The following is a 114,110-nucleotide window of genomic DNA, read 5'->3' on the forward strand; positions in this document are numbered from 1 at the left end:
GCCGATGATAGTGTGGGGCCTCCCCATGTGAAAGTAGGGCACCGCCAGGCACCTTACACAACAAGCCCCTGACCCATTACAACGGTCAGGGGCTTTTTGTTATCTAAAATTTCTAATTCGGTCGATCTCTTTTTCGCGATGTGGAGTCTTTATTCCTGCCTCTCACCGTTAAAATGAGTAATTTTTATGGAAATGTGATGCGTGGTTTTTTTGTGTTGCGACGAAACAGAATGGCTACATGACCAATGCACTGAATCAGTTCAGCGGCGGACGCCTGAATAACAGTGTGAATTAATGTATTGCGGTGCAGGCGATCTTCACCATTAACGCGTATTTTAATCAGCTCATGATGCTCTAGCGCCAGAGCTATTTCATTAAGCACTGATTCGGTGGCCCCGTTTTCACCAATGATTACTACGGGTTTTAGTGTGTGGGCCATTGCCTTAAGGTACTGTTTTTGATTTGGTTTAAGCATTTGCGTGAGGATATATGGCTGAAGATCATAAAAAGAAGGCTCTATCATGCGGTGAATTTCGTGTGGCGGCAAGTCCATTTAATGCAATTAAGTTTGAGCTGGGTGTGATTTTTTTGGTTGGTTTTTTATTACTGCTTGTCTTAGGCCGGATTTTTGCCGGGGAAAATGGCCTTCAGCTGGCGTGGCTTTTGGGGTATGGATGTGCCGCAGCTGCTTGGTTGATTGCACGGGTGCGGTTCGTGACGGGGCGTGTGTTGCGGGGGGAGGGAGGGGATGGCGAGAAGCAGGACGAGTAATCGATGGCTCAAAGAGCATTTCGCAGACGAGTATGTGAAACGCGCTCAGGCAGAGGGGTATCGGTCGCGCGCTGTTTATAAATTGCTTGAAATCCAAGAAAGGGACAAGTTGCTACGCCCGGGGATGACAGTGGTGGATCTTGGTGCTGCGCCTGGTGGGTGGGCTCAGGCTGCTGCGAGCATTGTTGGCGACCAAGGCAAGATAGTGGCTCTTGACCTTCTCCCGATAGATGCCCTTGCTGGGGTGGAGTCGATTCAGGGGGATTTCCGTGATGAGTCTGTTGTTCGTCAGCTATTTGATGTCTTGGAAGGGCGGGCTGTTGACCTTGTTCTTTCAGATATGGCCCCCAATTCCAGCGGAATGCGCGCGGTCGACCAGCCGAGGCAGATGTATCTTGCCGAGCTGGCGCTCGATTTCGCGCGACAAGCCTTGAGCTCTGGGGGAGGGATGCTTGTCAAGGTATTTCAGGGTGAAGGTTTTGATGCCTTGCTGAAAGATTTTCGGGCGAGTTTCGGGTCGGTTGTGTCGCGTAAGCCTAAGGCGTCGCGGGCTCGGAGCTCGGAACTCTACCTGCTGGCGAGGAACTACCGCGCGTAGTATGGTCTCAAAGTTTGTCAGGTCACCCGCCGTAGGGTGGCATTGGCGCCAATGCTTAAGAGTGATGAGGTTCATCCTTTGAACGACATGGTCAAGAACATCCTGCTGTGGGTCGTTATCGCTGTGGTGCTGATGTCGGTCTTCAATAGTTTCGGGCCGCGCACATCGCCTTCGCAACAGGTCACATATTCACAGTTTCTCGATGAGGTCAAGCAGGGTCGCGTCGCCCATGTTTCGATTGACGGTAAATCAATCAGTGGACGTACGAATGCGGGCGAAAAGTTCGTGACTTATAGTCCGGAGACTGATAACGCAGCGATGATAGGCACGTTGCTCGACAATGGTGTTGATATCGAAGGTCGCCCGCCTGAGCAGCAGTCTTTGTTGATGCAGATATTTATTAGCTGGTTCCCGATGTTGCTGCTTATCGGTGTGTGGGTGTTCTTCTTGCGGCAGATGCAAGGCGGTGGCGGTGGCCGCGGTGCGATGTCCTTTGGGAAGTCGCGCGCGCGGATGATGAGCGAAGACCAGATCAAAGTTAGCTTTGCCGATGTTGCTGGATGTGATGAGGCAAAAGAAGAGGTTGGTGAGCTTGTTGAGTTTCTTCGAGATCCCGGAAAATTCCAGCGGCTTGGAGGAAAAATCCCCCGGGGAGTGCTGATGGTGGGCTCTCCTGGTACAGGCAAAACATTGCTGGCGAAAGCGATTGCCGGTGAAGCGAAAGTGCCTTTCTTTTCGATTTCAGGCTCAGATTTCGTAGAGATGTTTGTTGGTGTTGGAGCATCTCGCGTACGGGATATGTTTGACCAAGCGAAAAAACATGCTCCGTGTATTATTTTTATTGATGAAATTGATGCTGTTGGCCGTCATCGTGGTGCTGGATTAGGGGGCGGGCATGACGAACGAGAGCAAACCCTGAATCAGCTGTTGGTTGAAATGGACGGATTTGAGGGGAATGAAGGTATCATCGTCATTGCTGCAACTAACCGGCCTGACGTGCTTGACCCGGCATTGCTCCGCCCCGGGCGTTTTGATCGCCAGGTTGTTGTTCCTTTGCCAGATGTTCGTGGCCGAGAGCAGATTCTGAAAGTTCACATGCGGAAAGTGCCTTTGGGCGGAGATGTTAAACCCGCCTTGATCGCACGCGGCACGCCGGGTTTCTCAGGTGCAGATCTCGCGAATTTGGTCAATGAAGCAGCTCTTTTTGCTGCTCGGGCTAATAAGCGTGAAGTTGGAATGGATGAATTTGAGCGCGCCAAAGATAAAATTATGATGGGCGCAGAACGTAAATCTATGGTTATGAGTGAGCAAGAGAAAAAGCTCACTGCTTATCATGAGGCGGGGCACGCAATTGTCGGACGTTTAGTGCCTGACCATGATCCTGTATATAAGGTGAGCATCATTCCACGAGGTAGGGCTCTCGGTGTGACGATGTTTTTGCCTGAGCAGGATCGGTACAGCTACAGCAAGCTGCGGCTTGAAAGTCAAATTTCAAGTCTGTTCGGCGGACGTATTGCGGAAGTGCTGATTTTTGGAACTGACTCGGTGACAACTGGAGCCTCGAACGACATTGAACGCGCGACAGATATAGCGCGGAATATGGTAACAAAGTGGGGGCTTTCCGAGAGGTTGGGGCCATTAACGTACAGTGAAGATGACGGCGAAGTGTTTCTTGGGCGCTCAGTGACACGGCATAAAAATGTTTCTGATGAAACGGCTCATGTGATTGACGAAGAGGTTCGGTCGGTTATAGATCGTAATTATCTACGTGCAGAGCAGATCTTGCGTGAGCATATGGAAAAACTGCACAAGATGGCTGAAGCTCTGATTAAGTATGAAACGATCGATTCAGATCAAATTGACGACATCATGTCGGGTCGCGATCCTCGTGCGCCTCAGGATTATTCAGATTCTGAGCAGCCGCCCGCCGCGCCGGGCACTTCCTCGCAAGCGCCCGATGGCAAAGCCGATGGTGATGGTGCCATCGGGGGCCCTGCCCAGCAGCATTGAGAGATTTGCATGCGTTTAGCGTGTGGTGATAAAGCACTGGATTTGTCTGGCGCGGTTGTCATGGGGGTCCTTAATGTGACCCCTGATTCCTTTTCAGATGGTGGGAGCTATCTTGATCCTGAACGTGCCCTTGACCGTGCGCTAGAGATGGTCGAGGAAGGGGCTGCTATTATTGATTTAGGGGGGGAGTCTACTCGGCCTGGTGCGCCCGAGGTTTCCGCAGTAGATGAGGTGCGGCGGGTTATTCCCGTTCTTGAGCGTTTGGTTTCAAAAATGCCGGTGCCAATATCTGTCGATACTAGCAAACCAGTAGTGATGAAGGCTGCATTGATAGCTGGCGCGGGAATGATTAACGACATATGCGCATTGTCTGAGCCTGGCGCATTGCATGAGCTTGCAGGTTCAAATGCCGCCGTATGTCTGATGCATATGCAAGGTCGACCGCGGGATATGCAGCTATCCCCTTGTTATGAGGATGTTGTAACGGATGTGTGCCGTTATCTTGAGTCCCGTGTGTGTGAATGTATAGCACAAGGCATTTCGCGGGAGCAGATCGTGCTCGATCCGGGGTTTGGATTTGGTAAATCAGTTGAGAATAACTACAGTCTTCTTAAGCATTTATCCGTTTTTGTGGACCTCGGGATGCCAGTTCTCGCTGGGATGTCACGGAAGTCGATGATCGGTGCTGTGTTGAATGTACCTGTTGTGGAGCGAATGGTGGGAAGTGTTGCTGCGGCATTACTGGCTGTGCAGGCTGGGGCTAAGATTGTGCGCGTTCACGATGTGCTGCCAACAGTTCAGGCGCTTAAGGTGTGGGAAACCGTCCAGCGTGCTGGTTAAACGTTGGTGGAACTGTTTGTGGCAGTTACGGATGGCGCCAGGTTGTACCTGAAAGCCTTTTTGAGCGAGAACAGGAATAATGCAAAAGCGCTTCTTTGGGACTGACGGAATTCGTGGTCGCGTTGGAGAAAGCCCAATTACACCGGAATTCATGCTCAAGCTTGGCTGGGCTGCTGGGCGCGTTCTTGCTCGGGCTGGAAATAGCAAAGTTCTGATCGGGAAAGATACTCGTATCTCGGGTTACATGTTTGAATCTGCTCTTGAGGCAGGTTTGTCTGCTGCGGGTATCAATATCTCATTGCTGGGGCCTATGCCAACTCCAGCTGTCGCGTATTTGACACGGACGCTGCATGCGGATGCGGGAATCGTGATCAGTGCTTCCCATAATCCATATTGGGATAATGGAGTAAAGTTTTTTTCTAGGGATGGAAGAAAACTGCCAGATGATGTTGAATTGGATATAGAGCGCGCTATTGACGAGCTTCTTGTAACTGTCGAACCTGGAGTTCTTGGAAAAGCAGAGCGGGTTGTTGATGCTGCTGGGCGCTATATAGAGTTTTGTAAAAGTACAGTCCCGATGGCGATTGACTTGTCTGGGATTAAAATGGTTGTTGACTGTGCAAATGGCGCCACGTACCACATTGCATCTAATGTGTTTTCAGAGCTTGGGGCTTCGGTGAGCGTTCTGGCTGTCAATCCAGATGGATTGAATATTAATGTGGATTGCGGCTCGACAAAACCAAGGCGTTTGCAGGACGCTGTGCTCATGCAAGGCGCTGATTTAGGGGTTGCTTTTGATGGGGATGGCGACCGCGTTGTTTTTGTTGACTGCAAAGGGAATGTCGTTGATGGCGATGAGCTGTTGTTCATCATCGCTCGAGATCGTCTTAAGCATGGAGAGTTGCCAGGGAGTGCAGTTGTTGGCACACAAATGAGCAATTTTGGACTCGAGTTGGCGTTAGGTAATTTAGGAATCGCTTTACATAGAGCTAAAGTTGGCGATAGATATGTAATGGAGGCATTGGCTGCGAATGGGCTGACTGTCGGAGGGGAAGGGTCGGGGCATCTAATTTGTCTTGATCGTACTACGACAGGGGATGGCATAGTGTCTGCGTTGCAGGTGTTGGCCGCGATGGTGATGGATGGCTGCGGTCTTCATGATTTGGCTGCAGGTATGCGCAAGCTTCCTCAGGTGATGGTCAATGTGCCCATATCAGGGCTGAAGGATTGGATGACGTGCAAGCCGGTTTTGGCTTCTGTGCGAAGTGCGGAGCGCCGGCTGGCTTCGACGGGGCGGGTATTGCTTCGGCCTTCTGGAACAGAGCCTGTGGTTAGAGTGATGGTTGAGGGCGAAGATTCGGTTCTTGTTAACCAGCTTGCACATGAGATTGCTGAGGTTGTTGCACAGCAAGTGGCCTGACGATGAATGAATGCTCTGCACAGAATAGGATTGAGGGCTTTTGCTGATGCGTAATAAGTTGGTGGCTGCGAACTGGAAGATGAACGGTGATTTTAGTGCGCTCGCTGCGTGGGTTGCTGTGATGAAAGAGAGCGTACCCGAGGAGGGCGGTGCTCAGGTCGTCTTTATTCCTCCATATCCTTACCTTCGGGCAGCCGTTGATGCCTTGTGTAGAACCCAGATTGGAGTTGGGGCTCAGGATGTCTCTGCGCATGTGTCGGGTGCGTTTACGGGCGAAGTTTCTGCCGGCATGCTTTTGGAGTGTGGATGCAAGTATGTGCTTGTGGGGCATTCTGAGCGCCGATCCATGTGGAGTGAATCTGATGAAATAGTCGCCGCAAAATTCGAGGCGGCTACAAAGGTTGGGTTGATTCCCATTCTTTGTGTCGGCGAGTGTCTTGAGGAGCGAGAGTTAGGGCTGACGGAAAAAGTTGTTGTGGGGCAATTAAATGGCGTTCTTGATCGTGTTGGTCCCACAATATTTGGTGCTGGTGTCGTAGCATATGAGCCTATCTGGGCGATTGGTACCGGTTTGACGGCAACTCCACAGCAGGCGCAGGAAGTGCATGGAGTTATTCGCTCGCGGCTCGCGGCCTGTGATGATGGGTTGTCTGAAAAAACGCAAATCCTCTATGGGGGTAGTGTGAAAGCGGGGAACGCTACTGAATTGTTTTCGATGCCTGACATTGATGGTGGTCTTGTGGGGGGGGCGTCTCTTGATGCCGGCGAGTTTGCGAAAATCGCAAACGCTGCTTTGTCGCGTTCTTGAGTTCGGTTTGTCATGAGTAGGAAGTAAATGTATACAATTGTAGTGTTTCTCCACGTACTAGTCGCTATTGTTTTAGTTGTATTGGTTTTGCTGCAGCAAGGTAAAGGCGCGGACGCGGGTGCGGCTTTTGGTGCCGGGGCTTCAAGTACCGTATTCGGTGCAAGAGGATCTGCGTCTTTTTTGAGCAGAACCACGGCAGCGTTGGCGACAGTGTTTTTTATTACCAGTTTGACGCTCGCGTGGTTTGCGGCGACGCCGGTCACATCATCTGCAGTGATCCGGCAGATTGATGCGCCAGTCGATTCTTCGTCTCCTGTGGATGTGCCGCGCTTGCCAAGCCAGCCATCGAGCTAGTATAGTTATTGCCCTTCACAAGCCGACGTGGTGGAATTGGTAGACACGCTATCTTGAGGTGGTAGTGGCGAATGCTGTGCCGGTTCGAGTCCGGCCGTCGGCACCAAAAAAGCATCCATGATGGATGCTTTTTTTTTGTTTTTTGTCTTTTGAGGCTTAAAGGACAAGGGAGTGTGGTGTGCCGAATGACAAAGGGCGTTTCTTGACTCTGCTGTACACCGGGTCGTACACTTCCCAAGCTTTAGTCGAGTCTAGGGTGGTTCGACTGCCTCGGTTAACTAGCATCACTTCCTTGAGTTTTTCGCTAAAGAAGGAATGGCGCGGATGCTTGAAAATTACCTTCCAATCCTTGTTTTTGTCGTTATTGGTGTTCTCGTCGGCGTGGGACCTATTGCAATAGGGTTCTTATTGGGGCCGCGGAATCCCGATAGCGAGAAGCTTTCTCCATACGAGTGCGGATTCGAGGCTTTCGAAGATGCTCGTATGAAGTTCGATGTCCGCTATTACCTCGTAGCTATTTTGTTCATCATATTTGACCTCGAAATTGCCTTTCTTTTTCCTTGGGCCGTATCTCTTGACCAGATCGGAGGCTTTGGGTTTTTAGCAATGGCTGTTTTCTTGGGGATTTTGGTGGTCGGCTTCGTCTATGAGTGGAAGAAAGGTGCCTTGGAATGGGAATAGAGGGTGTACTCGAAAAAGGTGTCGTAACGACCACTGCAGACAAGCTGATTAACTGGGCTCGCACGGGGTCGTTATGGCCAATGACTTTTGGGTTGGCATGTTGTGCAGTTGAAATGATGCATGCAGGCGCTTCTCGGTATGATCTGGACAGGTTTGGAATTGTGTTTCGGCCAAGTCCTCGTCAATCAGATGTGATGATCGTCGCCGGAACTCTTGTCAATAAAATGGCGCCAGCCCTGCGTAAAGTGTATGACCAGATGGCGGAGCCCCGATGGGTGATCTCCATGGGCTCCTGTGCCAATGGGGGGGGGTATTATCATTATTCATACGCTGTCGTGCGAGGCTGTGATCGAATAGTGCCAGTTGACGTATATGTGCCGGGTTGTCCACCAACGGCTGAAGCTCTGCTTTATGGAATAATTCAGCTGCAAAATAAAATTAAACGTACTAATACAATCGCCCGATAAGGGATGTTGCCATGGCTGATATTCTCGAAAACTTGCTGGACTCGATTAAATCGCGTTTTGGTGAAAGTCTTGTCGGATGCGGCTTTTGTCAAGGTGAGTTGGCTGTTGATATCGCGTTAGCTGACGCGAAAGAAGTTTTTGCCTCTCTGCGTGATGAATTTCATTTTGAGCAGCTAATTGATCTCGCAGGGGTTGATTATTCGGCTTATGGGGCAAGTGAATGGGCGACAGTAAATACTTCAAGTAGTGGTTTTGGGCGTGGTGTAAATGAAACATCGCCTGGGCGTTCTGCTGAATCGGTAACTGTTTTCGTTGAGACATCGAAAACAAAACAGCGATTTGCTGCTGTCTATCAGCTTTTATCCATTTCTAAAAATACTCGTTTGCGTGTCCGTGTTTTTGCTGAAGACGATGACATGCCGATCATTCCGTCTGTGATTGATGTATGGGCTAGTGCCAGCTGGTATGAGCGAGAAGCGTTTGACTTGTTTGGGTTGTTGTTTGAGGGGCACCCTGATCTTCGTCGCATTTTGACGGATTATGGTTTCGTTGGACACCCGTTCCGAAAAGATTTTCCGCTTATAGGTAATGTAGAAATGCGTTACGACATGGAAAAGGGACGCGTCATTTATGAGCCTGTTTCAATTGAGCCGCGGGTGCTTGTGCCACGAGTGATTCGTGATGATCACCGTTATACAATTGGGTCATGATTTAAAAGGGGTGGTCGCACAATGCCTGAAATTCGTAATTATACTTTAAATTTTGGCCCACAACATCCAGCAGCCCATGGTGTACTCCGCTTGGTGCTTGAGTTGGATGGCGAGGTTATTCAGCGGGCAGATCCGCACATTGGTTTACTCCATCGAGGCACTGAAAAATTAGCTGAGTCAAAGCCATTTAATCAATCCATAGGATACATGGATCGGTTGGATTACGTTTCCATGATGTGCAATGAGCATGGTTACGTGTTGGCTATTGAGAAATTGCTTGGCGTTGATGTTCCTGAGCGGGCCCAATATATCCGCGTTATGTTTGATGAAATTACGCGGATTTTAAATCACCTCATGTGGCTAGGGGCTCATGCGCTGGATATTGGCGCCATGACGGTGTTTTTGTACTGCTTCCGTGAGCGTGAGGATCTCATGGATTGCTACGAATCAGTCTCCGGTGCCCGGATGCATGCGACGTACTATCGCCCCGGAGGCGTGGCGCGGGATTTGCCGCTCAGCATGCCAAAATACGACGCAAGTAAGTACCGTAGTCAAAAGGATGTGGCCAGCCTGAATCGCGCTCGACAAGGCAGTTTGCTCGATTTTATAGAAGATTTTACATCACGTTTTCCTGCTTGCGTTGACGAGTACGAAACGCTGCTGACCGATAATAGAATCTGGAAACAAAGAACCGTAGGTATTGGTGTTGTGTCGCCAGAGAGGGCTTTGCAGCTCGGTTTTTCTGGGCCAATGTTACGAGGTTCAGGTATTGAATGGGATTTGAGAAAAAAGCAGCCATATGAAAAATATGGCTGTTTGGATTTTGAGGTGCCTGTCGGTGTAAACGGAGATTGCTACGATCGTTATTTGGTGCGTGTAGAGGAAATGCGCCAATCTAATAAAATTATCCGTCAGTGTGTTCAATGGTTAAAGAGTCATCAAGGTTCAGTAATGCTTGATGACCACAAGGTCTCTCCGCCAAGAAGAGCTGAAATGAAAGAATCAATGGAGGCGCTGATCCATCATTTTAAGCTCTTCTCTGAAGGCTACTGCGTTCCGGCTGGTGAGGTGTACTCAGCCATTGAGCATCCAAAGGGAGAGTTTGGCGTTTATTTGATTTCCGATGGGGCTAACAAGCCATACAGGGTCAAGGTGCGAGCCCCCGGGTTTGCGCATTTGTCGTCAATAGACGAAATGGTGCGCGGGCACATGCTTGCCGACGTCGTATCTATAATTGGTACGCAGGATATTGTGTTCGGGGAGATTGATCGCTGATGAGCCAGGAAAACAAAAAAATTGAGCTTACTCCTCATGTATGCGAAGAAATCGATCGCTGGGTGGCGAAATATCCAGCGGATCGCAAACAGTCCGCAGTGCTCGCAGCGTTGCGAGAAGTTCAGCATGAGAATGATGGTTATTTGACCGTTCAATTAATGGACGCGGTTGCTGAATACTTGGGGCTTGATCGTATTGCTGTATATGAGGTGGCTTCGTTTTATTCGATGTATGAATTGAAACCTGTTGGTCGGCATAATATTGCTGTGTGTACAAATATTTCATGCATGTTACGTGGGTCAGATGAGATTGTTCGTCATTTAGAAAATAAATTAGGTGTACGTTTGGGGGAAAGCACTGCAGATGGAAAGTATTTTCTGAAAAAAGAAGAAGAGTGCTTGGCGGCTTGCGCAAGCGCGCCAATGATGCAGGTAGACCATGTTTACTATGAAAATTTGTCGCCTGAAAAAATCGACATGATTCTCGATGGCTTGGAGTGAAATTGCTATGTTCTTAAATGGCATGCTGTATTCAACTCGAGAGCTGAGTAATCCTTCGTCATATGAAACGTATGTTAGTCTCGGGGGGTACACTGCATGGCAGCGTATTCTTCGAGGTGAATTAAGCTCGGATGAGGTTATTGAAATTGTTAAGGCGTCTGGGCTGAGAGGACGCGGTGGAGCAGGGTTTCCAACGGGCCTGAAGTGGAGCTTCATGCCGCGCAAAGCACCAGGCCAAAAATATATTGTCTGTAATTCCGATGAGTCGGAACCTGGGACTTGCAAAGATCGAGATATTTTGCGTTTTAATCCGCATGCCTTGGTGGAAGGGATGGCGATAGCTGGCTTCGCGATCGGTGCGACTGTTGGCTATAACTATATGCGCGGTGAGTTCATGGATGAGCCTTATCAGCATTTCGACCGCGCTGTAAGTGATGCATATTCGGCAGGTTTGCTGGGCAAGAATATATCTGGAAGCGGTATCGATTTTGATCTTTATCCAACCCTCGGAGCGGGTGCTTACATTTGCGGTGAAGAAACGGCGTTGCTGGAGTCCTTGGAAGGGAAAAAAGGGCAACCCCGTTTTAAGCCGCCTTTCCCTGCTAGCTATGGGTTATATGGTCGTCCCACGACAATTAATAATACCGAGTCGCTTTCCTCTGTGCCATATATCCTGCGTAATGGTGCAGAGTGGTTTTCTAGTTTGGGAATTCCTGGGGCCGGAGGCTGTAAAATTTTCTCAGTTTCTGGGCATGTTGCGAAACCCGGAAATTACGAGATTAGCTTAGGTACTCCTTTTAAAGATTTGCTCGAAATTGCGGGTGGAATTTGGAAAGGGCGTAAATTGAAGGCGGTTATTCCAGGAGGTTCGTCTGTTCCTGTTGTGCCTGCGGAGATTATTCTTAAAGTAAACATGGATTATGACTCTATCTCAAAAGGAGCTGGATCTATGCTTGGATCTGGAGCCGTTATTGTGATGGATGAAACTACAGACATGGTACGTGCGCTGCAGCGCCTGTCGCGTTTCTATTATTCTGAATCATGTGGTCAATGCACTCCGTGCAGAGAAGGAACCGGGTGGCTGTATCGTATGCTGTGTCGTGTGGTAGATGGGCAAGGACGGGCCGGGGATTTAGAACAGCTTGACCGAGTGGCAAGTAATATCGAGGGAAGAACGATTTGTGCGTTAGGTGACGCTGCTGCAATGCCGGTTCGTAGTTTCTTGAAACATTATCGACATGAGTTTGAGTATTACATCGAGCATAAACGCAGCATGGTGGAAGGCGCATCGGCCGTTACAGCCTAGTATGTCGTAGACGCCATTACCTTTAGCCCGCCGGGAAAAGATTATGAGTGATGATTTGGTGAAAATCGAAGTCAACGGCATTGAGCTCCAAGCGCACAAGGGGCAAATGCTTATTGAAGTGACGGATGCGGCGGGTATCACGATTCCGAGGTTTTGTTATCACAAAAAGCTTTCTGTAGCCGCTAATTGTCGAATGTGTTTGGTTGAGGTGGCGAAAGCACCAAAGCCGCTGCCAGCCTGTGCAACCCCGGTAATGGACGGGATGAAAGTATTAACGCACTCGCCAAAGGCACTGGCTGCTCAGAAAGGCACCATGGAGTTTTTGCTGATCAATCATCCTCTCGATTGCCCAATTTGCGATCAAGGAGGGGAATGCGAACTTCAGGATATTGCAGTAGGTTATGGCGGGGACGTTTCTCATTTTTCAGAGCGAAAGCGTGCCGTAAAGGACAAAAACATCGGACCTCTCGTAGCTACCGAAATGACGCGCTGCATACATTGCACCCGCTGCGTGCGTTTTGGAGAAGAAATTGCGGGCTTGCGAGAAATGGGAGCGACAGGCCGGGGCGAGCACACGGAAATCGGTACATTTGTAGAGATGAGTTTGGCCTCCGAGCTGTCTGGAAATATTATTGATTTATGCCCAGTTGGAGCGCTTACGGCTAAGCCCTCACGTTATACCGCCCGCTCGTGGGAAATGGTTCAGCGTCCAAGCGTAGCTGGGCATGATAGTGTCGGTTCAAATATTTATTACCACGTACGGGGAGGAAAAGTTTTTAGGGTCGTGCCGCGTGAGAATGAGCAAATTAACGAAGTATGGCTGAGTGATCGGGATCGCTTTAGCTACGAGGGACTGAATTCATCTGATAGAGCATTGACCCCCATTCTCCGCGAGGCGGGTGAACTTAAAGCGGTAGCGTGGGAAGATGCTTTATTGCATGCGGCGGAAAGGTTGAAATCTGTTATCGAGAAGCATGGGGCTGAGCAGGTTGGGTTCGTTGTTTCTCCTAACGTTACACTAGAAGAAGGATTTTTAATAAAAAGACTGGCTGCTAATCTTGGCGTTGGTAATGTTGATTATCGACTTAGACAGCTAAGCTTTTCAGGGCAGAAAACTATCTCTGTTGGAAATCAGACTCAAGTTTTGAGCCTGTCGGATTTGGATCAAACACAAGCAGTTTTTGTTATTGGTTCAAATCTTCGCTTAGAGCAACCCTTGTTGGCACACCGCGTGCGCAAAGCCGCGATGAGAGGCGCAAATGTTGCGTTTCTCAATCCTTACTTGTTTCAGCAAAATTTCCTCCCAAGTCAGGAAATAACACTTGCACCGCATGAGCTGCTTGCATCCTTAGCTCGTATTGCAGTCCAACTCTCCAACATAAAGGGAGAAAATCCTCCCTCGATTGATGGGGACTTGGGCGTGACGGCCGCTTCAGAGGTCGCTATAGCAACAGCTTTGGCCGAAGCGGAGCATAGTGTAGTAATTATGGGGCAGATTGCTTATACCCATCCGGATTATGAGAAATTGATGGCCCTTACTCAATTTATTGGGCTGATAGCAGGCGCACGCGTTGCTTTCTTAACGGAAGGAGCTAACTCGGCTGGACTCGCCCAAGTCGGCCTGACTCCACAGAATGTGGATAATTGCAGCCCCGGCAAAAATGCGAGGGAGATGTGGGAAAACCAGCTCCAAGCATATGTTTTGATTGGATTTGAACCAGAATTTGATACAGGACTTCCATTCGAAGCAGCTAAAGCTTTGAGGGCTGCAGAGTTAGTGATAGCACTTACGCCATTTCAGGCTGGACTAATCGAGCATGAGGCAGATGTACTTCTACCAATTGCTACGTTAGCGGAGACTTCCGGAACACTTATTAACTTCGAAAGCCGTGAGCAGTCCTTCAGCGCAGCAGTGTTGCCTGTAGGGGAGGCGAGGCCTGGCTGGAAAGTGCTTCGCGTACTTGGGAACATGCTCGGTTTGGATGGGTTTGATTACTCAAGTTCGGAAGATGTTTTATCTGCTTTCAAAGCAGAGATAAAATCTGAACATCCGCAAAAACTGAATGACGAAATATTTATTCATATTGAAAAGAAACGGCCAGAAGGCCTGCAAAGAGTAGCTGTCGTGCCGCCGTACTCCGTTGATGGGGTGGTCCGCCGAGCGCAATCACTTCAGCAGACCCAGCTGCGTGGACAAACGATTCTGGTTATTAACGGACAGACCGCTCACAGCGTTGGCCTGATTGACGGAGGAGTCGCGACGGTGACTCAGGGAGGTGGAAATGCGCTCCTGTCAGTGGTTGTCGACCATCGTTTGCCAGATAATTGCGTGCTGATTCCGGCAGCTTTGAGTGAAACCGCTACACTCGATTTACGGTGTCCCACTGTCGAAGCAAGTCCGTCTCAGTGAAATCCGTTTTTTGCTAGTGTGCGGGAACAGCACGCTGCGCTAGAAACAGTGCGTAGCGGTACACAACGATAATTCAACAGGATAGTTATTGTGGACAACATTTTGACCCTGTTGCTCATTTTGCTAAAAATCATAGCAATCGTCGCTCCGTTGATGCTTGCCGTGGCGTATCTTACGTTCGCTGAGCGGAAAGTAATCGGTTACATTCAAGTGAGGATTGGTCCTAATAGAGTGGGACCAAAGGGTTGGCTTCAGCCGATCGCTGATGCGGTGAAGTTAATGTTGAAGGAAATTGTACTTCCTTCTGGAGCTAACCGCTTTTTATTTATCCTTGCACCTGTTTTATCGATAGCTCCAGCGTTAGCTGCATGGGCAGTGATTCCTTTCGGCGATGGCGTGGTAGTTTCAAATATCGACGCGGGACTGCTTTATCTGCTGGCAATGACATCACTCGGAGTATACGGAGTTATTATCGCTGGTTGGGCTTCAAACTCGAAATATGCATTTTTAGGCGCGATGCGATCAGCGGCACAAATTGTGGCTTATGAAATAGCGATGGGGTTTGCGCTAGTAGGCGTCCTTATTGCAGGTGGCAGCCTGAATCTTAATGCAATAGTTCTTTCTCAATCGGGTAGTTTTTTACATTGGTTTTGGCTGCCATTGCTGCCACTTTTTGTTGTGTACTTTATATCGGGTGTGGCCGAAACCAATCGTGCACCTTTCGATGTTGCTGAAGGTGAGTCGGAAATCGTTGCCGGTTTCCATGTAGAGTATTCAGGAATGGTATTCGCCGTATTTTTCTTGGCTGAATACGCAAACATGATTCTAATCTCAGCATTATCGGCGACGATGTTTTTAGGGGGGTGGTTGTCTCCTTTTGAGGGAATTCCCCTCCTTGAGTCGTTGTTTTCGTGGGTGCCAGGCCCCGTCTGGTTGATTCTAAAAACCTCGCTGTTCCTCTTTCTGTTTCTCTGGTTTAGAGCCACGTTTCCACGGTATCGCTACGATCAAATCATGCGGTTAGGCTGGAAGGTTTTTATTCCTGTTACGATCGTATGGCTTTCCGTAGTAGCTGTTGCCAAATACCTCCATATCGCTCCGTGGTTCAATTGATAGTAGAGAGAACTGTATGAACATTATGAGGCAGTATTTTAAAAGTTTTCTACTATGGGAGTTGCTTCTTGGGCTGCGCCTTACTGGGCGTTATCTATTTGCAAAAAAAGTGACAGTTCAGTATCCAGAGGAAAAAACGCCCCTCTCTCCTAGATTTCGTGGGTTACATGCTCTTCGGCGCTATCCGAATGGTGAAGAGCGTTGTATTGCCTGCAAACTTTGTGAAGCGGTCTGCCCTGCTCTGGCAATAACAATAGATTTGCAACAACGAGATGATGGTACTCGTAGAACAACAAAATACGAAATCGATTTATTTAAATGTATTTTTTGCGGTTTTTGCGAAGAATCATGTCCTGTCGACTCGATAGTTGAAACAAGAGTATTTGATTACCATTTTGAGTCTAGAGAAGACTCCATTATGACGAAACAAAAGCTGTTGACGCACGGCGATCGAATGGAGTCCAGCATTGCCGCTGATCGAGCAGTAGACGCCCCGTATCGTTGATTGCACCAGTCTCACTGGCTAGTTAGGAAGCGAAAAAATGGGCTTTGAAAGATTCTTGTTTTATTTTTTTTCGATTGTATTGGTGCTGTCAGCACTTCGAGTTATTACCGTACGTAATCCTGTTCACGCCGTTTTATTCCTCGTGCTGTGTTTTTTTACAAGTTCGGCACTGTGGTTACTTTTGCAAGCAGAGTTTCTCGCCATTGCATTAGTGCTAGTTTATGTCGGGGCAGTGATGGTGCTATTTCTATTCGTTGTCATGATGCTTGATGTAAATGTCACGCCATTAAGGGAAGGATTTATAAAAAATGCGCCTCTCGGCTTGGCAATTGCCGTTGTTATCGTGATTGAGATGTTTCTGGTCATCGCTTCGTCGAAGTCAGGGGGCGTCGCGTTGTCCAGTGTCGTTGGGCCGGTTGAGCAAGGTGCTAATTTCAGCAATACAAAAGAGCTGGGCGGGGTCTTATATACGTTATATGCTTATCCGTTTGAATTGGCTGCAACTGTTTTGTTGGTCGCCATCGTGGCTGCTATAGCTCTGACCATGCGACGTAGAAACGGTGTTAAATACGTTGATCCGGCTAAACAAGTTGTAATTAGTCGAGAAGGTAGAGTTCGGTTGGTAAATATTCCGGTGGCTGGCGATAAAAGCGAAGGTTAAAACATCAGCTTTTCGTCAGAGAATAGATACACACGCGCGGCGCAATCTTTTTTGTGGTTTGAGTTCGCGTTTGTTTTTAAAAAACTATTCGGGGTGGGAGCTCATGCTAGCGCTTAATGATTATTTGATGCTGGGAGCAGTGCTTTTTTGCCTCAGTGTGGCAGGCATTTTTCTAAATAAGAAAAATGTAATAATTTTATTGATGTCTATTGAGTTGATGCTGCTGGCAGTTAATTTTAATTTTATTGCTTTTTCCCGCTTTATGGGAGATACGGCAGGGCAGGTTTTTGTCTTCTTTATACTCACCGTTGCCGCCGCCGAAGCGGCGATAGGCCTGGCAATTTTAGTTGTACTGTTTCGTAGTCGTCGAACGATTAATGTTGCCGACCTTGACGCGATGAAGGGCTGAGCGAATGCAAAACATTTATCTTTCGATCGTAATTGCTCCTTTAGTCGGCGCTCTGATTGCAGGCTTGTTCGGTAAGAAAATCGGCCGATCAGCATCTCACTGGGTGACGATCGGAGGGGTTGGCATTTCATTTTTTTTATCTTTGTTGGTATTTCAACATCATGTTATCCAAGGAGCGGCTGCTTACAACGATACCGTTTATACTTGGATGGTTGTCGATGGGATTAAGTTTGAGGTAGGTTTTCTCATCGATAACTTGACTGTCATGATGATGACGGTCGTTACTTTTGTTTCTTTGATGGTGCACATTTACACCATTGGTTACATGTCGGATGATTCCGGCTATCAGCGGTTTTTTAGTTACATCTCATTGTTCACATTTTCGATGCTAATGCTTGTCATGTCGAACAATTTCCTACAGTTGTTTTTTGGGTGGGAAGCTGTGGGTGTTGTTTCGTATTTGCTTATTGGCTTTTGGTTTAAGAAGCCAACAGCAATTTACGCTAACATGAAAGCGTTCCTTGTTAATCGGGTCGGTGATTTTGGGTTTTTGCTCGGAATTGCTGGCGTGCTAATGTATTTTAATAGTCTTGATTATGCTGATGTTTTTCGAGCAGCGCCGTTGTTTGCAACTAAAACTATTGAAATTATTCCGGGGACAGAATGGTCTCTGATGTCAGTAGTTTGCATTCTGCTTTTTATTGGGGCAATGGGTAAGTCGGCGCAGATTCCTCTCCATGTTTGGTTGCCCGACTCAATGGAGGGCCCAACTCCTATTTCAGCGCTGATTCATGCGGCAACAATGGTTACCGCAGGTATTTTTATGGTTTCGCGGATGTCTCCGCTATTTGAATTGTCTACTACAGCGCTGAGTTTTGTGCTGGTTATTGGCGCGCTAACAGCTCTCTTTATGGGGTTTCTTGGCATTATCCAAAACGACATTAAGCGCGTCGTTGCGTATTCTACACTTTCGCAACTCGGCTATATGACTGTCGCTCTCGGTGTGTCGGCATATTCCGCCGCAGTATTTCATCTGATGACGCATGCGTTCTTTAAAGCGTTATTATTCTTGGGTGCGGGCTCAGTTATTATCGGCATGCATCATGAGCAGGATATGCGGAAAATGGGAGGGCTGCGTAAATATATGCCGATTACGTGGATTACTTCGTTGGTCGGCTCCCTTGCTTTAATTGGATTTCCTGGATTTTCTGGGTTTTATTCGAAGGATAGTATAATTGAAGCTGTCCATGCATCTAATATTGCTGGCTCTGGATTTGCGTATTTTGCGGTTATTGTTGGTGTATTTGTTACGGCTTTTTATTCATTCCGTATGTATTTCCTTGTCTTTCATGGTGAAGAGCGCTTTCGCCATAATCATCACCATGCTGAAGACTCAGGGATACACGGACATGACCACGCCGTAACACCACATGAGTCGCCTTGGGTTGTGACTATTCCATTAATTATGCTGGCATTGCCATCTGTAGTTATTGGTGGAAAAACCATCGGTAGTATTTTGTTCGGTGATTATTTTTCGGGGGTTATTTATGTCGAGCACGAGCACGACACAATAGCTCACATTGCAGAGCACTTTCATGGGGCTTTCAGCTTTGCAATGCATGGCTTTATTGGATTGCCCTTCTGGCTGGCAATGGCTGGTGTCGGAAGTGCCTGGTTTATTTATATGAAACGGCCAGAGTTGGCAGATGCATTTAAGAGCAAACTGTCGCCTGTTTATAATTTATTAGAGCGTAAATACGGATTTGATGAATTCAATCAAGCCGTGTTTGCGAATGGCAGTGTGAATCTTGGCAAATGCTTGTGGAAATTCGGTGATGCAGCCTTAATCGATGGTGTGATTGTGAATGGATCAGCGAAGGTCATTGGCTGGGTTGCGTCAATAGTCCGTCATGTGCAGTCCGGGTATTTGTACCATTATGCCTTTGCCATGATTATCGGGTTGCTGGGCATGCTGACCTGGATCGTTGTCCGGTGAGCTCGGGGGAATCCAAATAATATGTTATCCGAACTTCCGCTTCTTAGTTTGACCATTTGGACGCCGATACTCGGTGGAATAGCTGTTCTGTTTGTTGGAGATGACAGCCCGGCAAAGGCGCGGCGGCTTGCTTTGGTGGTCGCAGTCGCAACATTTGTGCTTAGCCTGCCTTTATGGACTGGTTTTGATGTCACAACGGCAGCTATGCAATTTGGGGAATTCTGGCCTTGGATTTCAGCATTTAAAATCAACTACCATCTTGGTGTTGATGGGTTTTCGATGCCGCTTGTTTTGCTGACAACATTTATTACCGTTCTTGTTGTCATCGCCGGCTGGGAGGTTGTGCAGTATCGCGTTGCTCAGTACATGGCGGCTTTTCTTATCATGGAAGGCCTCATGATCGGTGTATTTGCAGCACTTGATGCAATTCTTTTTTATGTGTTTTTTGAAGCAATGTTGATTCCCATGTTCCTCGTGATTGGGATTTGGGGTGGGCCTCGCAGAGTTTATGCAACTATAAAGTTTTTTCTTTATACCTTCTTCGGCTCGGTTTTTATGCTGATTGCGCTGCTTTACATGTATTTCAAGTCAGGCAGCTTTGAAATATTAGAATTTCATCAGCTCAAGCTAGGGATGACCGAGCAGATACTTATTTTTCTTTCTTTCATGTTGGCTTTTGCCGTCAAAGTGCCGATGTTTCCTGTTCATACATGGTTGCCTGATGCACATGTTGAAGCCCCGACGGGGGGTTCAGTTGTACTCGCGGCGATAACGTTAAAGATTGGCGGTTACGGTTTCGTTCGTTTTGCCCTGCCAATTACTCCTGATGCTTCCGCATCTCTGGACTGGCTGATTATCGGAATGTCCTTGATCGCGGTGGTTTACATAGGCTTGGTTGCTCTCATTCAGCAAGACATGAAAAAGCTGATTGCCTATTCGTCCATAGCCCATATGGGCTTCGTGACCTTGGGCTTTTTTGTCATGTTTGCAATTTTGCGGTCAACGAATTCCCTGTCTGGTGCTGCATTGGGTATTCAGGGCGGCATGGTGCAGATGGTTTCGCATGGGTTTATTTCTGGCGCAATGTTTCTTTGCGTCGGTGTGCTGTATGACCGTGTGCATTCTAGGCAAATTCAAGATTATGGTGGCGTAGCTAATACTATGCCGGTGTTTGCAAGTTTTATGGTTCTTTTTGGGTTTGCTAATGCGGGGTTGCCAGGTACTTCCGGGTTCATTGGAGAGTTTATGGTGGTCTTGGCAAGCTTTAAAGGAAGTTTCTGGATTGCTTTCTTAGCAGCCCTTACTTTGATCCTCGGTGCTGCTTATACGTTGTGGTTGATAAAGCGTGTAGTGTTTGGCGAGGTCGTTCACAAGCATGTGGCCGAATTACAGGATATCAATACACGCGAATTTACTATCCTTTTGGTATTGGCAGTTGCTGTTCTCGGGTTGGGCTTGTGGCCCCAGCCATTGACGGATGTGTTGCAGGCGTCAGTCAATAACTTAGTTCAGCATGTGGCAGTCTCGAAACTCTGAGTGAATGTACTGTTGGGGCGCTATCCAACTTTATCTTCCCATTAAATTACTCTTGGTATGTGGATCAAACCATGACATTCATTCCACCTGAGCTTCTTCCCGCAGCGCCAGAGATTTTTGTACTTACGATGGCCTGCGTGATTTTGGTGATAGATGTTTGTTTGAATGATGAGGATAAAACTACTACTCATTGGTTGTGTCAGGGCGCTTTGCTTGGCGGTCTGATTCTTACTTGGATGACTGGTGGTAGTGGCGAAAGAATAACTTTTAACGGGCATTTCGTTCGGGATGCTATGGCGGATGTATTAAAGGTAGGAATTTTTTTGGCTGGCTCGGGGGCCCTAATCTTTGCTCGCGATTATTTGCGGATGAGGAAGTTAGTGCGAGGAGAGTATTTTGTTCTAACCGTTTTTGCTGTTTTAGGCATGATGGTGATGGTGTCGGCAGGGAGCTTTCTTTCTGTTTACCTCGGTCTTGAGTTGCTTTCACTCTCGCTGTATGCGTTGGTCGCCTTTAACCGTGACAGCGCGGTGTCGACTGAGGCTGCAATGAAGTATTTTGTTCTCGGAGCCTTGGCGTCAGGAATGCTGCTTTATGGTATTTCCATGATGTATGGGGCTACAGGATCAATCGATCTTCGAACTGTAGGCAATGCTGTTTTGGCGGAAGGAAATAAAAGCTTAATAATGGTGTTCGGTATCGCCTTTTTGGTTGTCGGTCTTGGCTTTAAGTTCGGAGCAGTGCCTTTTCATATGTGGGTGCCTGATGTGTACCAAGGGGCTCCGACATCGGTGACCTTGCTGATTGGCTCTGCTCCTAAGATCGCAGCGTTTGCTCTTGTTATGCGTGTTCTCGTTGAGGGGGCATCCGGGCTGCAGGCTGATTGGCAGCAGATGTTGTTAGTTTTAGCGGTTTTGTCTATTGCCTTAGGCAACGTTGTGGCAATTGCGCAGACTAATATTAAGCGCATGTTGGCGTATTCGACGATTTCGCATGTCGGGTTCGTATTTCTCGGAATAGCTTCTGGAAGTCCAGATGGTTATGCCTCATCAATGTTTTATGTTCTTACTTATGTGCTTAGTACGGTCGCTGTTTTCGGTGTGATTATTTTGTGTGGAAAAGAGCGGGATGTTGAAAATATTTCCGATCTGAAAGGTCTGAATGACCGCAGCCCGTGGATGGCTTTTCTGATGTTGATATTGATGATGTCAATGGCGGGGATTCCGTTCTTGGTTGGTTTTTATGCGAAATTTGCAGTTCTTCAGAGTCTTGTTAACGAAGGTTTTGTTGGTGTCGCGTTGTTCGCTGTGCTGCTTTCCGTAATAGGGGCTTTTTATTATTTGAGAGTTGTTAAAGTAATGTATTTTGATAAAGGAGATGGCGATGAAGTGCACATCGAACTGGCTAGCGATACAAAGGTTGTTGCCTCTGTAACGGCTCTTGCTGTGCTGTTTTTGGGCGTTTATCCGTCTGCCTTGATGGCGCTTTGTGTCGCTACGGTTCGTTAGGTCAGCGTGTAGTTTTAAAATGGTGCTGGAGATGCAGAGCCTGTTGATTTGGGGATGGTTCTTGATTGGCGTTGTCAGCGTTAATCTTCCATGGCTGAGTGACAGGCTTTTTTTCGCCTTCCCTGTAAAGAGGAAGGCCAGTTGGATGCGCTGGTGTGAGTGGCTGGCTTTTTCGATTTTAGTAACGATATCTGGGAGAGGTGCTGAATTTAAACTAACAGGAACAGTTCATGGTCAGGATTGGGAATATTATGTTGTAATGTTGTGTTTGTTATTGGTGGGGGCATTTCCATCTTTTGTATGGTTTCATCATAAGCTAGGCGCAAGACGCACGATGTGGTAAGGAGAGTGTCTGTCCTCCTTGTGCGCTTGTAAATTGCTTGGTAGACTGCTCTACCGTCCTTGCTGCTGCATGTGTGCGAGCGCTTCTTGGGCGCCAGCATGTTGTAGGAAGGAGGGAAGGAGCTTCGGGTGTACGTACGTCGGTCGTGATCGCAAGCCCCTTAGAGGGGTTTTTTTTATATGTCGAGATGATCTGCCGGTGTGGGGAATGTGTGGGCCTAGGGCCCTTTTTTGTTTTGGGTGTGCAATGCGTTCGGATCCCTACCAACTTCGTGAGTTGCTCGGACCTTCTATTGAGAAACTCGGTTACGAGCTAGTAGGAATCGAGTTTCATCCAAATTCATACAATGCGTTATTAAGAATATATATTGATTCAAAAAATGGGATATGTGTTGACGATTGCCAGCAGGTCAGTCAACAAGTCAGTGGATTGCTGGACGTATCTGATCCTATCCCGGGGCATTACACCTTGGAGGTGTCTTCGCCGGGCTTGGATCGCCCGTTGTTTACTGCAGCACATTTTGAACGGTTCAAGGGACGTCAGGCCAAAATACAGTTGGGATTGGCGTTGGACGGGCGGCGACGGTTTTCCGGCATGATCAAAGAAGTGCATGACGGTGAAATAATTTTTCAATGTGATGGTGTGGATTTGACGATCGCAATCGATCGCATTGAGACAGCTCGACTCGTACCCGAGTACTGATCGGGACAATGGGATGCAGCAATTATGAGTAAAGAAATTCTTCTTGTCGTCGATGCCGTTTCAAATGAGAAAGGCGTTGCAAAGACAGTGATTTTTGAAGCGATTGAGGCTGCTTTAGCTTCTGCGGCAAAAAAGCGATTTGATGGCGATCCGGATATTCGCGTCGAAATAAATCGCAAAACGGGTGAGTATCAGACATACCGTTATTGGATGGTTGTTTCCGACGATGCAGAGATTGAAGCCTCTGATCGTGAGCTTTGTCTTACTGATGCGTTGCAGCATGATGTCTGTGCAGAAATTGGCGGCGATGTCCGAGTGGCTGTGGATAATGCAGCATTTGGCAGAATTGCAGCACAAACTGCGAAGCAGGTTATTGTACAGAAAGTCCGCGAAGCAGAGCGAGCCCAGATTGTTGAGCAGTATTTGCCGAGGATGGGCGAGCTGATCAGTGGTGTAGTCAAGCGCGTTGAGCGTGGCAATGTACTCATTGATTTAGGAGGGAGTGTCGAAGCATTGATTTCTCGCGAAGATATGATTCCACGTGAGCCTGTGCGCAATGGGGACCGAATAAGAGGATTTTTGCGAGACGTGCGCTTCGAGCCGCGAGGCCCGCAATTGTTTATGACAAGGACAGCACCGGAATTTCTTGTTGAGCTATTTAAGCTTGAAGTTCCTGAGGTTGGGCAAGGTGTCATTGAGATTAAAGGTGCTGCCCGTGATCCTGGGGTGCGAGCAAAAATAGCTGTCAAAACGAATGATCAGCGAATCGATCCAGTAGGTGCCTGCGTAGGGATGCGTGGCTCCCGGGTGCAAAGTGTATCGAACGAATTGGCTGGCGAACGTATTGATATCGTTCTTTGGAACGATAATGCGGCCCAGTTTGTTATCAATGCAATGTCCCCGGCAGAGGTGGTTTCCATCGTTGTGGATGAAGATAGCCACAGTATGGATATTGCGGTTGCAGAAGAAAAACTCTCACAGGCAATTGGTCGAGGGGGGCAAAATGTCCGCCTCGCTTCGGAATTGACGGGCTGGGAGCTGAACGTCATGACCGAAGCGCAAGCGGCAGCAAAAAGTGGATATGAAGCTCGCGCATTAGTGGAGGCTTTCATGATTTCATTGAGTGTCGACGAGGATGTCGCGTCGGTACTTGTGCGAGAGGGGTTTTCGACTCTGGAAGAAATCGCTTATGTCCCTGCGCAGGAAATGCTTGAAATTGAAGAATTTGATCAGGACGTGGTTGACGAGCTGCGTGCGCGGGCTCGAGATGCATTACTGACTCGTGCGATTGCTGCTGAAGAGCAGGGCGGCGGTGCGGCACCTGATGCGGATTTGTTATCTATTGACGGAATGGATGAGGATCTTGCATTCCGTTTGGCAAAACAGGGTATTAAGACTCAAGAAGAATTGGCGGAGTTGTCTGTTGACGATTTGGTTGACATGGCGGCTCTTGATGAGCAGCGTGCCGCACAACTGATTATGACGGCGCGTGCGCCTTGGTTCAGTAGTGAGCAAGGCTAGCAGCAGCGCGGGGTTGGACACGATGACGGATGTTACAGTCAAACAGTTCGCCGCGGTTGTGGGAACTCCAGTCGATCGGCTGTTAATTCAGCTGGCAGAGGCTGGAATTCAAGTTGAAAGCGGCGATTCCACGATCACGGATTCTCAAAAGCTCGATCTCTTGGCGCATTTGCGCAAGAGTCATGGCCGTAAAGATGCTCTAGCTGTGTCAGAGCCGAAGAAAATTACTCTTCAACGAAAGACACACAGTGAAATAAAAGTGGCGGCAGCGCCGGGGCAGGTAAAAACAGTTAGCGTTGAAGTTCGTAAAAAGCGCACTTATGTCAAGCGGGCTTTGGTTGAGGAAGCGGCTGATGTGAGTGCCGATGATGTGCTTGCAGATACAGACGGGCTCGTGTCTGGAGCGTCTAATGATTTGCCACTGATCGTTGATTCAGCAAATTCGGAAGATCGTGGCGAATACAGTAAAGAGAGTGCTGATGACGTTGTCGTTTCTGCGGAGAGCGTAGCGGTCGAGCCGTCAGCTGACAGCATGGCGGGAGATGAGCCATCTCAGGCTGTTAAAGCGGGTGCTGCTTCAAAACCATCTAATTTGCGGCGTGGAGTTTCCTCGGAAACTCGCCGTAAAGAAATCGTGCCATCAACGACTGTGCTGGCTCGTCAGCGTAGTGTGAATGTGTCCGCGCGGGCAGAGTCACTGGATATGCCTCGCGTCGAAGATGTTCGCCCGAAAGTCGTTGGCGTCGTTTCGAGACGCCAAGTCGCACGGGAAGAAAAAGCTACTGCGGAAGCCAATAAGCCAGCCACGGTCCGTGGGGATGTCGCTGGCCAGAAGACAGACACACGGGGCGGCGGGAATCGTCCAGGGCGCAGCCATGAGCGTACTGGTTCGTCTCCGCGAAGTGCTTCGGAGAGGCCTGCAGCACCAGCACGCTCGGACGAGCCGCGGGCTCGGCGTAGTGTGGAGGCACAGGCCACACCGCCGGTCGGACTGGCGCCTGCCCCTGCACCTACCCCTGCCGGCGATGTTCCGCGTCGCCGTGATGACGGAAAGGCGGGAAAGCGTCGTGCTGATCCGGAAGAGCGCAGCTTTAAGCAAGATCGAGATGATCGCCGAGGAAAGGGCAGTAAACGGACTAAAGGCGGGCGTCAGCCTCACTCTGCAGGAATGCAGGGATTTAACAAGCCTGTTGCTCCGATTGCTCGTGAGGTGACGTTGCCAGAAACCATTTCGGTAGCAGACTTGGCGCAGAAAATGGCTGTCAAGGCGACCGAAGTCATCAAGACGCTGATGAAACTTGGTTCGATGGTGACGATCAATCAGGTCCTCGATCAGGAGACCGCTGCGGTCGTCGTGGAAGAGATGGGGCACAGCTACAAGCTGTTGTCTGAGAATGCGCTTGAGGACGAATTAGCGGCAGAGATGGGGGCGGTGCGTGAGGAGCAGGCTCGTGCTCCCGTCGTTACCATCATGGGACATGTCGACCACGGCAAGACGTCGCTTTTGGATTACATTCGGCGGACTAAAGTCGCTGCCGGCGAAGCTGGGGGCATTACCCAGCACATTGGTGCGTACCACGTCGAAACGCCCAAAGGCACGATCACGTTCCTTGATACTCCGGGCCATGCGGCGTTTACTGCGATGCGTGCCCGCGGTGCAAAAGCTACCGATATCGTTGTCTTGGTGGTGGCTGCCGATGATGGCGTGATGCCACAGACGGTTGAAGCCATTCAACACGCGAAAGCCGCGGGTGTTCCGATCGTCGTTGCCGTCAATAAAATGGATAAACCGGGTGTCGACCCGGAGCGGGTCAAGAGCGAGCTGTCCCAGCAGGGCGTCATTTCGGAAGAATGGGGTGGGGACACTCTGTTCGCCTATGTTTCCGCGAAGACCGGCCTCGGCGTAGACAATCTGCTTGATCAGATTCTCGTTCAGGCAGAAGTACTTGAATTGACTGCGGCGATTGATGGACCCGCCAAGGGTGTAGTGATCGAGTCGCGCCTGGATAAAGGCCGTGGTCCGGTTGCGACGGTGCTTGTGCAAAGTGGAACTCTGCACAAGGGCGATATCATTTTGACCGGTCTGGAGTACGGGCGTGTCCGAGCGATGCTCGACGAGTCCGGAAAGCAGATCGACGAGGCCGGGCCGTCGATTCCTGTCGAGGTTCTTGGTCTTTCCGGGGCGCCGAATGCTGGTGACGAGGTCGTTGCCGTTAGCGATGAGCGGAAAGCGCGTGAAATTGCGCTGTTCCGTCAGGGCAAGTTCCGTGATGTCAAACTGGCGCGTCAGCAGAAAGCCAAGCTCGAAAACGTGTTCAAGAACATGGAAGAGGGCGAGGTCGCAACGCTCAATGTTGTGCTCAAGACCGATGTGCAGGGCTCGGCGGAAGCATTGTCAGATGCGTTGACGAAGCTGTCGACGGACGAAGTGCGTGTCAACATGGTTTCTTCAGGCGTTGGTGCCATCAACGAGTCCGATGTGAATCTGGCGGTTGCCTCGGAAGCCGTGCTGATTGGCTTTAATGTCCGTGCGGACAGTGCTGCGCGCAAACTCATCGAGGAAGAAGGGGTCGACCTGCATTATTACAGCGTGATCTATGACGTCATTGATGAGATCAAGAAAGCGCTCGCAGGTATGCTGTCGCCTGAAGTCCGGGAACAGATCATCGGTCTTGTTGAAGTCCGCCAGGTCTTCAGACATCCGAAGTTCGGTTCGATTGCGGGCTGCATGGTGATCGATGGCGTCGTTAAGCGGTCCGCTCCGATTCGCGTGCTCCGTGACAATGTCGTCATTTTCGAAGGTGAAATCGATTCGCTGCGTCGTTTCAAGGAAGACGCCTCGGAAGTGCGTCAGGGGTTCGAGTGCGGCATTGGTGTTCGTAATTACAACGATGTGCGCGAAGGCGATCACATCGAAGTGTTCGAACGTGTTGAAGTACAGCGCACGCTGTAATCGGATCTCTGCGTATGGCTAAGGAGTTTTCCCGTACACGACGGCTGGGTGAGCAGATCAGGCGCGACTTGTCTCTGCTCATCCGCCAGGAGATCGATGATCGGCGGGCTGCCATGGTGTCCATCACCTTGGTGGAGGTTGCACGTGACCTCTCACATGCCAAGGTGTATGTCACCTACATCGGTGAGCGTGACGAGCGCAAGGAAATGCTCGCCATGCTCAACGCCGCCGCCGGGGTGCTGCGTCAACAGCTGGGGCGCGGTTTGCACATCCGGACGGTTCCACGACTTGCTTTCGAATACGATGAGTCTATTGAGCGCGGGTCTGATCTGGATGCGTTGATTCGTAAGGCGGTGGCAGAGGATCAGGCTCGTCACCGTGATGACGATACGGAGTCTGACGATTGACGGCTTCGGAAAAATCGGGCATCACTCGCCCCCCCCGTCGCGATGTGCATGGCGTATTGCTGCTCGACAAACCTCTGGGCTTGTCGTCGAACAGCGCTCTGCAGGTTGTTAAGGGGATTTTCCGCGCACGTAAAGCCGGCCACGGCGGAAGTTTGGATCCCTTGGCTACAGGCTTGCTGCCATGCCTGCTCGGTGAGGCCACCAAGATATCCGGGCAGTTGCTTGAGGCTAGAAAAAACTACCGGTTCGTGGCCCAGCTGGGAGTTACGACTTCCACTGGCGACCGGGAAGGTGCGGTGCTGGAGGAGCGCACCGTGCCGCTGTTAAGCCAGGATGACGTGGAGTCGGTGCTCAAGCGCTTTCGCGGATGCATCTCGCAACTTCCACCCATGTATTCCGCGCTGAAACTCAATGGTCAGCCGCTTTATAAGCTGGCCCGACAGGGTGTGTCCGTTGAGCGGCAGGCGCGGATGGTCACCATTCATCAGCTGACACTGGTCGGTTGTGATGGGGACAGACTGGAAGCCGAGGTTTGCTGCTCGAAAGGTACGTATGTGAGAACCTTGGCCGAAGATATAGGCAGTGCTCTTGGTTGCGGCGCGCACCTCATCTCTCTTCGACGCTTTGGTGTTACCCCGTATGATGCTGCACGAATGGTGACATTGGAGCAGCTGAGGGAACTGGCTCAAGACTTGACTGCACTTGATGATCTGCTGCTGCCGGTCGATAGCGCACTTTATGAGTGGCCTGCCGTACAGCTGAGCAGCGACGCTGCCTATTTCTTTTGTTGTGGCAATCCTGTCCGCACGTCTGCTGATTCGATCAACGGTGCGGTCAGGGTGTACGCGGATTCAAGTCGGTTTCTCGGGATCGGGGATGTCATAGACGGTGGCATGGTCGTTCCACGCCGAGTGCTCAACCTTTGATGACGGCCCTACGCTTGTGGCTCACCGTGGTCAAGGTTTAGAATTTCGCGTTCTTTAAAACCCATACCGAATTTTGGAGTTTGCTTAGATGTCGCTCAGCACCGAACATAAGGGGCAGGTCGTGCAGGAGTTTCAGCGTGCGGCCAACGATACCGGCTCGCCGGAGGTGCAGGTCGCTCTGTTGACCGCACGTATCAATGGTCTGCAGCCGCACTTTCAGGCCAACAAGCAGGACCACCACTCGCGTCAGGGCTTGTTGAAGATGGTTAACCGTCGTCGCAAGCTGCTTGATTACCTCAAGCGTCAGGATGTAGTGCGCTATCAGGAACTGATCGCCCGCCTCGGCCTGCGTCGCTGAAACCCGCTCGCATTCCTCTGTTTTCAGCTCGCTAGGATGGTTCCGTGGCTTCCGTAAAGAAAACCTTTCAGTTCGGTCAGCACTCCGTAACTCTGGAAACGGGCGAAATTGCCCGTCAGGCCAGCGGTGCCGTCATGGTCAACATGGCTGATACCGTAGTGCTGGTCACTGCAGTGGGGGCCAAGGAGGCGGCGCCGGGGCGTGATTTTTTCCCTCTGACCGTCAATTACCAGGAGCGTAGCTACGCGGCAGGCCGTATCCCCGGTGGTTTCTTCCGCCGAGAGGGGCGTCCTTCCGAGAAGGAAACGCTGACGTCGCGTCTGATCGATCGTCCGCTGCGTCCGCTGTTTCCTGAGGGCTTCTATAACGAAGTTCAGGTCATCGCGACCGTCATGGCGGTCAATCCGGAGGTCGATCCGGATATCCCCGCGATGCTTGGTGCTTCCGCTGCCGTTGCATTGTCCGGCTTGCCTTTCAATGGCCCGATTGGCGCAGCGAAAGTCGGTTATGCCGATGGCAAGTATTTGTTGAATCCGACGGTGACAGAGCTCGCAGCCTCACAGCTTGAGCTGGTAGTGGCTGGTACTGAAAAAGCGGTTCTGATGGTTGAGTCCGAAGCGCAGCAATTGCCCGAAGAGGTCATGCTCGGCGCGGTGGTCTTCGGGCATGAGCAAATGCAGATTGCCATTCAGGCGATTCGCGAATTGGCTGCAGAGGCGGGGACTGTTCCTTTCGCCTGGGCGCCGGCCTCCGCCGATGAGACTCTGGCAGCAGCAGTGCGCGAGTCTGTAGGGAGTGCTCTGATTGATGCATATCAGATTGCCGTCAAGCAGGAGCGTCAGGATCGCGTGCGCGAATTGCGCAATGTTGTCGTCGAAGCCCTGACGGGAGAAGGCAAGCCGTACTCCGCCGAGCAGGTCAAGGGGGCGTTTGGCGAGCTGGAATACCGCACCGTCCGCGACCGCATTCTCGACGGGAATCCACGCATCGACGGCCGCGATACCAAGACCGTACGCCCGATCAACGTTAAGGCCGGTGTTCTGCCGCGCGTGCATGGCTCTGCGCTGTTTACACGCGGCGAGACGCAGGCGCTGGTGACGACGACACTCGGTACGGGCCGTGACGCTCAGATTATCGATTCGATCCAGGGTGAATATCGCGAATCGTTCATGCTGCATTACAACTTCCCGCCGTTTTCCGTTGGCGAGTGCGGCATGGTCGGCAGTCCGAAGCGTCGTGAAATTGGTCACGGGCGTTTGGCAAAGCGCGGTGTACAGGCCGTTCTGCCCGACATGGAAAATTTCCCGTATGTCGTGCGTGTCGTCTCGGAAATCACTGAATCGAATGGTTCCAGCTCGATGGCTTCCGTCTGCGGCGCCAGCCTGGCGTTGATGGATGCCGGTGTGCCGCTGAAGGCGCCGGTGGCGGGTATCGCCATGGGTTTGATCAAGGAGGGTGAGCGTTTCGCGGTCCTGTCCGACATCCTGGGTGATGAAGATCATCTGGGTGATATGGATTTCAAAGTGGCCGGCACCGAGAAGGGTGTCACCGCCTTGCAGATGGATATCAAGATTGATGGCATCACCAAGGAGATCATGGAGGTCGCGTTGGCACAGGCGCATGCCGGCCGACTGCACATCCTTGGTTGCATGAATGCCGTGATTGCCACGTCGCGTGCAGACGTGTCGGCCTTTGCGCCGCGCATCGTGACGATCAAGATCAATCCGGACAAGATTCGTGACGTGATCGGTAAGGGCGGTGCGGTGATCCGCCAGCTGACGGAAGAGACCGGTACGACCATCGATATCGATGACGATGGCACGGTTCGCATTGCCGCCGTCGACAAGACAGCCAGTGACGAAGCCCGTCGCCGTATCGAACAGATCACTTCCGACATTGAAGTCGGCACGATTTACGAAGGTAAGGTCGTGCGCATCATGGACTTCGGCGCGTTTGTCACGTTGCTGCCGGGACGTGACGGCATGGTGCACATTTCGCAGATCTGCGAAGAGCGCCTGCAGAGTGTCGGTGACAAGCTGGCCGTCGGTGACACCGTGCGTGTCAAGGTCATGGAGATCGACAAGCAGGGTCGTGTGCGGCTGACGATGCGCAACGTCGACTGACGATCCCGGCTTTATCCGGTGACGGTTCGGCTGCAGGCCAGCCGTCACCCGCTGACCGACTTGCACGGCCTATAGGCAAAAAGGTATGCTCACGCGCCGTTTTGCCAGCAGATCGAAATTCCGGAGAAGTGGCCGAGTGGTCGAAGGCGCACGACTGGAAATCGTGTATACGGTAATCCCGTATCGAGGGTTCGAATCCCTCCTTCTCCGCCAGATGTACGAGCCGCCTCGCAGAGATGGCGGCTTTTTATTTCAGGCTCTCGCTATGGTGGTCCGTATCGGTCCCCTCGCGACGCTAGATCGTGAACCCCGCCAGGCCCGGAAGGGAGCAACGGTAACGGTCGATGCGGGCGCCGGGGTGTGGCTGGTACGGGCCACCGCCCTTACCTCGGCGTCAGCTGCGTGACAGGCCGGCGCCGCAAGCAGGCGCGCTATGTCCTACCAGGTACTCGCCAGAAAATGGCGGCCGAAATGTTTCGCGGAACTGGTCGGTCAGGAGCATGTGGTGCGTGCGCTGACCAACGCACTTGCCAATAACCGCCTACATCACGCCTTTCTGTTTACCGGCACCCGCGGTGTCGGCAAGACGACGCTGTCGCGGATTCTCGCCAAGTCCCTCAACTGTGAAACGGGCGTGACCGCCGAGCCTTGCGGCCACTGTTCCGCATGCAGAGAAATCGACGAAGGTCGTTTCGTCGATCTGATCGAAGTCGATGCGGCCTCGCGTACCAAGGTCGAAGATACCCGGGAGCTGCTGGATAATGTCCAGTACGCACCGACACGCGGACGCTACAAGGTGTACCTCATCGACGAGGTGCACATGCTGTCCACACACAGCTTCAACGCCCTGCTGAAGACGCTCGAAGAGCCGCCGCCGCACGTCAAGTTCCTGCTGGCGACGACGGACCCGCAGAAGCTGCCGGTAACCATCCTGTCGCGCTGTCTGCAGTTCGCCCTCAAACGTCTGCCGACGGCTTTGATCAGCGAGCACCTGGCGCAGATCATCGAAGCGGAAGGCATTCCCGGCGAGCCGGCGGCACTTGCGGCCATCGCGCGTGCCGGCGACGGCTCCATGCGTGATGCGCTGTCACTGCTCGACCAGGCGATCGCCTATGGCGGTGGCCGGGTCGATGCGGCTGACGCGGCATCGATGCTGGGGGCAATCGATCGGCAGCATGTCATTCATCTGGCGAGTGCACTGGCGCAGGGTGCTGCGGATACCCTGCTTGAAGCGATTGCTACCCTCGACCGTGAAGCGCCTGACTACGATGCCGTCTTGGCCGATCTGCTTTCCCTGCTGCAGCGCGTGGCCCAGCAGCAGGTGCTGCCGGGATCTGCCTGTGACGACTGGTTCGATCTGACGACGCTTCAGGCGCTGGCCAGAGCTTTCACCGCGGAGGATGTGCAGCTCTGCTATCAGATTGGTCTGCACGGTCGGCGTGACCTGCCGCTGGCGCCGGAGCCGCGCGGCGGTTTCGAGATGACCCTGCTGCGTATGCTGTGTTTTCGTCCGGCATCGCTTACCGACACGCGGCATGACCCTATCGCCGCGGCAGGTACCCCTTCCACTCGCAGCGACGCCGCTACTCCGCCCGGCAGGCAGGAGGCGGCTGCAACAGGTGTGGCGGAGTCCATGCGGGGCGAGCCCGTGACTGCTCCGGAGGCCTCACCGCGCCCGTCTGCACGTGCAGAGCTCGACGCCTTGCTCGGTCGCAGGGCGAGCGGAGCGCAAAAGTCGCCTGCCCCTAGGCCCGCGCCCGTGCCTCCAGTGGAGCCGCAGCAGGTACACTCTGAAGTGGCATCGCTCGCCTCTCAGCAACCTGCGGAATTACCGCGTCCTGCTGCACCGAAGGCTCCTGCCCCCGTGATAACGGTTGCCGAGGATGCTGAGCCAGCCTCGGTTGAGCCCGCTGACGATGCCCTCGCCGCCGGCACAGCGACAACCACTGTCGCAGCAGAGGTCACGCTGCCTGACTGGGGTTTGCTGTGCGCCCGCTTGAACGTACGCGGACGACCGCAGCAGCTGGCACTGCACGCCGTACTCGAAGCCATCGACGCGGGGCAGGTGCGACTCGCACTCGATCCCGCCCATGCCAGTCTGCTTGGCGGTGGTGTCGAGGAAAAACTGGCTGCGGCACTGGGCGAGGCGCTGCAGCGGCCCGTGCACTTGGTGGTGCGCATGGGCGCGTCCGGCATGGACACGCCGGCGCGCGTCGTGGCTGCGCAGGTCGAACAGCAGCGCCATGCGGCCGTCGAGGCTTTCCAGCAGAACCAGGCCGTGCGTACGCTGATCGATACCTTCGACGCACGGGTAAGGGTTGAAAGCATCGTCCCCCGTACCTGAAGCTGCGTGTGTCGAATCCGTTTTCCGCCAATGAGTAAGGTGCACAGCGATGATGAAAGGTGGTCTAGGCAACCTGATGAAGCAGGCGCAGAAGATGCAGGAGAACCTGCAGAAGGCTCAGGAAGAGCTGGCTGCGATGGAAGTCGAAGGCGAGTCCGGTGGTGGTTTGGTCAAAGTGGTGATGACCGGGCGGCACGAGGCCAGGCGCGTGAGCATCGATCCCTCACTGCTGGCTGACGACAAAGACATGCTCGAAGATCTCGTCGCGGCAGCTTTCAACGACGCCGTGCGCAAGATCGAGCGCACGACTTCCGAACGCATGTCGGGACTGACCGCCGGCATGGGGCTGCCGCCGGGAATGAAGCTGCCATTCTGAGCATATATCCATGAGTGCGGCCTATCCGCGTGCCCTCAGCCGCCTGATGGATGCACTGCGCTGCCTGCCGGGCGTTGGCCCGAAATCCGCGGCACGCATGGCGTTTCACCTCATCGAGCGTGATCCGCAGGGGGCTGGGCGGCTTGCTGATGCCTTGCGTGACGCGGTGAGCGGGATTCGGCACTGTGCACGCTGTCGCAACCTTGCCGACAGCGAATTGTGCGGGCTGTGCAGTGATCCCTCGCGCGACGACGCGTTGCTCTGCGTCGTTGAAACGCCAGCCGACGTCGCCGCACTTGAGCAGGCGACGGGGTTTCGCGGGCGCTACTTCGTGCTGATGGGGCGGTTGTCCCCGCTCGATGGCATCGGTCCGGAGGCGCTGGGGCTCGATCTGCTGGAAAGCCGCCTCGCCAGCGGCAGCGTGCGTGAATTGATCCTGGCGACCAATCCGACGGTCGAGGGCGAAGCGACCGCTCATTACATCGCGACACTGGCCCGCCAGTACGGTGTAGCCGCCAGCCGCATTGCCCACGGCGTGCCGCTCGGCGGCGAACTTGAGAGCATCGACGGCGGTACGCTGGCACACGCCTTCGCCGGGCGTCGCGGCGTTTGAGGCCGGCGACAATCGGCAGGGCAGGCGTGATGGAGCTGTTCGACGAGGGTGCCTGCGAGGTGTTGCGCTGGCCGGATGCCGAATGGCTGTACTGGCCGCGCTTCCTGCCTGCTGCTGAAGCAGATGCGGTCTTCGCGCAGCTGCGTGATGAGCTGGCCTGGCGGCAGGACGAGCTGCATATCGGTGGGCGAACCATCCCGATCCCGCGTCTGAATGCCTGGTATGCAGATGTCGGGCGGGGCTACACCTATTCGGGCATTCGCATGGAGCCGCTGCCGTGGACAGAAATGCTCGCCGGTTTGCGCACGCGAGTCGAAACGGCATGCGCTGCCCGCTTCAACAGTGTGCTGTGTAATTTCTATCGTGATGGCCGCGACAGCGTGGCATGGCACGCCGATGACGAGCCCGAACTCGGTCGTGAGCCGCAGATCGCTTCGCTGTCGCTCGGCGCGGAGCGCACGTTCGAGTTGCGTCACCGGCGGGCCCGCGAGCTCGGTCTGCGTACGCAGCATCTGCACCTGCTGGGCGGCAGTCTGTTGCTGATGCGCGGCGCGACGCAGCGCTGCTGGCTGCATCGGTTGCCGAAGGAGCCGGGCATTACCCGCGGCCGTATCAATCTGACGTTCCGTCAGGTGTTGTGAAGGCAGAAACGACGAACCCCGCCGTAGCGGGGTTCGTGTATGGGGGCCTGGCGTTTTACTTCTTGGCGGCCGGGCTGCCGAAGGGCTGCAGGAGCAGCATCAGCGTGCCACGCTCGGGCAGGCCCGTTTCCTGAAGATTCGCTTCCTTCGGCGCGGCCTTCTGGAAGGCTTTGATGGCGTCGCGTGTCTTCGGGCCCCACTTGCCGTCGGCGCTGCCATTGAAGAAGCCCTGCTCCTTCAGTGCGGTCTGCACCTGCTTCAGGGTTTCGGCGTAGATCATGCCCTGCTTGTCGCCTTCCTTGATCTGCACCATCTCGGACTTCTGGGTCAGGCGCTTGGCGTACAGCGCGGAGGTGACTTCACGCACGGCGTCCATCACCAGGATCGGGCGCTTGTTGTCCGTCTTGCCGGCTTCCTGGGCCTTGACTGCGTTGGTGCAGTAATTCAGCACCAGGCTCGACAGCAGGATCGAGTCTTCCCACGGAGCCAGGTCGAAAGTCTCCGGCGTGACCATGTTCAGGGCGGTCAGGTAGCCGTCGAACCAGCCGACGACCAGCGCCGACTGCGGCGAATTCGGCGTGATCTTGGTCAGGCCCTCACAGGTCAGAAGCGCAGCGCCTTTGGGCGCGTAAGCCTTGTCCTTGTCGGCGGCCTGGACGCCCACGAGGGGCAGGAGGCCGAGCAGGCCGATCATGGCAATGCGTTTCATGGTGTCTCCGCTGCAACTGGAACAGCCACTGCCGCGGCGGTGGGGCGACGGCGGCGCCGTCGGCAGTAGGGGGCATGAGGCGGCCTGTGGCCGTCGCGCGAAGCGCGCATCGTAGCCCTGCCCGCTGCATCGCACAAGGCAAGTGAGCCCCTGTGCAAAGCGCGTCGATTCAACGCCGTGGAATGGCAGCCCGCAGCTGCCGGTAGGCCGACAGCCGGCGTGCGTCGAGCTCGCCGCGCTCGATCGCGGCCAGCAGCGCGCAGCCCGGCTCGACCGTATGCGAGCAGTCGGAGAAGCGGCAGTGGCCGAGCCAGGCGGCGAACTCGCGAAAGCCGCGGTCGAGATCGCTGCTGTCGATCTCTCCGAGCTCGAAGCTGCGCACGCCGGGGGAGTCGATCAGGTAACCGCCGTCGGGCAGCGGATAGCGGGTGGTCGCCGTCGTCGTGTGCTGGCCGTGCCCGGTCGCCGCCGACAGTGCCTGGGTGAGGATCTCGCGCTCGGGCAGCAAGGCGTTGATCAGCGAAGATTTACCGACGCCCGACTGGCCGACGAGGATGCTGGTGCGCGTCGCCAGCCGCTCGCGCAGGGCGGCCAGGCCCTGCGCGGTGCGGGTGCTGGCCGGCAGCAGCGTGTAGCCGATGCGGGCATAGGTGGCGAGGCGGGCGTCGACATCGGCGCGGGAGGTGGCGTCGAGCAGATCGATCTTGTTGATGATGATGCCGGCTTCGACGTTGCCGATCAGTTCGATCGCCGCCAGGTAGCGGTCGATGAGGAACTCGTTGAAGTCCGGCTGCGGCGCGATGACCACCAGCACCTGATCGATGTTCGCCGCCACCGGCTTCAGCCGGCCGCTGTAGTCCGGGCGGCTCAGCAGCGAGCGGCGTGGCTCGACGGTGACGACGACGCCTCCGCCATCACGACCGCGCTGCCAGAGCACGCGGTCGCCACAGCACAGCGCACCGAGATTTTGCCGCGCGACGCAGCGGATCAGCGCACCGTCGGCATCCTCGACGATCAGGGTCGCGCCGTGATGGGTGACGACGCTGCCGGCTTCGGCCACCCCGAGTTCACCTTCGAGCAGCTGCTCGGCGACGCGGGCCGCTTTGTCGTGGGCACGCTGGCGGCGGTTCTCGTGCAGCTCGCGGATGCGCTCGATCTGCTGACGGCTGAGTTTGCGCCCCGCCATTCAGTGCGCACCGCTGGCCAGCAGGCGTTCGAGTGCGGCGACACGCACTGCCGCCGGCGGGTGCGAGTCGTAGACCGCCGAATGCAGCGGATCGGGGGTCAAGGTCGCCGCGTTGTCGCGGTACAGGCGCACCAGCGCATCGATCAGCGCCTGGGCGTCGCTGACCTGCGCGGCGTAGGCATCGGCCTCGAATTCGTGGCGCCGCGAGGCGTGTGCGCTCAGCGGGTGCAGCAGGATCGACAGGCTGCCGCTGACGGCGAGGAACAGGAACAGGCCGGCGTGCACCGAGGGCATGGTCACGCCGAGTGCAGTGAAGAACACCGGCTGTGCCAGCAGCCAGTCGGCCAGCGCCAGTGCCGCGGCCGACAGCACCAGCGACAGCGCCAGCCGCGTGCGGATGTGGTGATGGTGGAAATGGCCGAGTTCATGGGCCAGCACGGCCTCGATCTGCCGGGCATCGAGTGCGGCCAGCAGCGTGTCGAAGAACACGATGCGCTTGGCACGGCCGAAGCCGGTGAAATAGGCGTTGCCATGACCGGAGCGTCGTGAACCGTCCATGACGAAGACGCCGTCGCTGGTAAAACCGCAGCGCTGCAGCAGCGCATCGATGCGCTCGCGCAGGGCTTCATCGTTCAGCGGCGTGAATTTGTTGAACAGCGGCGCGATCACCGTCGGGAACAGCCACAGCAGCAGCAGCTGGAAGCCGCTCCAGCTCAGCCACACCCACAGCCACCACTCGTTGCCGCCGTGTGTCATCAGCCACAGCACCAGCGCCAGCAGCGGGCCGCCGAGCAGCAGCGCCAGCAGCGCGCCCTTGAGCAGATCGCTGATGAACAGCCCCGCTGTCATGCGATTGAAGCCGAAGTGCCGCTCGATGCCGAACTGGCGCACGAGGCGCAGCGGCAGTTCGAGCAACGCGGAGATCGCGAAGGCGCTGAGCAGCACCAGCGTGCCGGTCAGCACCTCGCCGTGGCCGAAGCCGCCCCAGAATCGATCCAGCGCATCGATACCGCCGCCGAGCGTCCAGCCGAGCAGCAGCAGCGTGTCGACGGCGAGTGCCAGCAGGCCCAGGCGTTCGCGGGCAATGGTGTAGCTGGCGGCGCGCTGGTGGGCGTGCAGCGGGATGTGGGCGGCGAAGGCCGCCGGCACGGCGTCGCGGTGGGCGCGCACGTAACGCATCTGGCGGATCGCCAGCCAGCCCTGCAGGCCGACGGCAGTGGCGAGCAGCAGCAGGAAAAGCAACGTAATATCAGGCATGCGCCGGTAAACGTGTGGCGAACGGAAGGGGCAGCGTAGACCTTCGCTTCGGATCACGGCAACCGGCGTCGTCCTTTTTCGCCGAGAGTCACGCATGCCGCAGAACGCCGACAACCTGATCTGGATCGACCTGGAAATGACCGGCCTCGACCCCGATCGCGACCGCATCATCGAAATCGCCACCATCGTCACCGACAGTCAGCTCGAAGTGCTGGCCGAAGGGCCGGTATTCGCCGTTCATCAGCCCGAGGAGATTCTGCAGCTGATGGATGACTGGAACCGTAATCAGCACGGCAAGTCCGGTCTGACGGCGCGCGTGCGCGCCAGCCAGGTCTCGGAGCGCGAAGCCGAGCTGGCGACGCTCGCCTTCCTGGAGGAATGGCTGCCGAAGGGCAAGTCACCGATGTGCGGCAACAGCATCTGCCAGGATCGCCGCTTCCTCGCCCGCGGCATGCCGGAGCTCGAAGCGTTCTTCCATTACCGCAACCTCGACGTCAGCACCGTCAAGGAGCTGGGGCGGCGCTGGTACCCGGAGCGGATCAAGGGCTTCGGCAAGGCTGGCAGCCACCTCGCGCTCGACGACATCCGCGAGTCGATCGCCGAACTGCGCTTTTACCGCGAACGCCTGTTCATCGAGGGCTGAAGCCCGGCGCACGGAGCGTTCACGCCGGACGAAGAGTCAGGACTGATCCAGAAGGCGCTGAAGTCCCGCGCGCGGAGCGTTCAACGCCGCGCAGCAGGCTCATCTCGCGGCCAGCTGATGCCCTGCGCGCGATGAGGGCACCAGGCTGTGCGCGGCGTCTGTGCTCAGGGCTCGACCGGCAGTCCCGGCGTGTTGCCCCATTCCGACCAGGCCCCGGCATAGCCGCGCACACGCGCATAGCCGAGCGTTTTCAGCAGGACCCAGCTCAGCGCCGAGCGGTGATGGGTCTGGCAGTAGGCGACGATCTCGTGGGCCGGATCGATGCCGGCCGCGAGGAACTGGGCGCGCAGGGTGTCCAGCGGCTTGACGCAGGGCAGGCGGGCCGGGTCGAACGCGGTTACCCAGTCGAGGTTGATCGCGCCGGGAATATGGCCGCCGCGGGCGGCGCGCACGTCGACGCCGGCAAATTCGGCCGGCGAACGCGCGTCGAGCAGGGTGACGTCGGCATCGCCGAGATGCGCCGCGACCCAGTCGCGATCGGCGTGTACACCTTCGGCCCAGTTCAACTGGGGCTGGCTCGGCGTGACGGGCGGCTGCTCGCGTACCAGATCGATGCCGATGTGATCGAGCCACCAGGCCAGCCCGCCGTCGAGCATCGCCATTTCGTGGTGGCCGACGCAGGCCAGCGTCCACAACAGGCGGGCGGCCTTGCCGCTGCCGCCTTCGTCATAGGCCAGCACGGTCCGCTCCGGCTGATAGCCGACCGCGCCGAGCGCAGCGCTCAGGGCGCTGAGCGGTGGCAGGGCCCCCATCGCCGGCGGCCGGGCATGGACATAGAGCGCATACGGCAGGTTCAGCGCGCCGGGCAGGTGGCCGGCGGCATAGGCATCGGGCTCGCGTACATCGAGCAGCAGTACGCCGGGGGCCTGCAGGTGCGAGGCGAACGAGGCGGCTGGAGCGAGCAGGGGCAGGGCATTCATGGGGCGACTCCGCAGCGCGTGACAAGGGGCGGAGTATAACGGCGGCGGCGGCGTGCTCATGGCGTAAAGCGCGGGGCTTGGCTTATCTTGCCGGCTCGGAATTCGCACAGGACCGACCGCAATGTGGAAGCGTTTCCTCGACTGGCTGCTGGGTCGCAAACCGCAGGCAACCCCGCCGGCTGCGCATGTAGCATCGCCCGCGAAGCCGGCGCCGGTGCCGGCAGCGGTGCCGGATGCGGCCGTCGCCCCCCCCGATCCGGCGTCGGCACAATGGCTGTTCGATGAATTCGAGTCGCTGCTGTTCGGCGGTGGCGGTGTGCCTGCGGTCGAACAGCTCAAGCCGGTCGAGCGCCAAGTGTACGGTATCGTCGAAGCGCAGCTGCGCGCCGGACTGGCGCCCGAGGCGCTGCCCAAGCTGCCGATGACGGTCGGTCTGCTGCTGCGGGAGCTGCAGGACCCGCAGGGCAGCCAGCGTCGCATCGAAGATCTGGTGCGCCGCGATCCGGCCCTGGCCGGTGACGTGCTGCGCATCGCCAACAGTCCGGCCTATCGGGTCAGTGACACGCCGATCGCCAGCATCGAAGGCGCGCTGCGCCTGATCGGGCAGGAAACGCTGAAATCCATCGTCGTCGCCGTGCTGATGCGCCCGGTGATCCACATTCAGCCGATTTACTTCCTGATGTTCGGCTCGTTCCTCTGGGATCAGGCGATGGCCAGCGCGCTGGCGGCGCGTCAGCTGGCCCGTGACGGTCAGGAGCTCGATCCGTTCGTCGCCTATTTCACCGGGTTGTCGCACAACGTCGGCCGCATCGCGATCTTTCGCATGGTCGCCGACAACTTCAACCAGCTCGGCGCGGAAATGCCGCCGCGGCCCGATGTGTTCCGCCTGCTGATGGGCGCCTACGGCAGCCTGCTGTCGGCCAGCATCGTGCGCCACTGGGGTGTCGGCATGGATCTGCCGGTGGCGATCCACGACCAGTCGCGGGTGGCGGCCGGCGAGGCGGTCGAGCGGATGTCACCGCTCGGTGAGCTGCTGTTCCGTGCCCGCCTGCTCGCCTGCGCCGCATTGCTCAAGCGCGAGGGGCAGGTGGCGCCGGAGCGCATCGAAGCGGCGCTCGCCGGTTACGGTCTGCAGCTGTGCCAGTGCCCGGAGCTGAGCGGACTCGGCCGCGCCTGAACTGCGCGTGATGGGGGAATTCGACCTGATCCGCCGCTGCTGCACCCGCGCGCGGCCGTCGCGTGCGGACGTGCTGCTCGGCATCGGCGACGATTGCGCACTGCTGGCGCCGCCGGCCGGCCGGCAGTTGGCGGTCAGCCTCGACCTGCTGGTCAGCGGCGTGCACTTCCTGGCCGACGTCGATCCCTGGCGGCTCGGTTGGAAGGCGCTTGCCGTCAATCTTTCCGATCTCGCCGCCGCCGGCGCCGAGCCGGCCTGGGTGACGCTCGGCCTGACCCTGCCGGCCGCCGACGAGTCCTGGCTGGCCGCGTTCATGGACGGTTTCTTTGCGCTGGCCGATCGCTACGCCGTGCAGCTCGTCGGTGGCGACACCACCCGCGGGCCGCTGGCGATCGCGGTTCAGGTGCACGGCTTCGTCGAGCCCGGCCAGGCACTGATCCGCGGCGGTGCGCGGCCTGGCGACCTGCTCTGCGTCAGCGGCGTGCCCGGCGAGGCCGCCGTCGGCCTGGCACTGCGGCTCGGTCGCCTCGAACTGCCGGCCGCGCTGGCGGCGCCGTGCATCGACCGCCTCGAATGCCCCGAGCCGCGCGTCGCTCTCGGCCGCGCGCTGCGCGGACTGGCCAGCGCGGCGCTGGATGTCTCCGACGGTCTGGCGCAGGACCTCGGCCATCTGCTGGACGCCAGCGGCGTCGGTGCCACGCTCGACGTCGATGCGCTGCCGCGCTCGGCGTCGCTGCAGGCGCTGGGCGCGGCGGCGCTGGAGCTGGCGCTGGCCGGTGGCGATGACTACGAGCTGCTGTTCACGATCCCGCCGGATCGGCGCGATGAGCTGACGGCCTGCGCCGCCGCGGCCGGTGTGGCGCTGACGGTGATCGGTCGCATCGAGGCTGCAGCCGACCTGCGCCTGCGCCACGCTGACGGCCGTCCCTGTTCTCTGGCCCGGAGCGGCTATGACCATTTCGCCTGAACGTGCACCGCGGGTGTTCCGCGACCCGGTGCATTTCCTCGCCTTCGGCTTCGGCAGCGGTCTGGCGCCACACGCGCCCGGCACATTCGGCACGCTGGCGGCGGTGCCGCTGTGGTACCTGCTGGCGGGGCTGCCGCTCGGCGTTTACCTGGCGCTGACCGCGGTCGGCTTCGCGCTCGGCATCTGGCTGTGCGGGCGCGCCGCGCGCGATCTCGGCGTGCACGATCACGGCGGCATCGTCTGGGACGAGATCATCGGTTTTCTGGTGACGATGACGGCGGCACCGGCCGGCTGGGGCTGGGTGCTGGCCGGTTTTGCGGCGTTTCGCCTGTTCGACATCCGCAAGCCCTGGCCGATCGGCGTGCTCGATGCGCGCGTGCCGGGCGGCTTCGGCATCATGCTCGACGATCTGCTGGCCGGCGTGTATGCCGCGCTGCTGCTGCAGGCCGCCGCCTGGCCGCTGCGCTGAAACTGGTCAGCGGCAGGACTGCAGATATAGAATTACCTGGAATGCGTCACGCATTAATAAATAACCAGGAGGAATAAAAGGATGAAGCTCGAAACACTGGCCATTCACGCCGGTTACTCCCCAGAAGCGACGACCAAAGCCGTCGCGGTGCCGATCTATCAGACCACCAGCTACGCCTTCGACGACACCCAGCACGGCGCCGATCTGTTCGACCTCAAGGTGCCGGGCAACATCTATACGCGGATCATGAATCCGACCACCGACGTGCTGGAGCAGCGCGTCGCCGCGCTCGAAGGCGGCGTCGGTGCGCTCGGCTTGGCCTCCGGCATGGCGGCGATCACCTACGCGGTGATGACCATCGCCGAGGCCGGCGACAACATCGTCACCACCAGCGCGCTGTACGGCGGCACCTACAATCTGTTCGCCCACACGCTGCCGCGCTACGGCATCGAGGTGCGCTTCGCCGACTACCACGACCTCGACGGCATCGCCGCGCTGATCGACGGCCGCACCAAGGCGGTGTTCTGCGAATCGATCGGCAATCCGGCGGCGAACGTCGTCGATTTCGGTGCGCTGGCCGACATCGCCCACGCTCACGGCGTGCCGCTGATCGTCGACAACACCGTGCCGACGCCGTACCTGTGCCGGCCGTTCGAGCACGGTGCCGACATCGTCGTCCACGCCCTGACCAAGTACATGGGTGGCCACGGCACCACCATCGCCGGCGCGCTGGTCGATTCCGGCAAGTTCCCGTGGGCGGAGCACAAAGAGCGTTTCGCCCGCCTCAACGAGCCCGATCCGAGCTACCACGGCGTCGTCTACACCGAGGCGCTCGGTGCCGCGGCCTACATCGGCCGCGCCCGTGTGGTGCCGCTGCGCAGCATGGGCGCGGCGATTTCGCCGTTCAACAGCTTCATGGTGCTGCAGGGCATCGAGACCCTGCCGGTGCGCATGGACCGCCATTGCAGCAATGCCCTGCAGGTCGCCGAATACTTGCAGGGCCATGCCCAGGTCGAGTGGGTCAAGTATCCGGGCCTGAAGAATTCGCCGGACTACCCGCTGGTCGAGAAGTACATGGGCGGCAAGGCTTCGAGCGTGATGAGCTTCGGCATCAAGGGCGGCCGCGAGAAGGGCGCGCAGTTCATCGACGCGCTGCAGCTGATCACCCGCCTGGTCAATATCGGCGACGCCAAATCGCTGGCCTGCCATCCGGCGACCACCACGCACCGCCAGCTCGGCCCGGCGGAACTGGCGAAGGCCGGTGTCAGCGAGGATCTGGTGCGCCTGTCGATCGGCCTTGAGCACATCGACGATCTGATCGCCGACATCGAGCAGGCGCTCGCCGCTGCCCGCTGAAGGGCGCTTCCGCGGCACTGTGGTGCTCACGGGCTTCCCGTGAGCATGGTTTTCAACGATCACGACCCGAGGACTTGCTGTTGAAGGGCTTGCTACGCCGGCTGTTGTTCGGCGCCTTATCTACCGCGACGGCGCGGCGCGCCGGCTGGCCGGCGCGCACGCTGCTGCTGCTGGTGCTGGCGGCACTGGTTTACGGCCTCGGTGAATACGAAGGCCGGCGGGAAACCCGGCGCACGCCGTCGCCGCTGGCGCAGGGCCAGCGCCTCGACTGCGATCTGCGCTCGGTGCACGACGGCGACACCGTGCGCCTGGACTGCGACGGTGCCAGCTACAGCGTGCGCGTCTGGGGGATCGATGCGCCCGAGCTCAAGCAAAAGCCGTGGGGCGAGGCGGCGCGCGATGCACTGCGGGCTGCGCTGCCCTCGCGGGTGCGCCTCGAAGTGATCGACACCGACCGTTACAAGCGCACCGTCGGCCGCTTGTGGCGTGGCAATGACGACGTCGGTCTGGAGCTGGTGCGCCGCGGTCAGGTGGCTGTCTACGAGCAGTACAACGACAGCGCCGAATACCGCCGCGTCGAAGCGCAGGCACGCCGCCAGCGCCTCGGCATCTGGTCGGTCGAGGGCGCGCAGCAGACGCCCTGGGCCTGGCGCCGCGTCAACAAAGCGCAGTGAACCGTCATCCCCGCGCGCTTGCCGCTGTCGCGCGGGGCATGGGACAGTCCGCGCATGAGTGTTTGTGCTGAACCGCCCACCGCCGAGGTCGACGCCGACCGGCTGCGCCTCAGTGGCGCCTGGACGCTTGCCGGCTTCGCTGCCGGCCTGCCCGAGCCGCCGGCCGATCTGCCCGTATTGTTCGATGCCTCCGCACTGAGTGCGCTCGACAGCGCCGGCGCGCTGCTGCTGCTCGAATTCGAGGCCGCGGCGCCGTCACCGGTGCGCTGGCAGGGTTTGTCGCCGCGCACCGCCGATCTGCTCGAACTGGTGCGCCAGCGGCGCACGCCGGCCGTGGGCGAGGGCGCGGCCGCTGCCGGCTGCCTCGCACAGCTGGGGCGTGCTGCGCATTACCACTGGTGCGAGCTGCGCGACGTGCTGGCTTTCTTCGGTGAGCTGACGGTGGTTTACGCCAGGCTGTGGCTGCGGCCGCAGCGTTTTCGCTGGCGGCCGTTCGCCAGCAATCTGCAGAGCGCCGGCCTCGATGCGCTGCCGATCGTCGGCCTGCTGTCGTTCCTGCTCGGTTTCGTCATCGCCTATCAGGGCGGTGCGCAGCTCGGTCGCTACGGCGCCGGCATCTTCATCGTCGAACTGGTCGGTCTGACCATGCTGCGCGAGATGGCGGTGATGATGACGGCGATCATCGTCGCCGGGCGCACCGGCTCGGCGTGGACCGCGCAGCTCGGCACCATGCAGGTGACGCAGGAGGTCGACGCGCTGCGCACGCTCGGCATCGACCCCTACGAAATGCTGGTGATTCCCAAGCTGGCGGCGCTGATGGTCGCGCTGCCGCTGCTGACGGTGTTCGCCGATGTCATGGGCGTGCTCGGCGGCATGGTGATGGCGCAGCTGCAGCTCGGCGTCAGCTTCAGTGAATTCCTGCAGCGTTTCCCGCAGGCGGTGTCGCTGCGCTCCTTCCTGATCGGTGTCGGCAAGGCGCCGGTGTTCGCGCTGCTGATCGCGCTGGTCGGCTGCTACCAGGGCCTGCGCGTGCGCGGCGGCGCGGAAGCGGTCGGCCGCCAGACTACGGTGTCGGTGGTGCAGGCAATCTTTATGGTGATCGTCGTCGATGCGGCGTTCTCGGTGCTGTTCTCGTGGCTGAAGATCTGACGCCGCCGGTCGCGCTCAGCGGCATCACCACGCGCTTCGGCACGCAGTGCGTGCACGAGGATCTGGCGCTGGAGATCCGCCGCGGCGAGATCGTCGGGCTGGTCGGCGGCAGCGGCAGCGGCAAGAGCACGCTGCTGCGCATCGTCGCGCTGCTCGACTGCCCGCAGGCCGGCAGCGTGCGGCTGTTCGGCGTCGATGCCGGCACCGCTTCCGCCGCCGAGCTCAACGCGCTGCGCCGGCGCTTCAGCATGATGTTCCAGCAGGGGGCGCTGTTTTCCTCGCTCAGCGTGCGCGAGAACGTCGCCCTGCCGCTGCAGGAGCACACGGCGCTGCCGGCGCGGCTGATCGATGAGCTGGCACGGCTGAAGATCGCGCTCGCCGGCCTGCCGGCCGATGCCGCCGACAAACTGCCGGACCAGCTCTCCGGCGGCATGATCAAGCGGGCGGCGGTGGCGCGGGCGCTGGCGCTCGATCCCGAGCTGCTGCTGCTCGACGAGCCGACCGCCGGCCTCGATCCGCTCGGTGCCGCCGCCTTCGACGAGCTGGTGCTCGAACTGCGCGCCGCTCTCGGGCTGACGGTGCTGATCGTCACCCACGATCTCGATACGCTGTGGCGCGTCACCGACCGCGTCGCTTTTCTCGGCGAGCGGCGGGTGCTGGCCTGCGCGCCGGTCGCCGAACTTGCGCGCGCCGCACATCCGCAGATACACGCCTATTTCGCCGGTCCGCGCGCGCGCGCCGCGGCAACGGCGGCAGGAGGCTGAGGCATGGACACCAAGGTCAATTACGCGCTGGTCGGTGCCTTCGTCCTGGCGCTCGGTGCCGCGCTGCTGGCCACCCTGCTGTGGCTCAGCGTCGGCACCCAGGAAAAGGTCTACGACACCTACCGCCTGTACTTTCGTGATTCGGTGGCCGGGCTCAACCCGAAAGCCGCGGTGCGCCTGCGCGGTGTCACCGTCGGCGAGGTCGGTTCGATCGAGCTCGACCGCACCCAGCCCGACCGCGTCATCGTCGACCTGAAGATCGAGCACGGCACGCCGATCCTCGCCAGCACGCGGGCGGTGCTGGCCACCCAGGGCCTGACCGGCATCGCCGCGGTCGAGCTGGCGGTCGACGATCCGCACAGTCCGCCGCTCGAACGCCAGGGCAAGGAGCCGTATCCGGTGATCCCGACCGGGCCGTCGCTGGTGCAGCGCCTCGACAACGCCGTCACCCAGGTGCTCGGCGATTTCGCGCGCTTGTCGGCACGGCTCGAACAGCTGCTCGGTGACGACAACCAGCAGGCGGTGCACGCGCTGCTGAGCAATCTGAGCGCGACCGCGGCGGCGCTGGCGCGCCAGGCCGACGGTCTCGACGGCACCATGCAGGACACGCGCAAGGCGGCGCAGTCGATCCGCGAGCTGGCGCAGCGCCTGCAGACCACTGCCGGCAGCGTCGAACGCACCGCGCAGGCCTTCACCACCACGGCGCAGACCACCACGCGCGCCGTCGCCGACAGCCAGCGCGAGCTGCGCCAGCTCACCGGCAGCGCCGGACCGGAGCTGACCAGTCTGCTCGCCGAGACGCGGCGGCTGGTGGAAGTGCTCGACCGCGTCGGCAGTGAACTCGAACGCGATCCGCGCATGCTGCTGTTCGGCCGCCAGCGCGGGCCGGCCGGGCCCGGCGAATGAGGAGAACGACGATGCGACGTACCCTGCTGGCCGCGGCCGCCCTCGTGCTCGGCGCCTGCAGCGCCATCGACCTGCGCACGCCGGAACCGGCGATCACCCGCTACCTGCTCGATGCCGCGGTGCACGTGCCGGTCAGCGACGCCGTCGGCAGCGGCGTGCTGCTGGTGGAAATGCCGACCGCCCGCCCCGGCTTCGATACACCGCGCATCGCCTACAGCCGCAAACCGCTCGCCATCGACTACTACACGCGCAGCGAATGGGCCGATACGCCGGCGCGCCAGCTGCAGCCTCTGCTGGTGCGCGCGCTGGAGGCGAGCGCGGCCTGGCGCGCGGTGACCGCGGCGCCGTCGCCGGTGCTGGCCGACCAGCGCCTCGGCGTCGACATCCTCGAACTGGTGCAGGACTTCACGGTGACGCCGAGCGTGGTGCGCCTGCGCCTGCGCCTGACGCTGAGCGAAGTCGCCAGCCGGCGTGCACTGGTGACGCGCACGCTGGCGACGGTCGAGCCGGCCGACAGCGAAGATGCCTACGGCAGCATCGAAGCGAGCAAGCGGGCGCTGAGCCGCCTGCTCAGCGGGCTGGTGGCCGACGTCATGAGCGATGCGCCGACGGCTGGCGCGCGGCGCTGAGCGGCCTCAGTCCTGGTGCCAGAAGGCTGGCGTGTGGCGAAAGCACTGCCAGACCTGATCGAGTTCGGCGTGCGCGGCGCAGGCGTCGGCACGGCCGGCGGCCAGCAGGTGTGCGGCGGCGTGGGCGTCCGTCAGGTCGGCGCACAACCGCTCCAGCGTCACCAGATCGTTGAGCCGGCCGAGCGTGTCCTGCAGCGCGGCGAGGGCGTGGATGAACGGCTTGACGCGTTCCGCCGGATACAGCGAGCCGAGGAATTCCGCGGCGTAGCGCAGCTCCTTGGCGGCGATGCGGGCGGCGTGGCGTTCGGCGTCCGGCAGCTGCGCCAGATGGCGGCCGCGCTTGCGCAGGCGGTGCAGGCGGCGTTCGAGCAGGCGCGGTGCGAGTTTGCCGATCGCCTTGTGCAGCGGCGCGCGGGCATCGCGGCCGAGGCCGTCGAGCCAGCTTTCGATGTCGGCCAGCAGCGTGGCGAAGGCCGCCGCCTCGATCGCACTGACCGCCGCCACGCGCGCCTGCTGGCGACCGACGGCGAAATGCGCGTGCAGGCCGTCGTCCTCGTCGAGCAGCCGCGGCAGCGTCTCGGCACAGAGCACGTCGCGGTCGCGGCTTTCACCGAGCGTGCGCGCCAGCCGGCGCAGCGCCGGCAGGAACGGGGGCCGGCGCAGCGCCGGCTCGGCCACACCGAACAGCGCCAGCGCCGAGCGCAGGCGGCGCGCGGCGACGCGCAGCTGGTGGATGTATTCCTCGTCGTAGGCCTGGACCAGCAGCTCGGCGTTGTCGCGCAGCTGCTCCAGCGCACTGCGCACGATCAGACCGAATGCCTGCAGCGCGTCGGCCTGGGCCTGCAGGTGCAGGCTGCGCGCCTTGATGGCCTTCGGCAGTGCCGTGATTTCATTCATGCTCGCTCCCGTCGAAGCCGCGCCGTGCGCCTCGGGCCGCGCCGGCGCGCTGCAAATGACCGTGCATCGTACGTCCGCCGTCATGACAAACGTGCGATCGCCGTGCTGCAGCCGTCGCTCAGGCCGTGCCGCTCTTGAGCGCGCGGATCGCCCGCTCCAGGCCGTCGAGCGTCAGCGGGTACATGCGCCCGCCGGCGATGTCACGCACCAGGCGCAGCGACATGGTGTGTTCCCACCAGTCCTCGGGCTGCGGATTGATCCAGGCCGCCTTCGGCCAGGTGTCGAACAGGCGTTGCAGCCACTTGGCGCCGGCTTCCTCGTTCATGTGCTCGACGCTGCCCCAGTGCTGGGTGATCTCGTAGGGGCTCATCGTCGCGTCGCCGACGATGATCAGCCGGTAGTCGCGGCCGTAGGTGCGCATCACCTCGCTGGTGGGGATGCGTTCTTCGCGGCGGCGGCGGTTGTCGCGCCAGACGTGTTCGTAGACGCAGTTGTGAAAGTAGAAATGCTCCAGATGCTTGAATTCGGCGCGGCAGGCGGAGAACAGCTCCTCGGTGACGCGCACGTGATCGTCCATCGAGCCGCCGACGTCGAGAAACAGCAGCACCTTGGTGGCGTTGTGCCGCTCCGGGCGCTGGCGCACGTCGAGCATGCCGCCCTGGCGGGCGGTGGCCTCGATGGTGCCGTCGAGGTCGAATTCCTCGCTGGCGCCGCTGCGCGCGAAGCGGCGCAGCTTGCGCAGCGCCAGCTTGAGGTTGCGCGTGCCGAGCTCGACGCTGTCGTCGAAGTTGCGGAATTCGCGCCGCTCCCAGACCTTCACCGCGCGGCGGTTCTTCGACTGGCCGCCGATGCGCACGCCCTCGGGGTGATCGCCGGAGTGGCCGAACGGCGAGGTGCCGCCGCTGCCGATCCACTTGCTGCCGCCATGGTGCGCTTCATCCTGCTCGCGCAGGCGCTCGACCAGCGTCTGCATCAGCTTGTCCCAGCCGAGCGTCTGCAGCCGCGCGCGTTCCTCGGGCGACAGCGTCAGCTCGGCGAGCTGCTGCAGCCACTCGCGCGGGATGACGAAGGTCTCGCCGCTGGCCGCCGCCGGGAAGCTCGCCTCGACGTGCTGGATGAACTCGGCGAAGGCGCGGTCGAAGCGGTCGTAATGGCGTTCGTCCTTGACCAGCGCCAGGCGCGCGAACTGGTAGAACTCCTCGACGCGCGGCCCGACCAGGCCGGCGCGCAGCCCTTCGAGCAGGGTGAGGAATTCACCGATGCCGAGTGGCAGCCCGGCGGCGCGCAGGCGAAACAGCAGATCGGTGAGCATCGCCGTCAGCGTCCGGCGCGGCGGTGCAGGAAGATCAGCTTTTCGAACAGGTGCACGTCCTGCTCGTTTTTCAGCAGCGCGCCGTGCAGCGGCGGGATCACCCGGCGCTCGTCGCTGGCCTGCAGCGCTTCGGGCGGAATGTCCTCGGCCAGCAGCAGCTTGAGCCAGTCGAGCAGCTCCGAGGTCGACGGCCGTTTCTTCAGCCCCGGCATCTCGCGCAGATCGAAGAACACGCCGAGCGCGGCGGCGAGCAGTTCCTTTTTCAGCGTCGGGTAGTGCACGTGGACGATGGCTTCCATCGTCGCCGCGTCGGGGAAGCGGATGTAATGGAAGAAGCAGCGGCGCAGGAAGGCGTCCGGCAGCTCCTTTTCGTTGTTCGAGGTGATGATGATGATCGGCCGTTCGTGCGCCCGCACCGTCTGCCCGGTCTCGTAGACGTGGAACTCCATGCGGTCGAGTTCGAGCAGCAGGTCATTGGGGAATTCGATGTCGGCTTTGTCGATCTCGTCGATCAGCAGCACCGGGCGCTGCGCCGACTCGAAGGCCTCCCACAGCTTGCCGCGCACGATGTAGTGGCCGATGTCGTGCACGCGCGGGTCGCCGAGCTGCGAATCGCGCAGGCGGGCGACGGCGTCGTACTCGTAGAGGCCCTGACGGGCCTTGGTGGTCGATTTGATGTGCCACTGGATCAGCGGCGCATCGAGCGCGGCGGCGACTTCCTCGGCGAGCCGTGTCTTGCCGGTGCCGGGTTCGCCCTTGACCAGCAGCGGCCGGCCGAGCGTGATCGCGGCGTTGACGGCAAGGCTGAGATCCTCGGTGGCGACGTACTGCGCGGAGCCCTCGAAGCGGCGGTCGGACATGGCGTGAAATCTCCCTGGACGGACGGCGGCAGCGACTGCCGGCATGCCGCGAGCCTACCGCAATCGCAGGCTTTGCGTGCTGCGTTGCGGCACGCCGGCGTGCCCGGCGGCGGTGCCTCGGGCAGACTGGCGGGCCTGCGGTGCGCCAGCGCGCCGCAGCTTCACCAGGTGCTTTTCAGCGAGGAGGCGAGCGCGTGCGCATCGAGCAGCAGGGACCGTGGCTCAGTGCCACTTTCGAGCAGCCGCAGCGCTGCCTGAGCTGGGCGGTACACCGGCCGGGCTTCGTCGTCGCCGAGCGCGTGCTCTGGCGCCAGGTGCGCAACGAGGATCTGCATCCGCAGCTCGACGCCGTCGCCTGGCTGGCCGCCGAACTGCAGGCGCGTGGCGATGCGGCGGCAATCGGTCTGCTCACCTCGCGCACCGTCGCCTGCTTCGAGACCGCGCGGGCGCGGGTCGCCGGGGTCGAATGCGAGGTGCTGCTGACGCTGGGTCTGTCCAATGCGGTGCGCGCCGCCGCGCCGCGCGCACCGGCCGCCTGGCAGGCCGGCACCATCAATCTGCTGGCGCAGCTGTCGCAGCCGCTGAGCGATACGGCGCTGATCGAGGCGGTGTCGATCGCCAGCGAGGCGCGTACCGCGGCCTTGCTCGATGAGCCCTGGGAGGGTGTCGACGGCGACGGCCCGATCACCGGCACCGGTACCGACTGCGTGGTCATCGCCGCGGCGCCCGGCGAAGGCGAGCGCTACGCCGGCCTGCATACCGCCGTCGGTCAGGCGCTGGCGCAGGCGGTGTATGCGGCGACGCGGCGGGCGGCGCGGCGCTGGCTGGATGAATTCGCCGCGGCTTTTGCCGCCCGCGGCTGAGCGCTCACAGCATGCGCAGCAGCGCTTCGCGCACGCACTTGAGCACGCCGTAGTCCCAGCGCCCGCCGAGGGCGGCGTGGATCGGCTCCAGCGTGCCCCATTGGCTGTCGTCACAGGCCATGAACGCGGCTTCGATGTCGGCGCGGGCGTCGGCGTCGAGGTCGACGACTTCTTCGAGCTCGGCCTCGCCACGGCGGATCAGGCCGGCGAGGTGGCCGAGGATCTGCGCCGGCGGCTGGCCGAGGCGGCCGGCGATCTCGTCGACAGCGGCGCCGCGCAGGAACAGCCGCTGCGCCTGCTCGGCCGGGCTGACGCTCGCTGCCGGCGCCTCGACGCCGGCGTGTTCGAGCAGCACGGCGAGAAAGTCCTCGCCGTAGCGTTCGAGCTTTTTGTGGCCGACGCCGGAGACCGTGCCCAGCTCGGCCAGCGAGCGCGGCGCGCGCTCGATCATTTCCACCAGCGTGGCGTCGTGGAAGATCACGTAGGGTGGCACGCCCTGCTCGCGGGCCAGTGCGGTGCGCCTGGCGCGCAGCGCCTCCCACAGCGCCCGGTCGGTGACGGCGAGCTGCGGACCGTCGCGGCGGGCGCCGTCGCGGGCCGGGCGGGCATCGCGGCTGCGGCCTTTGGGGGTCGGATCGCGGCGCAGCAGCAGTCGTGTTTCGCCGCGCAGCACCGGGCGGGCGGCCTCGGTCAGGCGCAGTGCGCCATAGCCTTCGAGATCGACGGCGAGCATGCCGGCGGCGATCAGCTGCCGGTACACCGAGCGCCAGCCGGCGACGTCGAGTTCGCTGCCGATACCGAAGGTGCTGACGTGCTGGTGGCCGTGCTCGTGCACCTTGTCGCTGGCTTTGCCGAGCAGCACGTCGATCAGGTGGCCGACGCCGAAGCGGTTGCCGGTGCGGTAAACGCAGGACAGCGCCTTCTGCGCCGCCACCGTGCCGTCCCAGGTGGCGACCGGCTGCAGGCAGGTGTCGCAGTTGCCGCAGGGCTCGGGGTAGGTCTCGCCGAAGTAGGCGAGCAGTGCCTGGCGGCGGCAGCGCGTGGTTTCGCAGAAGGCGAGCATCGCTTCGAGCTTGTGCGCCTCGACGCGCTTGTGCTGCTCGCTGGCGCCGGATTCGGCGAGCATGCGCCGCAGCTGGATGGCGTCGTTGAGGCCGTAGGCCAGCCAGGCGCTCGCCGGCAGACCGTCGCGTCCGGCGCGGCCGGTCTCCTGGTAATAGCCTTCGAGCGATTTCGGCAGGTCGAGGTGGGCGACGAAACGCACGTTGGGTTTGTCGATGCCCATGCCGAAGGCCACCGTCGCCACCATCACCAGCCCTTCTTCGCGCAGGAAGCGGTCCTGATGCTGGCGGCGCGTGGCGTTGTCGAGGCCGGCGTGGTAGGGCAGGGCGTTGATGCCCTGCGTCAGCAGCCAGGCGGCGGTGTCGTCGACGCTGCGCCGCGACAGGCAGTAGACGATGCCGGCATCGCCGGGGTGTTCGCGGCGCAGGAATTCGAGCAGCTGCTGACGGGCGTTGTGCTTTGGCGTCAGGTGGTAGCGGATGTTCGGCCGGTCGAAGCTCGACAGGAACACCTGCGCCTGCGTCAGGCCGAGCCGCTCGCGGATCTCGCTGCGGGTGAGTTCGTCGGCGGTGGCGGTCAGCGCGATGCGCGGCACGGCGGGGAAGCGCTCGTGCAGCACGGACAGCTGGATGTATTCCGGGCGGAAATCGTGCCCCCACTGCGACACGCAGTGCGCCTCGTCGATGGCGAACAGGGCGATGTCGGCGCGTGTCAGCAGACCCATGAAGCGCTCGCTGACCAGACGCTCGGGGGCGACGTAGAGCAGATCGAGCTCGCCGGCGAGCAGGGCCATCTCGACGCTGCGCGCGGCCTCGGCATCGAGGCTCGAATTGAGGTAGGCGGCGCGCACGCCGAGCTGGGTCAGCGCATCGACCTGATCGTGCATCAGCGCGATCAGCGGCGAGACGACGATGCCGGTACCGGGGCGCAGCAGTGCCGGGATCTGGTAGCACAGCGATTTGCCGCCGCCGGTCGGCATCAGCACCAGCGCATCCGCGCCGCCGGCGACATGGGCAACGATCTGCGCCTGCTGCGCGCGAAAGGCGTCGTAACCGAAGACGGAGCGGAGGATTTTCAGCGCGGGATCGGACATGGCCGCGCAGGATACCGGGGCATCCTGCGCGGGTCACGCCGGCTTACAGCAGTTGGCGCACGCCCTCGGTGTGGTACTCGGCGTAGCGGATCGCCGCGGCCAGCAGGCGGTCGGCCGGCAGCGGCCCGAGTGCGTTGCAGACGCCGACGTAGCTCAGGTGCACCAGCGCCCGCAGCAGTTTCGGCGGGTAGTCGTGCACCGGCGCCGGTCCGGACTGTTCGAGCCAGGCGATCAGGGCATCGCGCTGCGGGCGTTCGAGGGAACTGGCCAGCACGCGGTCGGCGAGATCGTGACGCGTCATTCCGGCGGCGTCCGCGTCGCTCTGGGCAAAGCGCGCGAACAGTTCTTCGAGCAGCTCGACGAAGGCGCGGGTCAGCGGCGGCAGCTCGGCGGCCGGTACCACGACGGGTGGCGGCGGGGCCGGTCGCGCCGTGGTCTGCGGCAGGAACAGGTGCTGCACCAGCAGGCGGTGCACATCGCGCAGTGGCTGGCTCAGGGCGTAGTCGCGCACCAGGCGATCGGCATAGGCGCGCAGCGTACCGGGCCGGGCCGAGTACTCCTCTTCCCACAGGCGCAGCGCCAGGGGAACCTGCTCGGCCGGCAGCAGCCGGCGCAAGCCTTCGATCAGGGCGGAATCCCGCGTGACGGGGATGGAGGCGGAAGCATCGAAAGCCATCGTCAGCGGATCTCCTCATGCAGCGCTTCGGCTTCGAACTCCGGGTAGGCGCTTTCGTAGTGCTCGCTGTAATCCAGGCCGCGTTGTTCGGCGATGCCGCCGGCACGCAGGCCGATCAGCGTGTCGATCGCCTTGAACATGATCCAGGCGACCGGGAAGGTCCACAGAAAAGCGGCACCGATACCGATCGCCTGCACCAGCACGCGCTGCAGATCGAAGTCCTGACCGGCGACGAACAGGCCGGCCGCCAGCGTGCCCCAGGCCCCGCACAGGCCGTGCACCGACACCGCGCCGACGACGTCGTCGAGGCGCAGGCGCAGCAGCAGGGCTTCGCCGGCGAGCATCAGGGTGCCGGCGACCAGTCCGGTCAGGGCGGCATGGCCCGGTTCCATCGTGGCGCAGCCGGCAGTGATCGAGACCAGACCGGCCAGCGAACCATTGACCGTTGCCGACAGCAGTATCGGGCGACCGAGCAGCGCCTGTGTCAGCAGCACGCCGACGGCGCCGGCAGCGGCGCCGAAATGGGTGTTGAGCACGATGCGGCCGACCGACACGTCGGCCATTGCCGTCGAACCACCGTTGAAGCCGAACCAGCCGAGCCAGAGGATGAAGCCGCCGAGCGCGACCGAGGTCATGTTGTGGCCGGGGATCGGCCGTACTTCACCATGCTGACCGAAGCGGCCGAGGCGCGGGCCAAGCACCATGATGCCGGCCAGCGCGCACCAGCCGCCGACCGAATGCACCACCGTCGAGCCGGCAAAATCGGTGAAACCGAGCTGCTTGAGCCAGCCGCTGCCACCGTACAGGCTGCCCCAGGCCCAGCTGCCGAACACCGGGTAGATCAGCGCCGTGGTCAGGGTCGAGGCCAGGATGTAAGCCCAGTAGTGCGTGCGTTCGGCCATCGCGCCGCTGACGATGGTCGCCGCGGTGGCGGCGAACATGCACTGGAAGAACAGCAGGCTGTAATCCATGTGCGCCGCGCCCCACAGCAGGAAGTGGTCGGTGCCGATCCAGCCGCTCGGGTTGGCACCGAACATCAGCCCGTAGCCGAGCACCCAGAACGCCAGTGCACCAAAACAGCAGTCGGTGTAGTTCTTCATCAGCACGTTGACGGCATTTTTGGTGCGTGCCATGCCGCTTTCGACCAGCGCGAAACCCGCCTGCATGAAGAACACCAGCGCGCCGGTCAGTACCAGCCAGGCGGTGTCGATGGCGGCGCGCAGTTCTGGGTCGGCGGCGAAGGCTCCGGGCGACAGGCCGCAGAGCAGCAGGGCGAGGACGAAACGCGGGGGGCGGCGTGACGACATGGCAGAGTTTCCCTGTCAGATGGTGTCCAGATGGATTGAAAGAACGGAGCAGCCGGGCGAATGCCGGTGCTGTGAGACAACGCATACTGTATTGCTTTTTGCTGTGGTGCAGCATCCGTCTGTTTCGGTGTCTGCCTTTGAGAAGCACTGCGGATGCCAGCACGGGCGTGGTTCAGCTTTTGCGCGGGCTGTGGCAGGGTGGCCGCCTGCGCCGCGGCCCGGAAGCCAGCCATGCCCGAAGAATGGTTCGATGTCGTTGACGAGCACGATCGTCCGATCGGTCGTGCCACGCGCGCCGAAGTGCACCGCCTCGGCCTGCGTCACCGCTCGGTGCACATGCTGGTGTTCAATGCCCGCGGCGAGCTGTTCCTGCAGCGCCGTTCCGAGCACAAGGACAATTTCCCGGGGTTGTGGGACAGCTCGGCGGCCGGTCACGTCGAGGCGGGCGAGACCTACGAAGAAACAGTGCCGCGCGAGCTGCACGAGGAGCTCGGCCTTGTGCTGCGCACGCCGCCGCAGTTCCTGTTCGCCTTTCCGGCGAGCCCGCTGACCGGCATGGAATTCGTCCGCGTCTACCGCATCGAGGCCGAGGGGCCGTTCGTGCTCGATCCGGTCGAGGTCGCCGAGGGGCGCTGGTTCACGCCGCAGGCCGTCGATGCCTGGCTCAGCGAACACCCGCAGCAGACCACGGCGACGCTGCACGAGATCTGGGGTCGCTGGTGTGCCATGGCGGCCGCCGGACGCAATGTGCACAGCGAACCGTGAGCGGCGTGTCCGGCTTAAATTCGGACATCAATATCGGCTAGTCTCCGGCTTCGGCAGTACATCGGTTCGACATTCCGATAAACACGACAGTCGAACATCTTGCGGACAGACCAGGGAGTCCCCCGCCAATGAAATATGCACTGCTGACAGCGCTGCTGAGCCTGCCGGCCGTGGCGTTTGCGCAGACGCCGCCGAAGAGCTTTGCACCATCTCTGACCGCACCGCCGGGCGATGCGGCACTGCGCGAGCAGGAGCGGGCAGGCACGCTCAAGCCGGCCGAACCATCGCTCACCCCATCGAACCAGCGTGAAGCCCGCTGCCAGCAGGCGCGTGACCGGCTGGAGAAGGCCGACGCCGAACTGGCCGATGCCGACGGTGCACAGGTCGGCCGCCAGCGGGCGATGAAAAAGAATCGCGATCAGGCCAGGGCGGCGGTGGAACAGTACTGCCGTTGACGGCACCGCCCTGTCAGGGCAGTGCGAGGCTGGCTGGTGAGTAGCGGATTTGCGGGGGACTTGGACATGCGGGCAGGGGTATTCGGATGTGTGCTCGGGGCGTGTGTCACCGCGCTCTGTGCCGGACAGGCAGATGCGCAGGACGCTGCGGCGCGACCGCCGACCGAGGTCAGCGTCATCACGGTCACGCCGCGCAATACGCCGGCGCAGTTCGAAACTTCCGGTAAGACCGAGAGCTCGCGGCTGGTTGAGATTCGCGCCCGCGTTGAAGGCTATCTGGAAAGGATCGACTATCAGGAAGGTGCGCTGGTCAAGACCGGCGATCTGCTGTTCCAGCTCGATGCATTGCCCTATGAGGCGGCAGCCGACAGCGCCAAGGCGCAGCTTGCCCAGGCCCAGGCGCGGCTGATCAATGCCAGCGCGACACTCAAGCGCGTGCGTCCCCTGGCCAAGGAAAAAGCCGTCAGCCAGAAGGATCTCGACGATGCGGTCTCCGCCGAGCTGGAGGCGCGTGCCGCGGTCGATGTCGCCAAGGCGCAGCTGCGCAGTGCCGAGCTCAACCTCGGCTACACCACGATCCGCTCGCCACTGACCGGCCGTGCCGGCAAGTCCGAGCAGCGTGAGGGTTCGCTGGTGTCGCCGGGCGCCAACGGCCTGCTGACGACGCTGGTGCAGACCGATCCGATGTGGGTCAGTTTCGGCGTCGGCGAGCAGGATGTGCTGCGCTTTCGCCGCGGCCTGGCGTCCGGCGCGGTGCAGTCACCGAGCCAGGGCCGGATCGAGGTCGAGCTGACGCTGGCCGATGGCCGCGTCTATCCGCACAAGGCGGTGATCAACTACGTCGATCCGAACGTCGACGAGAAGACCGGCACGGTGAATCTGCGCGCCGAAGTGGCCAACCCCGACAACGCGCTCAGTCCGGGCCAGTTCGTGCGGGTGCGCGCCTCCAACATCGAGCTGGTCAACGCGGTCATGGTGCCGCAGCGCGCGGTGCTGCAGGGTGCGCAGGGCAAGGTGGTCTATGTCGTCGAGGACGGCAAGGCGCAGCCGCGGCCGATCGAGGCCGGCCAGTTCTACGGCGACCAGTGGATCATCAACAAAGGCCTGAAGGCCGGCGATACGGTGGTCGTCGATGGCGGGATCAAGCTGGCGCCGGGGGCGCCAGTGAAGATCGTCAGTACACTCAAGTAAGCGGGGTCGCGCCATGATCTCGCGCTTTTTCATCGACCGTCCGGTGTTCGCGGCGGTGCTGTCGATCGTCATCGTCATCGCCGGCCTGGCCGCGATCAAAGGCCTGCCGATCGCACAGTTCCCGGAAATCACCCCGCCGCTGCTGCAGATCAGCGCCTCCTACCCGGGGGCCGACGCCGAAACCGCCTCGGGCACCGTCGCCGCGCCGATCGAGCAGCAGGTCAACGGCGTCGACGGCATGATCTACATGCAGTCGAACAACTCATCGAGCGGTGACACCGGCCTCAACGTCTATTTCGACATCGGCACCGACGTCGATCGGGTGCTCACCGACCTGACCAACCGCGCCAATCTGGCCAATCCGCAGCTGCCGCAGGACGTCACCCGCAATGGCGTGGTGATCAAGAAGTCCTCGCCGAACATCCTGATGGCGATCGCGGTGCTGTCGGACGGCTCGCGTGATCCGAACGAGGTCGCCAATTACGCCTCGATCAACATCGTCGACGAGATCAAGCGCATTCCCGGTGCCAACCAGGTGTCGATGTTCGGTCTCACCGACTATGCGATGCGCGTCTGGCTCAAGCCCGATCGCATGGCCGAGCTCGGCATCACCACCTCCGATATCCGCTCGGCGATCAACGAGCAGAACGCCCAGCCGGCCGCCGGGCGCATCGGTCAGGAGCCCACCGCCGGGCCGGTGCAGCTGTCGTTCCCGGTGACGGCGCGCGGGCGGCTGACCACGTCCGAGGAGTTCTCCAACATCATCCTGCGCTCGAACCCGGATGGTTCGGCGGTCTATCTGCGTGACGTGGCGCGCACCGAGCTCGGCATCCGCAGCTACGACGTCTCCAGTCAGGTCAACGGCAAGGACGCGGCCGTCATCCTCGTCTACCAGCAGCCCGGCGCCAATGCGCTCGACGTCGCCACCGCCGTGCGCCAGGCGCTCGACCGCATGTCCAAGAGTTTCCCCACGGGCGTCAGCTACGCGGTGCCCTACGACACCACCAAGTTCATCAATGTCTCGATCGAAGCGGTGATCCACACCTTCTTCGAGGCGGTGGCGCTGGTGGTGATCGTCGTCTTCCTGTTCCTGCAGAGCTGGCGGGCGACGGTGATTCCGTTGCTGGCGGTGCCGGTGTCGATCATCGGCACTTTCGCCGGCATGTACATGCTCGGTTTCTCGATCAACACGCTGACGCTGTTCGGCATGATCCTGGCGATCGGCATCGTCGTCGACGATGCCATCGTCGTCGTCGAGTCGGTCGAGCACAACATGGCGCATTTCGGCATGACGCCGAAGGAGGCTGCGCGGCGCACGATGGACGAGGTCAGCGGGCCGGTCATCGCCATCGTGCTGGTGCTGTGTGCGGTGTTCGTGCCGGTCGGCTTCCTCGGCGGCATCACCGGCCAGCTCTATAAGCAGTTCGCGATCACCATCGCCATTTCCGTGGTCATCTCCGGCATCGTCGCGCTGACGCTGTCACCGGCGCTGGCGGCGCTGCTGCTGCGCCCGGCCAAGGGCGAGAAATGGCTGTTCTTCAGGCTGTTCGAGGCCGGCTTCAACAAGCTCACCGGCGGTTACCTGCTGGGCGCGAGCTTTCTGGTCCGTCGCGCCCTGCTCGGGACGCTGCTGTTCGCCGGCATGCTGGCGATCACTGTCAGCCTGTTCAAGACGGTGCCGACCAGCTTCGTGCCGGATGAGGACCAGGGCTACCTGATCGCGGCGGTGTTCATGCCCGACGGCGCCAGCCTCGAACGCACGCGCGAGGTGGCCAAGCGGGTATCGGCCGAGGCGCTGAAGAATCCCTCGGTGGAGGACGTGCTGACGCTGACCGGCTTCAACATGCTCGACTCGCAGAACAAGCCGACGGCGGCCACGGTGTTCGTGACGCTCAAGGACTGGAAGGAGCGCAAGGACCCGGCCCAGTTCGCCGATGCGGTGCGCAAGCAGCTGCAGAAGACCTTCGCCTCGCTGCAGGAAGGCGTGGTGCTGGTGTTCAACCCGCCCCCGATTCCCGGTCTCGGCACCACCGGTGGCTTCGAGTTCTGGGTGCAGAACCGTGGCGAGGGCGGTACCGCGGCGCTGGAGAAGGCGCTGCACGAGATGCTGGCCAAGGCCAAGGACTACCCGGCGCTGGCCGGTCTGAGCACCACCATCCGCGCCAATTCGCAGCAGCTGTACGTCGATCTCGACCGCGAGCGCGCCCGCGCCCTCGGCGTCAAGATCAGCGACGTGTTCGATCTGCTGCAGGGCCTGTTCGGCAGCGTCTACGTCAACGACTTCAACAAGTTCGGGCGGACCTACCGGGTCATCCTGCAGGCCGAGCCGGAATACCGCAGTACGCCGGAGGACATCAGCAAGGTGTTCGTGCGCTCCTCCAGCGGGCAGATGGTGCCGCTGTCGGCGCTGGTGCAGGCGCGCTACACCACCGGGCCGGATAACGTCGCGCGTTTCAACGGCTTCGTCGCCGCGCGCATCAACGGCAGCGCGGCGCCGGGTTATTCCTCAGGGCAGTCGCTGGCGGCGATGGAGCAGCTGGCGAAGGATGTGCTGCCGGAGACGATGACCTTCGCCTGGGCCGGCCAGGCTTTCCAGGAGAAGCAGGCGGGATCGTCTTCGGCGATCGCCTTCGTCTTCGGCCTGATCATGGTGTTCCTGATCCTGGCGGCGCAGTACGAGAAGTGGAGCCTGCCGTTCAGCGTCATGGTGGCGGTGCCCTTCGGTGTCTGCGGCGCGCTGATCGCGGTGTTCCTGCGCGGCCTGCCCAATGACGTCTACTTCCAGATCGGTCTGGTGACGCTGATCGGCCTGGCGGCGAAGAACGCGATTCTCATCGTCGAGTTCGCCGTCGAGTTCCGCCATCAGGGCAAGTCGGCGCTGGAGGCGGCCCTTGAGGCCGCGCGCCTGCGCTTCCGGCCGATCGTGATGACCTCGCTGGCCTTCATCCTCGGCTGCGTGCCGCTGGCGATCAGTACCGGCGCCGGCGCCAACAGCCGTATCTCGATCGGCACCGGCGTCATCGGCGGCATGCTCGGTGCGACGCTGCTGGCGATCTTCTTCGTGCCGCTGTTCTATCGCCTGTTCGATCGCAAGGGACCGGCCACCGCCGAAGAGGGCGAACACCATGCGTAAGGGGCTGTGGGTCGCCTGTGCCGTCAGCCTCGGTGGCTGTTCCGCGCTCGGCCCGGACTATGAGCGGCCGCCGCTGGAGGTGCCGGGACACTGGCGCCTCGATCCGGCGCAGACCAGCGAGCTGGTCAACGGCGCCTGGTGGGAGCAGTTCGGTGATCCGCAGCTGAACACGCTGATCGGTATCGCACTCGACGAGAACCGTGATCTGCGCATCGCGGTGGCGCGCGTCGAGGAATACCTCGGCCGCTACGGGGCGACCCGCGCCGACCAGTTCCCGCAGGTCGCCGCCGGCGCCGATGCCGGTCACGGACGGACCGCGGAAAGCCAGCGTCTGCCCGGCTCGGCGGCCACCGCCAGCCAGTTCGACGTCAATCTCGGCGCCAGTTTCGAGCTCGACCTGTGGGGGCGGCTGCGCCGTGCGACCGAGGCGGCGCAGGCGGATCTGCTGGCGCAGCAGGAGGCGCGGCAGACGGTGGTGCTGACACTGGTCAGCTCCGTCGCCAACGCCTACATCTCGCTGCGCGAGCTCGACCAGCGGCTGACGATCACGCGCACGACGCTGCAGAGCCGGGCGGAGTCGATGCACCTGGCGCAGCGGCGTTTCGAGGTCGGCCTGACGCCGGAGCTCGATGCACGCCAGGCGGAGTCGGAATACGAGTCGACGCGGGCGATGGTGCCGCAGCTCGAACAGGCGATCGTGCAGCAGGAAAACGCCTTGTCGCTGCTGCTCGGCCGCAACCCCGGGCCGATCGTGCGCGGCCGCACCCTGGTCGAACTGCGCCGGCCGGTGGTTCCCGCCGGCCTGCCGTCCGACCTGATCGAGCGCCGTCCTGACATCCGTCAGGCCGAGCAGCAGTTGGTCGCTGCCAACGCCCAGATCGGCATCGCCCGCGCGGCCTATTTCCCGGTGGTGTCGCTGACCGGGGCGCTCGGCAGTGTTTCGCCGCAGCTGTCGTCACTGTTCGGCGGGCCGGCGCGCGCCTGGAGCTACGGTGCCGGCCTGAGCGTGCCGGTGTTCACCGCCGGCAAGATCGCCGGGCAGGTGCAGGCGGCCGAGGCCGTGCAGCAGCAGACGCTGGAAAACTACCGCAAGACGGTACAGACGGCGTTCGCCGAGGTCGAGAACGCCCTGGTCGCCGCCAGCAAGACCAGCGAGCAGCTCGAAGCGCAGGCACGTCAGGTCGAGGCGCTGCGCAGTTATCTGCGGCTGGCGCGGCTGCGTTACGACAACGGCTACACCAGCTACCTGGAAGTGCTCGATGCCGAGCGCAACCTGTTCAGTGCCGAGCTCAGCCTGGCGCAGACGCGTGGCAGCGAGCTGTCGACGCTGGTCAATCTGTACAAGGCGATGGGCGGCGGCTGGGTCGACGAGGCTGCACGCCGTTCGACGCTGGTTTCTCCCGGTGTTGCCGGCGCGCCACCGTCAGCGACGGCGACCCGCGGCACATAGCCCCCTGTCACGGACCGGCGCCGGCCCGTGCGGCTGCGGCCAGGTGGCCGGGCATGCGCTTTGTCATGGCCCGGTTGCCGGCCGTTCGCGTACAACCCTAAAGGACGGAAGCAAACCCGCAGGCAGCGGCGGTGCGGGTCGTCGTCGCGCAGACGGCCTGTTTGCGACTGCATCCGGCACCATTGCGGATATCGTCTGTCTGATTCGATCACGTGGGCGCAGGAGGAACGCGTTACCCTTGCTGCGTTCTGCTTCTCCCCGTTTCGCATCGATCTGGAATTGCATCCATGCTCAAACCTTTGCTCGCCGGCCTGGCCTTGGCCCTGGCTACTCCGCTGTACGCCGCTGATCAGCCGGCCCAGCCCGACATGGCTCGTCTCAATGCGCTGCTGCAGGGGAACAAGCCCGACAGCGTGCAGCCGAGTTCGATTCCCGGCCTCTACGAAGTCGTCATCGGCAGCCAGCTGTTTTATCTGAGCGCTGACGGTCGCTTCGCGATGCGTGGCGACATCATCGATCTGGACACGCAGCAGAACCTTACCGAGGCGCGCAGCAACGGTCTGCGGGCCAAGGTGGTCAATGCCGTGCCGGAAAGCGACATGATCGTCTATACGCCCGAGGGCAAGACGCGGCACACCATCACCGTGTTCACTGACATCGACTGCCCGTACTGCAGCAAGCTGCACTCCGAGATGGACCGTTACCTGCGCGCCGGCATCAAGGTGCGCTACCTGGCCTATCCGCGCAGCGGCCTGGCGGGGGAGTCCTACCGCAAGGCGGTCAATGTCTGGTGCGCTGCGGATCGCAAGACGGCGATGACGCAGGCCAAAGCCGGGCAGAAGCTGCCGGCGGCGAACTGCGATAACCCGGTCGCGCGCGAGTTCAACCTCGGCAATCAGATCGGAGTGCAGGGCACGCCGGCGATCGTGCTCGAATCCGGTGAGATGGTGCCCGGCTACGTGCCGGCCGAGAAGCTCGCACAGCTGCTCGACGCCCCGGGACAGTGAGCCTGGAGCAGGCGGCGCCGGCTGCTGCTCGGCAGCCGTAAACGTAAAGCCCGCTCTGACGCGGGCTTGAACTGAGTCGGATGGCGGTTTGAGCGTTCAGTAAAGCAGCGAGGCCATGCGCCGGCGGTAGGTGCCGGTCAGCGGGTGTTCCGGACCGAGCAGCTCGAACAGCGCGATCAGCCCCTTGCGTCCGGCATCGTCGCCGAAGCTGCGGTCGCGGCGCATCAGCTCAAGGAAGTGCGTGGCCGCGGCTTCGTATTCGCCGACTTCCTGCAGCTCGCTGGCCAGTGCCAGACGCACCGCGTGGGCATTGGGATCGGTGGCCAGCTGGGCTTCCTGGGCGCTGAAGTCGGCCTTTGGCGCGGCGGCTTCGAGCGTGGCCAGGTGGGCGAGCAGTTGCGGTACCGGCTCGGTTTTCTGGATTGCTTCCGGCAGTGCGCGCAGCAGGCGGCCGGATTCGAGCATTTCGCCGGTTTCGAGCAGCTTGGCGGCCAGCGCCACCTTGAGATCGAGTTCGGCGGGTTCCTGTGCGATGCCGTCGCGCAGGGTTTGCAGTGCCTCGTCCTGACGGCCGCTGAGCCAGAGCTGTTCGGCGGCATCGAGAATCGCATCGGCCGCGCGCGGGCGGTAGGCGTCGATGCGCTTGCGGTATTCGGATTCCGGCTGCACGCCGGCCAGCATGTCGACGATCTGGCCATCGCGTACCACCATCACCGTCGGCAGCGAGCGCACGTTGAAATGGCTGGCGATGGCCTGCTCGCTGTCGGCGTTGATCTTGGCGAGCAGGAAGGCACCGGCGTACTCGGTGGCCAGGCGTTCGAGCATCGGGCCGAGCGTGCGGCAGGGTTCACACCAGTCCGCCCAGAAGTCGACCAGCACCGGGACTTCGAAGGAGTTGTCGATGACGAAGCGCTGGAAGTCGTTCAGGCGAACGTCGAAGACATAGCTTTGCGGCTGGTTCATGAGGTGTTCCTGGGACATGCCGGTGAAATCGGCCGGATGATGCGGCGCGCGCTCGGCGCCGGCAAGCGGCGAGCAGGCCGCTCAGCGTTCAAGGAAAGGCAGCTTGCCGGACTTGCCGTCCCAGTCGGCGGCATCGGGCAGCGGCTCTTTCTGCTCGGTAATGACCGGCCACTGCTTGGCGAGTTCGGCGTTGAGGGCGATGAAGGCTTCCTGCCCGCTCGGCAGATCGTCTTCGGAGAAGATCGCCTGCGCCGGGCATTCCGGCTCGCACAACGTGCAGTCGATGCACTCATCGGGGTCGATGACCAGGAAGTTCGGCCCTTCATGGAAGCAGTCCACCGGGCAGACTTCGACGCAGTCGGTGTACTTGCACTTGATGCAGTTTTCAGTGACGACAAAGGCCATGGCTGGCTCCTGGGGGTTGAGCGGCGGGCGCGCAGTGTACGGCGCGTGCTGCACGGGACGAAATAACCGCTGTGCATGAGGCGATCACCGGCCGCCGCCGCGGCCGGGCCGACCGGTTTCAGCTGCCGGCAAGTGTCTTCAGGTGGTATAGCGCCTGCAGCGCCTCACGGGGACTCAAACCATCGGGATCGAGTGCGGCGAGCGCTTCGAGCACGGCGTTCGGCTCGGCGGCGAACAGCGACAGCTGCGGATCGGGCTCGGCCGGCAGCGCAGCGCGGGCGCGGCTGCTGCGTTCGAGTTCGCGCAGCTTGCGCTTGGCGGCGCTGATCACCGACTGCGGAATGCCGGCCAGCGCGGCGACCTGCAGGCCGTAGCTGCGGCTCGCCGGCCCCTCCTGCACCGCATGCATGAAGACGATGCTGTCGCGGTGCTCGACGGCATCGAGGTGGACGTTGACGATGCCGGGCTGTTCTTCGGGCAGGCGGGTGAGCTCGAAGTAATGGGTGGCGAACAGCGTGAAGGCGCGCGTCTGCGCCGCCAGATGCTGGGCGCAGGCCCAGGCCAGCGACAGGCCGTCGAAGGTCGAGGTGCCGCGGCCGATCTCGTCCATCAATACCAGCGACTGCGCGGTGGCGTTGTGCAGGATGTTGGCGGTTTCGGTCATCTCGACCATGAAGGTCGAACGCCCCGAGGCGAGATCGTCGGCGGCGCCGATGCGCGTGAAGATGCGGTCCAGCGGGCCGATGCGTGCGGCCTGCGCCGGCACGAAGCTGCCGATATGGGCGAGGATCGCGATCAGCGCCGCCTGACGCATATAAGTCGATTTGCCGCCCATGTTCGGCCCGGTGATCACCAGCATGCGCCGCTCCGGCGCGAGCTGCAGGTCGTTGGGCACGAAGGGCGCATCGAGTACCTGCTCGACCACTGGATGGCGGCCGGCACTGATCGCCAGTCCCGGTTCGTCGACCAGCTGCGGGCAGCTCAGGCCGAGCGCCTCGGCGCGTTCGGCCAGGTTGGCGAGCACGTCGAGCTCGGCCAGCGCGGCCGCGAGCTGCTGCAGCGGCAGCAGGTTGGCGATCAGCGTATCGAGCAGCTGTTCATAGAGGGCTTTTTCACGCGCCAGCGCCCGTTCGCGCGCCGACAGCACCTTGTCTTCGAAGGCTTTCAGCTCGGCGGTGATGTAACGCTCGGTGCCTTTGAGCGTCTGCCGGCGGATGTAATGCGCCGGCACCGCATCGGCGGCGCTGCGCGCCAGCTCGATATAGAAACCGTGCACGCGGTTGTAGCCGACCTTGACGTTGAGCCCGGTGCGGGCGCGCTCGCGGGCTTCGAGGTCGATGAGGAACTGGTCGGCATGTTCGGAGAGCTGGCGCAGCTCGTCGAGCTCGGCGTCGAAACCGGGGGCGATGACACCGCCGTCGCGGATCAGCACCGGCGGTGTGTCGACCAGCGCGCGTTCGAGCAGCGCCAGCGTCTGCGGGTGTTCGCCGAGGGCATCGAGCAGCTGCTGCAGGCGCGGTGAATCGACCGCGGCGGCGGCGCGCAGCTCGGGCAGCCGGCTGAGCGCCGCGCGCAGGCCGCTCAGGTCGCGCGGGCGCGCCGAGCGCAGGGCGATGCGCGCGATGATACGTTCGACGTCGGGCACGCCGCGCAGCACCTCGCGCAGCGTCTCGCTCTGGCGGTCGGCCAGCAGTTCGCCGATGGCGTGCTGGCGCAGCCGCAGCGTGGCGTGCGCGCGCAGTGGTCGGGCCAGCCAGCGGCGCAGCAGGCGCCCGCCCATCGGCGTCACCGTGCGGTCCATGACGCCGGCCAGTGTGTGTTCGGGGTGGCCCGACAGGCTGTGGTCGAGTTCGAGATTGCGCCGGCTGGCGGCATCGAGGATCAGCGCGTCCTCGCGCCGTTCGACGGCGAGCGCGGTGAGGTGCGGCAGGGCGCTGCGTTGGGTGTCCTTGACGTACTGCAGCAGCGCGCCGGCGGCGGCGACCGCGATCGGCGCCTCCTGCGCACCGAAGCCGTCGAGGCTCTGCGTGCCGAACTGCGTGTTCAGCGTGCGCGCAGCGGTGGCGGTGTCGAAATGCCAGCTGGCCAGGCGACGCAGGCCTGCGCGTTCGCCGAGGCCGGCCGGCAGCGGCAGGTCCTCCGGCGCCAGCAGCTCGGCCGGGCGCAGACGTTCGAGCTCGGCGAGCAGTGCCTCGGCGCCGCGCAGCTGCATCAGCACGAAGCGGCCACCGGCCAGATCGAGCGTCGCCAGCCCCCAGTCTTCGTGCACGGCGTAGAGCGCCAGCAGCAGATTGTCGCGGCGTTCTTCGAGCAGGGCTTCGTCGGTGACGGTGCCGGGGGTGACGATGCGCACGACCTTGCGCTCGACCGGGCCTTTGCTGGTGGCCGGGTCGCCGATCTGCTCGCAGATCGCCACCGACTCGCCGAGGCGCACCAGCTTTGCCAGGTAGCTTTCGACGGCGTGATAAGGCACGCCGGCCATCGGGATTGGCTCGCCGGCGGACTGCCCGCGCGCGGTCAATGTGATGTCGAGCAGGCGCGCCGCCTTCTTTGCATCCTCGAAGAACAGTTCGTAGAAATCCCCCATGCGATAGAACAGCAGCACGTCGGGGTGTTGCGCCTTGGTGCCCAGGTACTGCTGCATCATCGGCGTGTGGCGGGAAAGATCGGTGGCTTGGCTCATGGCGGCGCAGTGTAGCGGAAGGTGGTGATGCGTCGGCTGATGCGGTTTCCTGTTGTACGATGCGGGGCTACCGCCGACGGCCTATCAGGGACTTTCATGATGCGTAGCTGGCTCAAGACCGGGGTTCTCGTATTGGCGTTCGCCACGGCATCGGCGAGCGCGGCGGACTTCGATGAGATTCGTCGTCTTGCCGACGAGGGACAACGTGCCGTGGCGATCAGCCGGCTGGACGACCTGTTGGTGCGTGATCCGGGGGATATCTCGGCGCGCTTCCTCAAGGGACAGATCCTGCTCGACATGGGTAATCTGCCGGCGGCGCGGGAGACCTTCGCCGATCTCACCCGGCGCGCGCCGAAGCTGCCCGAGCCGTACAACAACCTCGCGGTGATCTACGCCGCCGAGGGCGACTACGACAAAGCGCGTCAGGCGCTGGTGACGGCGACGCAGCAGGCGCCGGATTACGCCGCGGCGCAGATCAACCTCGGTGATCTCTACGTCAAGCTGGCGCTGGAATCGTATCGGCGGGCGCTGGAGCTCAACCCGGCCGACGAGGCCTCGCGCGCCAAGCTGCTGGCGCTCGACTCGCTGTTCCAGCACTGACCATGGCTGTCGATCAGGAGTTGTACCAGCTCGCCGAACGCGTCGGCCGTGCGCTGCAGGCACATGGCTGGCTGTTCGCCACGGCCGAGTCATGCACCGGCGGCTGGATCGCCGAGGCAATGACCGCCGTGCCCGGCTCCTCGGCGTGGTTCGATCGCGGCTTCATCACCTACTCGAATACCGCCAAGCAGGAACTGCTCGGCGTGCCGGCGGCGACGCTCGATGCGCACGGCGCGGTCAGCGAGGCCACGGTGCTGGCGATGGCCGACGGCGCGCTGGCGCATTCACCGGCGCAGATCGTCGTCGCCGTCTCCGGCATCGCCGGCCCTGATGGCGGCTCGCGGACCAGGCCGGTCGGTACGGTCTGGCTGGCCTGGGCGCAGCGGGGCGGTGCCTCCGCGGCGCAATGCCGGCACTTCGACGGCGACCGCGACAGCGTGCGCCGGCAGACGGTGCTGGCGGCCCTGCACGGCGTGCTTGAGCGCCTGGACGGGGCAGTGCTTGTCGGCTGAAGCGATGCAGCGCCTGTTTCTGGCGCTGTGGCCGGATGCCGATACCCGGCGAGCACTGGCGCGGCTGGCGCGCAGCCTGACACCACAGCCGGTGCCAGCGCACAATCTGCACCTGACCCTGGTCTTTCTCGGTGCGACGCCAGCGGCACAGGCGGCGGCCTACCGGGCGGCCCTCGCCGGGCTGCAGCCGCCGCCGCTGACGCTTGCGCTCGATCGAATCGGCTGCTGGCGTGGCCCGCGCGTGCTGTGGGCCGGACCGTCGCAGCCGCCGGCCGCGCTGCTCGCGCTGGTCGACGAACTCAACAGCCGCCTGCAGCCCTGCGGCTTCGTGCCTGAGGCACGTCCTTTTGCTGCCCACGTCACGCTGGCGCGCCATCATCGTGATGCGCCGGCGCAGTGTGAGCTGACTGAGCCGATTCACTGGCCGGCGCGTGAGGTGGTGCTCGCCGAGTCCTGCAGCACGGCGGACGGCGTGCGCTACGCACCGCGCCTGCGCTGGGCCGTCGAGGGCTAGGTCGGGGGGCGCTTTCGTGGCATGATCCGACCCCTTTGCACTGGCGAAGCCGGCGGATTTTCGGGGGTTTCAGGCAATGGATGAGAACAGGAAGAAGGCACTTGCCGCGGCGCTCGGACAGATCGAGAAGCAGTTCGGCAAGGGCTCGGTGATGCGCCTGGGGGATGCCCAGGCCGCACGCGACATCGATGTCATCTCCACCGGCTCGCTCGGGCTCGACATCGCACTCGGTGTCGGCGGCCTGCCGCGTGGCCGCGTCGTCGAGATCTACGGGCCGGAATCTTCCGGCAAGACCACGCTGACGCTGCAGGTGATCGCCGAGGCGCAAAAGCTCGGTGGCACCTGTGCCTTCGTCGATGCCGAGCACGCACTCGATCCGATCTACGCCCACAAGCTCGGCGTCAAGGTCGAGGATCTGCTGGTCTCGCAGCCGGATACCGGTGAGCAGGCGCTGGAGATCACCGACATGCTGGTGCGCTCCGGCGCGGTTGACGTCGTCGTCGTCGACTCGGTGGCGGCGCTGACGCCGAAGGCCGAGATCGAAGGCGAGATGGGTGACAGCCACGTCGGTCTGCACGCCCGGCTGATGAGCCAGGCGCTGCGCAAGCTGACCGGCAATATCAAGCGCGCCAATACGCTGGTGATCTTCATCAACCAGATCCGCCTGAAGATCGGCGTGATGTTCGGCAACCCGGAAACCACCACCGGCGGCAACGCGCTGAAGTTCTATGCCTCGGTGCGGCTCGACATCCGCCGCATCGGCGCGATCAAGAAGGGCGACGAGGTCATCGGTTCGGAGACCCGTGTCAAGGTGGTCAAGAACAAGGTGGCGCCGCCGTTCAAGCAGGCCGAGTTCGAGATCCTCTACGGCGAAGGAATTTCGCGCCTCGGCGAGCTGATCGACCTCGGCGTCAAGGCCAGCATCATCGACAAGTCGGGTGCCTGGTACAGCTACGTGGGCAACCGTATCGGTCAGGGCAAGGAGAATGTCCGTCAGTATTTCAAGGACAATCCTGAACTGGCCGCCGAGGTCGAAACCAAGGTGCGCGCGCATTACCTGTCGCACCCGGAGGCGATGCCCGTCGTGCCGGTGAGCGAGGAAGCGGGCGAGTCCGCGGATGAGTTCTGAGGACATCGCTGCGTTGCGGCGCGCGGCCATCGGTCTGCTGGCGCGCCGCGAACACAGCCGCTTCGAACTCCAGCACAAGCTCGCGCGGCGGGATGACGTCTGCGCCGAGGACATCACCGCGGTGCTCGATGAGCTGGAGGCCGAGCGGCTGCTCAGCGACCAGCGCTTCGCCGAGGTCTACGCCGTTTCGCGTCTCGATCGCGGCTACGGCCCCCTGCGCATCGGTGCCGAACTGCGCACCCGGGGCGTGTCCGAAGCTCTTGTTTCCGTTATCCTTGCCGGCCTTGACGAGGACTGGCAGCCGTGCCTGAGCCGCTTTGCCCGCAAACGTTTCGGTGAGTCGCTGGACAGCGATACCCGCACGCGGGCAAAGCGTTACGCCTTTCTGCGCGGGCGCGGTTTCACCATGACTCAGATCGATCGACTATTCCGTCCCCGCGCGGATGACTGATGCGCCGATTCCTGCGCATCAGCCCCGTACCCACCGCAGCCTGAAGCCAGCATCCATGACCAGCAGCGCCGAACTTCGCACAGCCTTTCTGGAATTCTTTCGCGCCCGCGGCCACGAAGTCGTGGCCAGCAGCCCGCTGATCCCGGGCAACGACCCGACGCTGCTGTTCACCAACGCCGGCATGGTGCAGTTCAAGGACGTCTTTCTCGGCAGCGACCACCGTCCCTATGCCCGCGCGACCACGGCGCAGCGCTGCGTGCGCGCCGGCGGCAAGCACAACGACCTGGAGAACGTCGGTTACACCGCGCGTCACCACACGTTCTTCGAGATGCTCGGCAACTTCAGCTTCGGTGATTACTTCAAGCGCGAAGCCATCCACTTCGCCTGGGAGTTCCTCACCGTGGTGCTCAAGCTGCCGGCGGAGAAGCTCTGGGTCACCGTCTACGCCAGCGACGACGAGGCGCATGCCATCTGGGCGCAGGAGATCGGCGTGCCGGTCGAGCGCATCGTGCGCATCGGTGACAACAAGGGCGCAGCGTATGCCTCCGACAACTTCTGGCAGATGGGCGATACCGGTCCCTGCGGTCCGTGCACCGAGATCTTCTATGACCACGGGCCGGATGTTGCCGGTGGTCCCCCGGGCTCGCCCGACGAGGATGGCGACCGCTACATCGAGATCTGGAATCTGGTGTTCATGCAGTTCAACCGCGACGAATCCGGCACGATGCATCCGCTGCCGAAGCCGTCGGTCGACACCGGCATGGGGCTCGAACGCCTGGCCGCGGTGCTGCAGCACGTGCATTCGAACTACGAGATCGATCTGTTCGTGCGTCTGATCGCGGCGGCGGCGGCGGCCACCAACGTGCGCGATCTGCATTCGCCGTCGCTGAAGGTCATCGCCGACCACATCCGCTCGACCGCTTTCCTCATCGTCGACGGCATCGTGCCGTCCAACGAAGGGCGCGGCTATGTCCTGCGGCGCATCATGCGCCGGGCGATCCGCCACGGTTACAAGCTCGGTCAGAACCAGCCGTTCTTCCACCGCCTGGTGGCGCCGCTTGTCGCCGAGATGGGCGCGGCCTATCCGGAGCTGGCCGCCGCACAGGATTTCGTCACCCGCACGGTGCTCGGTGAGGAAGAGCAGTTCGCCAAGACGCTGGAGACCGGCATGAAGCTGCTGGAAAGCGTCATCGCCGAGCTCAGCGGCACGGTCATTCCCGGCGAGGTGGTGTTCCAGCTCTATGACACGCACGGCTTCCCGGTCGATCTGACGGCCGACATCGCCCGCGAGCGCGAGCTGTCACTGGACATGGCCGGTTTCGAGCGGGCGATGGAGGCGCAGCGCGCCCGCTCGCGCGCTGCCAGCCAGTTCGGCACGTATCGCAGTGATTCCATTGCCGTTGCCGGCAGCACTGAATTCAGCGGTTACACGACGCTCGAAGACGCCGGCACCATCGTGGCCCTGTTCCGCGACGGCGAGCCGGTCGAGCAGCTGCAGGCGGGCGAGGAGGGCATCGTCGTGCTCGACAGCACGCCGTTCTATGCCGAGTCGGGCGGTCAGGTCGGCGACAGCGGTCTGCTGCGCACGGCGGCGGCGCAGTTCACCGTCAGCGACTGCCGCAAGCAGGGCGAAGGCGCGTTCCTGCACATCGGTCAGTTGACGGCCGGCCAGTTGAATGTCGGTGAGCGCGTCGAAGCACAGGTCGATGCCGCCCGTCGCGCGGCGATCCGCCTCAATCACTCGGCGACGCACCTGTTGCACGCCGCACTGCGCCAGGTGCTCGGCACTCACGTACAGCAGAAAGGTTCGCTGGTCGATGCCGAGAAGCTGCGCTTCGACTTCTCACACGCCGAGGCCGTGACGCCGGCGCAGCTGGAGCAGGTAGAACGCATCGTCAATGCGCAGATCCGTGCCAACGTCGCCATCGAGACGCAGCTGATGGACATCGATGCCGCCAAGGCGGCCGGGGCGATGGCGCTGTTCGGTGAAAAATACGGCGATATCGTGCGTGTGCTGTCGATGGGCGAATTCTCGACCGAGTTATGTGGTGGCACGCATGCCAGCCGCACCGGCGATATCGGCCTGTTCAAAATCGTCTCCGAAGGTGGCGTCGCCTCCGGCGTGCGGCGTATCGAGGCCGTTACCGGCGCCGGTGCTTATGAGTGGCTGCATCGACTTGAGCAGACGGTGCGCGGCGTCGCCGCGCTGGTCAAAGGCGATGCCGGTTCGCTGGAGAGCAAGGTCCGCGCCCTGGCCGAGCGCAGCCGTACACTCGAAAAGGAAGTCGAGCAGCTCAAGGGTAAACTCGCCAGCTCGCAGGGCGGTGATCTCGCCGCGCAGGCGGTACAGGTCGCCGACATTCAGGTGTTGGCGGCGCGCCTCGATGGTGCCGATGCCAAAACCCTGCGCGATACCATCGATCAATTGAAGAACAAGCTGCATTCCGCCGCGGTCGTGCTGGCGGCCGTCGAGGACGGCAAGGTACGGCTGGTGGCGGGTGTTACCGCTGATCAGACCTCGCGGGTGAAGGCGGGCGAGCTGGTCAACTTCGTCGCGCAGCAGGTCGGTGGCAAGGGCGGCGGCCGTGCCGATCTGGCCCAGGCCGGCGGCACCGATCCGACGCAGCTCGATGCCGCGCTTGCCGGCGTGGCGGGCTGGGTCGCCGCACAGCTCTGAACCTCAATCTGTTTCCAACCGTTGCTTTACCGCAGAGAACATCATGGCTCTCATCGTCCAGAAATACGGCGGCACCTCGGTCGGCTCGATCGAGCGCATCGAGAACGTCGCCCGCAAGGTCATCGGCTATCGCGAGCAGGGACACGACGTGGTCGTCGTGGTCTCGGCGATGAGTGGTGAGACTGATCGTCTGATCGGTCTGGCCAATGCGATTTCGCCGCGGGCGAATCCGCGCGAGCTCGACGTGCTGATTTCCACCGGCGAGCAGGTCACGATCGCCCTGCTGTGCATGGCGCTGATCAAGCTGGGGCAGCCGGCGAAGTCGTATACCGGCGCGCAGGTGTCGATCCATACCGACAGCGCCTTCAACAAGGCCCGCATCGAGTCCATCGATGATGCCCGCATCCGCGCCGATCTGGCCGCCGGGCGCGTCGTGGTCGTTGCCGGTTTCCAGGGCATCGATGCAGACGGCAACATCACCACGCTGGGACGCGGCGGTTCCGATACCACCGGTGTTGCGCTGGCGGCGGCCCTGAAGGCCGATGAATGCCAGATCTTCACCGATGTCGATGGCGTCTATACGACGGACCCGCGCATCGAGCCGAGGGCGCGACGTCTCGATCGCATCACCTTCGAAGAAATGCTGGAGATGGCCTCGCTCGGCTCGAAGGTGCTGCAGATCCGCTCCGTCGAATTCGCCGGCAAGTACAACGTCCCGCTGCGCGTGCTCTCCTCGTTCCAGGAGGGCAACGGCACGCTCATTTCGCTTGAGGAAGAGAATATGGAAGCTGCGCTGATCTCCGGTATCGCCTTCAGCAAGGCTGAAGCCCAGATCACCGTCACCGGCGTGCCGGATCGGCCCGGCATCGCCTTCGGTATTCTCGGCGCGGTGTCCGACGCCAACATCGAAGTCGACATGATCGTCCAGAACATCGGCCGTGACGGGACGACCGACTTCACGTTCACAGTGCTGCGCACCGACTACGAGCGCACGCTGGAGATCGTCAAGCGGCAGGCGACGGATCTGGGGGCGCGCGAAGTCAAGGGCGACAACAAGATCGTCAAGATTTCGCTCGTCGGTGTCGGCATGCGCTCGCATGCGGGCATTGCCAGCAAGATGTTCCAGGCGCTGGCCAACGAAGGCATCAACATCCGCATGATTTCGACCTCGGAGATCAAGATTTCCGTGGTCGTGGATGAGAAGTATCTTGAGCTCGGCGTGCGCACCCTGCACGACGCCTTCGAGCTCGATCAGGCTCCCTCTGTCTGATTCTGCAGTGGGAAGCGCTTGTCGCGTCGACACCGGCAAGCGCTTTTTTCTACGCTCCTGTTGTGAATAACAATCAACAACCTGCCTTTGGGAGCGCAGTTTAGTTAGAGTCGAGAAAGTCCCCGCTGACGAGGGACGTGCAGCCAATAAGCTGGAATCGAAAGACATACAAGGAGTAAGGCCATGCTAATCCTGACCCGCCGAGTGGGCGAAACGTTGATGATCGGTGACGAGGTCACTGTGACCGTACTGGGAGTCAAGGGCAATCAAGTCCGCATCGGCGTCAACGCGCCCAAGGATATCGCTGTGCACCGTGAGGAAATCTACGAGCGCATCAAGCGTGAACAGGACGGTGACACCGCTGAGCATCCGGATGCGGTTTGACGTTTCAAACCTTTGACGGATGTCCGCGATATCAGTAGAATTCGCGGCCTCGGTCGAGCCGACACTTAAAAACGGAGAGATGGCCGAGTGGCTGAAGGCGCTCCCCTGCTAAGGGAGTATAGGGGCTTAAACCTCTATCGAGGGTTCGAATCCCTCTCTCTCCGCCAAGTAAAAAAGCAGTTGACAGTATATTTTATCAGCTGCATAATACGTGCCATGTTTAGTTTGCGCCCGTAGCTCAGTTGGATAGAGTACCTGGCTACGAACCAGGTGGTCGGAGGTTCGAATCCTTCCGGGCGCGCCAATATTGAAAAGCCTTGATCTTTACTGATCAAGGCTTTTTTGTTGTGTGTTTTTTACTATTGCCGGCCAAGTCATCCGCAAGGTTTTGTCATGGAATGGCTGATTATTCGTGGCATGAATGTTTTTTCTTTACTTCTTGATTGCTCCTCCAACATTTTTCCGAAATGTTTGGCGAGGAGCTTCATAACGAGGAGAAAAGTACGTTTGTTGCGGATCTGGTCTTGGCGTCTCTAGCAAAGGCGCTCCCATCTGTCGCCTGCCAACGAAGGGGGACAAGCGAGGGGAATACTGGATCGCTACTGGCGCAACGTTTGTAGCGGATGTGCAGGCTTCGAAAACGATTGAGTCGTCCGTGTGTGCTCTCAACAACACCGAAGGTGTTGCACCACGGCTCGATTCCGCGCCGGTGCGGGTCTTCGTTGGTGGCGCGTAGTCCTTGTTGGTTTTGTTGTGGTGCGGGGATGGACAAGACGTGAATGCAGGCTGTGTGGCGCCGAAAGGCGACGCCGTTCTACGTCTAAGTGTATCCGCGTTCAGTCGTCGGATGGGGGGCTGTCGGTGCGCGGTGGGTGAGTGATGTCTGCTTGGCGGCCGTTTGCACAAGAGCTGCTGCCGTATTGTTTTGTCTTGGCAGGCTCGTGCTTGTAGTGCTTTAGCTGATGCGAAATGAAAGGCTGTCGTAACGGAAAATAAAAAAAGCCGACCTAAGTCGGCTTTTTTATTAATTGGTCGGGGTGACAGGATTCGAACCTACGACCCCTACGTCCCGAACGTAGTGCTCTACCAGGCTGAGCTACACCCCGAAATGCTAGTTCGTCCGATTCACTGAAAAATCAGCGAGAGCAATCAGTGCTTGTCGAAATTCGGAATCCGGGAGAATTTCAACGGCCTGAATTGCTGCATCGGCCTGCTGTCTAGCGAGGTGCGCAGTATAGTGGGTGGCGCCACTGCTTGCAATCGCTTGTGTGACAATTTCGATCTGTTCGCGGCCGCCGGTTTCGATGGCGTGCCGGATGATTGCTGCTTGCTCGGGCGTGCCATGGCGCATGGCGTGAATCAGCGGCAGGGTCGGTTTGCCCTCAGCGAGGTCGTCGCCAATATTCTTGCCGATCTCGTCAGTTGCCGCGGTGTAGTCGAGTAAATCGTCGACCAGCTGGAAGGCCGTGCCGAGATGCAGGCCGTATGTTGCCATCGCCTGTTCGACTTCATTCGCTTGGTGTGCGACTACAGCACCAAGCCGGCTGGCTGCCTCAAACAGTTTTGCAGTCTTGCAGCGGATGACCTCCATGTAATGTGCCTCGGTGGTATCCGGGTCGTGGCAGTTGAGCAACTGCATGACCTCGCCTTCGGCAATCCTGTTGGTCGTGTCGGCCAGAATGCGCATGACCGGCATGCTGTCGAGAGCGACCATCATCTGGAACGAGCGCGAGTAGAGGAAATCACCCACGAGGACGCTGGCCTCGTTGCCCCATATCGTGTTCGCCGTCTCGCGTCCGCGTCGTAGCTCAGAGGCGTCGACGACGTCGTCATGGAGCAGTGTCGATGTATGAATGAACTCGATGATGGCCGCGAGGCTGATGTGAGCCGTGCCCGCGTAGCCACACGCCCGTGCGGCGAGTGTGGCGATGATCGGACGCAGTCGTTTACCGCCGCTATTGATGATGTATTCGCTGATCTGGTTGATCAACACGACTTCAGAATGCAAAGCCTGACGGATCAGATCGTCGACCGCCTGCATGTCGCTGGCTGCGAGCTTGCGTACGTCTTGGATATTCATTAGGGGGCGTGCGGTTGCGGCGGGAATGGGGCGCAAGCAAGTCCTGCGCGATTGTTGAGTGCCGCGCCTGCCTAGGCCGCGGTCGGTGAGCAAGTGTAGCGCGCCGTGCATCCCAGCGTTACAGGGCTCGTTGGCAGGAGACAAGCGATTTGACCAAGGGTTCACAGGCCGGTAGAATCGCTGCCCTTTAGTTGAGCGCTCAACGAATTCTGTCCGGAGATCCAGGAATGTACGCTGTCATCAAGACCGGCGGCAAACAGTACCGCGTTGCTGAAGGTCAGACCCTCAAGGTCGAAAAGCTTAATCTCGACGAGGGTGCTCCCGTCGAAATCACGGATGTGCTGCTGGTTTCTGATGGTGAGCAGGTGACTGTCGGCCAGCCGCTGGTTACCGGTGCCAAAGTGACCGCCACGGTGCAGTCGCACGGCCGCGCAAAGAAGGTGGAAATCATCAAGTTCCGCCGCCGCAAGCACCATATGAAGCGGCAGGGCCACCGTCAGTACTTCACCGAGCTGAAGATCACTGGCATCAGCGCCGGCTAATTTTGAGGAGTCTAAGCCATGGCACATAAAAAGGCCGGCGGTTCCAGTCGGAACGGTCGCGATTCAGAATCGAAGCGTCTTGGCGTCAAGTTGTTCGGTGGGCAGCAGTGTTCTGCCGGCAGCATCATCGTGCGTCAGCGTGGCACCCAGTTCCATGCGGGGAGCAACGTTGGTCTCGGCACTGACCATACCCTGTTCGCCAAGGCGGACGGGCGGGTGGTTTTCGAGACCAAAGGCCCGAAAGGCCGTCGCTATGTGAGTATTGTCCCGGCCTGACATTGTTTCCGGTCGAGGTTAGGAGCCCCGTCACTGTGCGGGGCTTTTTCGTTTCTTGTCCGCGGTTCTTGAGTGAGGGCGGTCTGCGATGAAATTCGTTGATGAGGCGTCCATTCGCGTACAGGCGGGCGATGGCGGTAACGGGTGTGTCAGCTTCAGGCGTGAGCGCTTTATTCCGTTCGGAGGCCCGGATGGCGGCGACGGCGGCGATGGCGGCAGCGTCTATTTGCTGGCCGATTCGGACCTGAATACGCTGGTCGATTTCCGCTTTACGCGAAGTTTCAAGGCAGAGCGTGGCGAAAATGGTAGCGGGGCTAACAAAACGGGGCGCAGCGGGCAGGATTTGTTGATCCCAGTGCCTGTGGGAACCAGCGCTATCGATGCTGATACCGAGGAGCTGATCGGCGACCTGGTGAAGCCAGGACAGCGCTTGCTGGTAGCCAAAGGCGGATTTCATGGCATCGGCAATGCGCGCTACAAGACTGCAACCAATCGGGCGCCGAGGCAGGCCAAGCCGGGGACGGTCGGTGAGGTTCGCACCCTGAATCTGGAGTTGAAGGTTCTTGCCGATGTTGGTTTGCTCGGTATGCCCAATGCCGGCAAGTCGACGCTGATCCGGGCGGTGTCAGCAGCCAGGCCGAAGGTGGCTGATTACCCGTTTACTACCTTGCACCCGAATCTCGGCGTCGTTCGTGTTGGTCCTCTGAAAAGCTTCGTCATGGCGGACATCCCCGGGCTGATCGAGGGTGCGGCCGAGGGGGCAGGGCTGGGGGTGCGCTTTCTCAAGCACTTGTCGCGCACCAGCCTGTTGCTGCACCTGGTTGATATGAGTCCGTACAGCGATAGTAGTGACCCTGTCGCCGACGTGCGTGTGATTGAGCAGGAGCTGGCGAAGTACAGCGAGGAGCTGGTGGGGCGCGAGCGCTGGCTGGTGCTCAACAAGCTCGATCTCGTCGCTGCCGAGGAGCGTGAACAGCGTGTGCAGATGGTGATCGACGGGCTTGGGTGGTCCGGGCCGGTTTTTCGCCTGTCGGCGATCAGTGGAGAGGGCGCTGATGCCCTGTGCTGGGCCATCATGACCCATCTGGATGCGGCTCGTGCATTGATCGACGACTCGGCGATCGAGCCGGATGATGCTGTGGTCGGAGATGCGGGTTCCGCATCGGAAGAGGATTGAAGCGGAATGACATGTGATCGCGTGGCGCTGGGGCAGGCACGGCGCTGGGTGGTGAAGATTGGCAGCGCGATGGTGACGGACGAGGGGCGTGGGCTCGATGCTCATGCCATCGATGCCTGGGTCGCGCAGCTCGCGGGGCTGCACCGCGAGGGGCGTGACGTGATCATTGTTTCATCCGGGGCTGTGGCGGAAGGCATGCGCCGGCTCGGCTGGAGTGTGCGGCCGCAAGCGTTGCACGAACTGCAGGCAGCGGCGGCCGTCGGGCAGATGGGGCTGGCGCAAGCCTGGGAGGCGGCTTTTCAGCGCGAGGGCATCCGTACCGCTCAGATCTTGCTGACGCATGACGATGTCCGGAATCGCCAGCGTTATCTCAACGCGCGCGGCACCTTGCGGACGCTGATTGGTCTGGGGGTCATTCCCGTTGTCAATGAGAACGATACCGTGGCGTTCGAAGAGGTGCGCTTCGGTGACAACGATACCTTGGGCGCCCTGGTTTCCAATCTGATCGAAGCGGAGCTTTATGTGATCCTGACGGATCAGAAAGGCTTGTTCGATCGTGATCCGCGCAGCAATCCCGATGCGGTCTTCATTTCCGAGGCGAGCGCAGGTGCGCCAGAGCTCGAAGACATGGCTGGCGGTGGCAGCAGTGGCGCGCTGGGGCGTGGTGGGATGCTGACCAAGGTGCGTGCGGCGGCCAAAGCGGCGCGTTCAGGCACCTCGACGATTCTGGCCTGGGGGCGGGAGCATGAAGTGCTGCGCCGGATCAAGCGCGGAGAGGCGCTCGGTACGCTGCTGCATGCGGATCAGGCGCCCGATACGGCGCGCAAACAGTGGCTGGCCGTGCAAATGCAGGTGCGTGGGCATCTGCATCTCGATGCCGGCGCGGTGCATGCGCTCTGTGAATGCGGCAAGAGCCTGCTGCCGGTTGGGGTTCGCGGCGTCGATGGGGATTTTCAGCGAGGTGAGCTGGTGGCCTGTCTTGGGCCGGATGGTGTGGAAGTGGCGCGTGGTTTGATCAACTACAGCGCCGCCGATACCGCACGCATCATGGGCAAATCGACCTCGGCAATCGAGCATATGGTGGGCTATGTCGATGTGCGCGAGCTGATTCACCGCGATGATCTGGTGCTAGTGTAGGTGCTGGTCGGCTTTCACCTGCCGCCAGGACAATAAAAAAGCCGGGATTACCGGCTTTTTTATTGCTTACTGATGATGTGTTTACGCCATCGCCTTGATGTGGGCCGACAGGCGGCTCTTGTGGCGGGCGGCTTTGTTCTCATGAATCAGGCCCTTGCGGGCAGTGCTGTCGATGACCGATGCCGCCTCGCGGAAAACCGACTCGGCTTGAGATTTGTCGCCGGCCTGAATGGCCGCGAAGACCTTCTTCACATAGGTGCGAAAGCGAGAGCGCTGGCTCGCATTGTGCTGGCGGGCCTTTTCCGCCTGGCGGACGCGCTTCTTGGCTTGAGCAGTGTTGGCCAAAGTTGTGGCTCCTGTTCTCTAATGCAGTCCACCGCCCGGCAGGGGCGGCCTTGTTACGAAAAGGCGGGAATTATCTTGGGCTTGTGTTGACTTGTCAACGCTTTGCGGTATGGCTGACAGCTGCGGCGGGCATCCCTATGATGCGCCGCTTCGACCCTGTCGCGCTGCAGCATCCACGATGAGCAAATCCCTGTTGAAGTCCACCGGCCTGGTCAGTGCGATGACCTTTCTGTCGCGGCTGCTCGGTTTTGTGCGCGACATGATCTACGCGCAGTTATTCGGTGCCGGTGCTGGCATGGACGCCTTCAACGTTGCGTTCCGCATTCCGAATCTGTTCCGGCGACTGGTGGGCGAGGGGGCGTTTTCACAGGCCTTCGTGCCCGTATTCTCGGAGTATCGGACGCAACGTGAACCTCAGGAGCTCAAACAGCTCGTCGACCAGGTGGCCGGGACTCTGGGTACGGTGCTGCTGCTGCTGACGGCGCTGGGGATGGTCGGCGCGCCGCTGCTGGTCTGGGTGTTCGCCAGCGGCTTCGGTGATGAGCCGCATAAATTCGCCCTGACTGAGCAGTTGCTGCAGATCACGTTTCCCTACGTGCTGTGCATCTGTCTGACGGCATTCGCCGGCGGCATCCTCAACAGCTGCGGGCATTTTGCCGTGCCGGCGCTGACGCCGGTATTGCTCAACGTGACGATGATCGCCGCCGCCCTGTGGGCGGCGCCGTATTTCGATGAGCCGGTGCTGGCGCTAGGGTGGGGGGTGGCGCTGGCCGGCGTGCTGCAGCTGCTGTTTCAGCTGCCGGCCCTGCGCGCGCTGCATCTGTTGCCGCGTCCGCGGCTGGCCTGGCGAGCCGATGGCGTGCGCCGGATCATGCGCTTGATGGTGCCGGCATTGATCGGTTCGAGCGCTGCGCAGATCAATCTGCTGATCAACACCCAGCTGGCGTCGACACTGCCCACCGGCAGTGTGTCCTGGCTGTATTACTCGGATCGTCTGGTCGAGTTCGTGCTCGGCATTTTCGGCGCGGCACTGGGTACGGTCATTCTGCCGAAGCTCTCGCGTCAGCATGCGGGTGGCGAGGGTGAGGGGTTTTCCGCGACGCTGGACTGGGGTATGCGCTGGACCCTGCTGATCGGCGTTCCGGCGACCGTGGCGCTGATGCTATTGTCCGGGCCATTGCTGTCGACGTTGTTCATGCACGGTGAGTTTTCTGCCTACGACGTCGAAATGACGACGCGCAGCCTGACCACCTACGGTGCGGGGTTGGTGTCGTACATGCTGGTCAAAGTGCTGGCCCCTGGCTTCTACGCCAGGCAGGACACGCGCACGCCGGTGCGTTTCGGACTGATTTCCATCGGCGCCAACATCGGTTTTCAGCTGGTCCTGGTGCAGTGGCTGGCGCATGCCGGCCTGGCTTTGTCGACGGCGCTGGCGTCATTCGTCAATTGCATCCTGCTCTATTGGCAATTGCGCCGGGATGGTGTCTATCGGCCCTCGCGTGGCTGGTGGGTGTTCGGTATGCGCCTGATCATCGCCAACGTGGCGATGGCCGCCTTCCTGTTCTGGGCCGCCGGCGACCTGGAGCGGGATTGGATGAGTGTTTCGACCCTGGATCGTCTGCTGCACCTGGCATGGCTGGTGCCGGCGGGCGCAGCGGTCTATGCCCTCGTTGCCGTCGGGCTCGGCGTGCGTTTGCGGCATCTGCGTGGGCCGGAAGCATGACAAGCCCCTTTCACACCTTATAATCCCCCGTTCGCTTTTTCCCGGCTGGACGGAATGGAACTGATACGCGGCACGCACAATCTGCGCCCCAGGCATCACGGCTGTGTGGCCACGATAGGTAATTTCGACGGAGTGCATCTGGGGCACCGGGCCGTGCTGGCGCAGTTGCGCGCGCGCGGTGCGGCCTTGTCGTTGCCCGTGCTGGTGATGACGTTCGAGCCATATCCACAGGAATTCTTCGCGCGAGACAATCCGCCGCCGCGGCTGTCCCGTCTGCGGGAGAAGCTCAGTGGTCTGGCTGCCGCCGGTGTCGACCGGGTGTTGGTCCTGCGCTTCGATGAGCGCCTGGCGCAGATGGACCCGGAGGCGTTCGTCGACGAGCTGCTGGTACGGCAGCTGGGCGTGCGGCATCTGGTGGTCGGTGATGATTTCCGCTTCGGGCGCGGGCGGGCTGGCGACTTCGCCCTGCTCGAACGCTGCGGTCGCCGACACGGCTTCGAGGTGGTGCATACGCCGACTTTCGAACTGGAAGGCGGTCGTGTCAGCAGCACGCGCATCCGCGAACTGCTGGCTCGGGGCGAGCTGGATGCGGCGGCGGCATTGCTCGGCCGGCCTTACGCGGTGCAGGGGCGGGTGGCGCACGGCGCCAAACTGGGGCGTACGATCGGTTTCCCGACAGCCAATGTGCACCTGCACCGGCGTTCCACGTCGCTCGATGGTGTCTATGCCGTCACCCTGCAGACCGCGGACGGGCGGCGTTTTGACGGTGTGGCCAATCTGGGGCGCCGACCTACCGTGGGCGGAACCCGTGAACAGCTCGAAGTCCACCTGTTCGAATTCTGTGGCGATCTCTATGGGCGAGCCGTTAGCGTGGAGTTTCGCAAGCATTTGCGAGCTGAACAGCGTTTTGCCTCGCTCGATGCGCTGACGGCGCAGATCGAGCGTGATGCGCAAGCCGCGCGAGCTTATTTCCGCGCGCTTTCTGCGTCCTGAATAAATACATGCGTCGTTTCCGACGCCACCACGAGGTGTGAATACGTGGCCGATTACAAGGACACATTGAATCTGCCGACCACGGATTTCCCGATGCGCGGCAATCTGCCCCAGCGGGAGCCCGAGCAGCTTGCCCGCTGGCAGGCGCTCGATCTGTACACGCGCCAGCGTGAAATCTTTGCCGGTCGCCCGAAGTTCGTCCTCCATGACGGTCCACCCTATGCCAATGGCGATATTCACATCGGCCACGTTCTTAATAAGGTCCTGAAGGACATCATCGTCAAGTCGCGCTCGATGAGCGGCTTCGATGCGCCCTACGTGCCGGGTTGGGACTGTCACGGTCTGCCGATCGAGCACGCTGTCGAAAAGAAGATCGGCAAGGTCGGTGTCAAGGTCGATGCCCGCACTTTCCGCCAGAAGTGCCGCGAATTCGCCCAGTCGCAGGTCGACAAACAGCGCGAGGACTTCATCCGCCTCGGCGTGCTCGGCGACTGGCGCAACCCCTATCTGACGATGAACTTTGCCACCGAGGCGAATATCGTCCGTTCGCTCGGTCGCATCATCGCCAATGGTCATCTGCTGCGCGGTTCGAAGCCGGTCTACTGGTGTCTGGACTGCCAGTCGGCGCTGGCCGAGGCCGAGGTCGAATACGAGGACAAGGAATCGCTGGCGATCGACGTGCGTTTCCCTGTCGTCGATCCGGCGAGCGTCCTGGCTCGCCTGCATCATGCCGATGGTGGCGAGGGCAAGGGGCCGCTGTCTGTCGTGATCTGGACGACCACGCCGTGGACGCTGCCGGCCAATCGTGCGGTCGCGCTCAATGCCGAGCTCGAATATGTCGTCGTGCAGGCGCAGACCGCCCAGGGCAGCGAGCGCCTGCTGCTCGCCGAAGGGTTGCTCAAGGATTGCATGCTGCGCTGGGGCGTCGAGCACTATCAGGTGCTGGCCTACGGCAAGGGCGCTGCGCTCGAAGGGCTGAAGCTGTCGCATCCGTTCTACGAGCGTGAAGTACCGGTGATCCTCGGCGATCATGTGACGCTCGAAGCCGGTACCGGATGCGTGCACACGGCGCCCGCTCACGGCCAGGACGACTACGTCGTCGGCGCCCGCTATGGCCTGCGTGTCGATGACAATCCGGTCGGCGGCGACGGCCGCTTCCTGGCGGACACGCCGCTGTTCGGCGGGCTGCACGTCAGCAATGCCGGCGAACGCATCCTTGATGTGCTGAAAGCCCACGCGCGTTTGCTCCATGCCGAGAAGCTGCGGCACAGCTATCCGCACTGCTGGCGCCACAAGACGCCGATCATTTTCCGTGCGACACCGCAGTGGTTCATCTCGATGGACCAGAACGGGCTGCGCAGTCAGGCACTCGGCGAAATCGAAAAGCTGCAGTTCACGCCGGACTGGGGGCGTGCGCGCCTGGACGGCATGATCGCCAACCGTCCGGACTGGTGCATCTCGCGGCAGCGTTACTGGGGTGTGCCGATCGTACTGTTTACGCACCGCAAGAGTGGTGACCTGCATCCGCGCTGGCAGGAACTGATGGAACAGGTTGCCAGGAAGATCGAAGGCGAAGGCATCGATGCCTGGTTTTCCAGCACGGTGGAAGACTGGCTGGGTGACGAGGCGGTCGATTATGAAAAGGTCACCGATACGCTCGATGTCTGGTACGACTCCGGCACCACGCATTTCTCGGTGCTGGAACGGCGGCCTGAGCTGCAGTTTCCCGCTGATCTGTATCTGGAAGGCTCCGATCAGCACCGCGGCTGGTTCCAGTCCTCGCTGCTGGCGTCGACGGCGATGCGCGGTATCGCACCATACAAGGGCCTGCTGACTCACGGCTTCACCGTCGATGCGCAGGGCCGCAAGATGTCGAAGTCGGTCGGCAATGTCATCGCGCCGCAGGAGGTCATCAAGGAGCTCGGTGCCGATGTGCTGCGCCTGTGGGTGGCGGCGACCGACTACCGCGGTGAGATGACCGTCTCCAAGGAAATCCTGCGGCGCATGGCGGATTCCTACCGCCGTATCCGCAATACCGCGCGCTTCCTGCTGGCGAACCTGGCGGGCTTCGATCCGGCGAAGGATCTGGTTGCAGCGGCCGACATGCTACCGCTCGATCGCTGGGCGGTGGATCGCACCCTGCGCCTGCACGAAGAGGTCAGGCAGAGCTACGAGCAGTACCTGTTCCACGTCATTTACCAGAAGGTCCACAACTTCTGCTCGGTGGATCTCGGCAGCTTCTATCTCGACGTGATCAAGGACCGCCAGTACACCTGCGCGGCCGACAGCCTGGCCCGGCGCTCGGCCCAGACGGCGCTGTTCCATGTGCTCGAAGCGCTGGTGCGCTGGATCGCCCCGATCCTGTCGTTCACTGCCGAGGAAATCTGGTCCTACATGCCGGGCGAGCGCGCCGAAAGCGTGTTCTTCGCGACTTGGTACGAGGGGCTGTTTGCTCTCGATGCCGACGACGCGTTCGGCGTCGAGTACTGGGACCGCCTGATCGCCGTGCGGACGGAAGTCATGCGCGAGCTCGAAAAACTGCGTGCAGCCAATGGCCTCGGTGGTTCGCTCGAAGCCGAAGTCGACTTGTTTGCCGATGAGGCCCTGACCGCCGATCTTGCCCGGCTTGGGGACGAGCTGCGCTTCGTGATGATCACTTCACAGGCGCGCGTACACTCGCTGGCGCAGCGGCCTGCCGACAGCGAGCTCGTGCTCGACGGGCGGTTGGCATTGCGTGTCGTGCGCTCGGCGGCGCCGAAGTGTGCGCGCTGCTGGCACTACCGCGACGACGTCGGTGCGGATCCCGAGCATCCGCAGCTGTGCGGGCGTTGCGTCGAGAACGTCACCGGTGCCGGCGAAGTCCGGTTGTACGCCTGATGCTGCGCTGGCTCTGGCTTAGCGGTTTGGTGCTGGTCATTGATCAGTTGACCAAGTTCGTCGCTGAATCGGTGCTCGCTCCTTATCAGCCCGTGGCGGTCCTGCCGTCGTTCAATCTGATGCTGGCTTACAACACCGGGGCGGCTTTCAGCTTTCTGGCCACCGCCGGTGGCTGGCAGCGCTGGTTGTTCACTGTATTGGCCTTGACCGTATCCGCGGCTTTGCTGGTCTGGCTGCGGCGCCTGCAGGCGACTGAACGTCGCCTCGCCGTGGCGTTGGCGCTGATCCTCGGTGGCGCGGTCGGCAATATGCTCGACCGCCTGCTGTGGGGGCATGTCATCGATTTCATTGATGTTTATCTGGGCAGCAATCACTGGCCAGCCTTCAATGTGGCCGATTCGGCGATTTCGGTCGGCGCCGTGCTGCTGGTGTTCGACAGTCTGTTGTCGCGCAAGTCGACGACGGCCTGACAACCACGGAGACTCACATGCAGATCCAGCTCGCCAACCCCCGTGGCTTTTGTGCCGGCGTCGACCGTGCCATCGAGATCGTCGAACGGGCGCTCGACCTGTTCGGTGCTCCGATCTATGTGCGCCATGAGATCGTCCACAATCGCTATATCTGCGACAAGCTGCGGGCCGAGGGCGCGGTTTTCATTGAGGATCTGGCCGAAGTGCCGGATGGTGCGACCCTGATCTTTTCCGCGCACGGTGTTTCACGGGCGATTCACGATGAGGCCGCGCGCCGTGGTCTCAAGGTGTTCGATGCAACCTGCCCCCTGGTTACCAAAGTGCATATGGAAGTAGTGCGCTACGCCAAACAGGGGACGGCGGTGATCCTGATCGGCCATGCGGGGCATCCCGAAGTCGAAGGCACCATGGGGCATTACGATGCCAGCTGCGGCGGATCGATCCATCTGGTCGAGACCGCAGCGGACGTCGCCCGATTGCAAGTGGCCGATCCAACGCGGCTGGCTTTCGTCACGCAGACGACCTTGTCTGTCGACGATACCGTCGGCGTGATCGATGCGCTGCGCGAGCGCTTTCCGCTGATCGCCGGGCCGCGAAAGGACGACATCTGCTATGCGACGCAGAATCGGCAGGATGCGGTCAAGCAGCTCGCAACCGGGTGTGATCTCGTTCTGGTGGTGGGTTCCCCGAACAGCTCAAATTCGAATCGCCTGCGTGAAATCGCACAGAAGCTCGACGTGCCAGCTTATCTCATTGATACGGCTGCAGATATTGATCATGCCTGGCTGGCAGGCAGGCGACGTATCGGCGTGACCGCCGGGGCCTCGGCACCCGAGGTGCTTGTGCAGGAAGTGCTGACCCGCCTGGGGGAGCTGGGCGCGGAGGTCATGCCCGAACGCGGAGGCATCGTCGAAAACGTGGTGTTTGCCCTGCCGCGTGAATTGCGCAGTTGAGATTGGGCTGCGCTGCGTCCTTCAGGGACGCAGCGCGCTGTGCATAACGTTTACCAGCAATCGGTGGTTGTCACACCCGAAGATGCGCCGCTGACACCGCGTACCCCAAGATGCGTCAGTGTCAGCGTGCCGCAGCGGTCGCCCGTCTGGGCTCCGGTCGGCACGGCCTGCAGGGTATACGAGCTGTCGCTGACGGCCTGAAGGCTCAGGTTGTAGGTCACTGCCGCGCCTGTCTCACGGGGCACCTGTGGTACCGGAAGGGTCGGGCCGGTGCTGCCACCTGCCGCGGCTGTGTAGCGGAAATTAGTCGAGTAATAGCGTTCCATAAAGCCGGCATCTTCAAGCAAACCGGCTTTGGCATCTGCACGCCGACTCTTGCGTACGCTGTCGGTATACGCCGGGTAGGCAATCGCGGCGAGGACGCCGACGATTGCCACTACGATCATCAGTTCAATCAGTGTAAAGCCCTGCTGCGAATGCGATGGATGGTAGTTCACGGTCGTGTTCCTCACTCAAGCTGACGCCAGGAGGCGCGGCGCAGGCTTTCGCCAGGATTACGGAAGGTTGGTGGCTGGCATGTGGCGCTACCACCTGAACACAGCGCCGACTCGCCAGCCAAGACGAGACTGTCGTCAGAGGTCAGTCCGCTGGTCGTTGGATTACCAGTGACTTTTACGCCGATTGCTCCACCGCTGATGCCTTCCAGCGTGATGCTGTCGCTATCGTTGAATAGGCCGTCACCATTGATGTCGAGTGCATAATCATCCGGCGGCAACCCCTGGAGGGCATCCAGCGCGATGAGCCAGCCTGTGTTTTGATCGGCGCAGGGGTCCGTTGCTGCACTGGGAATCAGTGTCGCGAAGAGGACCATGTTCGAGCTCTGCAGATAAGAAGCCGACGTGACGACGCGCTCACCGGTGTCCGGTAATGTGACGTACCAGCCAAGTTTTTGGTCAGAAGGAAGACCATCTGCCGGTATCGAGCTTGGCCACGTAATTTCACTGCGCGTGTCGCTGGAAATTGTACGCAGGTACGAATAAATACTGCCGCTGCTGACCACGCTCGTTACGAATTCACGTGCTTCCAAGCGGCTGCTGTCGAAAGTCGCTGCAGTAGCGGTGCCGCTGGCAACGATGCCACTGTCCCAAATGGCATAGAAGGCCTGCGGGTCGCTCTTCTGGGGATCACCTTTGACGGAGGAGTCGGGATCGTCGGGGTCGAGCAGTGTCGATGTGTCGGCAGTTTCAAAATACTGGCCTGTACCGAAATACACCATGGCGCCAGGCAAGCCGTTGGGGGCAGGGCCGACAGCGGGCTGGGCGGTGATCGGGCAACGACCTCCGTAACGATGGCTCGGGCATGAAGTTGCATTCGCCGTAAAAATGTGAGCAATGCGAGAGGCGCTGGCTGTCTCTGACAAGCTCGCCGCATCACGCAAGTCAAAGCGCCATAAGTTGCCTCGCAGATCACCGGCATAGACGTAATCGGTTGTCGCGTCCCCGTTCATATCGACAGGAAGTGGAGCAGACAAACCATTTGGCCAGTCGTCACTCGCTGCAGGGTCGATGAGGGAGTCGGCGTCGGTGACGTCGAAGGTGGCGATGATGGAACCATCTCCTGCGTTCAGCAAAAACAGCACGGGCTTTTGACCGCTGCTGTTGTAGCCGTTGGCGACGACTGCCGCCCAACGGCCGTCATCAAGCCGGATCAGCTGTGGTTTGCCGTAGACGTAACCGAGATCAGTGCTGTTGCTGCTGCTGAATTCCCACATTACGACATTGCTGGCTGACGTGAAGTGCTCGTCAGTAATGCCGCTGACGTCCAAGGCGAACACGGCGCGTGTTCCAGCCCCGGCAGAGCCGAGTAACAGTGTGTGCCAGCTTGGGGAGTCTGTTGAGCCTAGGTCTGCGTCGCCTATGTACAGAGGGCCATCGACGAAGAAGTGATGCGAACCGTTGAAGCTGCTGTCGGCAAGACGATCCATTTCACCGAGCAACGCGCGCGGAGCGTAAGCAAAGACCTCGTTACCTGTCATTGCATTGAAACCGTGTAGGAAGCCATCGTTGCTGCCAACGTAGAGCATTGGGGTGCGCGATAACGTTTGTTCTCGGTAGTCGAGATATCCGGGGAGGCTGGCGTAGCCAAAGCTTGAGGTCTTGACGTAAACCGGCGCGCTGTTTGCGATATCTCCCAGGGGGGCGCGTGCTGTTCCACTGACTTCCGCATGTACGCGGGCACGCAAGCCTGTTGCGCTGACATCTGTGGTTTCGTGTGATGCATCGCCCCGCAAATAGTCGATCAGCGTTGCGGTGTTGACGGTACCGTCGTCACTGATCAATGCCTGCAGGTAGCTGCTCGATATGAACGTGCTGCTTTCACTATCCCGACGGGCAAATACTGCATTGCTGAGTATGGTTTTTTCCGTGGTCCCGAGCCCGCTGTTCGAAAAATTCGCTGGAGTGTCGGTGCTGAGCAGCGTGTAGATTTTCCGGCTACTGGGTAGTGGCATCGTGGTAGAGGCTTCCCAGGCCTCGCTGCTGAGCAAGCCATCACTATCCAGTTCATAAGCGGTTAGCGTGCCACTCCAGCGTGTGCTGTCAAAGCTGGTCGAGAATACGAGAGTGTCACTATCGAAGCTAAAAGAGCTGAAGGTGCGACTGCCGCCTGACCCTGCACCCAGGGCGACAATTTCCTTCATCATCTGATTCAAGCCTGTACGCAAAGCTTCGGCGGAAGATGCCAGCAGGTATTGGCCGCGGCCATTGATTGTGGCATGCCATAGATCATCAGCTTTCGCACGTACATCTGCGTGCGGGCCGAGCGGGTCTGGCCACGTGCACGGGCTAAGCGTGTCCCCGTCTGTCGTGGTGCAGGCTGTGCCGTTGATGATGGCTTCACGGGTAGCCGTATTTGGGGTTAGCAAGCCACCGACACCGAAGCCCACCGCGTAAGTATTCAGGTGTTGCCAGAAGGCAGGGTCCGTGCTGGTGGCGCGCAGGTTGTTGCAGAATTCATCGGAGCAGTCGGTTGAGCCGCTAGGCTGGAGATCCGTGCCCCAGTACTTCATTGCGAAGTCAGCGAGTGTGTTGTTGCGTGTATCCGGGCCAGGGTCTTTATACGGAGTAATTGGCTCATATTGATAGCATACAGTTGAGCTTCCGCTGCCTTCGCAAGCACCTTCCGTGGGGGTGCTAAGCGAACTTGGGCCGTAAATCGGGTCACCAGATCTGCTGTCGGCATCGCCTGGTGCTTCGCTACGGACAGTGCTGGATATATCGCTTGTTGTGTCTCTGTAATAGCCGTCCGTCGTGATCAATACGTAATTGCGTCGGCAGCTGGCTGGCGTAGTGCCATCAGGGGTGCCAAGAGTATTTTGCCAAGGGTTGTCGGGATTGCTGGCATTATAACGGTGGGCAAAGTAAGCCCCAACATCGTTAAATGCAAGTCGAGTTGATGTCCCTCCATTTACTGGGCGGCTGAGAATTGCTTGTAACAGCGTTTCTTTTGCGCTTGAGTTGCTGAGCGGGCGAACAGGGAGTGCGCTACCACCTTTGGTGGGTGCGGAAGAACTGCTGCATGACGTTGAATCGAGGTAGTTCGTTAGTGTGCACGAGCCTGATGCGGCGCTGTCGTATAAATCCGTGAATGTCACACCTACTCGTATATTGCCCGGTAATTGATTGATGACTCTGTGCACAGCGCCTTTCATTGTGCCGATGCGGGTGCGGTAATACTGGTACCAGTTGGCGAAGTTCTGAACTTCGTCAGCAATTGATGTAATAGCTACAGGGGTTCCACCAATCGTTGCGGGACGAGTGATATTTGCCGCACTGTAGATTCTGAGAAGCTCATCCGGAGAGCTTAAAGTTTCTTCAGCGGCTGATTCGGCTGTGCCCGTATTACGCAGAATTTTAACAAAGAGCGCACCATCATCATTTTTTCCAATGATGACGCGTGAATAGCGAGCGCTGCCGCTGAGCCCGGGATGTTCTGGGAAATAAAATGTAATTGGTTGAAATGCATATGTGTAGCTGCGATTTATCACCATGCCCAAGTCTGTTAATGTTTGTTGAAACAAAGCTCTGCAGCTTGAGAGTGAGTGTGCTGAGGTATCAGATGAAATCCCCTGCCATCGACGAACGCTGCTATTGGCAAGGTAAAGATTAGTGCGCGGGATGGAGATGCTGCCTACGTCCCAGCTGGTGCCGTCATTCCGCGGTTCGGCCAGCCTGACCTGAGTATTGCTAGGGTCGGCATTCTCATAACCTGACCACGGTTCATAACGTTGCCGCGGGTCATAATACAGTGCATTGTAATCTGCACTGCGCATCAAAATATCGGTTTCCAACTCGCAGCCAAACGCGTTGGGTTGCTCCGGGTTGAAATAGGCCATGAAAGTGCTGCCGGATGCCGTCGAGCATGATGCTGACTGCCACGAGTTGATGCATGGCCAGCTTTCGACTAAAGCAGCGGAGCCAATTTCGTCGCTGTTCATGCTGTTGGAGTTATCGAACAGCAAAATTAAGTTCGGATCGACGCCACTGACCATAGATAACGGTACTTGGGCCAGGCTGTTCTCGGCTGACGATGCGGGTGACGTGTTCGCCACGCTCATCATTAGCGCTAAAGCCAGCCCGCAGTAAGTGTTTCCTGGGGATTTGCGAATTCCTTGCATGGTGCCTCCCCGCGACCCTATAGGTCTGCCGGTATCAATCACTGAAGCAAATATGTGCTTTCAAGCAGCACGATGGCGCCACCTGAGCCGCCCGATGATGCGGCCGTGACTCGGCGCACTTTCTTTTCCGAGCTTGGTTCGCTCGGGTTGCAGGGGGCAGTGCAGGGTTCGACGATCGTTCCTGCGTTCTCGATGATGTAGCGGGGGGATTGACGCAGGTAGGTGCTGGAATCTTCCACCGTTGCACCATCTGGTGTTGTCGGTGCCGTTGTGGTCAAAGGACTGGTAGCGGGACATATGGCTGCGGTTGCAGCTGTTGCTGAGCTATCGAGATCCTCTGCCGTGAGATCACTGGCCGAAACGCAGCTTGCTGGGGTGTCTGTACTTGCCATCGAGCTGAGTAGCGCTGTTTTGACATGGCTGTTCGGGCCGCAGCCGGTGGCGCAGCCGGTCGTGTACGTCAGCAGGGTGGCTGACTTGTTTGTGAGCACCCACTCGGAGTCACGCAGCGCAGCTTCCGAACCCTCGAATGCGCGTTCGAGATCACTCTGGTTGCTGACCATGCGCTCGTTGAGCCAGGAGCCGCGGTAGGCACTGAGGCCGATAACACTCATCAGCAGCAGCACGATGAGCGCTACGACGAGCGTTGCACCTCTTTCTCGATCACGATTGAAAGGGATGGCGCTCGAATGAATACGCTTCGCCATTTTCACTATTGGCCTCCTACCTGAGTCGGTTGCGCAACGCCACAGTGGTTGTGAATGTGCATTGCGGCACGACCGTTCCGCTCTCGTCCGAGCAAGGAAAGCTGCGGGAGTCTGGGCTATCTACCTGAATAGTGATCTGAATGCTGGTTACCTGTTTCCATTTTGTGTCTGTGTCCAGCTGAGAGGCATTGACGTACTGGATCGAATTCGTTTCTGGCTGCCAGCCATAGAGGATGTCCAGTTTGCTCACGTAATCAACGAGCGGACCTGCTGTACCAGGCGTGCTAAGTTCGCTGCCTGGATAGTCAGCGCATTGCAGATTGGATATGCCGGTATCTTCGTCGACAGCAACCCGAAAAGCCGAACGCACGACGTCGTTCATCGTTTCGAAACGTGTGCCAGCGCAACCGGTCATCGTGCCATCGCTGATGTAGCGCAGGCTGAGTGTATCGTTGGCACTGCTGCCTTCGGTGCCGAGTACTGCGCAGTTGCCTGAACTGGTGTCGACAGCGTTTGAGCAAGGAAGGAGAACGATGTCGGCACGTGGTTCGTAACCTGCCATGCGCGCATGGCGGGCTAGCAGTTCGAGTGCAACGCGGCCGTTCTCCTGGATACGCGCTACCGTTTCCCGTACTCGATAAGTTTGCCGGCTGCTGAGAAATAGCTGTAGAGCGCCTGCAATCAGTAGTAGTCCGAGCGTAATGCTGACCATTAGCTCGATCAGCGTCATGCCTTTGTTGCTGTGGGTCCGGTTGCCTGGCGCTCGGCGTTTTGTCGTCATGGCCATGGACGGAAGCTCACCTGCCACGCCGGCGTGGCGTCGCCGGGGATGCTGCAGTCCTCTCGGCGGTACGGCCGCTCAGGATCACGCTCTTCATCCCAGAACAGCATGATCGTCCATACTTTGCTTTCGTCGACATCAGCAGTAGACGTGTCGTCGGCAGGGTGGCGGACTGTGGCAACACCATGCAGCACCCGCGCATCGACGGATTGAGCCCATTTGTGCAGATCTGCGGCAGCCTGCTGCGCGGAGGTGCAGACGGCTGAGGTGCATGTAGTAGCGTCGGTGGCATCGCGTGCTGCACAAAATGCGTCCGTGCTTGCGAGCTCATAATTATCCCCTCCATTGGGATTGGCCCTGATGCGGTCGGCTAGTTCATGGCCTAACGCCGTCGCCTGCGAGCGAATCATTGCTGTGCTTGCATCGCGCAGCGCGCGAGCCTGCAGGCCAGCCAAGCCGAGCAAACCTATGCCGATGACAGCGACAGTGACGAGTACTTCAATCAACGTAATTCCACTTGCTGTTCGCAGATGGAATTGAGGTATGTGAGAACCGGTGGGTTTCATTATGCGTACCTCATTCCATCAGCCGCCACAGCTGTCTGCATGCGCGAATGTTGTGCTCCGTACGCGCCCTTGTAAATTGACGACGACCGTGCGCTGCAATACTCCGCCAGCAGAGTCGGGCATGCAAAAGGCAATTGTTCCTGTCCGACCGGAAAGGAGGCCGACTGAATTGAAAGTGATGCCGTTGGTGGAGGCAAACGTGCTGGTTGAGGTAATCCCTGTAGTTGCCTGCACTTCATGGTGGCTGAGCATTTGGTCGCTTGTTGCGGCAGCCGCGTAAACAACCTGCCAGCCGGTACGGTAGCTGACGGGAGTCGCCGGATCGTTGCAGGAAGGGAGTGCACCCGCTGTCAGAGCGTCAATTTGAGCGCAGACGCGCACTTTGGTGCCACGGCGCAGCGCTTCCATACGCGCGAGTGTCAGATCGCTCAAGAGGTCAGAAACCAATGCATCGATCTGGCGCTGCTGGATGGTGAAGCGAAAACTCGGGATTCCTACCACGATGAGTATGATCGCGATGGCTAGCGTAACCATCAATTCGATCAATGTCATACCTGTGTGGTACTTGGCGTGTGGCGACATTCCTGACTCCCTGGCTTGTCAGCAGATCACGCTATACTGTATAGTATAGACCACTTTCGCCGAAGTAGCTCAGCCGGTAGAGCAACTGATTCGTAATCAGTAGGTCCGCGGTTCGATTCCGCGCTTCGGCACCATTTTTTAGATAAAACCCACCGTTTGCGGTGGGTTTTTTGTTTTTATGCTTAACGAACCTGAAAAATAAAAAGGCGGCATGGTTTTTAATCACATGCCACCAAATTTCTGTTTTTTATAAGGTAGAGAGGGTATTGCGTTTTACTGCAAATCCAACTAACCCGATACCGAGCAGTGCTAGCATTGCTGGTTCTGGAATGTCGCTGGGAGGAGTGCTGGTCATATTGACAGTAAGAGTAAATCCATCTGCTGAAGATGATTTTTCAGATGTGGTAAATAATACTCTATTGGCATCCCAGCTGATGGTGCTGGTTATGGAGGCTGATGCGCCTGTAAAATCAGCAAGCTCTCCATTAGCGTCGAGGACGCTGATTTCACTGTCTGAAGGGAATGTAAATTCAATATATTTATTGAAGAGTAATGTAAAGCTGTCAGCGGAAACAGATTCGACATAGACATCGAAATTTGGAAAGCTAGTGCCGCCGCCGTACCAGTTGGTAGCAACAGGTGTGTTTGTGTTCGCAATAAGGTCAAACGTTACTTCGCCGTTGATCAAGCTGCCATCGAATGAGTCATAAATGCCGATGGTTACTTGGGGAACGGCCGAAGCCGAGGTCGCAGCGATGCTTAGGCATGCACTAAGTAAAATCTTGAGCAGTGATTTCTTGATCACAATTGAATTCCTCAAAGCGATATAAATGATCGAAAAATTGCTCAACTTACACACAGTTAAGCCTTAGGGCGATTGCTGCAAGCAAAAATCGAACCCAGTGCTTTAATATATTGAAAGATATTGATTTTTTGTCTTCTTGAAGATGGGCGGGCTTTATGATGTAAAAGTTTTTGACAATTCTGCGTTGAGATTTCTGGTGTGGTAACGAAAACAAACTCCAGTGGCACTGTCTAATGTTGCTATGTATTCGGGGGTACCGCAGGCAACCAGCATCCCACCTTTCAGCCCACCGCCAGGTCCCAGGTCGATGATCCAGTCGGCGGCACGCATCACATCGGTGTTGTGCTCGATGACGACAACGGTGTTGCCGTGGTCGCGCAGTCGCTGGAGCACGCTAAGCAGCTGAGCGACATCGCTGAAATGCAGGCCGGTGGTGGGCTCATCGAGGATGTAAAGCGTGCGTCCCGTATCGCGCCGGGCAAGTTCGCGGGCCAGCTTGACGCGCTGCGCTTCGCCGCCTGAAAGCGTTGTGGCGCTCTGGCCCAGTTGCAGGTAGCCGAGGCCGACATCGATCAGCGTCTGCAGCTTGCGTGCGATCGCGGGAATCGCCGCGAACACCTTGGCCGCTTCCTCGATCGTCATTTCCAGCGATTCGTGGATGTTGCGGCCGCGGTAGCGGATTTCCAGGGTTTCGCGCTCGTAGCGTGCGCCGTGGCAGATGTCGCAGGGCACATAGACGTCGGGCAGGAAATGCATTTCGACGCGGATGACGCCATCCCCCTGGCAGGCTTCGCAGCGTCCGCCCTTGACGTTGAAACTGAAGCGCCCCGGACCGTAGCCGCGCGCACGTGCTTCCGGCACGCCGGCATACAGCTCGCGCAGAGGTCCGAACAGCCCGGTGTACGTCGCCGGATTCGAGCGCGGCGTGCGTCCGATCGGGCTCTGGTCGATGGCGATGATCTTGTCGAAGTGCTCCAGTCCGCTGAGTGAACGATAGGGCGCCGGTTCGTCGCCTGCGCCATTCAGTGCCCGAGCCGCGGCGCGCTGTAGCGTGTCGTTGATCAGCGTCGACTTGCCGGAGCCGGAAACACCGGTGACGCAGGTGAGCAGGCCGACCGGGATGTCGACGTCGAGATCGCGCAGGTTGTGCCCGCTGGCGCCACGGATGCGGATCTGCCGCTCGGGGTCGGGCGGCGTGCGCCGGGCGGCACGGGGCATCGTGCGGCGGCCGGCCAGCCAGTCGCCGGTGATGGAGGCCGGATTGGCCATCAGTTCACGCGGACTGCCCGTGGCGACCACGCGGCCGCCATGTACGCCGGCGGCCGGGCCGACGTCGACGAGGTAATCGGCCGCAAGCATCGCTTCGGCGTCGTGTTCGACGACGACGACGGTGTTGCCGAGGTCGCGCAGGCGCCGCAGCGTGCCGAGCAGGCGGGCGTTGTCGCGCGGATGCAGGCCGATCGACGGTTCATCGAGCACGTAAAGCACGCCGACCAATCCGGCGCCGATCTGCGAGGCGAGGCGGATGCGCTGCGCCTCGCCGCCGGAGAGCGTATCGGCGCGGCGGGCGAGTGTCAGGTAATCGAGTCCGACTTCGACGAGGAATCCCAGGCGCTGGCGGATTTCCTCGACGATCTTCGCGGCGATCGCGCCGCGGCGGCCGCTCGGGATCAGTTCATCGCAGCGGCGGTGTGCTTCGTCGATCGGCAGTTCGAGCCAGGCCGGGAGCGTGTGCGGGCCGACGAACACATGGCGGGCGGCGCGATTCAGGCGGCTGCCATGGCAGCTCGGGCAGGGTCGGGTCGACTGCAGCCGGCCGAGCTCCTCGCGTACGGCGGCGGATTCGGTTTCGCGGTAGCGCCGTTCCAGATTCGGGATGACGCCTTCGAAAGTGTGGCGTCGCAGGCTGCGGGTGCCGTGCTCGTTGGCGTAGTGAATGTCGATTTCTTCGTCGCCGCTGCCGTAGAGCACGCGTTCGCGGGCGGCTGCCGGCAGTTCGGCCCACGGCTGCCGCGGGTCGAAGTGGTAATGCGCGGCCAGGGCTTCGATCAGCGCCCAGCACCAGGGATTGCGCCGCTCCCAGCCGTGGATCGCCCCGTCGGCCAGCGACAGCCGCGGATCGGTGACGATGCGGGCCGGATCGAAGTAACCCTGCACGCCAAGGCCATCGCAGCTCGGACAGGCGCCGTGCGGGCTGTTGAAGCTGAACAGTGCCGGCTCCAGCGCGCCGGGCGAATAGCCGCACAGCGGGCAGGCGTGCACCGCTGAAAAGGTCGCCGGCGTCGTTTCGGGCGCCTCCAGACTGCGCACCAGGGCCAGGCCGTCGGCCAGACGCAGGGCCGTTTCGAAAGACTCGGCCAGCCGCGCGGAGAGGTCTGCGCGTACCTTGAAGCGATCGATGACCACCTCGATGGTGTGCGCGCGACGTGGATCGAGTGGCGGCACGGCGTCGAGTTCATGCAGGGTGTCATCGATGCGCACCCGTAAAAAACCCTGCGCACGCAGATTTTCCAGCAGCTTGAGGTGCTCGCCTTTGCGCGCCCGCAGCACCGGTGCGAGCAGCAGCAGGCGTTCTCCCTCGGGGCGGGCGAGCACGCTGTCGACCATCTGGCTGACTGTCTGTGCTTCGAGCGCGATGCTGTGCTCGGGGCAGTGCGGCACGCCGGCGCGGGCGAACAGCAGGCGCAGGTAATCGTGGATTTCCGTGATCGTGCCGACCGTCGAGCGCGGGTTGTGCGAGGTGGATTTCTGCTCGATGGCGATGGCCGGCGACAGTCCTTCGATGTGGTCGACATCGGGTTTGTCGAGACGGGCGAGAAACTGGCGGGCGTAGACCGACAGGGATTCGACGTAGCGGCGCTGGCCTTCGGCATAGAGCGTGTTGAACGCCAGCGACGATTTGCCGGAACCTGACGGACCGGTGATGACGATCAGGCGGTCGCGTGGCAGATCGAGGTCGATATTGCGCAGGTTATGGGTGCGGGCGCCGCGGATGCGAATAGTGTCCATGAGGCTTCAGAGGGTCCTAAGAGTGCTCTGCTACTATACGGCCCCGGTTTTTTTACAAGGCGGAACGGGAGATGGAAAAGCAACTCGCCGGTGAAACAATGACGCCGGTTGAACGCCAGGTCGCGGCCTGGCTGGCGGGTGTGTTCTCGCTGCGCATGCTCGGTTTGTTCATGATTCTGCCGGTATTTGCGCTCTACGCCGAGCATCTGAATGGCTCGACGCCGGCGCTGGCAGGACTGGCGATCGGTATCTACGGCGCGTCGCAAGCGGTGTTCCAGATTCCGTACGGCCTGCTTTCGGATCGTTTCGGCCGCAAGCGCGTGATCTACGCCGGCCTGGTGATCTTCGCCGCCGGTTCGGTGCTCGCCGCCGTATCCGGTTCGATCTGGGGTGTGATCGCCGGACGTCTGCTGCAGGGCGCCGGGGCGATTTCGGCTGCGGTGATGGCGCTCGCCGCCGACCTCACGCGCGAAGAGCATCGCACCAAGGTGATGGCAACGATCGGCGTGTCGATCGGTATTTCCTTTGCCGTGTCGATGGTCGCCGGCCCGCTGCTCAACAGCCTGATCGGGGTTTCCGGAATTTTCTGGCTGACCGCGCTGCTGGCGTTCGGCGGCATTGCCGTGGTCCGCTTCCTGGTGCCCGATCCGCAGGATGAGCGCCTGCACCGTGACACTCAGCCGGTGCCGGCGCAGTTCATGCGCGTGCTCCGCGATTCGCAGCTGCTGCGCCTCGATTTCGGCATTTTCGCGCTGCACCTGATCCTGACAGCAACCTTCGTCGCCGTGCCGCATGCGCTCAAGGATCTGGCTGGTCTGCCGCCCGCGCGGCACTGGGAGATCTACCTGCCGACGATGGTGCTCGGTATGGGGCTGATGGTGCCCTTCGTCATCATCGGCGAGAAGCGGCGCAAGCTGAAGCAGGTGTTCCTCGGTGCGGTTGGTCTGCTGACCCTCGCCGAGCTGGCACTGATCGGTTTTCACGCCGGTTTCTGGAGTGTCGGCGTGGCGATGCTGATGTTTTTCACCGCGTTCAACCTGCTGGAGGCGACGTTGCCGTCGCTGGTGGCGAAGATGGCGCCGCCGGATGCCAAGGGCACGGCGATGGGCGTCTACGCCAGCACGCAGTTCCTCGGTGCCTTCTGCGGCGGGGCGATCGGTGGCTGGCTGAACGGCCATTTCGGCCTGAGTGCGGTGTTCCAGATGGCGGCGCTGGTCGGTCTGCTGTGGCTGGCCGTGGCCTCGACGATGAAGAATCCGCGCTACCTGTCGAGCTATCTGCTCAACGTCGGGCCGCAGGCCGACGAGGCCGCCGCCGCGCGCTTGGCACTGACGCTGACCGGTATCCGTGGCGTCGCCGAGGCGGTCGTCATCGCCGACGATGGTGTGGCCTATCTCAAGGTCGATCGCCACGCGCTCGATGAAGCGGCTTTGCTGGCGCATTCGGTCACGCCGGCCGGCTGAGCGGTCAAGTTCGCTACAATCGCGTTCCATATCCCGATTCCTGCGCCGCTGCGGCGGCGCGCACTCAGCTTGCGGAGCGCATGTTCATGGCCAGAGGCATCAACAAGGTCATTCTCGTCGGCAATCTCGGCGCGGACCCGGAAACGCGCTTCATGCCCAGCGGTGATGCGGTGACCAACCTGCGCATCGCCACCAGCGAAACCTGGACCGACCGCAATACCGGACAGAAGCAGGAACGCACCGAGTGGCATCGCGTGGTGCTGTTCAAGAAGCTCGCGGAGATCGCCAACGAGTACCTGAAGAAGGGCTCGCAGGTCTACATCGAGGGCAGCCTGCGTACCCGTAAATGGCAGGACAAGGACGGCCGCGACCAGTACAGCACCGAGATCGTCGCCACCGACATGCAGATGCTCGGCGGCCGCGCCGGTGGCGGCAGCGTGCCGTTCGAGCGCGACGCCGACAGCGCGCCGGCCCCGGCCCCGCGCAGCCGCAATACACCGGCGCCGCAGTCGGCACCGCCGTCGAGCGGTGGTTTTGATGAGCCGTTCGACGACGACATCCCGTTCTGAGTCTGGCGGATGCGTGTTTTCACGCAGTGGACCGCGGCATTTGCCATGACAGCCTCGGGTTGGTCGCTGCAGGTGGCTGATTTACCGGCCTCTGCGGGCTGGCCCGTTTATTGACCGTCGCGGGATTCCTTCCACCGTCGAGGATGCTGTTCCGATGAAAACACTGTTCGCGAGTGCTGCGCTGGCTTTGTCGCTGATGCTGCCGGTCCATGCCCATGAATACACCGTCGGCGATATCCGTATCGAGCATCCCTGGGCGCGGGCGACGGCGCCGGGCGCGGCCAATGGCGCGGCCTACTTTCGCATGAGCAAGAGCGACGCCGGTGCCGACAAGCTGCTCAGCGCCGCCGGCAGCGTGGCCGAGCGCGTCGAGCTGCACACGCACATGATGGATAACGGCGTCATGAAGATGCGGCCGGTACAGGCGATCGAGGTCGAGCAGGGTTCGGCGACCGTGCTGGCGCCGGGCGGTCTGCACGTCATGCTGATCGGCCTGAAGAAGCCGCTGGTCGCGGGCGAGAAATTCCCGCTGACGCTGAACTTTGAAAAAGCGGGCAAAGTCGAGGTGCAGGTCGACGTCGAAGCGCCGGATGCCGCTGCCAGTAAACCGATGGATCACATGACGCACGGCAAGCCCTGAGCTTAAGGGCGCCGCGCGAGCGCGCGAGGGAACGCCGGAACAACGAACGGTCGTGTGCGCACGGCCGTTCGCATTTTTGCGCCGCGTCAGCGGCGCTTTGCCGGAGGATTCCCGATGCGATATCGGCCCTTTTCCCTTGCCGTGCTCGGCGCGAGTCTGCTGGCGCCGGCGCATGCCGCCGGCGTGGCGCAGCCCGGCGATCTGCGCGCCTTCGTGCTCGCCGCCTCCTGTGCCGCCTGCCATGGCCCGGATGGACACAGCCCCGGCGCGATTCCCTCGCTGGCGGGCAAGAGCGCCCGCTTCATCGAGTTCGCCATGCAGGAATACAAAAGCGGTGCGAGCGCCGGCACGGTGATGAACCGCATCGCCCGCGGCTACAGCGATGACGAGATCCGCCTGATCGCCGCGCGTCTCGGCCGTCGCGAGGAGGTGCGCTGATGGCGCTGTCGCGACGGGCTCTGCTGCGCAGCGGCGCGGCGGTGGCGCTCGGCTGGCTGGGCGCGGGCGGCCGGGTGGCCCGTGCCGCGGGTACGCAGGCACGGGTCGTCATCGTCGGTGGTGGTTTCGGCGGCGCGACCTGCGCGCGTTATCTGCGCCAGCTCGATCCGAGCGTGGAGGTGACGCTGATCGAGCGCGAACCGCGTTACCTGAGTTGCCCGTTGAGCAATCTGGTGCTGGTCGGTGAGCGCACGCTCGATGCGCAGGCGCACGGCTACGGTGGTCTGCGGGCGCTCGGCGTGCGTGTGCTGTTCGATACCGTTACCGAGATCGACCCGGTCGCCCGCCGCGTACGCACGGCCGGCGGTACTCAGCTCGACTGTGACCGCCTGGTGCTCGCCCCCGGCATCGAACTGCGCTTTGATGCGATTGCCGGCTATGACGCCGCCGCCGCTCAGCAGCTGCCGCATGCCTGGCATGCCGGCGAGCAGACGCTGTTGCTGCAGCGCCAGCTCGCGGCCATGCCGGACAACGGCGTCGTGCTGATCAGCGTACCGGCCGAGCCGTACCGCTGCCCGCCGGGGCCATACGAGCGCGCCAGTCTGATCGCCGACTGGATGCGCACCCAGCGCCCGCGCGGCAAGCTGCTGATTCTCGACGCCAAGGACAGCTTCACCAAGCAGGCGCTGTTTCAGTCAGCCTGGCAGACGTTGTATCCGGGGCTGATCGAATGGGTGCGCGGTTCCGACGGCGGGGCGGTCGAGCGTGTCGACGCGGCGGCGCGCACGCTGTATCCGGGCTTTGGCTTTAACGAGCATCGCGGCGATGTCGTCAACGTGATTCCGCCGCAGCGCGCCGGCGCGATCGCACAGCGGGCCGATCTGAGCGATGCCAGCGGCTGGTGTCCGGTGGATCAGCTGAGCTTCGAGTCGCTGCGCCATGCCGGCGTGTACGTCATCGGTGATGCGGCGATTGCCGGCAAGATGCCGAAGTCGGCGTTTTCGGCGAACAGCCAGGCCAAGGTCTGCGCCGCGGCGCTGCTGTGTGCGCTGCACGGACAGGCGTTGCCGGAGCCGTCCTACGCCAATACCTGCTACAGCCTGGTGGCGCGGCATTACGGTATCAGCGTCTCGGCGGTCTATCGCCTGCAGCAGGGGCGCATCGAGCCGGTCGCCGGCGCCGGTGGCACCAGTCCGCTGGAGGCACCGAGCGCGGTACGGGCGCAGGAAGCGGCCTACGCCGAAGGCTGGTACGCCAGCATCATGGCTGACAGCTTCGGCTGACACTGCGGACGCCGGGCCGCGTGCCCGGCGTGTCCGCCCGGCGTTTCAGTCGCCGAGTCCCTCGAACAGCTTGGTGCTGAGGTAGCGTTCGCCGAAGGAGGGGATGATGACGACGATGCGCTTGCCGGCGTTCTCCGGCTTGGCTGCCTGCTGCAGCGCCGCCCAGATCGCCGCGCCGGAACTGATGCCGACCAGCAGACCTTCCTCGGTGGCGGCACGGCGTGCGGTGGCGAGCGCGTCATCATTGGTGACGCGGGTGACTTCGTCGTAGATCGCGGTGTTGAGCACCTCGGGTACGAAGCCGGCACCGATGCCCTGGATCATGTGCGGCCCCTTCTGCCCGCCGGAGAGCACCGGCGAGGCATCGGGCTCGACGGCGACCACGCGCAGACCGGGCTTGCGCGCCTTCAGCACCTCGCCGATACCGGTGATGGTGCCGCCAGTGCCGACGCCGGCGACGATCACATCGACCGTGCCGTCGGTGTCGCGCCAGATTTCCTCGGCGGTGGTCTTGCGATGGATGGCCGGGTTGGCCGGGTTCTGGAACTGCTGCGGGATGTAGTAGCGCGCGTCGGCCGCGGCCATTTCCTCGGCCTTGCGGATCGCGCCGCCCATGCCTTCGGCGCCCGGCGTCAGCACCAGCTCGGCGCCGTAGCCGCGCAGCAGCATGCGCCGCTCCTTGCTCATGGTGTCCGGCATCACCAGGCAGCACTTGTAGCCGCGCGCGGCGCAGACCATCGCCAGCGCGATGCCAGTGTTGCCGCTGGTCGGTTCGAGGATGACGGTGTCCGCACCGATCTTGCCGGCCGCCTCGGCGGCGTCGATCATCGCCGCGCCGATGCGGTCCTTGACGCTGTGCGCCGGGTTGAAGAATTCAAGTTTGCAGACCACTTCCGCGCCGAGGCCGGCGCTCAGGCGGTTGAGGCGGACGAGCGGGGTGTTGCCGATCAGTTCGGTGACGTTGCTGGCGATGCGCATGGCGGAATTCCTCTGCGAGCGGCGGAACGAAGCGGGGGAGCGGTTCAGGGAATCTGGACGGTGGTGGCGCCGGGATTGGTGATCTGGATGACGCCGCCCCACATGCACATGCATTGGCTGACGTTGTCGAGCGCCGGCATGTTGGCGATCAGCACCGTCGGCGCGCCCGGTACCCACGGTGCGGAGGTGGCCGGGATGCACGGCATCGGCGTCAGCACGCCCATCGCCGCGCTGGTGGCGGCGGCGACCGTCGGGTTGGCCAGCGACTGGCACATGCCGAAGGGCATGATGTTGAGCAGCGGCACGTGATCCATGATGTTGGCGGCCGGCTTGTTTTCGGCGAGCACGCGGTTGGTCGGCAGTACCACCAGACTGCTCGGCGCCATGCCGAACGAGCACTGCAGCATCGCGCCCATCGTTACTTGCTGGGGCATGGTGGGAGTCCTCCTGCACGTTCTGGCTGAATGCTCAGCATAGTGCGCCGCATCAGATGGCAAAGTCCTCGACGGTGTCACCGCGCTCGGGCGCGAGGAACACCCGCAGCTGGCGTGGCACCAGCCACAGGCTTTCACCGATCGCATAGCCCTCGCGGCGGAAGCGCTCGCGCGTCAGCTCGACCTCGATCGGCGCATCCGCACCCTGGTGGCGCAGTTCCAGGCGTACCACCGGGCCGAGCGGGCGGACGTCGGTGACGGTGGCGACCAGCGCATCGGCGGTGCCCGGCGTGCGCGACAGTTCGATGTCGTGCGGGCGCACGTAGGCCAGCGCCGGCGCATCTTCGGTATTGCCCAGGCCCGGCGCGGCGACGCGCAGCCCCGAGACCTCGGCGATGCCGCCGTGTACCCGCGAGTGGAACAGATTGACGTTGCCGAGGAACTCGTAGACGAACGGCGTGGCCGGCGTTTCGTAGATCGAATCGGGCGAGCCGATCTGCTCGATGTGACCCCGGTTCATCACCACCACGCGGTCGGCGACTTCGAGCGCTTCTTCCTGATCGTGGGTGACGAACACGCTGGTGATGTGCAGCTCGTCGTGCAGCCGGCGCAGCCAGCGGCGCAGTTCCTTGCGCACTTGAGCATCGAGGGCACCGAAGGGCTCGTCGAGCAGCAGCACCTTGGGCTCGACCGCCAGCGCGCGGGCCAGCGCCACGCGCTGACGCTGGCCGCCGGAGAGCTGGTCGGCATAGCGGTTGGCGAGATGGCCGAGCTGCACCAGATCGAGCAGGCGCATCACCCGCGCGCGGATCTCGTTTTCCGCCGGCCGGGTGGCGCGCGGGCGCACGCGCAGGCCGAAGGCGACGTTCTCGAACACACTCATGTGGCGGAACAGCGCGTAGTGCTGGAACACGAAGCCGACATGGCGATCGCGCACGTGCACGTCGGTGGTGTCCTCGCCGTGGAACAGCACCTGACCGGAGTCGGCCTGTTCGAGGCCGGCGATGATGCGCAGCAGCGTGGTCTTGCCACAGCCGGAGGGGCCGAGCAGCGCGACCAGCTCGCCGGAATGGATGTCGAGCGACAGCGCGTCGAGGGCGGTGAAATCACCGAAACGCTTGCTCAGCTGACGGATCTCGATGCTCATGGCGGGTACCTGTCAGGCGGCGGAGCGCGCGAGCCGCGTGCGCCACTCGATGAAGGACTTGGCCGCCAGCATCACCAGCGCCATCAGTGTCAGCACCGAGGCGCAGGCGAAGGCCGCGACGAAGTTGTATTCGTTGTAAAGGATCTCGACGTGCAGCGGCAGCGTCGTGGTCAGCCCGCGGATATGACCGGAGACCACGCTGACGGCACCGAATTCGCCGAGCGCGCGCGCCGTGCTGAGGATCGTGCCGTAGAGCAGTCCCCATTTGATGTTCGGCAGCGTCACCCGCCAGAAGGTCTGCCAGCCGCTGGCGCCGAGCACGATTGCGGCCTCTTCCTCCTCGCCGCCCTGCGCTTCCATCAGCGGGATCAGCTCGCGGGCGACGAAGGGGAAGGTGACGAACACCGTCGCCAGCACGATGCCGGGCACGGCGAAGATGATCTTCAGGTCATGCTCGATCAGCCACGGTCCCAGCCAGCCGTGGGCACCGAACACCAGCACGTAGATCAGGCCGGCGATCACCGGGCTGACGGCGAACGGCAGGTCGATCAGTGTGATCAGCAGCGGCTTGCCGGGAAAATCGAACTTGGCGATGGCCCAGGCCGCGGCGACGCCGAACACCAGGTTCATCGGCACGGCGATCAGCGCGGCGAGCAGCGACAGCTCGATTGCGGCCAGCGCCTCGGGCTCGGTGATCGCCTGCCAGTACAGCGCCAGTCCGCCTTTCAGGGCTTCGGTGAACACCGCGGCGAGCGGCACGAACAGGAAGGCGGCGAGAAACAGCAGTGCGATGGCGGTCAGGCTCCAGCGCACCCAGCGCGATTCCTGCGTGGCGCTGGTGGCTGGCTGTGTCTTCGCGACGGCCGGAGTGAGCAGGGTGTCGGCGCTGGTACTCATGCCGAGGCCCTCCGCCGGCTCCAGATCTGCAGCGCGTTGATGGTCAGCAGCAGCAGCAGCGAGATCACCAGCATCACCACCGCCACTGCGGTGGCGCCGGCGTAGTCGTATTGTTCGAGCTTGGAAATGATGATCAGCGGCGTGATTTCCGAGACCATCGGGATGTTGCCGGCGATGAAGATCACCGAGCCGTACTCGCCGACGGCGCGGGCGAAGGCCATCGTGAAGCCGGTGGCGAGCGCCGGCAGCAGCGCCGGAAAGATCACCCGCGTGAAGGTCTGCAGCCGGCTCGCACCGAGCGAGGCGGCGGCTTCCTCGACCGCATGTTCGAGGTCTTCCAGCACCGGTTGCACGGTGCGCACGACGAAGGGCAGGCCGATGAAGGTCAGCGCGACGACGACGCCGAGCGGCGTGAACGCGATCTTGATGCCGGCGGCGGCGAAGTACTGACCGATCCAGCCGTTACTGGAATACAGCGCGGTCAGCGCGATGCCGGCCACGGCGGTCGGCAGCGCGAACGGCAGATCGACCAGCGCATCGACGAATCTGCGGCCGGGGAACGGGTAGCGCACCAGCACCCAGGCCACCAGCAGACCGAACACCGCGTTGATTGCTGCCGCCAGCAGCGCTGCGCCGAAGCTCAGCTTGTACGAAGCCAGCACGCGCGGCGCGCTCACCGCCTGCCAGAAATCCGCCCAGCCCATGCCGGCGCTCTTGATGAACGCCGCCGACAGCGGCAGCAGCACCAGCAGGCCGAGGTAGAACAGGGCAAAGCCCAGCGCCAGGCCGAAGCCGGGCAGGATCGTCGTGCGACGCACGGTCGTGACCTCAGTGGGGTTGATAGATCCGGTCGAATTCTCCGCCGTCGGCGAAGTGCCTGGCCTGCGCTTCGGCCCAGCTGCCGAACGCGCCCTCGACGGTGATCAGGCGGATGGGTTTGAACTGCTCCTGAAACTCGGCGAACACTGCCGGATCACGCGGACGCAGGTAATGGCGGGCGGCGATGCGCTGGCCCTCGGGTGAGAACAGGAAGTTCAGGTAGCCCTCGGCCAGCGCGCGCGTGCCCTTCTGCTCGACGACGCGGTCGACGACAGCGACTGGCGCGTCGGCATCGATGCTCATCGACGGCACCACGATTTCGAAATCGTCCTTGTTGAACGTCTTGGTGATCTGCAGCACTTCGCTCTCGAAGGTCAGCAGCACGTCGCCGATGCCGCGCTGGATGAAGGTCGTGGTTGCCGCGCGCCCGCCGGCATCGAGTACCGGCACGTTGTGGAACAGCTTGCCGACGAACTCGCGGGCCTTGTCATCGGAGCCGTATTGTTCTTTGGCCCAGGCCCAGGCGGCGAGGTAGCTGTAACGGCCGTTGCCGGCGGTCTTCGGATTGGGAATGACCAGCTGCACACCCTCCCTGGCCAGATCGCCCCAATCGTGAATCTGCTTCGGGTTGCCCTTGCGCACGAGGAAAATGATCGTCGAACCATACGGTGCCGCATGATACGGGAACGCGTCGCGCCAGTCGGCACGCAGCACTCCGGCTTTGGCGATGGCGTCGATGTCGGTCTGCTGGTTCATCGTCACCACGTCGGCCGCCAGCCCGTCGATCACCGCGCGTGCCTGCTTGCTCGAACCTCCGTGCGACTGGTTGATGGTCACCTCCTCGCCGGTCTTCTGCTTCCAGTACGGCACGAAGCTGGCGTTGACGTCCTTGTAGAGTTCGCGGGCGACGTCATAGGAGGCGTTGAGCAGTTCCGTGGCGTGGGCAGCGCTGCTGCCGAGCAGCAGCAGCGAGCAGGTGGCGGCGAGCAGGCGGGAAAGGCGGGCAGGGTGATGCATGGGCTGAAACTCTCGTGATCATGGGCTTTGGTGCAATGCAGCGAGCCTATCATCGGGGTTTTATATCAAAAAAAGACTTTAAAATTCTCTGTAACTAACAATAAGGCATAAAAACAGGTGTTCAGCCGGTAATCTGTCCGTGCGAGCCGGGTCCGTCGCGGCCGGCCGGCCGGCCGCGGAGTGGACAAGGCTGGCCGCTTGCGGCAAGGTCGCGCGCCTGTTCCCCCTGCCGGAGCCGATGCTAGACTCCAGCTCCTTGATCCCGCTTGAAAACTTCGATGCCCCGCAAACTCTTCATCAAGACCCACGGCTGCCAGATGAACGAGTACGACTCCGCCAAGATGGGCGACGTGCTGCGTGAATCGCATGGCCTGGAACTGACCGACGACCCGAACCAGGCCGACGTGCTGCTGCTCAATACCTGCTCTATCCGCGAGAAAGCGCAGGAAAAAGTCTTCTCCGAACTCGGCCGCTGGCGCGAGCTGAAGCTGGAAAAACCCGATCTGGTGATCGGTGTCGGCGGCTGCGTCGCCAGCCAGGAAGGCGAGGCGCTGCGCGAGCGCGCACCCTTCGTCGATCTGGTGTTCGGCCCGCAGACGCTGCATCGCCTGCCCAATCTGCTCAAGGCCGTGCAGGAGCATGCCGGCGCCGTCGTCGACGTCTCCTTCCCCGAGATCGAGAAGTTCGACAACCTGCCCGAGCCGCGCGCCGAGGGGCCGGCGGCCTTCGTTTCGGTGATGGAAGGCTGCTCGAAGTACTGCACCTTCTGCGTGGTGCCCTACACCCGCGGTGAAGAGGTCAGCCGGCCGTTCGACGACGTCATCGCCGAGATCGCCGGACTCGCCGCGCAGGGCGTGCGCGAGGTGACGCTGCTCGGCCAGAACGTCAACGCCTACCGGGGCGCGATGCACGACGACACCCTTGCCGATTTCGCGCTGCTGCTGCAGATGGTCGCGGCGATCGACGGCATCGAGCGCATTCGCTACACCACCTCGCACCCGATCGAGTTTTCCGAGCGGCTGATCGACACCTACGCCGAAGTGCCGGAGCTGGTCGATCACCTGCACCTGCCGGTGCAGAGCGGCTCGGACCGCATCCTCGCGGCGATGAAGCGCAAGCACACGGTGCTCGAATACAAGGCCAAGATCCGCCGCCTGCGCGCCATCCGCCCGGACCTCTCGCTGTCAACCGACATCATCGTCGGCTTCCCCGGCGAAACCGAGGCTGATTTCGCCGCGACGCTGAAGCTGATCGACGAGATCGGCTTCGACCACAGCTTCAGCTTCATCTACAGCCCGCGTCCCGGCACGCCGGCCGCCGATCTGCCCGATGACGTACCGATGGAGGTCAAGAAGGCGCGTCTACAGCAGGTCATCGACCGCTTCAATGCCAATGCCGCGCGCATCGCCGGTGGCATGGTCGGCAGCGTGCAGCGGGTGCTGATCGAGCGTCATGCCCGGCGCGGCGATACCCGTCAGCTCGCCGGGCGCACGCCGAACAACCGCGTCGTCAATTTCGACGGCCCCGCACGCCTGATCGGCCACTTCGTCGACGTGCGCATCACTGAAGCCCTGCCGAACTCGCTGCGCGGCGAGTTCGTCGCCTGCGAGGAACTCGGCCTGACGGCCGCCGAGGTGAACGCCGCGTGAATATCGTCACTCCTGCGCCGGTCGAAATCGCGACCGGCGCCGTTTCGCAATCGCTGAATCTCGAACCCTCCGACAATCTCCGCCTCGCCAATCTCTGCGGCCATCTCGACGAGCACCTGCGCCAGATCGAGCGCCGGCTCGGCGTCGAGATCGCCAATCGCGGCAGTCACTTCCAGGTCGACGGCCCGGCCGAGGCCGTCGCCGTCGCCAGCGCCGTGCTCGAAGCGCTGCACCTCGCCAGCGCCGAGGAAGAGCTCTCGCCGGCGCAGGTGCACCTGTTTCTGCAGGAAGCCGGCGCCGATGACATCGCCGTCGCCAGTCCCCACGAAGTCGAGCCCGAGCAGGTCGCGATCCGCACCAAGCGCGGCATGATCCGCGGCCGCGGCATCAACCAGCAGAAATATCTGCATGCGATGCTGCGCCACGACATCAACTTCGGCGTCGGTCCGGCCGGCACCGGCAAGACCTATCTCGCCGTGGCCTGCGCCGTCGAGGCGCTGGAGCGCAACGAGGTGCGCCGGCTGATCCTGGTGCGCCCGGCGGTTGAGGCCGGCGAGCGCCTGGGCTTCCTGCCCGGTGACCTGGTGCAGAAGGTCGATCCGTACCTGCGGCCGCTGTACGACGCGCTCTACGAGATGCTCGGCTTTGAGCGCGTCGGCAAGCTGATGGAGCGCAGCGTCATCGAGATCGCGCCGCTGGCCTTCATGCGCGGGCGCACGCTCAACGATGCCTTCATCATTCTCGACGAGGCGCAGAACACCACCGTCGAACAGATGAAGATGTTCCTGACGCGCATCGGTTTCGGCTCGACCGCGGTGATCACCGGCGATGCTTCGCAGGTCGACCTGCCCAAGGGCATCCGCTCGGGGCTGGCCCACGCGCTGGAAGTGCTCGACGGCGTCGAGGGCATCAGTGTCACCCGCTTCGAGCCGCGCGATGTCGTGCGTCATCCGCTGGTGCAGCGCATCGTCGTCGCCTATGAACGTTTCGAACAACTGCACGGGGAGGCACGGCGGTGAGCCTGGAACTCGATCTGCAGCTCGCCTCGGCGGCCTCCGGGCTGCCGGATGCGGCGGCGCTGCGCGGCTGGGCCGAGGCGGCCCTGGCGGCGGCCGATTTCACCGATCCCGCCGAGATGAGCGTGCGTATCGTCGACGAGGCCGAGAGTGCCGAGCTCAACGAGGGCTACCGGCAGAAGAGCGGCCCGACCAACGTGCTGTCGTTTCCCTTCGAGCTGCCGCCCGGCGTCAAGCTGGAGCGCGAGCTGCTCGGTGATCTGGTGGTGTGCGCGCCGGTGGTCGCCCGCGAGGCGACCGAGCAGGGCAAGCCGCTTGGCGCGCACTGGGCGCACATGATCGTGCACGGCACACTGCATCTGCTTGGCTACGATCATCTCGACGATGCTGAAGCGGCCACGATGGAAGGGCTGGAGGTTCGCATCCTCGCAGGACTCGACATCCCGAATCCCTACGGAGACGACGAAGCACCATGAAGGAGAAGGACGAGAAACCGGCCGAAAGTCACAGTAAATCGTGGCTGGAGCGTCTGGGTGAGGCGCTCGCCGGCGGTGGACCGGAAGACCGCGAGGATCTGCGCGGCATCCTGCGCGAGGCACAGGTCGACGGCATCATCGATGCCGAGACCCTGTCGATGCTCGAAGGCGTGCTCGAAGTCGTTGACATGCAGGCACGCGACGTCATGGTGCCGCGCGGGCAGATGGTGGTGCTGGAGCAGGACTGGGACATCGAGCGCGTGCTCAAGGAGATCGTCGACTCCGGCCATTCGCGCCTGCCGCTGATCGGCGAGGATCGCGACGAGGTGCTCGGCATCATCCTGGTCAAGGATCTGCTGGCCTGGTACGGCCGTGGCGGCGGTGAGTTCAACGCCCGGGAGTTCCTGCGCCCGGCCAAGTTCATCCCCGAGAGCAAGCGTCTCAACAGCCTGCTCAAGGAATTCCGCGCTTCACGCCAGCATATGGCGATCGTCGTCGACGAGTACGGCGGCGTCGCCGGCCTGGTCACCATCGAGGACCTGCTCGAACAGATCGTCGGCGAGATCGACGACGAGCACGACGAGGATGAAAACGCCGACGACATCCGTCAGATCGGCGACAACGAGTTCGTCGTCAAGGCGCTGACGCCGCTCGAAGATTTCAACGAGCGTTTCGGCGCGAGCTTCGACGAGGACGAGGCCGACACCGTCGGCGGCCTGGTGATGATGCACATCGACCGCCTGCCCAAGCGCGGTGAGGTCATCGAGATCGACCGCTTCCGTTTCCGTGTGCTGCGCGCCGACAATCGCCGCGTGCACCTGCTCGGCCTGAGTCTGCTCGAAGCGCCGGGCACGCGCGAGGTGGTCGTCGAGTAAGTCCGCCGCGCGGCGTTTGCGCACACACGCCCGTCATCACGGCCGCGCAGACTGGCTTCGCCGGTGTGCCCGGCCGCGTTCGCTGCATCCGCTGGAGTTCCCCTGCCGTGACCACTTCCGTCGCCGCCGGCCGCCTCGCGGCCGGCCATCCGCTGGCGCTGCTGATTGCACCGCTCGCTGGCGTGCTGCTGCCGTTTGCCTATGCGCCGTACGGGCTGTGGCCGCTCGGCTGGCTGCTGCCCGCCGTGCTGCTGTGGCTGCTCGACGGTGAGCGCGTGCGCCGTGGCGCACTGATCGGCTTTTTGTTCGGCCTCGGCGCCTTCGGCTACGGCATCTGGTGGATCTACGTCAGCCTGCATCACTACGGCAACGCGCCGCCGGCCTTCGCCGCGCTGGCCACCGCGCTGGTGGTGATGCTGATGGCCGGCTACGTCGCGCTGTTCGCGGCGCTGCTCAATCGTCTGGCCCCGCGGCCGGGCGCCCGGCGCTGGCTGCTCGCCGCGCCGGGGCTGTGGGCGCTGCTCGAATGGGTGCGCTCCTGGGCGTTCACCGGTTTTCCGTGGCTGGCACTCGGCTACAGCCAGACCGATGCACCACTCGCCGGCTTCGCCCCGCTGACCGGCGTGTTCGGAGTCGGCTTTTTCACGCTGCTCGGCGCCGGGCTGCTGCGGTTGGCGCTGGCCCGGCTGCGGCCGGCGGTCGGCGGTCCGCGGGCGGCACTATGGCCGCTGCTGGCGGCACTGGCGCTGCTCGCCGGCGGCTGGGGCGCCGGGCGCATCGCCTGGAGCGAGCCACACGGCCGGCCGCTGGCGGTGGCGCTGATCCAGGGCAACATCAGTCAGGAGCTGAAATGGCGGCCGGAAAAACTGCGGGAGACGCTTGCCACCTACGCTGAGCTGACGCAGCGCGCCGGGCGCCAGGACATCATCGTCTGGCCGGAGACGGCACTGCCGGCCTTCCTCAGCGATCTGGAGGACAGCTTCGTCGGCGAGCTGCGCGGC

The 114,110-nt window shown here is 61.1% G+C and carries 108 protein-coding genes, 6 tRNA genes and 1 other RNA gene (1 of these 115 running past the window's edge); 84 read left to right on the forward strand and 31 right to left on the reverse strand.

The genetic code is table 11. From position 1 onward, the window contains the following. Positions 1-184: 184 nt before the first annotated feature. Entirely contained in the window at positions 185-475 is a 291-nt protein-coding gene (yhbY, locus tag C7443_RS16085; RefSeq protein ID WP_110019763.1) for a ribosome assembly RNA-binding protein YhbY, read from the reverse strand. Positions 476-489: 14 nt separating this feature from the next. Between yhbY and C7443_RS19965 the strand changes: the two genes are divergently transcribed. From C7443_RS19965 to C7443_RS16260, 36 genes are all read left to right on the forward strand, one after another. Beyond that, positions 490-771 carry a hypothetical protein gene (locus C7443_RS19965; RefSeq protein WP_146213323.1) on the forward strand — a complete coding sequence of 94 codons (282 nt, stop codon included), beginning with the start codon at positions 490-492 and terminating at the stop codon, positions 769-771. Next, positions 749-1,369 (forward strand): 23S rRNA (uridine(2552)-2'-O)-methyltransferase RlmE, encoded by a 621-nt coding sequence (rlmE, locus tag C7443_RS16090; protein ID WP_110019647.1) that lies wholly within the window; start codon positions 749-751, stop codon positions 1,367-1,369. Before C7443_RS19965 ends, rlmE begins: the two co-directional genes overlap by 23 nt. A 78-nt stretch (positions 1,370-1,447) precedes the next feature. Continuing rightward, positions 1,448-3,379, forward strand: a complete 1,932-nt coding sequence (gene ftsH / locus C7443_RS16095; RefSeq protein WP_110019764.1) for an ATP-dependent zinc metalloprotease FtsH — start codon at positions 1,448-1,450, stop codon at positions 3,377-3,379. 9 nt (positions 3,380-3,388) lie between these two features. Beyond that, entirely contained in the window at positions 3,389-4,219 is an 831-nt protein-coding gene (gene folP / locus C7443_RS16100; RefSeq protein ID WP_110019648.1) for a dihydropteroate synthase, read from the forward strand. 76 nt (positions 4,220-4,295) lie between these two features. Continuing rightward, positions 4,296-5,639, forward strand: a complete 1,344-nt coding sequence (gene glmM, locus C7443_RS16105) for a phosphoglucosamine mutase (protein ID WP_110019649.1) — start codon at positions 4,296-4,298, stop codon at positions 5,637-5,639. 46 nt (positions 5,640-5,685) lie between these two features. Continuing rightward, on the forward strand, positions 5,686-6,447 hold the full coding sequence (gene tpiA, locus C7443_RS16110; protein WP_110019765.1) for a triose-phosphate isomerase: 762 nt from the start codon (positions 5,686-5,688) through the stop codon (positions 6,445-6,447). Between the two features lie 27 nt (positions 6,448-6,474). After that, positions 6,475-6,801, forward strand: a complete 327-nt coding sequence (secG, locus tag C7443_RS16115) for a preprotein translocase subunit SecG (RefSeq protein WP_110019650.1) — start codon at positions 6,475-6,477, stop codon at positions 6,799-6,801. A 21-nt stretch (positions 6,802-6,822) separates the two neighbouring features. After that, positions 6,823-6,907 (forward strand) — tRNA-Leu (locus C7443_RS16120). 218 nt (positions 6,908-7,125) lie between these two features. Further along, complete coding sequence (locus tag C7443_RS16125) at positions 7,126-7,482, forward strand: NADH-quinone oxidoreductase subunit A (protein ID WP_110019651.1); 357 nt, start codon at positions 7,126-7,128, stop codon at positions 7,480-7,482. Further along, a complete protein-coding gene (locus C7443_RS16130) occupies positions 7,473-7,949 on the forward strand; it encodes a NuoB/complex I 20 kDa subunit family protein (protein WP_110019652.1) in 477 nt (158 codons plus the stop codon). Before C7443_RS16125 ends, C7443_RS16130 begins: the two co-directional genes overlap by 10 nt. 11 nt (positions 7,950-7,960) lie before the next feature. Further along, positions 7,961-8,659, forward strand: coding sequence for an NADH-quinone oxidoreductase subunit C (locus tag C7443_RS16135; protein WP_110019653.1), 699 nt, complete (start codon positions 7,961-7,963; stop codon positions 8,657-8,659). Between the two features lie 21 nt (positions 8,660-8,680). Beyond that, entirely contained in the window at positions 8,681-9,934 is a 1,254-nt protein-coding gene (locus C7443_RS16140) for an NADH-quinone oxidoreductase subunit D (RefSeq protein ID WP_110019654.1), read from the forward strand. Then, positions 9,934-10,434, forward strand: a complete 501-nt coding sequence (locus tag C7443_RS16145; RefSeq protein WP_110019655.1) for an NADH-quinone oxidoreductase subunit NuoE family protein — start codon at positions 9,934-9,936, stop codon at positions 10,432-10,434. The genes C7443_RS16140 and C7443_RS16145 overlap by 1 nt, the downstream gene beginning before the upstream one ends. 22 nt (positions 10,435-10,456) lie before the next feature. After that, complete coding sequence (nuoF, locus tag C7443_RS16150) at positions 10,457-11,740, forward strand: NADH-quinone oxidoreductase subunit NuoF (protein WP_425467105.1); 1,284 nt, start codon at positions 10,457-10,459, stop codon at positions 11,738-11,740. A gap of 43 nt (positions 11,741-11,783) precedes the next feature. Further along, positions 11,784-14,150, forward strand: a complete 2,367-nt coding sequence (nuoG, locus tag C7443_RS16155; protein WP_110019657.1) for an NADH-quinone oxidoreductase subunit NuoG — start codon at positions 11,784-11,786, stop codon at positions 14,148-14,150. 90 nt (positions 14,151-14,240) lie between these two features. After that, the gene (gene nuoH / locus C7443_RS16160; RefSeq protein WP_425467101.1) at positions 14,241-15,263 is read left to right on the forward strand and encodes an NADH-quinone oxidoreductase subunit NuoH; all 1,023 of its coding nucleotides are present in this window, start codon (positions 14,241-14,243) and stop codon (positions 15,261-15,263) included. Positions 15,264-15,279: 16 nt separating this feature from the next. Then, the gene (nuoI, locus tag C7443_RS16165; RefSeq protein ID WP_110019659.1) at positions 15,280-15,768 is read left to right on the forward strand and encodes an NADH-quinone oxidoreductase subunit NuoI; all 489 of its coding nucleotides are present in this window, start codon (positions 15,280-15,282) and stop codon (positions 15,766-15,768) included. Between the two features lie 37 nt (positions 15,769-15,805). Next, positions 15,806-16,429 carry an NADH-quinone oxidoreductase subunit J gene (locus C7443_RS16170; protein ID WP_110019660.1) on the forward strand — a complete coding sequence of 208 codons (624 nt, stop codon included), beginning with the start codon at positions 15,806-15,808 and terminating at the stop codon, positions 16,427-16,429. Positions 16,430-16,532: 103 nt separating this feature from the next. Then, positions 16,533-16,838 carry an NADH-quinone oxidoreductase subunit NuoK gene (gene nuoK, locus C7443_RS16175; protein WP_110019766.1) on the forward strand — a complete coding sequence of 102 codons (306 nt, stop codon included), beginning with the start codon at positions 16,533-16,535 and terminating at the stop codon, positions 16,836-16,838. A gap of 4 nt (positions 16,839-16,842) precedes the next feature. Then, positions 16,843-18,834 (forward strand): NADH-quinone oxidoreductase subunit L, encoded by a 1,992-nt coding sequence (gene nuoL / locus C7443_RS16180; RefSeq protein ID WP_110019661.1) that lies wholly within the window; start codon positions 16,843-16,845, stop codon positions 18,832-18,834. A gap of 21 nt (positions 18,835-18,855) precedes the next feature. Then, positions 18,856-20,370, forward strand: coding sequence for an NADH-quinone oxidoreductase subunit M (locus C7443_RS16185; protein WP_110019662.1), 1,515 nt, complete (start codon positions 18,856-18,858; stop codon positions 20,368-20,370). Positions 20,371-20,441: 71 nt separating this feature from the next. After that, entirely contained in the window at positions 20,442-21,878 is a 1,437-nt protein-coding gene (nuoN, locus tag C7443_RS16190; protein ID WP_110019663.1) for an NADH-quinone oxidoreductase subunit NuoN, read from the forward strand. 31 nt (positions 21,879-21,909) lie between these two features. Next, on the forward strand, positions 21,910-22,221 hold the full coding sequence (locus C7443_RS16195) for a DUF2818 family protein (RefSeq protein ID WP_170123649.1): 312 nt from the start codon (positions 21,910-21,912) through the stop codon (positions 22,219-22,221). A gap of 246 nt (positions 22,222-22,467) precedes the next feature. Then, positions 22,468-22,923 (forward strand): ribosome maturation factor RimP, encoded by a 456-nt coding sequence (rimP, locus tag C7443_RS16200; protein ID WP_110019665.1) that lies wholly within the window; start codon positions 22,468-22,470, stop codon positions 22,921-22,923. A 24-nt stretch (positions 22,924-22,947) separates the two neighbouring features. Next, a complete protein-coding gene (gene nusA, locus C7443_RS16205; protein WP_110019666.1) occupies positions 22,948-24,444 on the forward strand; it encodes a transcription termination factor NusA in 1,497 nt (498 codons plus the stop codon). A 22-nt stretch (positions 24,445-24,466) separates the two neighbouring features. Continuing rightward, complete coding sequence (gene infB / locus C7443_RS16210; protein ID WP_110019767.1) at positions 24,467-27,397, forward strand: translation initiation factor IF-2; 2,931 nt, start codon at positions 24,467-24,469, stop codon at positions 27,395-27,397. Between the two features lie 14 nt (positions 27,398-27,411). Then, positions 27,412-27,804 carry a 30S ribosome-binding factor RbfA gene (rbfA, locus tag C7443_RS16215; protein ID WP_110019667.1) on the forward strand — a complete coding sequence of 131 codons (393 nt, stop codon included), beginning with the start codon at positions 27,412-27,414 and terminating at the stop codon, positions 27,802-27,804. 20 nt (positions 27,805-27,824) lie between these two features. After that, positions 27,825-28,730 carry a tRNA pseudouridine(55) synthase TruB gene (gene truB / locus C7443_RS16220; protein WP_110019768.1) on the forward strand — a complete coding sequence of 302 codons (906 nt, stop codon included), beginning with the start codon at positions 27,825-27,827 and terminating at the stop codon, positions 28,728-28,730. An 88-nt stretch (positions 28,731-28,818) separates the two neighbouring features. Next, positions 28,819-29,088: a 30S ribosomal protein S15 gene (gene rpsO / locus C7443_RS16225; protein ID WP_110019668.1), complete on the forward strand. Its 270-nt coding sequence runs from the start codon at positions 28,819-28,821 to the stop codon at positions 29,086-29,088. Between the two features lie 44 nt (positions 29,089-29,132). Further along, on the forward strand, positions 29,133-31,211 hold the full coding sequence (gene pnp, locus C7443_RS16230; RefSeq protein ID WP_110019669.1) for a polyribonucleotide nucleotidyltransferase: 2,079 nt from the start codon (positions 29,133-29,135) through the stop codon (positions 31,209-31,211). 122 nt (positions 31,212-31,333) lie between these two features. Next, positions 31,334-31,424: transfer RNA gene (locus tag C7443_RS16235), tRNA-Ser, on the forward strand. Between the two features lie 63 nt (positions 31,425-31,487). Continuing rightward, an RNA gene (ffs, locus tag C7443_RS16240) (signal recognition particle sRNA small type) lies at positions 31,488-31,584 on the forward strand. 60 nt (positions 31,585-31,644) lie between these two features. After that, on the forward strand, positions 31,645-33,555 hold the full coding sequence (gene dnaX / locus C7443_RS16245; RefSeq protein WP_110019670.1) for a DNA polymerase III subunit gamma/tau: 1,911 nt from the start codon (positions 31,645-31,647) through the stop codon (positions 33,553-33,555). Between the two features lie 49 nt (positions 33,556-33,604). Beyond that, positions 33,605-33,931, forward strand: coding sequence for a YbaB/EbfC family nucleoid-associated protein (locus C7443_RS16250; RefSeq protein ID WP_110019671.1), 327 nt, complete (start codon positions 33,605-33,607; stop codon positions 33,929-33,931). A 10-nt stretch (positions 33,932-33,941) separates the two neighbouring features. Then, positions 33,942-34,544: a recombination mediator RecR gene (gene recR / locus C7443_RS16255; RefSeq protein WP_110019672.1), complete on the forward strand. Its 603-nt coding sequence runs from the start codon at positions 33,942-33,944 to the stop codon at positions 34,542-34,544. Positions 34,545-34,573: 29 nt separating this feature from the next. Beyond that, positions 34,574-35,185: an alpha-ketoglutarate-dependent dioxygenase AlkB family protein gene (locus C7443_RS16260; protein ID WP_110019673.1), complete on the forward strand. Its 612-nt coding sequence runs from the start codon at positions 34,574-34,576 to the stop codon at positions 35,183-35,185. A gap of 55 nt (positions 35,186-35,240) precedes the next feature. Here C7443_RS16260 and C7443_RS16265 read toward each other — a convergent pair whose 3' ends face one another. The 3 genes from C7443_RS16265 to C7443_RS16275 form a co-directional block, all read right to left on the reverse strand. After that, complete coding sequence (locus C7443_RS16265; protein WP_110019674.1) at positions 35,241-35,894, reverse strand: peptidoglycan-binding domain-containing protein; 654 nt, start codon at positions 35,892-35,894, stop codon at positions 35,241-35,243. Positions 35,895-36,063: 169 nt separating this feature from the next. Continuing rightward, positions 36,064-37,080, reverse strand: a complete 1,017-nt coding sequence (gene rsgA, locus C7443_RS16270) for a small ribosomal subunit biogenesis GTPase RsgA (RefSeq protein WP_110019675.1) — start codon at positions 37,078-37,080, stop codon at positions 36,064-36,066. Further along, positions 37,081-38,337: a M48 family metallopeptidase gene (locus C7443_RS16275; RefSeq protein WP_110019676.1), complete on the reverse strand. Its 1,257-nt coding sequence runs from the start codon at positions 38,335-38,337 to the stop codon at positions 37,081-37,083. A gap of 94 nt (positions 38,338-38,431) precedes the next feature. On the opposite strand from C7443_RS16275, the gene orn reads away from it, so the two are divergent. After that, on the forward strand, positions 38,432-38,980 hold the full coding sequence (gene orn, locus C7443_RS16280; RefSeq protein WP_110019677.1) for an oligoribonuclease: 549 nt from the start codon (positions 38,432-38,434) through the stop codon (positions 38,978-38,980). Positions 38,981-39,144: 164 nt separating this feature from the next. On the opposite strand, the gene C7443_RS16285 is transcribed toward orn, so the two are convergent. Next, a complete protein-coding gene (locus tag C7443_RS16285; RefSeq protein WP_110019678.1) occupies positions 39,145-39,960 on the reverse strand; it encodes a sulfurtransferase in 816 nt (271 codons plus the stop codon). A 121-nt stretch (positions 39,961-40,081) separates the two neighbouring features. Here C7443_RS16285 and C7443_RS16290 point away from each other — a divergent pair, with 121 nt between their 5' ends. The 9 genes from C7443_RS16290 (at position 40,082) to C7443_RS16330 (ending at position 48,051) form a co-directional block, all read left to right on the forward strand. Then, entirely contained in the window at positions 40,082-41,137 is a 1,056-nt protein-coding gene (locus tag C7443_RS16290; protein ID WP_110019679.1) for an HDOD domain-containing protein, read from the forward strand. Positions 41,138-41,147: 10 nt separating this feature from the next. Further along, on the forward strand, positions 41,148-42,104 hold the full coding sequence (gene thiL, locus C7443_RS16295) for a thiamine-phosphate kinase (protein ID WP_110019680.1): 957 nt from the start codon (positions 41,148-41,150) through the stop codon (positions 42,102-42,104). Continuing rightward, a complete protein-coding gene (locus C7443_RS16300; protein WP_110019681.1) occupies positions 42,088-42,573 on the forward strand; it encodes a phosphatidylglycerophosphatase A family protein in 486 nt (161 codons plus the stop codon). The genes thiL and C7443_RS16300 overlap by 17 nt, the downstream gene beginning before the upstream one ends. A gap of 81 nt (positions 42,574-42,654) precedes the next feature. After that, the gene (locus C7443_RS16305) at positions 42,655-43,929 is read left to right on the forward strand and encodes a bifunctional O-acetylhomoserine aminocarboxypropyltransferase/cysteine synthase (protein ID WP_110019682.1); all 1,275 of its coding nucleotides are present in this window, start codon (positions 42,655-42,657) and stop codon (positions 43,927-43,929) included. Between the two features lie 80 nt (positions 43,930-44,009). Further along, positions 44,010-44,603, forward strand: a complete 594-nt coding sequence (locus C7443_RS16310) for a thermonuclease family protein (RefSeq protein WP_170123650.1) — start codon at positions 44,010-44,012, stop codon at positions 44,601-44,603. A gap of 54 nt (positions 44,604-44,657) precedes the next feature. Beyond that, positions 44,658-45,752 carry an ABC transporter permease gene (locus C7443_RS16315; protein WP_110019684.1) on the forward strand — a complete coding sequence of 365 codons (1,095 nt, stop codon included), beginning with the start codon at positions 44,658-44,660 and terminating at the stop codon, positions 45,750-45,752. Next, positions 45,737-46,516 carry an ABC transporter ATP-binding protein gene (locus C7443_RS16320; protein WP_110019685.1) on the forward strand — a complete coding sequence of 260 codons (780 nt, stop codon included), beginning with the start codon at positions 45,737-45,739 and terminating at the stop codon, positions 46,514-46,516. The genes C7443_RS16315 and C7443_RS16320 overlap by 16 nt, the downstream gene beginning before the upstream one ends. 3 nt (positions 46,517-46,519) lie before the next feature. Next, positions 46,520-47,422, forward strand: coding sequence for an MlaD family protein (locus C7443_RS16325; protein WP_110019686.1), 903 nt, complete (start codon positions 46,520-46,522; stop codon positions 47,420-47,422). Positions 47,423-47,433: 11 nt separating this feature from the next. After that, positions 47,434-48,051 carry an ABC-type transport auxiliary lipoprotein family protein gene (locus tag C7443_RS16330; protein ID WP_170123651.1) on the forward strand — a complete coding sequence of 206 codons (618 nt, stop codon included), beginning with the start codon at positions 47,434-47,436 and terminating at the stop codon, positions 48,049-48,051. 6 nt (positions 48,052-48,057) lie between these two features. Here C7443_RS16330 and C7443_RS16335 read toward each other — a convergent pair whose 3' ends face one another. From C7443_RS16335 to C7443_RS16345, 3 genes are all read right to left on the reverse strand, one after another. Next, positions 48,058-48,948 carry a CHAD domain-containing protein gene (locus C7443_RS16335; RefSeq protein ID WP_170123652.1) on the reverse strand — a complete coding sequence of 297 codons (891 nt, stop codon included), beginning with the start codon at positions 48,946-48,948 and terminating at the stop codon, positions 48,058-48,060. Between the two features lie 118 nt (positions 48,949-49,066). After that, positions 49,067-50,260, reverse strand: coding sequence for a vWA domain-containing protein (locus tag C7443_RS16340; RefSeq protein ID WP_110019689.1), 1,194 nt, complete (start codon positions 50,258-50,260; stop codon positions 49,067-49,069). Between the two features lie 5 nt (positions 50,261-50,265). Then, the gene (locus C7443_RS16345; RefSeq protein WP_110019690.1) at positions 50,266-51,120 is read right to left on the reverse strand and encodes an AAA family ATPase; all 855 of its coding nucleotides are present in this window, start codon (positions 51,118-51,120) and stop codon (positions 50,266-50,268) included. Between the two features lie 194 nt (positions 51,121-51,314). Between C7443_RS16345 and C7443_RS16350 the strand changes: the two genes are divergently transcribed. Further along, positions 51,315-51,983, forward strand: a complete 669-nt coding sequence (locus tag C7443_RS16350) for an adenosylcobinamide amidohydrolase (protein ID WP_110019691.1) — start codon at positions 51,315-51,317, stop codon at positions 51,981-51,983. 4 nt (positions 51,984-51,987) lie between these two features. On the opposite strand, the gene recQ is transcribed toward C7443_RS16350, so the two are convergent. The 3 genes from recQ to C7443_RS16365 are packed head-to-tail and all read right to left on the reverse strand — an operon-like array spanning position 51,988 to position 56,121. After that, the gene (gene recQ / locus C7443_RS16355; RefSeq protein WP_110019692.1) at positions 51,988-54,138 is read right to left on the reverse strand and encodes a DNA helicase RecQ; all 2,151 of its coding nucleotides are present in this window, start codon (positions 54,136-54,138) and stop codon (positions 51,988-51,990) included. 43 nt (positions 54,139-54,181) lie between these two features. After that, entirely contained in the window at positions 54,182-54,814 is a 633-nt protein-coding gene (locus tag C7443_RS16360; protein ID WP_110019693.1) for a hypothetical protein, read from the reverse strand. 2 nt (positions 54,815-54,816) lie between these two features. Next, the gene (locus tag C7443_RS16365) at positions 54,817-56,121 is read right to left on the reverse strand and encodes an ammonium transporter (protein ID WP_110019694.1); all 1,305 of its coding nucleotides are present in this window, start codon (positions 56,119-56,121) and stop codon (positions 54,817-54,819) included. 231 nt (positions 56,122-56,352) lie between these two features. Between C7443_RS16365 and C7443_RS16370 the strand changes: the two genes are divergently transcribed. The 6 genes from C7443_RS16370 (at position 56,353) to C7443_RS16395 (ending at position 64,122) form a co-directional block, all read left to right on the forward strand. Then, positions 56,353-56,886 (forward strand): NUDIX hydrolase, encoded by a 534-nt coding sequence (locus tag C7443_RS16370; RefSeq protein ID WP_110019695.1) that lies wholly within the window; start codon positions 56,353-56,355, stop codon positions 56,884-56,886. A 128-nt stretch (positions 56,887-57,014) separates the two neighbouring features. Continuing rightward, entirely contained in the window at positions 57,015-57,341 is a 327-nt protein-coding gene (locus tag C7443_RS16375) for a hypothetical protein (protein ID WP_110019696.1), read from the forward strand. A 90-nt stretch (positions 57,342-57,431) separates the two neighbouring features. After that, positions 57,432-58,532: an efflux RND transporter periplasmic adaptor subunit gene (locus C7443_RS16380; protein ID WP_170123653.1), complete on the forward strand. Its 1,101-nt coding sequence runs from the start codon at positions 57,432-57,434 to the stop codon at positions 58,530-58,532. Positions 58,533-58,545: 13 nt separating this feature from the next. Then, the gene (locus C7443_RS16385; RefSeq protein WP_110019698.1) at positions 58,546-61,665 is read left to right on the forward strand and encodes an efflux RND transporter permease subunit; all 3,120 of its coding nucleotides are present in this window, start codon (positions 58,546-58,548) and stop codon (positions 61,663-61,665) included. Next, positions 61,658-63,115 carry an efflux transporter outer membrane subunit gene (locus C7443_RS16390; protein WP_110019699.1) on the forward strand — a complete coding sequence of 486 codons (1,458 nt, stop codon included), beginning with the start codon at positions 61,658-61,660 and terminating at the stop codon, positions 63,113-63,115. Before C7443_RS16385 ends, C7443_RS16390 begins: the two co-directional genes overlap by 8 nt. A 287-nt stretch (positions 63,116-63,402) precedes the next feature. After that, a complete protein-coding gene (locus C7443_RS16395) occupies positions 63,403-64,122 on the forward strand; it encodes a DsbC family protein (RefSeq protein ID WP_110019700.1) in 720 nt (239 codons plus the stop codon). 96 nt (positions 64,123-64,218) lie between these two features. On the opposite strand, the gene C7443_RS16400 is transcribed toward C7443_RS16395, so the two are convergent. From C7443_RS16400 to mutS, 3 genes are all read right to left on the reverse strand, one after another. Next, a complete protein-coding gene (locus C7443_RS16400) occupies positions 64,219-65,085 on the reverse strand; it encodes a tetratricopeptide repeat protein (protein WP_170123654.1) in 867 nt (288 codons plus the stop codon). An 81-nt stretch (positions 65,086-65,166) separates the two neighbouring features. Further along, positions 65,167-65,490 carry a ferredoxin FdxA gene (fdxA, locus tag C7443_RS16405; protein ID WP_110019702.1) on the reverse strand — a complete coding sequence of 108 codons (324 nt, stop codon included), beginning with the start codon at positions 65,488-65,490 and terminating at the stop codon, positions 65,167-65,169. 118 nt (positions 65,491-65,608) lie between these two features. Beyond that, entirely contained in the window at positions 65,609-68,173 is a 2,565-nt protein-coding gene (mutS, locus tag C7443_RS16410; protein ID WP_110019703.1) for a DNA mismatch repair protein MutS, read from the reverse strand. A 96-nt stretch (positions 68,174-68,269) separates the two neighbouring features. Here mutS and C7443_RS16415 point away from each other — a divergent pair, with 96 nt between their 5' ends. The 10 genes from C7443_RS16415 to C7443_RS16460 all read left to right on the forward strand — a co-directional run bounded on the left by C7443_RS16415 (position 68,270) and on the right by C7443_RS16460 (position 76,014). After that, positions 68,270-68,773: a tetratricopeptide repeat protein gene (locus C7443_RS16415; protein WP_211346198.1), complete on the forward strand. Its 504-nt coding sequence runs from the start codon at positions 68,270-68,272 to the stop codon at positions 68,771-68,773. Between the two features lie 2 nt (positions 68,774-68,775). Next, complete coding sequence (gene pncC / locus C7443_RS16420) at positions 68,776-69,285, forward strand: nicotinamide-nucleotide amidase (protein ID WP_110019705.1); 510 nt, start codon at positions 68,776-68,778, stop codon at positions 69,283-69,285. After that, the gene (gene thpR / locus C7443_RS16425) at positions 69,275-69,799 is read left to right on the forward strand and encodes an RNA 2',3'-cyclic phosphodiesterase (RefSeq protein WP_146213324.1); all 525 of its coding nucleotides are present in this window, start codon (positions 69,275-69,277) and stop codon (positions 69,797-69,799) included. Before pncC ends, thpR begins: the two co-directional genes overlap by 11 nt. 76 nt (positions 69,800-69,875) lie before the next feature. After that, the gene (gene recA / locus C7443_RS16430; protein ID WP_110019707.1) at positions 69,876-70,928 is read left to right on the forward strand and encodes a recombinase RecA; all 1,053 of its coding nucleotides are present in this window, start codon (positions 69,876-69,878) and stop codon (positions 70,926-70,928) included. Then, positions 70,918-71,379, forward strand: a complete 462-nt coding sequence (locus C7443_RS16435) for a regulatory protein RecX (protein WP_110019708.1) — start codon at positions 70,918-70,920, stop codon at positions 71,377-71,379. Before recA ends, C7443_RS16435 begins: the two co-directional genes overlap by 11 nt. 55 nt (positions 71,380-71,434) lie before the next feature. Continuing rightward, complete coding sequence (alaS, locus tag C7443_RS16440) at positions 71,435-74,056, forward strand: alanine--tRNA ligase (protein ID WP_110019709.1); 2,622 nt, start codon at positions 71,435-71,437, stop codon at positions 74,054-74,056. 43 nt (positions 74,057-74,099) lie between these two features. Beyond that, a complete protein-coding gene (locus C7443_RS16445; protein ID WP_110019710.1) occupies positions 74,100-75,326 on the forward strand; it encodes an aspartate kinase in 1,227 nt (408 codons plus the stop codon). A gap of 183 nt (positions 75,327-75,509) precedes the next feature. Then, positions 75,510-75,710 (forward strand): carbon storage regulator CsrA, encoded by a 201-nt coding sequence (gene csrA, locus C7443_RS16450; protein ID WP_110019711.1) that lies wholly within the window; start codon positions 75,510-75,512, stop codon positions 75,708-75,710. A 73-nt stretch (positions 75,711-75,783) separates the two neighbouring features. Further along, a tRNA-Ser gene (locus C7443_RS16455) sits at positions 75,784-75,877 on the forward strand. A 60-nt stretch (positions 75,878-75,937) separates the two neighbouring features. Next, positions 75,938-76,014: transfer RNA gene (locus tag C7443_RS16460), tRNA-Arg, on the forward strand. Positions 76,015-76,739: 725 nt separating this feature from the next. On the opposite strand, the gene C7443_RS16465 is transcribed toward C7443_RS16460, so the two are convergent. Together C7443_RS16465 and ispB are read right to left on the reverse strand one after the other, a co-directional pair. Then, positions 76,740-76,816, reverse strand: a tRNA-Pro gene (locus C7443_RS16465). 5 nt (positions 76,817-76,821) lie between these two features. Continuing rightward, a complete protein-coding gene (ispB, locus tag C7443_RS16470) occupies positions 76,822-77,790 on the reverse strand; it encodes an octaprenyl diphosphate synthase (RefSeq protein WP_110019712.1) in 969 nt (322 codons plus the stop codon). A 227-nt stretch (positions 77,791-78,017) separates the two neighbouring features. On the opposite strand from ispB, the gene rplU reads away from it, so the two are divergent. The 4 genes from rplU to proB all read left to right on the forward strand — a co-directional run bounded on the left by rplU (position 78,018) and on the right by proB (position 80,922). After that, positions 78,018-78,332: a 50S ribosomal protein L21 gene (gene rplU, locus C7443_RS16475; protein ID WP_110019713.1), complete on the forward strand. Its 315-nt coding sequence runs from the start codon at positions 78,018-78,020 to the stop codon at positions 78,330-78,332. An 18-nt stretch (positions 78,333-78,350) separates the two neighbouring features. Beyond that, positions 78,351-78,608: a 50S ribosomal protein L27 gene (rpmA, locus tag C7443_RS16480; RefSeq protein ID WP_110019714.1), complete on the forward strand. Its 258-nt coding sequence runs from the start codon at positions 78,351-78,353 to the stop codon at positions 78,606-78,608. A gap of 88 nt (positions 78,609-78,696) precedes the next feature. Then, entirely contained in the window at positions 78,697-79,785 is a 1,089-nt protein-coding gene (gene cgtA, locus C7443_RS16485; RefSeq protein WP_110019715.1) for an Obg family GTPase CgtA, read from the forward strand. Between the two features lie 6 nt (positions 79,786-79,791). Beyond that, on the forward strand, positions 79,792-80,922 hold the full coding sequence (gene proB, locus C7443_RS16490; RefSeq protein WP_110019716.1) for a glutamate 5-kinase: 1,131 nt from the start codon (positions 79,792-79,794) through the stop codon (positions 80,920-80,922). Between the two features lie 81 nt (positions 80,923-81,003). Here proB and rpsT read toward each other — a convergent pair whose 3' ends face one another. Next, the gene (gene rpsT, locus C7443_RS16495; RefSeq protein ID WP_110019717.1) at positions 81,004-81,267 is read right to left on the reverse strand and encodes a 30S ribosomal protein S20; all 264 of its coding nucleotides are present in this window, start codon (positions 81,265-81,267) and stop codon (positions 81,004-81,006) included. 178 nt (positions 81,268-81,445) lie between these two features. On the opposite strand from rpsT, the gene murJ reads away from it, so the two are divergent. From murJ to ispH, 5 genes are read left to right on the forward strand one after another with little or no spacing between them, the layout of a single operon-like run. Then, positions 81,446-82,990 carry a murein biosynthesis integral membrane protein MurJ gene (gene murJ, locus C7443_RS16500; RefSeq protein ID WP_110019718.1) on the forward strand — a complete coding sequence of 515 codons (1,545 nt, stop codon included), beginning with the start codon at positions 81,446-81,448 and terminating at the stop codon, positions 82,988-82,990. A 54-nt stretch (positions 82,991-83,044) separates the two neighbouring features. After that, entirely contained in the window at positions 83,045-83,983 is a 939-nt protein-coding gene (gene ribF, locus C7443_RS16505; RefSeq protein WP_110019719.1) for a bifunctional riboflavin kinase/FAD synthetase, read from the forward strand. A 45-nt stretch (positions 83,984-84,028) separates the two neighbouring features. Continuing rightward, a complete protein-coding gene (gene ileS / locus C7443_RS16510) occupies positions 84,029-86,860 on the forward strand; it encodes an isoleucine--tRNA ligase (protein WP_110019720.1) in 2,832 nt (943 codons plus the stop codon). After that, positions 86,860-87,330 (forward strand): signal peptidase II, encoded by a 471-nt coding sequence (gene lspA / locus C7443_RS16515; RefSeq protein ID WP_110019721.1) that lies wholly within the window; start codon positions 86,860-86,862, stop codon positions 87,328-87,330. Before ileS ends, lspA begins: the two co-directional genes overlap by 1 nt. Positions 87,331-87,347: 17 nt before the next feature. Next, positions 87,348-88,283, forward strand: a complete 936-nt coding sequence (gene ispH / locus C7443_RS16520) for a 4-hydroxy-3-methylbut-2-enyl diphosphate reductase (protein ID WP_110019722.1) — start codon at positions 87,348-87,350, stop codon at positions 88,281-88,283. A gap of 50 nt (positions 88,284-88,333) precedes the next feature. On the opposite strand, the gene C7443_RS16525 is transcribed toward ispH, so the two are convergent. Both C7443_RS16525 and C7443_RS16530 read right to left on the reverse strand, forming a co-directional pair. After that, positions 88,334-88,780, reverse strand: a complete 447-nt coding sequence (locus tag C7443_RS16525; RefSeq protein ID WP_281279421.1) for a type IV pilin protein — start codon at positions 88,778-88,780, stop codon at positions 88,334-88,336. Positions 88,781-88,791: 11 nt separating this feature from the next. Next, positions 88,792-92,676: a pilus assembly protein gene (locus C7443_RS16530; protein WP_170123656.1), complete on the reverse strand. Its 3,885-nt coding sequence runs from the start codon at positions 92,674-92,676 to the stop codon at positions 88,792-88,794. Between C7443_RS16530 and C7443_RS20175 the strand changes: the two genes are divergently transcribed. Beyond that, positions 92,675-92,926: a hypothetical protein gene (locus tag C7443_RS20175; protein ID WP_170123657.1), complete on the forward strand. Its 252-nt coding sequence runs from the start codon at positions 92,675-92,677 to the stop codon at positions 92,924-92,926. The genes C7443_RS16530 and C7443_RS20175 overlap by 2 nt on opposite strands. Before the next feature lie 70 nt (positions 92,927-92,996). Here the strand turns inward: C7443_RS20175 and C7443_RS16535 are convergent, their stop codons facing one another. The 4 genes from C7443_RS16535 to C7443_RS16550 are packed head-to-tail and all read right to left on the reverse strand — an operon-like array spanning position 92,997 to position 95,594. Then, positions 92,997-93,665, reverse strand: a complete 669-nt coding sequence (locus tag C7443_RS16535; RefSeq protein ID WP_110019724.1) for a pilus assembly PilX family protein — start codon at positions 93,663-93,665, stop codon at positions 92,997-92,999. Between the two features lie 16 nt (positions 93,666-93,681). Beyond that, positions 93,682-94,452: a PilW family protein gene (locus tag C7443_RS16540; protein WP_110019725.1), complete on the reverse strand. Its 771-nt coding sequence runs from the start codon at positions 94,450-94,452 to the stop codon at positions 93,682-93,684. After that, positions 94,443-95,012: a type IV pilus modification protein PilV gene (gene pilV / locus C7443_RS16545; RefSeq protein ID WP_110019726.1), complete on the reverse strand. Its 570-nt coding sequence runs from the start codon at positions 95,010-95,012 to the stop codon at positions 94,443-94,445. The genes C7443_RS16540 and pilV overlap by 10 nt, the downstream gene beginning before the upstream one ends. A gap of 18 nt (positions 95,013-95,030) precedes the next feature. After that, a complete protein-coding gene (locus tag C7443_RS16550) occupies positions 95,031-95,594 on the reverse strand; it encodes a GspH/FimT family pseudopilin (RefSeq protein WP_110019727.1) in 564 nt (187 codons plus the stop codon). A gap of 58 nt (positions 95,595-95,652) precedes the next feature. Between C7443_RS16550 and C7443_RS16555 the strand changes: the two genes are divergently transcribed. Further along, positions 95,653-95,728, forward strand: a tRNA-Thr gene (locus tag C7443_RS16555). 113 nt (positions 95,729-95,841) lie between these two features. Here C7443_RS16555 and C7443_RS19970 read toward each other — a convergent pair. Beyond that, positions 95,842-96,399, reverse strand: coding sequence for a PEP-CTERM sorting domain-containing protein (locus C7443_RS19970; protein WP_146213326.1), 558 nt, complete (start codon positions 96,397-96,399; stop codon positions 95,842-95,844). Positions 96,400-96,552: 153 nt separating this feature from the next. Then, on the reverse strand, positions 96,553-99,408 hold the full coding sequence (gene uvrA / locus C7443_RS16565) for an excinuclease ABC subunit UvrA (RefSeq protein ID WP_110019729.1): 2,856 nt from the start codon (positions 99,406-99,408) through the stop codon (positions 96,553-96,555). Between the two features lie 71 nt (positions 99,409-99,479). Between uvrA and C7443_RS16570 the strand changes: the two genes are divergently transcribed. From C7443_RS16570 to C7443_RS16590, 5 genes are all read left to right on the forward strand, one after another. Next, on the forward strand, positions 99,480-100,871 hold the full coding sequence (locus C7443_RS16570) for an MFS transporter (protein WP_110019730.1): 1,392 nt from the start codon (positions 99,480-99,482) through the stop codon (positions 100,869-100,871). 86 nt (positions 100,872-100,957) lie between these two features. Beyond that, positions 100,958-101,440 (forward strand): single-stranded DNA-binding protein, encoded by a 483-nt coding sequence (gene ssb / locus C7443_RS16575; RefSeq protein ID WP_110019770.1) that lies wholly within the window; start codon positions 100,958-100,960, stop codon positions 101,438-101,440. A 154-nt stretch (positions 101,441-101,594) separates the two neighbouring features. Further along, entirely contained in the window at positions 101,595-102,080 is a 486-nt protein-coding gene (locus C7443_RS16580) for a copper chaperone PCu(A)C (protein WP_110019731.1), read from the forward strand. Positions 102,081-102,194: 114 nt separating this feature from the next. Next, positions 102,195-102,518: a c-type cytochrome gene (locus C7443_RS16585; protein ID WP_146213327.1), complete on the forward strand. Its 324-nt coding sequence runs from the start codon at positions 102,195-102,197 to the stop codon at positions 102,516-102,518. Further along, entirely contained in the window at positions 102,518-103,801 is a 1,284-nt protein-coding gene (locus C7443_RS16590) for an NAD(P)/FAD-dependent oxidoreductase (RefSeq protein WP_110019733.1), read from the forward strand. Before C7443_RS16585 ends, C7443_RS16590 begins: the two co-directional genes overlap by 1 nt. A 45-nt stretch (positions 103,802-103,846) precedes the next feature. Here C7443_RS16590 and cysK read toward each other — a convergent pair whose 3' ends face one another. Genes cysK through C7443_RS16620 form a run of 6 tightly spaced genes read right to left on the reverse strand, consistent with a single transcriptional unit; the run spans position 103,847 to position 109,093 of the window. Then, complete coding sequence (gene cysK, locus C7443_RS16595; RefSeq protein ID WP_110019734.1) at positions 103,847-104,779, reverse strand: cysteine synthase A; 933 nt, start codon at positions 104,777-104,779, stop codon at positions 103,847-103,849. A gap of 44 nt (positions 104,780-104,823) precedes the next feature. Beyond that, a complete protein-coding gene (locus tag C7443_RS16600; protein ID WP_110019735.1) occupies positions 104,824-105,213 on the reverse strand; it encodes a DUF4280 domain-containing protein in 390 nt (129 codons plus the stop codon). Positions 105,214-105,265: 52 nt separating this feature from the next. Continuing rightward, positions 105,266-106,360 carry a sulfate/molybdate ABC transporter ATP-binding protein gene (locus tag C7443_RS16605; RefSeq protein ID WP_110019736.1) on the reverse strand — a complete coding sequence of 365 codons (1,095 nt, stop codon included), beginning with the start codon at positions 106,358-106,360 and terminating at the stop codon, positions 105,266-105,268. Between the two features lie 12 nt (positions 106,361-106,372). Next, positions 106,373-107,257: a sulfate ABC transporter permease subunit CysW gene (gene cysW, locus C7443_RS16610; protein WP_110019737.1), complete on the reverse strand. Its 885-nt coding sequence runs from the start codon at positions 107,255-107,257 to the stop codon at positions 106,373-106,375. Then, positions 107,254-108,075: a sulfate ABC transporter permease subunit CysT gene (gene cysT, locus C7443_RS16615; protein WP_425467103.1), complete on the reverse strand. Its 822-nt coding sequence runs from the start codon at positions 108,073-108,075 to the stop codon at positions 107,254-107,256. Before cysT ends, cysW begins: the two co-directional genes overlap by 4 nt. 10 nt (positions 108,076-108,085) lie before the next feature. Then, positions 108,086-109,093, reverse strand: coding sequence for a sulfate ABC transporter substrate-binding protein (locus tag C7443_RS16620; RefSeq protein ID WP_110019739.1), 1,008 nt, complete (start codon positions 109,091-109,093; stop codon positions 108,086-108,088). Between the two features lie 278 nt (positions 109,094-109,371). On the opposite strand from C7443_RS16620, the gene miaB reads away from it, so the two are divergent. The 5 genes from miaB to lnt form a co-directional block, all read left to right on the forward strand. Then, on the forward strand, positions 109,372-110,742 hold the full coding sequence (gene miaB / locus C7443_RS16625) for a tRNA (N6-isopentenyl adenosine(37)-C2)-methylthiotransferase MiaB (protein WP_110019740.1): 1,371 nt from the start codon (positions 109,372-109,374) through the stop codon (positions 110,740-110,742). Between the two features lie 2 nt (positions 110,743-110,744). After that, entirely contained in the window at positions 110,745-111,761 is a 1,017-nt protein-coding gene (locus C7443_RS16630) for a PhoH family protein (protein WP_246004695.1), read from the forward strand. After that, the gene (gene ybeY / locus C7443_RS16635; RefSeq protein ID WP_110019741.1) at positions 111,758-112,234 is read left to right on the forward strand and encodes an rRNA maturation RNase YbeY; all 477 of its coding nucleotides are present in this window, start codon (positions 111,758-111,760) and stop codon (positions 112,232-112,234) included. The genes C7443_RS16630 and ybeY overlap by 4 nt, the downstream gene beginning before the upstream one ends. Further along, positions 112,231-113,109: a CorC family transporter gene (locus C7443_RS16640; protein WP_110019742.1), complete on the forward strand. Its 879-nt coding sequence runs from the start codon at positions 112,231-112,233 to the stop codon at positions 113,107-113,109. Before ybeY ends, C7443_RS16640 begins: the two co-directional genes overlap by 4 nt. A 107-nt stretch (positions 113,110-113,216) precedes the next feature. Next, a protein-coding gene (lnt, locus tag C7443_RS16645) for an apolipoprotein N-acyltransferase (RefSeq protein ID WP_170123659.1) crosses the window boundary here: on the forward strand, positions 113,217-114,110 show its 5' portion. Its footprint extends 654 nt past the window's final position; the window shows 894 of its 1,548 coding nt (coding positions 1-894); its start codon is at positions 113,217-113,219; its stop codon lies beyond the right edge, outside the window.

The sequence above is a fragment of the Plasticicumulans acidivorans genome, from assembly GCF_003182095.1.
GTDB lineage: Bacteria > Pseudomonadota > Gammaproteobacteria > Competibacterales > Competibacteraceae > Plasticicumulans > Plasticicumulans acidivorans.

Coding starts and splice junctions, on each gene's coding strand:
- pilV (WP_110019726.1), bottom strand. CDS start 95,012: ATGAAACCCACCGGTTCTCACATACCTCAATTCCATCTGCGAACAGCA.
- C7443_RS16395 (WP_110019700.1), top strand. CDS start 63,403: ATGCTCAAACCTTTGCTCGCCGGCCTGGCCTTGGCCCTGGCTACTCCG.
- recR (WP_110019672.1), top strand. CDS start 33,942: ATGAGTGCGGCCTATCCGCGTGCCCTCAGCCGCCTGATGGATGCACTG.
- C7443_RS16390 (WP_110019699.1), top strand. CDS start 61,658: ATGCGTAAGGGGCTGTGGGTCGCCTGTGCCGTCAGCCTCGGTGGCTGT.
- C7443_RS16185 (WP_110019662.1), top strand. CDS start 18,856: ATGTTATCCGAACTTCCGCTTCTTAGTTTGACCATTTGGACGCCGATA.
- miaB (WP_110019740.1), top strand. CDS start 109,372: ATGCCCCGCAAACTCTTCATCAAGACCCACGGCTGCCAGATGAACGAG.
- C7443_RS16605 (WP_110019736.1), bottom strand. CDS start 106,360: ATGAGCATCGAGATCCGTCAGCTGAGCAAGCGTTTCGGTGATTTCACC.
- nuoG (WP_110019657.1), top strand. CDS start 11,784: ATGAGTGATGATTTGGTGAAAATCGAAGTCAACGGCATTGAGCTCCAA.
- ribF (WP_110019719.1), top strand. CDS start 83,045: ATGGAACTGATACGCGGCACGCACAATCTGCGCCCCAGGCATCACGGC.
- C7443_RS16290 (WP_110019679.1), top strand. CDS start 40,082: ATGTGGAAGCGTTTCCTCGACTGGCTGCTGGGTCGCAAACCGCAGGCA.
- proB (WP_110019716.1), top strand. CDS start 79,792: ATGACATGTGATCGCGTGGCGCTGGGGCAGGCACGGCGCTGGGTGGTG.
- cysW (WP_110019737.1), bottom strand. CDS start 107,257: ATGAGTACCAGCGCCGACACCCTGCTCACTCCGGCCGTCGCGAAGACA.
- C7443_RS16135 (WP_110019653.1), top strand. CDS start 7,961: ATGGCTGATATTCTCGAAAACTTGCTGGACTCGATTAAATCGCGTTTT.
- C7443_RS16570 (WP_110019730.1), top strand. CDS start 99,480: ATGGAAAAGCAACTCGCCGGTGAAACAATGACGCCGGTTGAACGCCAG.
- lspA (WP_110019721.1), top strand. CDS start 86,860: ATGCTGCGCTGGCTCTGGCTTAGCGGTTTGGTGCTGGTCATTGATCAG.
- C7443_RS16330 (WP_170123651.1), top strand. CDS start 47,434: ATGCGACGTACCCTGCTGGCCGCGGCCGCCCTCGTGCTCGGCGCCTGC.
- murJ (WP_110019718.1), top strand. CDS start 81,446: ATGAGCAAATCCCTGTTGAAGTCCACCGGCCTGGTCAGTGCGATGACC.
- uvrA (WP_110019729.1), bottom strand. CDS start 99,408: ATGGACACTATTCGCATCCGCGGCGCCCGCACCCATAACCTGCGCAAT.
- C7443_RS16345 (WP_110019690.1), bottom strand. CDS start 51,120: ATGTCCGACCGCCGCTTCGAGGGCTCCGCGCAGTACGTCGCCACCGAG.
- ispH (WP_110019722.1), top strand. CDS start 87,348: ATGCAGATCCAGCTCGCCAACCCCCGTGGCTTTTGTGCCGGCGTCGAC.
- C7443_RS19965 (WP_146213323.1), top strand. CDS start 490: ATGGCTGAAGATCATAAAAAGAAGGCTCTATCATGCGGTGAATTTCGT.
- C7443_RS16195 (WP_170123649.1), top strand. CDS start 21,910: ATGCAGAGCCTGTTGATTTGGGGATGGTTCTTGATTGGCGTTGTCAGC.
- pncC (WP_110019705.1), top strand. CDS start 68,776: ATGGCTGTCGATCAGGAGTTGTACCAGCTCGCCGAACGCGTCGGCCGT.
- C7443_RS16250 (WP_110019671.1), top strand. CDS start 33,605: ATGATGAAAGGTGGTCTAGGCAACCTGATGAAGCAGGCGCAGAAGATG.
- nuoK (WP_110019766.1), top strand. CDS start 16,533: ATGCTAGCGCTTAATGATTATTTGATGCTGGGAGCAGTGCTTTTTTGC.
- tpiA (WP_110019765.1), top strand. CDS start 5,686: ATGCGTAATAAGTTGGTGGCTGCGAACTGGAAGATGAACGGTGATTTT.
- rbfA (WP_110019667.1), top strand. CDS start 27,412: ATGGCTAAGGAGTTTTCCCGTACACGACGGCTGGGTGAGCAGATCAGG.
- rpsO (WP_110019668.1), top strand. CDS start 28,819: ATGTCGCTCAGCACCGAACATAAGGGGCAGGTCGTGCAGGAGTTTCAG.
- nuoL (WP_110019661.1), top strand. CDS start 16,843: ATGCAAAACATTTATCTTTCGATCGTAATTGCTCCTTTAGTCGGCGCT.
- C7443_RS16340 (WP_110019689.1), bottom strand. CDS start 50,260: ATGCTCACCGATCTGCTGTTTCGCCTGCGCGCCGCCGGGCTGCCACTC.
- C7443_RS16435 (WP_110019708.1), top strand. CDS start 70,918: ATGAGTTCTGAGGACATCGCTGCGTTGCGGCGCGCGGCCATCGGTCTG.
- mutS (WP_110019703.1), bottom strand. CDS start 68,173: ATGAGCCAAGCCACCGATCTTTCCCGCCACACGCCGATGATGCAGCAG.
- C7443_RS16170 (WP_110019660.1), top strand. CDS start 15,806: ATGGGCTTTGAAAGATTCTTGTTTTATTTTTTTTCGATTGTATTGGTG.
- C7443_RS16580 (WP_110019731.1), top strand. CDS start 101,595: ATGAAAACACTGTTCGCGAGTGCTGCGCTGGCTTTGTCGCTGATGCTG.
- C7443_RS16325 (WP_110019686.1), top strand. CDS start 46,520: ATGGACACCAAGGTCAATTACGCGCTGGTCGGTGCCTTCGTCCTGGCG.
- C7443_RS16585 (WP_146213327.1), top strand. CDS start 102,195: ATGCGATATCGGCCCTTTTCCCTTGCCGTGCTCGGCGCGAGTCTGCTG.
- C7443_RS16305 (WP_110019682.1), top strand. CDS start 42,655: ATGAAGCTCGAAACACTGGCCATTCACGCCGGTTACTCCCCAGAAGCG.
- secG (WP_110019650.1), top strand. CDS start 6,475: ATGTATACAATTGTAGTGTTTCTCCACGTACTAGTCGCTATTGTTTTA.
- C7443_RS16640 (WP_110019742.1), top strand. CDS start 112,231: ATGAAGGAGAAGGACGAGAAACCGGCCGAAAGTCACAGTAAATCGTGG.
- ssb (WP_110019770.1), top strand. CDS start 100,958: ATGGCCAGAGGCATCAACAAGGTCATTCTCGTCGGCAATCTCGGCGCG.
- C7443_RS16125 (WP_110019651.1), top strand. CDS start 7,126: ATGCTTGAAAATTACCTTCCAATCCTTGTTTTTGTCGTTATTGGTGTT.
- recQ (WP_110019692.1), bottom strand. CDS start 54,138: ATGTCCGATCCCGCGCTGAAAATCCTCCGCTCCGTCTTCGGTTACGAC.
- rimP (WP_110019665.1), top strand. CDS start 22,468: ATGCGTTCGGATCCCTACCAACTTCGTGAGTTGCTCGGACCTTCTATT.
- yhbY (WP_110019763.1), bottom strand. CDS start 475: ATGCTTAAACCAAATCAAAAACAGTACCTTAAGGCAATGGCCCACACA.
- rplU (WP_110019713.1), top strand. CDS start 78,018: ATGTACGCTGTCATCAAGACCGGCGGCAAACAGTACCGCGTTGCTGAA.
- C7443_RS16335 (WP_170123652.1), bottom strand. CDS start 48,948: ATGAATGAAATCACGGCACTGCCGAAGGCCATCAAGGCGCGCAGCCTG.
- cysK (WP_110019734.1), bottom strand. CDS start 104,779: ATGCGCATCGCCAGCAACGTCACCGAACTGATCGGCAACACCCCGCTC.
- rpmA (WP_110019714.1), top strand. CDS start 78,351: ATGGCACATAAAAAGGCCGGCGGTTCCAGTCGGAACGGTCGCGATTCA.
- rsgA (WP_110019675.1), bottom strand. CDS start 37,080: ATGGCGGGGCGCAAACTCAGCCGTCAGCAGATCGAGCGCATCCGCGAG.
- orn (WP_110019677.1), top strand. CDS start 38,432: ATGCCGCAGAACGCCGACAACCTGATCTGGATCGACCTGGAAATGACC.
- C7443_RS16260 (WP_110019673.1), top strand. CDS start 34,574: ATGGAGCTGTTCGACGAGGGTGCCTGCGAGGTGTTGCGCTGGCCGGAT.
- C7443_RS16375 (WP_110019696.1), top strand. CDS start 57,015: ATGAAATATGCACTGCTGACAGCGCTGCTGAGCCTGCCGGCCGTGGCG.
- ispB (WP_110019712.1), bottom strand. CDS start 77,790: ATGAATATCCAAGACGTACGCAAGCTCGCAGCCAGCGACATGCAGGCG.
- C7443_RS20175 (WP_170123657.1), top strand. CDS start 92,675: ATGAAAGTGCTGCCGGATGCCGTCGAGCATGATGCTGACTGCCACGAG.
- rlmE (WP_110019647.1), top strand. CDS start 749: ATGGCGAGAAGCAGGACGAGTAATCGATGGCTCAAAGAGCATTTCGCA.
- C7443_RS16600 (WP_110019735.1), bottom strand. CDS start 105,213: ATGCCCCAGCAAGTAACGATGGGCGCGATGCTGCAGTGCTCGTTCGGC.
- recA (WP_110019707.1), top strand. CDS start 69,876: ATGGATGAGAACAGGAAGAAGGCACTTGCCGCGGCGCTCGGACAGATC.
- C7443_RS16370 (WP_110019695.1), top strand. CDS start 56,353: ATGCCCGAAGAATGGTTCGATGTCGTTGACGAGCACGATCGTCCGATC.
- dnaX (WP_110019670.1), top strand. CDS start 31,645: ATGTCCTACCAGGTACTCGCCAGAAAATGGCGGCCGAAATGTTTCGCG.
- nusA (WP_110019666.1), top strand. CDS start 22,948: ATGAGTAAAGAAATTCTTCTTGTCGTCGATGCCGTTTCAAATGAGAAA.
- C7443_RS16365 (WP_110019694.1), bottom strand. CDS start 56,121: ATGTCGTCACGCCGCCCCCCGCGTTTCGTCCTCGCCCTGCTGCTCTGC.
- C7443_RS16400 (WP_170123654.1), bottom strand. CDS start 65,085: ATGAACCAGCCGCAAAGCTATGTCTTCGACGTTCGCCTGAACGACTTC.
- C7443_RS16265 (WP_110019674.1), bottom strand. CDS start 35,894: ATGAAACGCATTGCCATGATCGGCCTGCTCGGCCTCCTGCCCCTCGTG.
- C7443_RS16550 (WP_110019727.1), bottom strand. CDS start 95,594: ATGTCGCCACACGCCAAGTACCACACAGGTATGACATTGATCGAATTG.
- C7443_RS16130 (WP_110019652.1), top strand. CDS start 7,473: ATGGGAATAGAGGGTGTACTCGAAAAAGGTGTCGTAACGACCACTGCA.
- nuoF (WP_425467105.1), top strand. CDS start 10,457: ATGCTGTATTCAACTCGAGAGCTGAGTAATCCTTCGTCATATGAAACG.
- C7443_RS16275 (WP_110019676.1), bottom strand. CDS start 38,337: ATGCCTGATATTACGTTGCTTTTCCTGCTGCTGCTCGCCACTGCCGTC.
- C7443_RS16140 (WP_110019654.1), top strand. CDS start 8,681: ATGCCTGAAATTCGTAATTATACTTTAAATTTTGGCCCACAACATCCA.
- C7443_RS16540 (WP_110019725.1), bottom strand. CDS start 94,452: ATGGCCATGACGACAAAACGCCGAGCGCCAGGCAACCGGACCCACAGC.
- C7443_RS16360 (WP_110019693.1), bottom strand. CDS start 54,814: ATGGCTTTCGATGCTTCCGCCTCCATCCCCGTCACGCGGGATTCCGCC.
- C7443_RS16535 (WP_110019724.1), bottom strand. CDS start 93,665: ATGGCGAAGCGTATTCATTCGAGCGCCATCCCTTTCAATCGTGATCGA.
- C7443_RS16315 (WP_110019684.1), top strand. CDS start 44,658: ATGAGTGTTTGTGCTGAACCGCCCACCGCCGAGGTCGACGCCGACCGG.
- C7443_RS16300 (WP_110019681.1), top strand. CDS start 42,088: ATGACCATTTCGCCTGAACGTGCACCGCGGGTGTTCCGCGACCCGGTG.
- C7443_RS16285 (WP_110019678.1), bottom strand. CDS start 39,960: ATGAATGCCCTGCCCCTGCTCGCTCCAGCCGCCTCGTTCGCCTCGCAC.
- infB (WP_110019767.1), top strand. CDS start 24,467: ATGACGGATGTTACAGTCAAACAGTTCGCCGCGGTTGTGGGAACTCCA.
- C7443_RS16445 (WP_110019710.1), top strand. CDS start 74,100: ATGGCTCTCATCGTCCAGAAATACGGCGGCACCTCGGTCGGCTCGATC.
- fdxA (WP_110019702.1), bottom strand. CDS start 65,490: ATGGCCTTTGTCGTCACTGAAAACTGCATCAAGTGCAAGTACACCGAC.
- folP (WP_110019648.1), top strand. CDS start 3,389: ATGCGTTTAGCGTGTGGTGATAAAGCACTGGATTTGTCTGGCGCGGTT.
- thiL (WP_110019680.1), top strand. CDS start 41,148: ATGGGGGAATTCGACCTGATCCGCCGCTGCTGCACCCGCGCGCGGCCG.
- C7443_RS16145 (WP_110019655.1), top strand. CDS start 9,934: ATGAGCCAGGAAAACAAAAAAATTGAGCTTACTCCTCATGTATGCGAA.
- alaS (WP_110019709.1), top strand. CDS start 71,435: ATGACCAGCAGCGCCGAACTTCGCACAGCCTTTCTGGAATTCTTTCGC.
- nuoN (WP_110019663.1), top strand. CDS start 20,442: ATGACATTCATTCCACCTGAGCTTCTTCCCGCAGCGCCAGAGATTTTT.
- C7443_RS16590 (WP_110019733.1), top strand. CDS start 102,518: ATGGCGCTGTCGCGACGGGCTCTGCTGCGCAGCGGCGCGGCGGTGGCG.
- nuoI (WP_110019659.1), top strand. CDS start 15,280: ATGAACATTATGAGGCAGTATTTTAAAAGTTTTCTACTATGGGAGTTG.
- cgtA (WP_110019715.1), top strand. CDS start 78,697: ATGAAATTCGTTGATGAGGCGTCCATTCGCGTACAGGCGGGCGATGGC.
- C7443_RS16415 (WP_211346198.1), top strand. CDS start 68,270: ATGATGCGTAGCTGGCTCAAGACCGGGGTTCTCGTATTGGCGTTCGCC.
- C7443_RS16620 (WP_110019739.1), bottom strand. CDS start 109,093: ATGCATCACCCTGCCCGCCTTTCCCGCCTGCTCGCCGCCACCTGCTCG.
- C7443_RS16385 (WP_110019698.1), top strand. CDS start 58,546: ATGATCTCGCGCTTTTTCATCGACCGTCCGGTGTTCGCGGCGGTGCTG.
- csrA (WP_110019711.1), top strand. CDS start 75,510: ATGCTAATCCTGACCCGCCGAGTGGGCGAAACGTTGATGATCGGTGAC.
- C7443_RS16530 (WP_170123656.1), bottom strand. CDS start 92,676: ATGGCCTATTTCAACCCGGAGCAACCCAACGCGTTTGGCTGCGAGTTG.